Origin of the sequence: Alkalimonas mucilaginosa (genome assembly GCF_036327005.1) — a bacterium.
Taxonomy (GTDB): Bacteria; Pseudomonadota; Gammaproteobacteria; order Enterobacterales; family Alteromonadaceae; genus Alkalimonas; species Alkalimonas mucilaginosa.
In genome coordinates this window covers 230,686-346,028 of record NZ_JAUGZK010000001.1, presented here as the reverse complement: position 1 = coordinate 346,028, position 115,343 = coordinate 230,686, and the positions used below count along the sequence as shown (strand labels likewise).

At 51.2% G+C, this 115,343-nt stretch carries 98 protein-coding genes (2 of these 98 only partly in view); 51 read left to right on the top strand and 47 right to left on the bottom strand.

Annotated elements, in window-relative coordinates; all coding sequences use genetic code 11:
* On the bottom strand, window positions 1-1,260 hold the 5' portion of the coding sequence (locus QWF21_RS01490) for a phenylacetate--CoA ligase family protein (protein ID WP_330086261.1). The gene continues 96 nt to the left of window position 1, outside the view; only the first 1,260 of its 1,356 coding nucleotides appear in the window; it begins with the start codon at window positions 1,258-1,260; the stop codon falls past the left edge of the window.
* A 99-nt stretch (window positions 1,261-1,359) separates the two neighbouring features.
* Here QWF21_RS01490 and QWF21_RS01485 point away from each other — a divergent pair, with 99 nt between their 5' ends.
* Window positions 1,360-3,063, top strand: coding sequence for a hypothetical protein (locus tag QWF21_RS01485; RefSeq protein WP_330086260.1), 1,704 nt, complete (start codon window positions 1,360-1,362; stop codon window positions 3,061-3,063).
* Here the strand turns inward: QWF21_RS01485 and QWF21_RS01480 are convergent.
* Genes QWF21_RS01480 through QWF21_RS01465 form a run of 4 tightly spaced genes read right to left on the bottom strand, consistent with a single transcriptional unit; the run spans window position 3,060 to window position 8,655 of the window.
* Window positions 3,060-4,574, bottom strand: coding sequence for a lipopolysaccharide biosynthesis protein (locus tag QWF21_RS01480; RefSeq protein WP_330086259.1), 1,515 nt, complete (start codon window positions 4,572-4,574; stop codon window positions 3,060-3,062). The genes QWF21_RS01485 and QWF21_RS01480 overlap by 4 nt on opposite strands.
* Window positions 4,575-4,584: 10 nt before the next feature.
* The gene (locus QWF21_RS01475; RefSeq protein ID WP_330086258.1) at window positions 4,585-5,928 is read right to left on the bottom strand and encodes an O-antigen ligase family protein; all 1,344 of its coding nucleotides are present in this window, start codon (window positions 5,926-5,928) and stop codon (window positions 4,585-4,587) included.
* A gap of 45 nt (window positions 5,929-5,973) precedes the next feature.
* A complete protein-coding gene (locus QWF21_RS01470; protein ID WP_330086257.1) occupies window positions 5,974-7,155 on the bottom strand; it encodes a glycosyltransferase in 1,182 nt (393 codons plus the stop codon).
* A 24-nt stretch (window positions 7,156-7,179) separates the two neighbouring features.
* Entirely contained in the window at window positions 7,180-8,655 is a 1,476-nt protein-coding gene (locus QWF21_RS01465) for a lipopolysaccharide biosynthesis protein (protein ID WP_330086256.1), read from the bottom strand.
* Between the two features lie 234 nt (window positions 8,656-8,889).
* Here QWF21_RS01465 and QWF21_RS01460 point away from each other — a divergent pair, with 234 nt between their 5' ends.
* Together QWF21_RS01460 and QWF21_RS01455 are read left to right on the top strand one after the other, a co-directional pair.
* The gene (locus tag QWF21_RS01460) at window positions 8,890-9,984 is read left to right on the top strand and encodes a GNAT family N-acetyltransferase (protein ID WP_330086255.1); all 1,095 of its coding nucleotides are present in this window, start codon (window positions 8,890-8,892) and stop codon (window positions 9,982-9,984) included.
* Between the two features lie 84 nt (window positions 9,985-10,068).
* Window positions 10,069-10,797: a GNAT family N-acetyltransferase gene (locus QWF21_RS01455; protein ID WP_330086254.1), complete on the top strand. Its 729-nt coding sequence runs from the start codon at window positions 10,069-10,071 to the stop codon at window positions 10,795-10,797.
* A gap of 4 nt (window positions 10,798-10,801) precedes the next feature.
* Here the strand turns inward: QWF21_RS01455 and QWF21_RS01450 are convergent, their stop codons facing one another.
* Window positions 10,802-11,164 carry a GNAT family N-acetyltransferase gene (locus QWF21_RS01450; RefSeq protein ID WP_330086253.1) on the bottom strand — a complete coding sequence of 121 codons (363 nt, stop codon included), beginning with the start codon at window positions 11,162-11,164 and terminating at the stop codon, window positions 10,802-10,804.
* Between the two features lie 115 nt (window positions 11,165-11,279).
* The gene (locus QWF21_RS01445) at window positions 11,280-12,638 is read right to left on the bottom strand and encodes an alkaline phosphatase family protein (protein ID WP_330086252.1); all 1,359 of its coding nucleotides are present in this window, start codon (window positions 12,636-12,638) and stop codon (window positions 11,280-11,282) included.
* A gap of 458 nt (window positions 12,639-13,096) precedes the next feature.
* On the opposite strand from QWF21_RS01445, the gene QWF21_RS01440 reads away from it, so the two are divergent.
* Complete coding sequence (locus QWF21_RS01440; protein ID WP_330086251.1) at window positions 13,097-15,202, top strand: hypothetical protein; 2,106 nt, start codon at window positions 13,097-13,099, stop codon at window positions 15,200-15,202.
* 80 nt (window positions 15,203-15,282) lie between these two features.
* Here the strand turns inward: QWF21_RS01440 and QWF21_RS01435 are convergent, their stop codons facing one another.
* From QWF21_RS01435 to QWF21_RS01420, 4 genes are read right to left on the bottom strand one after another with little or no spacing between them, the layout of a single operon-like run.
* The gene (locus tag QWF21_RS01435; RefSeq protein WP_330086250.1) at window positions 15,283-16,302 is read right to left on the bottom strand and encodes an SDR family oxidoreductase; all 1,020 of its coding nucleotides are present in this window, start codon (window positions 16,300-16,302) and stop codon (window positions 15,283-15,285) included.
* A 16-nt stretch (window positions 16,303-16,318) separates the two neighbouring features.
* The gene (gene tviB, locus QWF21_RS01430; protein ID WP_330086249.1) at window positions 16,319-17,605 is read right to left on the bottom strand and encodes a Vi polysaccharide biosynthesis UDP-N-acetylglucosamine C-6 dehydrogenase TviB; all 1,287 of its coding nucleotides are present in this window, start codon (window positions 17,603-17,605) and stop codon (window positions 16,319-16,321) included.
* Between the two features lie 26 nt (window positions 17,606-17,631).
* Window positions 17,632-18,780, bottom strand: coding sequence for a non-hydrolyzing UDP-N-acetylglucosamine 2-epimerase (gene wecB / locus QWF21_RS01425; protein WP_330086248.1), 1,149 nt, complete (start codon window positions 18,778-18,780; stop codon window positions 17,632-17,634).
* Between the two features lie 47 nt (window positions 18,781-18,827).
* Complete coding sequence (locus QWF21_RS01420; protein WP_330086247.1) at window positions 18,828-20,090, bottom strand: hypothetical protein; 1,263 nt, start codon at window positions 20,088-20,090, stop codon at window positions 18,828-18,830.
* A 170-nt stretch (window positions 20,091-20,260) separates the two neighbouring features.
* On the opposite strand from QWF21_RS01420, the gene xrt reads away from it, so the two are divergent.
* Genes xrt through prsT form a run of 3 tightly spaced genes read left to right on the top strand, consistent with a single transcriptional unit; the run spans window position 20,261 to window position 25,754 of the window.
* The gene (gene xrt, locus QWF21_RS01415; protein ID WP_330086246.1) at window positions 20,261-21,685 is read left to right on the top strand and encodes an exosortase; all 1,425 of its coding nucleotides are present in this window, start codon (window positions 20,261-20,263) and stop codon (window positions 21,683-21,685) included.
* Between the two features lie 45 nt (window positions 21,686-21,730).
* The gene (wecC, locus tag QWF21_RS01410; RefSeq protein WP_330086245.1) at window positions 21,731-22,975 is read left to right on the top strand and encodes a UDP-N-acetyl-D-mannosamine dehydrogenase; all 1,245 of its coding nucleotides are present in this window, start codon (window positions 21,731-21,733) and stop codon (window positions 22,973-22,975) included.
* 22 nt (window positions 22,976-22,997) lie between these two features.
* The gene (prsT, locus tag QWF21_RS01405; protein WP_330086244.1) at window positions 22,998-25,754 is read left to right on the top strand and encodes an XrtA/PEP-CTERM system TPR-repeat protein PrsT; all 2,757 of its coding nucleotides are present in this window, start codon (window positions 22,998-23,000) and stop codon (window positions 25,752-25,754) included.
* Window positions 25,755-25,854: 100 nt separating this feature from the next.
* Here prsT and QWF21_RS01400 read toward each other — a convergent pair whose 3' ends face one another.
* Window positions 25,855-26,610 (bottom strand): PEP-CTERM/exosortase system-associated acyltransferase, encoded by a 756-nt coding sequence (locus tag QWF21_RS01400; RefSeq protein ID WP_330086403.1) that lies wholly within the window; start codon window positions 26,608-26,610, stop codon window positions 25,855-25,857.
* Between the two features lie 332 nt (window positions 26,611-26,942).
* On the opposite strand from QWF21_RS01400, the gene QWF21_RS01395 reads away from it, so the two are divergent.
* Window positions 26,943-27,833, top strand: coding sequence for a PEP-CTERM sorting domain-containing protein (locus QWF21_RS01395; protein WP_330086243.1), 891 nt, complete (start codon window positions 26,943-26,945; stop codon window positions 27,831-27,833).
* Window positions 27,834-27,977: 144 nt separating this feature from the next.
* Here QWF21_RS01395 and QWF21_RS01390 read toward each other — a convergent pair whose 3' ends face one another.
* From QWF21_RS01390 to QWF21_RS01380, 3 genes are read right to left on the bottom strand one after another with little or no spacing between them, the layout of a single operon-like run.
* Window positions 27,978-28,865: a ThiF family adenylyltransferase gene (locus QWF21_RS01390; RefSeq protein ID WP_330086242.1), complete on the bottom strand. Its 888-nt coding sequence runs from the start codon at window positions 28,863-28,865 to the stop codon at window positions 27,978-27,980.
* A gap of 36 nt (window positions 28,866-28,901) precedes the next feature.
* Window positions 28,902-29,774, bottom strand: a complete 873-nt coding sequence (locus QWF21_RS01385; protein WP_330086241.1) for a PEP-CTERM/exosortase system-associated acyltransferase — start codon at window positions 29,772-29,774, stop codon at window positions 28,902-28,904.
* Between the two features lie 55 nt (window positions 29,775-29,829).
* A complete protein-coding gene (locus QWF21_RS01380; RefSeq protein WP_330086240.1) occupies window positions 29,830-30,672 on the bottom strand; it encodes a patatin-like phospholipase family protein in 843 nt (280 codons plus the stop codon).
* Window positions 30,673-30,865: 193 nt separating this feature from the next.
* Here QWF21_RS01380 and QWF21_RS01375 point away from each other — a divergent pair, with 193 nt between their 5' ends.
* Genes QWF21_RS01375 through prsR form a run of 3 tightly spaced genes read left to right on the top strand, consistent with a single transcriptional unit; the run spans window position 30,866 to window position 34,961 of the window.
* Window positions 30,866-31,528, top strand: a complete 663-nt coding sequence (locus QWF21_RS01375; RefSeq protein ID WP_330086239.1) for a S1 family peptidase — start codon at window positions 30,866-30,868, stop codon at window positions 31,526-31,528.
* A gap of 14 nt (window positions 31,529-31,542) precedes the next feature.
* Window positions 31,543-33,570 (top strand): XrtA/PEP-CTERM system histidine kinase PrsK, encoded by a 2,028-nt coding sequence (gene prsK, locus QWF21_RS01370; protein WP_330086238.1) that lies wholly within the window; start codon window positions 31,543-31,545, stop codon window positions 33,568-33,570.
* A 23-nt stretch (window positions 33,571-33,593) separates the two neighbouring features.
* The gene (prsR, locus tag QWF21_RS01365; protein ID WP_330086237.1) at window positions 33,594-34,961 is read left to right on the top strand and encodes a PEP-CTERM-box response regulator transcription factor; all 1,368 of its coding nucleotides are present in this window, start codon (window positions 33,594-33,596) and stop codon (window positions 34,959-34,961) included.
* 67 nt (window positions 34,962-35,028) lie between these two features.
* Here prsR and QWF21_RS01360 read toward each other — a convergent pair whose 3' ends face one another.
* The 10 genes from QWF21_RS01360 to tkt form a co-directional block, all read right to left on the bottom strand.
* Window positions 35,029-36,300: a tetratricopeptide repeat protein gene (locus QWF21_RS01360; protein ID WP_330086236.1), complete on the bottom strand. Its 1,272-nt coding sequence runs from the start codon at window positions 36,298-36,300 to the stop codon at window positions 35,029-35,031.
* A 2-nt stretch (window positions 36,301-36,302) separates the two neighbouring features.
* Window positions 36,303-36,923, bottom strand: a complete 621-nt coding sequence (locus QWF21_RS01355; RefSeq protein ID WP_330086235.1) for an energy transducer TonB — start codon at window positions 36,921-36,923, stop codon at window positions 36,303-36,305.
* A 4-nt stretch (window positions 36,924-36,927) separates the two neighbouring features.
* Window positions 36,928-37,326: an ExbD/TolR family protein gene (locus QWF21_RS01350; protein WP_330086234.1), complete on the bottom strand. Its 399-nt coding sequence runs from the start codon at window positions 37,324-37,326 to the stop codon at window positions 36,928-36,930.
* A 12-nt stretch (window positions 37,327-37,338) separates the two neighbouring features.
* Window positions 37,339-37,863: a MotA/TolQ/ExbB proton channel family protein gene (locus tag QWF21_RS01345; RefSeq protein ID WP_330086402.1), complete on the bottom strand. Its 525-nt coding sequence runs from the start codon at window positions 37,861-37,863 to the stop codon at window positions 37,339-37,341.
* 2 nt (window positions 37,864-37,865) lie between these two features.
* Window positions 37,866-39,230 (bottom strand): MotA/TolQ/ExbB proton channel family protein, encoded by a 1,365-nt coding sequence (locus tag QWF21_RS01340; protein ID WP_330086233.1) that lies wholly within the window; start codon window positions 39,228-39,230, stop codon window positions 37,866-37,868.
* A gap of 7 nt (window positions 39,231-39,237) precedes the next feature.
* Entirely contained in the window at window positions 39,238-39,996 is a 759-nt protein-coding gene (locus QWF21_RS01335) for a DUF3450 domain-containing protein (RefSeq protein WP_330086232.1), read from the bottom strand.
* A 328-nt stretch (window positions 39,997-40,324) separates the two neighbouring features.
* Window positions 40,325-41,362 (bottom strand): class II fructose-bisphosphate aldolase, encoded by a 1,038-nt coding sequence (fba, locus tag QWF21_RS01330; RefSeq protein ID WP_330086231.1) that lies wholly within the window; start codon window positions 41,360-41,362, stop codon window positions 40,325-40,327.
* Between the two features lie 63 nt (window positions 41,363-41,425).
* Window positions 41,426-42,610, bottom strand: a complete 1,185-nt coding sequence (locus tag QWF21_RS01325; RefSeq protein WP_330086230.1) for a phosphoglycerate kinase — start codon at window positions 42,608-42,610, stop codon at window positions 41,426-41,428.
* 27 nt (window positions 42,611-42,637) lie between these two features.
* Window positions 42,638-43,669, bottom strand: a complete 1,032-nt coding sequence (gene epd, locus QWF21_RS01320) for an erythrose-4-phosphate dehydrogenase (RefSeq protein ID WP_330086229.1) — start codon at window positions 43,667-43,669, stop codon at window positions 42,638-42,640.
* 41 nt (window positions 43,670-43,710) lie between these two features.
* Window positions 43,711-45,711, bottom strand: coding sequence for a transketolase (tkt, locus tag QWF21_RS01315; protein ID WP_330086228.1), 2,001 nt, complete (start codon window positions 45,709-45,711; stop codon window positions 43,711-43,713).
* Between the two features lie 356 nt (window positions 45,712-46,067).
* On the opposite strand from tkt, the gene metK reads away from it, so the two are divergent.
* The 15 genes from metK (at window position 46,068) to QWF21_RS01240 (ending at window position 59,460) form a co-directional block, all read left to right on the top strand.
* Window positions 46,068-47,216 (top strand): methionine adenosyltransferase, encoded by a 1,149-nt coding sequence (gene metK, locus QWF21_RS01310; protein ID WP_330086227.1) that lies wholly within the window; start codon window positions 46,068-46,070, stop codon window positions 47,214-47,216.
* 210 nt (window positions 47,217-47,426) lie between these two features.
* Window positions 47,427-48,998, top strand: coding sequence for an AbgT family transporter (locus QWF21_RS01305; protein WP_330086226.1), 1,572 nt, complete (start codon window positions 47,427-47,429; stop codon window positions 48,996-48,998).
* Window positions 48,999-49,110: 112 nt separating this feature from the next.
* Window positions 49,111-49,836 (top strand): 16S rRNA (uracil(1498)-N(3))-methyltransferase, encoded by a 726-nt coding sequence (gene rsmE, locus QWF21_RS01300; protein ID WP_330086225.1) that lies wholly within the window; start codon window positions 49,111-49,113, stop codon window positions 49,834-49,836.
* 7 nt (window positions 49,837-49,843) lie between these two features.
* The gene (gshB, locus tag QWF21_RS01295) at window positions 49,844-50,797 is read left to right on the top strand and encodes a glutathione synthase (protein WP_330086224.1); all 954 of its coding nucleotides are present in this window, start codon (window positions 49,844-49,846) and stop codon (window positions 50,795-50,797) included.
* Between the two features lie 61 nt (window positions 50,798-50,858).
* A complete protein-coding gene (locus tag QWF21_RS01290) occupies window positions 50,859-51,416 on the top strand; it encodes a YqgE/AlgH family protein (protein ID WP_330086223.1) in 558 nt (185 codons plus the stop codon).
* Window positions 51,416-51,844 carry a Holliday junction resolvase RuvX gene (gene ruvX / locus QWF21_RS01285; RefSeq protein ID WP_330086222.1) on the top strand — a complete coding sequence of 143 codons (429 nt, stop codon included), beginning with the start codon at window positions 51,416-51,418 and terminating at the stop codon, window positions 51,842-51,844. The genes QWF21_RS01290 and ruvX overlap by 1 nt, the downstream gene beginning before the upstream one ends.
* The gene (locus QWF21_RS01280; RefSeq protein WP_330086221.1) at window positions 51,828-52,073 is read left to right on the top strand and encodes a DUF1653 domain-containing protein; all 246 of its coding nucleotides are present in this window, start codon (window positions 51,828-51,830) and stop codon (window positions 52,071-52,073) included. The genes ruvX and QWF21_RS01280 overlap by 17 nt, the downstream gene beginning before the upstream one ends.
* 161 nt (window positions 52,074-52,234) lie before the next feature.
* Window positions 52,235-52,489 carry a superinfection immunity protein gene (locus tag QWF21_RS01275; protein WP_330086220.1) on the top strand — a complete coding sequence of 85 codons (255 nt, stop codon included), beginning with the start codon at window positions 52,235-52,237 and terminating at the stop codon, window positions 52,487-52,489.
* A complete protein-coding gene (locus tag QWF21_RS01270; RefSeq protein WP_330086219.1) occupies window positions 52,482-53,177 on the top strand; it encodes a YIP1 family protein in 696 nt (231 codons plus the stop codon). Before QWF21_RS01275 ends, QWF21_RS01270 begins: the two co-directional genes overlap by 8 nt.
* Before the next feature lie 16 nt (window positions 53,178-53,193).
* Window positions 53,194-54,345, top strand: coding sequence for an efflux RND transporter periplasmic adaptor subunit (locus QWF21_RS01265; protein ID WP_330086218.1), 1,152 nt, complete (start codon window positions 53,194-53,196; stop codon window positions 54,343-54,345).
* Between the two features lies 1 nt (window position 54,346).
* Window positions 54,347-55,057 carry an ABC transporter ATP-binding protein gene (locus QWF21_RS01260; protein WP_330086217.1) on the top strand — a complete coding sequence of 237 codons (711 nt, stop codon included), beginning with the start codon at window positions 54,347-54,349 and terminating at the stop codon, window positions 55,055-55,057.
* Entirely contained in the window at window positions 55,050-56,288 is a 1,239-nt protein-coding gene (locus tag QWF21_RS01255; RefSeq protein WP_330086216.1) for an ABC transporter permease, read from the top strand. Before QWF21_RS01260 ends, QWF21_RS01255 begins: the two co-directional genes overlap by 8 nt.
* Window positions 56,281-57,414: a sensor histidine kinase gene (locus tag QWF21_RS01250; RefSeq protein WP_330086215.1), complete on the top strand. Its 1,134-nt coding sequence runs from the start codon at window positions 56,281-56,283 to the stop codon at window positions 57,412-57,414. The genes QWF21_RS01255 and QWF21_RS01250 overlap by 8 nt, the downstream gene beginning before the upstream one ends.
* Window positions 57,392-58,123 carry a LytR/AlgR family response regulator transcription factor gene (locus tag QWF21_RS01245; protein ID WP_330086214.1) on the top strand — a complete coding sequence of 244 codons (732 nt, stop codon included), beginning with the start codon at window positions 57,392-57,394 and terminating at the stop codon, window positions 58,121-58,123. The genes QWF21_RS01250 and QWF21_RS01245 overlap by 23 nt, the downstream gene beginning before the upstream one ends.
* A 110-nt stretch (window positions 58,124-58,233) precedes the next feature.
* Window positions 58,234-59,460 (top strand): sugar phosphate nucleotidyltransferase, encoded by a 1,227-nt coding sequence (locus tag QWF21_RS01240; protein WP_330086213.1) that lies wholly within the window; start codon window positions 58,234-58,236, stop codon window positions 59,458-59,460.
* Here QWF21_RS01240 and QWF21_RS01235 read toward each other — a convergent pair.
* A complete protein-coding gene (locus tag QWF21_RS01235; RefSeq protein WP_330086212.1) occupies window positions 59,457-60,362 on the bottom strand; it encodes a tRNA/rRNA methyltransferase in 906 nt (301 codons plus the stop codon). The genes QWF21_RS01240 and QWF21_RS01235 overlap by 4 nt on opposite strands.
* Window positions 60,363-60,466: 104 nt before the next feature.
* Here QWF21_RS01235 and QWF21_RS01230 point away from each other — a divergent pair, with 104 nt between their 5' ends.
* Entirely contained in the window at window positions 60,467-61,318 is an 852-nt protein-coding gene (locus QWF21_RS01230) for a 23S rRNA (adenine(2030)-N(6))-methyltransferase RlmJ (protein WP_330086401.1), read from the top strand.
* 4 nt (window positions 61,319-61,322) lie between these two features.
* Window positions 61,323-62,117, top strand: a complete 795-nt coding sequence (locus QWF21_RS01225) for a S1/P1 nuclease (protein ID WP_330086211.1) — start codon at window positions 61,323-61,325, stop codon at window positions 62,115-62,117.
* Here QWF21_RS01225 and QWF21_RS01220 read toward each other — a convergent pair.
* The 5 genes from QWF21_RS01220 to QWF21_RS01200 form a co-directional block, all read right to left on the bottom strand.
* Window positions 62,114-62,770, bottom strand: a complete 657-nt coding sequence (locus QWF21_RS01220) for a hypothetical protein (RefSeq protein ID WP_330086210.1) — start codon at window positions 62,768-62,770, stop codon at window positions 62,114-62,116. The two genes, QWF21_RS01225 and QWF21_RS01220, sit on opposite strands and share 4 nt — an antisense overlap.
* Window positions 62,763-63,317: an RNA polymerase sigma factor gene (locus QWF21_RS01215; RefSeq protein ID WP_330086209.1), complete on the bottom strand. Its 555-nt coding sequence runs from the start codon at window positions 63,315-63,317 to the stop codon at window positions 62,763-62,765. The genes QWF21_RS01220 and QWF21_RS01215 overlap by 8 nt, the downstream gene beginning before the upstream one ends.
* Before the next feature lie 35 nt (window positions 63,318-63,352).
* The gene (locus QWF21_RS01210) at window positions 63,353-63,997 is read right to left on the bottom strand and encodes a TonB family protein (protein WP_330086208.1); all 645 of its coding nucleotides are present in this window, start codon (window positions 63,995-63,997) and stop codon (window positions 63,353-63,355) included.
* Between the two features lie 65 nt (window positions 63,998-64,062).
* A complete protein-coding gene (locus QWF21_RS01205) occupies window positions 64,063-64,608 on the bottom strand; it encodes a hydrolase (protein ID WP_330086207.1) in 546 nt (181 codons plus the stop codon).
* Between the two features lie 91 nt (window positions 64,609-64,699).
* Complete coding sequence (locus QWF21_RS01200) at window positions 64,700-65,026, bottom strand: DUF440 family protein (protein ID WP_330086206.1); 327 nt, start codon at window positions 65,024-65,026, stop codon at window positions 64,700-64,702.
* A gap of 100 nt (window positions 65,027-65,126) precedes the next feature.
* Between QWF21_RS01200 and QWF21_RS01195 the strand changes: the two genes are divergently transcribed.
* Window positions 65,127-65,969 (top strand): putative RNA methyltransferase, encoded by an 843-nt coding sequence (locus QWF21_RS01195; protein ID WP_330086205.1) that lies wholly within the window; start codon window positions 65,127-65,129, stop codon window positions 65,967-65,969.
* Between the two features lie 50 nt (window positions 65,970-66,019).
* Complete coding sequence (locus tag QWF21_RS01190) at window positions 66,020-66,436, top strand: DUF3429 domain-containing protein (RefSeq protein ID WP_330086204.1); 417 nt, start codon at window positions 66,020-66,022, stop codon at window positions 66,434-66,436.
* A 6-nt stretch (window positions 66,437-66,442) separates the two neighbouring features.
* On the opposite strand, the gene QWF21_RS01185 is transcribed toward QWF21_RS01190, so the two are convergent.
* The 3 genes from QWF21_RS01185 to QWF21_RS01175 are packed head-to-tail and all read right to left on the bottom strand — an operon-like array spanning window position 66,443 to window position 71,995.
* Complete coding sequence (locus QWF21_RS01185) at window positions 66,443-67,654, bottom strand: serine hydrolase domain-containing protein (RefSeq protein ID WP_330086203.1); 1,212 nt, start codon at window positions 67,652-67,654, stop codon at window positions 66,443-66,445.
* Window position 67,655: 1 nt separating this feature from the next.
* A complete protein-coding gene (locus tag QWF21_RS01180; protein WP_330086202.1) occupies window positions 67,656-69,347 on the bottom strand; it encodes an NAD-dependent malic enzyme in 1,692 nt (563 codons plus the stop codon).
* Entirely contained in the window at window positions 69,347-71,995 is a 2,649-nt protein-coding gene (locus QWF21_RS01175) for a S8 family peptidase (RefSeq protein WP_330086201.1), read from the bottom strand. The genes QWF21_RS01180 and QWF21_RS01175 overlap by 1 nt, the downstream gene beginning before the upstream one ends.
* Before the next feature lie 180 nt (window positions 71,996-72,175).
* On the opposite strand from QWF21_RS01175, the gene QWF21_RS01170 reads away from it, so the two are divergent.
* From QWF21_RS01170 to cysW, 10 genes are all read left to right on the top strand, one after another.
* Window positions 72,176-73,615 (top strand): efflux RND transporter periplasmic adaptor subunit, encoded by a 1,440-nt coding sequence (locus tag QWF21_RS01170; RefSeq protein ID WP_330086200.1) that lies wholly within the window; start codon window positions 72,176-72,178, stop codon window positions 73,613-73,615.
* Window positions 73,612-74,361: an ABC transporter ATP-binding protein gene (locus QWF21_RS01165; protein ID WP_330086199.1), complete on the top strand. Its 750-nt coding sequence runs from the start codon at window positions 73,612-73,614 to the stop codon at window positions 74,359-74,361. The genes QWF21_RS01170 and QWF21_RS01165 overlap by 4 nt, the downstream gene beginning before the upstream one ends.
* Entirely contained in the window at window positions 74,358-75,587 is a 1,230-nt protein-coding gene (locus QWF21_RS01160; protein WP_330086198.1) for an ABC transporter permease, read from the top strand. The genes QWF21_RS01165 and QWF21_RS01160 overlap by 4 nt, the downstream gene beginning before the upstream one ends.
* Before the next feature lie 173 nt (window positions 75,588-75,760).
* Window positions 75,761-78,970 (top strand): amidohydrolase family protein, encoded by a 3,210-nt coding sequence (locus QWF21_RS01155; RefSeq protein WP_330086197.1) that lies wholly within the window; start codon window positions 75,761-75,763, stop codon window positions 78,968-78,970.
* 170 nt (window positions 78,971-79,140) lie between these two features.
* On the top strand, window positions 79,141-81,465 hold the full coding sequence (locus QWF21_RS01150) for a S8 family serine peptidase (RefSeq protein WP_330086196.1): 2,325 nt from the start codon (window positions 79,141-79,143) through the stop codon (window positions 81,463-81,465).
* 6 nt (window positions 81,466-81,471) lie between these two features.
* Window positions 81,472-81,942 (top strand): hypothetical protein, encoded by a 471-nt coding sequence (locus QWF21_RS01145; protein WP_330086195.1) that lies wholly within the window; start codon window positions 81,472-81,474, stop codon window positions 81,940-81,942.
* Window positions 81,943-82,071: 129 nt separating this feature from the next.
* Window positions 82,072-83,352: a chromate efflux transporter gene (gene chrA / locus QWF21_RS01140; RefSeq protein WP_330086194.1), complete on the top strand. Its 1,281-nt coding sequence runs from the start codon at window positions 82,072-82,074 to the stop codon at window positions 83,350-83,352.
* Window positions 83,353-83,473: 121 nt separating this feature from the next.
* Window positions 83,474-84,481 (top strand): thiosulfate ABC transporter substrate-binding protein CysP, encoded by a 1,008-nt coding sequence (gene cysP / locus QWF21_RS01135; protein ID WP_330086193.1) that lies wholly within the window; start codon window positions 83,474-83,476, stop codon window positions 84,479-84,481.
* 18 nt (window positions 84,482-84,499) lie between these two features.
* Window positions 84,500-85,345 carry a sulfate/thiosulfate ABC transporter permease CysT gene (gene cysT, locus QWF21_RS01130; protein ID WP_330086192.1) on the top strand — a complete coding sequence of 282 codons (846 nt, stop codon included), beginning with the start codon at window positions 84,500-84,502 and terminating at the stop codon, window positions 85,343-85,345.
* Window positions 85,342-86,175 (top strand): sulfate/thiosulfate ABC transporter permease CysW, encoded by an 834-nt coding sequence (cysW, locus tag QWF21_RS01125; protein ID WP_330086191.1) that lies wholly within the window; start codon window positions 85,342-85,344, stop codon window positions 86,173-86,175. The genes cysT and cysW overlap by 4 nt, the downstream gene beginning before the upstream one ends.
* Window positions 86,176-86,198: 23 nt before the next feature.
* Here cysW and QWF21_RS01120 read toward each other — a convergent pair whose 3' ends face one another.
* From QWF21_RS01120 to QWF21_RS01100, 5 genes are all read right to left on the bottom strand, one after another.
* Window positions 86,199-88,037: an SLC13 family permease gene (locus tag QWF21_RS01120; protein WP_330086190.1), complete on the bottom strand. Its 1,839-nt coding sequence runs from the start codon at window positions 88,035-88,037 to the stop codon at window positions 86,199-86,201.
* Window positions 88,038-88,112: 75 nt separating this feature from the next.
* Window positions 88,113-89,177: a sulfate/molybdate ABC transporter ATP-binding protein gene (locus QWF21_RS01115; protein WP_330086189.1), complete on the bottom strand. Its 1,065-nt coding sequence runs from the start codon at window positions 89,175-89,177 to the stop codon at window positions 88,113-88,115.
* 146 nt (window positions 89,178-89,323) lie between these two features.
* Window positions 89,324-92,389, bottom strand: a complete 3,066-nt coding sequence (locus QWF21_RS01110) for an efflux RND transporter permease subunit (protein ID WP_330086188.1) — start codon at window positions 92,387-92,389, stop codon at window positions 89,324-89,326.
* Window positions 92,382-95,690 (bottom strand): efflux RND transporter permease subunit, encoded by a 3,309-nt coding sequence (locus tag QWF21_RS01105; RefSeq protein ID WP_330086187.1) that lies wholly within the window; start codon window positions 95,688-95,690, stop codon window positions 92,382-92,384. Before QWF21_RS01105 ends, QWF21_RS01110 begins: the two co-directional genes overlap by 8 nt.
* A gap of 9 nt (window positions 95,691-95,699) precedes the next feature.
* Window positions 95,700-96,758, bottom strand: coding sequence for an efflux RND transporter periplasmic adaptor subunit (locus tag QWF21_RS01100; protein ID WP_330086186.1), 1,059 nt, complete (start codon window positions 96,756-96,758; stop codon window positions 95,700-95,702).
* Between the two features lie 122 nt (window positions 96,759-96,880).
* Between QWF21_RS01100 and QWF21_RS01095 the strand changes: the two genes are divergently transcribed.
* Window positions 96,881-97,384 carry a thiol-disulfide oxidoreductase DCC family protein gene (locus QWF21_RS01095; RefSeq protein WP_330086185.1) on the top strand — a complete coding sequence of 168 codons (504 nt, stop codon included), beginning with the start codon at window positions 96,881-96,883 and terminating at the stop codon, window positions 97,382-97,384.
* A gap of 39 nt (window positions 97,385-97,423) precedes the next feature.
* Here QWF21_RS01095 and QWF21_RS01090 read toward each other — a convergent pair whose 3' ends face one another.
* Entirely contained in the window at window positions 97,424-98,428 is a 1,005-nt protein-coding gene (locus tag QWF21_RS01090; RefSeq protein WP_330086184.1) for a tetratricopeptide repeat protein, read from the bottom strand.
* 292 nt (window positions 98,429-98,720) lie between these two features.
* On the opposite strand from QWF21_RS01090, the gene QWF21_RS01085 reads away from it, so the two are divergent.
* Complete coding sequence (locus QWF21_RS01085; protein WP_330086183.1) at window positions 98,721-99,272, top strand: NADPH-dependent FMN reductase; 552 nt, start codon at window positions 98,721-98,723, stop codon at window positions 99,270-99,272.
* Window positions 99,273-99,357: 85 nt separating this feature from the next.
* Here the strand turns inward: QWF21_RS01085 and QWF21_RS01080 are convergent, their stop codons facing one another.
* A complete protein-coding gene (locus QWF21_RS01080) occupies window positions 99,358-100,764 on the bottom strand; it encodes a M14 family zinc carboxypeptidase (protein ID WP_330086182.1) in 1,407 nt (468 codons plus the stop codon).
* Window positions 100,765-101,099: 335 nt separating this feature from the next.
* On the opposite strand from QWF21_RS01080, the gene QWF21_RS01075 reads away from it, so the two are divergent.
* Window positions 101,100-101,816, top strand: coding sequence for an OmpW/AlkL family protein (locus QWF21_RS01075; RefSeq protein WP_330086181.1), 717 nt, complete (start codon window positions 101,100-101,102; stop codon window positions 101,814-101,816).
* Between the two features lie 196 nt (window positions 101,817-102,012).
* Complete coding sequence (locus QWF21_RS01070) at window positions 102,013-103,404, top strand: Na+/H+ antiporter NhaC family protein (protein WP_330086180.1); 1,392 nt, start codon at window positions 102,013-102,015, stop codon at window positions 103,402-103,404.
* A 64-nt stretch (window positions 103,405-103,468) separates the two neighbouring features.
* Here QWF21_RS01070 and QWF21_RS01065 read toward each other — a convergent pair whose 3' ends face one another.
* The 5 genes from QWF21_RS01065 to QWF21_RS01045 all read right to left on the bottom strand — a co-directional run bounded on the left by QWF21_RS01065 (window position 103,469) and on the right by QWF21_RS01045 (window position 108,207).
* Window positions 103,469-104,323: a universal stress protein gene (locus QWF21_RS01065; protein WP_330086179.1), complete on the bottom strand. Its 855-nt coding sequence runs from the start codon at window positions 104,321-104,323 to the stop codon at window positions 103,469-103,471.
* A 10-nt stretch (window positions 104,324-104,333) separates the two neighbouring features.
* Entirely contained in the window at window positions 104,334-105,818 is a 1,485-nt protein-coding gene (locus QWF21_RS01060) for a SulP family inorganic anion transporter (protein ID WP_330086178.1), read from the bottom strand.
* 239 nt (window positions 105,819-106,057) lie between these two features.
* Complete coding sequence (locus QWF21_RS01055) at window positions 106,058-106,348, bottom strand: type II toxin-antitoxin system RelE/ParE family toxin (protein WP_330086177.1); 291 nt, start codon at window positions 106,346-106,348, stop codon at window positions 106,058-106,060.
* Complete coding sequence (locus QWF21_RS01050; RefSeq protein ID WP_330086176.1) at window positions 106,348-106,575, bottom strand: addiction module protein; 228 nt, start codon at window positions 106,573-106,575, stop codon at window positions 106,348-106,350. Before QWF21_RS01050 ends, QWF21_RS01055 begins: the two co-directional genes overlap by 1 nt.
* Window positions 106,576-106,758: 183 nt before the next feature.
* Entirely contained in the window at window positions 106,759-108,207 is a 1,449-nt protein-coding gene (locus QWF21_RS01045; RefSeq protein ID WP_330086175.1) for an NAD-dependent succinate-semialdehyde dehydrogenase, read from the bottom strand.
* Window positions 108,208-108,314: 107 nt separating this feature from the next.
* Between QWF21_RS01045 and aceK the strand changes: the two genes are divergently transcribed.
* From aceK to QWF21_RS01020, 5 genes are all read left to right on the top strand, one after another.
* Window positions 108,315-110,057 (top strand): bifunctional isocitrate dehydrogenase kinase/phosphatase, encoded by a 1,743-nt coding sequence (aceK, locus tag QWF21_RS01040; protein WP_330086174.1) that lies wholly within the window; start codon window positions 108,315-108,317, stop codon window positions 110,055-110,057.
* 198 nt (window positions 110,058-110,255) lie between these two features.
* Window positions 110,256-110,696, top strand: coding sequence for a type 2 periplasmic-binding domain-containing protein (locus QWF21_RS01035; protein ID WP_330086173.1), 441 nt, complete (start codon window positions 110,256-110,258; stop codon window positions 110,694-110,696).
* 9 nt (window positions 110,697-110,705) lie between these two features.
* The gene (locus QWF21_RS01030) at window positions 110,706-111,842 is read left to right on the top strand and encodes a porin (RefSeq protein WP_330086172.1); all 1,137 of its coding nucleotides are present in this window, start codon (window positions 110,706-110,708) and stop codon (window positions 111,840-111,842) included.
* Between the two features lie 119 nt (window positions 111,843-111,961).
* Complete coding sequence (locus QWF21_RS01025) at window positions 111,962-112,672, top strand: tRNA-uridine aminocarboxypropyltransferase (RefSeq protein ID WP_330086400.1); 711 nt, start codon at window positions 111,962-111,964, stop codon at window positions 112,670-112,672.
* Window positions 112,673-112,913: 241 nt separating this feature from the next.
* Window positions 112,914-113,090, top strand: coding sequence for a DUF1328 domain-containing protein (locus QWF21_RS01020; protein WP_330086171.1), 177 nt, complete (start codon window positions 112,914-112,916; stop codon window positions 113,088-113,090).
* Window positions 113,091-113,122: 32 nt separating this feature from the next.
* Here the strand turns inward: QWF21_RS01020 and QWF21_RS01015 are convergent, their stop codons facing one another.
* Window positions 113,123-114,469: a sigma-54 interaction domain-containing protein gene (locus tag QWF21_RS01015; RefSeq protein ID WP_330086170.1), complete on the bottom strand. Its 1,347-nt coding sequence runs from the start codon at window positions 114,467-114,469 to the stop codon at window positions 113,123-113,125.
* A gap of 162 nt (window positions 114,470-114,631) precedes the next feature.
* Between QWF21_RS01015 and QWF21_RS01010 the strand changes: the two genes are divergently transcribed.
* Together QWF21_RS01010 and QWF21_RS01005 are read left to right on the top strand one after the other, a co-directional pair.
* A complete protein-coding gene (locus QWF21_RS01010; RefSeq protein WP_330086169.1) occupies window positions 114,632-115,117 on the top strand; it encodes a hypothetical protein in 486 nt (161 codons plus the stop codon).
* A gap of 158 nt (window positions 115,118-115,275) precedes the next feature.
* Window positions 115,276-115,343 carry the 5' end (the start) of a BON domain-containing protein gene (locus QWF21_RS01005; RefSeq protein ID WP_330086168.1) on the top strand. 487 nt of this gene lie beyond the right edge of the window, so the window shows 68 of its 555 coding nt (coding positions 1-68); the start codon lies at window positions 115,276-115,278; its stop codon lies off the right edge, out of view.

Here is a 115,343-nt window from a genome sequence, read left to right as displayed (position 1 = left end):
TTGCCCCACAACAGCTTTCACTGCGGATTGAATGCTGTGCTCCATGGCCGCGCTATCCAGCCCAGGCAAGGCCACAATGTTTATTTCTATCCTATCAAGGTGTTCCTGTACCACTTGATAACGTTCCACTTCACGCATTTCACGGAACAATCTGGGGAAAAACTCTCCAGGTATGATTTTCCCCTCCCGGGTAACGATTTTATCCAGCTTTCGACCTTCCACACTTTCTAACAACGGAAAAGGTAAATCACAACTGCAAGAGGTTTGCTTCAGTTTGCCAAGATCGCCATTGACGAAACGAATCAACGGCATGCCATAATTATGCAAATCGGTGATGGTCATATTACCAATACCTTGCGTACCCTGGCCAAAATCATCCGTCACTTCAACCACCAAATGATCTGTATTCAGATGAAGGCCTTGCTGATGGGAACACTCAGCACCAATTAAAGTAAACTCCCGGCAGCCATAGGTATTGAATACCTTAGTAGCAAAGGCTTGCTCAATGATTTCACGCTGACTTTCATAAAGCGGCTCTGCTGCCGAAATAATCCAACCAAGTGATGGTACTTTGATGTTTTTCTCAAGGATATACTGGGCTACTTCAAACAAGGGGGATGTGTACCCTACAATCCCGTGCGGCTTGAAACTGAAGATCTCATCCACAAAACGATGAATATTGTCTTTATCCATGTAAAAAACATTCAGGACATTCCGCCCCAGCATCATATTGTAGAGCTTATCCTTCAAAGCTGCTTTCTTGGCTACACGGCCAATGGCGCCTCCCCAATAGTACAAGGACTTATCACCTAACTCATAACCTGCCCAACCGTAACCTCGCCAGGCGACCCCTTGCCGACGATCATAGTTCTCTCTGTCATGTTCAAATCGAAAGGGCTCCCCCGTTGAACCACCCGTGGTTTTGGTGATGTTTTTACCACGAAAATTAGAAGCGATGAGCTCATCGTAATGCTGTCGCACCAGGCTTTTGGTCAATAACGGTAGTTGATTAAGATCAGCGACAGATTGCACACTGGCAGGGTCAAACCCAAGCTCACGCCAGCTTTTCTGATAATAAGGGACATGCAACTGGCAGTGATGCAGCAAGGCTTTTAGTTTTTGCAATTGGATGGCCGCAATTTCATCCGGAGTTTTGTGTTGATTTGCCAGGTATTCTCGATAGTAAAGATGCGTTTTTCTACCACGAAACGATTCGTACAATGGGTACAGGTGTTTGCTTAGAAATGAAAAGTACAGCATAGTCACGCTCCCTGTCAGTAAATGCTATCCTAATGAATATTGTAAGCGAAGGCGCACGCATAAGATACAAGATTCATGGCTGACTGGAAGGAGGAAACATTGGTTAAAAGTTGCATAGCACTCGTACTCGTCTGGAAAGTAGTACTGGCGGATGCGCTGGCGCAAGATATCCTGCTCACACTGCATGCGGATCCTTATATCACACCCAGCCAAAAAGAACTGGTCACCTTTGGTCTCCCGCTGGCACCAGGAATACTGACCGATCCTAGTCAACTTCATATATACCAAGATGGGCAACCGCTGGCAAGAGCGGCAAGAGCGGGCTTACTGTGGCATTGGCGCGATCAAAGCATACGTTCCTTGATTATACAGCTCCATCAGATGGATATGACTCAGGGCTCTGTACAGCTCACACTTACAATAAAAGCATCTCCGGTTGCAGCAGATCTTATTGTTGAAGAACAGCCACATTCTCTTGGCTGGGCTAAAGCCGATCCCATCAATTCAGGTATCTTCCACCCGCGCGTCTATGCACTTCACAGCCCGGATTATTTAGCAACGACAGCTTTGATCCCTCCTTATGCCCCAATCTCAGGGCACACCCACCTCACTGAGTTCTTGTCCGGTCAGTTCAGCCACTGGGCCGGCTCACTGAACTACCAGGAATCACGTGCTGCAGACTGGCTGTTTGACCGGCCAAGCGCTTTTTTTAAAGCCTACATGGCCAGCGGGGAGTTGCGTTATTTAAGGGAAGCTTTTTTATCCAAACAATTTTATTTTCAATATGTTCGCAATGACGGGAGTCTACCAAGCCGCGGTGGTGGCTCAGGCTGCTGGACCTTTAAAACGGTATCTTGTGCCGATGGTAAATACATTTACGCTCAGCCAGCAAAGCTTGCATTGGCGCTCAGTGGCGATGACTCACAATGGGATCCTCCCCTAATCGTGAATATGGCCTTGCAAGCAGATCTAGGTAACCATCAACCCAATACCCGACAACGAATTTATCGAGAGAACCAGCCTTTTACCGAGCGTGCCGCTGGACTGGTGGGATTAACAGAGGTGCATGCCTTTGAAATCACCGGTGAAGAACGCTTGCTGTATCACTTCAATGAACGGCTCGACCATTTGTATGCAATGCAGAACGAAACAACCCGATGGGAGCGTTTTAATAACTGGCTGCCTAAAAGCGGTGCCTTTGTTCATGCCTGGAGCGTGCATGAAGGGCATGAACGGGAAGCTCAAGCGGCTACCGGCCAAACCGATAACCGTCGTTTCTCCCCCTGGATGTCAGAAAATATTGCCGACTTTTTATGGCACAGCTTCCAAATAACCCAAGACGAGCGGATACCCGGGATGCTAAAGCGCCTGGGAGATGCCATTGATCGTTACGGTTTTCGCAGTCGGTATCTGAGTGGTGAGCAGTTGGAAGCTCAGTACGAAGCCAGATTCGATGCACAGAGCAGACGAGCCTGTACAGGTGCCTCTGATTTGGCCACCGATTTACTGTACTCCGCCTCCCCTTTTGCTTCCGATAAGGCCATGATCGCAGCGCACGAACAGTATCACTGGACTGACAAACATAACATTCAAATCATTTTGCCACTGGCTCTGGCCTATCACTTTTCCGAGGATCCGTCAGACAGAAAACGTTTAGCCGCCCGTATAAGCCACATTCAAGCGCAGTGGACACAAAATGAAAGCCAGAACTGTGCAGGCGTATTTGGCAATACCTATCGAATGTGGAATTGGCAACATCGTTCGAACTCGCTTGCTACCTGGTTGTGGGTACAAAACCACTAACGCTGCTTCGAGATAAGTTCCTGCAAGCTGGCTTGCAACCTGCCTCGAAGCGGAGCTCGAATGAGCGAGTAGTAACATACCAGGGCCGCGGTAATCACAATGACCGGAGCTTTTACCAAAAACTCCAGCCAACTGGCTTCAGGGCGCCACAGAGGCAGATGCATGCTTAACAAAAACGCCAGGGTGAATAACACGGACAAACTTAACAAACCAGGCAACATTGCGGTCCATGGTAATTGCAATATTCTGTTTGCCTGCACACACAAGCCTGCCGTAAACACCAACGCATTGATCACAACCGCAGCCCAGGCTATGCCCATCAGACCGAATAAGCTCCCCAATAACAGCATAAAGCCAACTTGTAAAACCGCACCTATCAGATGCAGCGGCACCAGTTTATGATGACAGGCATGAGCGATAAACAACTGGCTCAGTGGTATGGTATATGCTTTAAACAGCACCGCGAGAAATAACACAGGCAATAACTGCTGTGATTGCCCAAAGCCCTGCCCCAGCCACAGCTCAATGAAAATCGGGCCACAAACCAGGCCTGACAGCAACAACACACCATGAAAAAACAAACTTAACTGAATGCTGTGTGCTGCGATCTGTTCAGTGAGCATACCGCTATGCTGCTTACGAATCAAAAAGGGCTGTAAAGAGCCGAGTACCGATCGGGTCAGCATCTCGGCCTGTCGCACTAATCTATCGGCTACTGCATAAAAACTTACGGCACTGAGGTTTAACAGGTGACTGATTAGCAGTGGCTCTGAGTTGGTACGAATAATCCTGCTGGCATCCAACAAAAAGACATGCCGGCCGAATACATACAACTCCTTGATTGCACGCCAACTCACCAACTGCCATGAACAACGTAAATCCGGTTGCAGCCTGTATCCGAGCACAAATCGCGCAAGATGCGCCAACAAGTCTGTGCCAAGAGTAGCGAATACCAGCGCCATTAAACCAAACTCAGTGACAAACACAACCATCAATACTGAGCGCAGAATGGTCTGCACGATGGAAATCTTAGCATCTAAGTCAAATCGTAAGTGACCACTGTAGATCCCATGCATCGCATTGGCAATCATATCGGTGACGACTTTGATTAACAGGATAAGCAGGGCAAAGGTCGCCAATGCCCTGAAATCAGGCTCTACCCCTAGCCAAGCTGGATTAGTAGCCAACAGAAAAGTGCAGAGTAACGCAGGGACTGCCAGACCGGCAAACAGCAGCATCCCGGTTGAAAACAAGCGCTGAATTGAGCATGCGTCCTGTCGTTCAATGGCCTGTGCCATAGCTCGTTGAATAGCAGTAGCAAAGCCAAAATCAAATACCGGGAAAATAAAGATAACGGACAACAGCAACAGCCATAAACCATATTGGCTAGTCCCCAATGCCGCAAGCAGGATGGGAGTCAGCAGCAAGGCAGTGGCAACGTTTATCAGGTTTTCAAGCACCCGATAAAATGAACTGCCAATCAGCTGGCGCTTCATACCGGCTCGCTGCAACTTTGACTCATTATAACGACACCTTCAAGGTGCCATAGACCATGAAGACCAAAATCCAGGATGCAAGCCCGCAATAAAGCGCTGTTTTATAAGTGAGTAAGGCCTTAATTTCAGGCGCCCATTTCATTACCCGGTAATGTGCAGCAATATTCATACCTATAAAGATGAATAGCAACAATATGTAAGAGCGGCTTAGGAAAAAAGCAGTGACAAGATAAGCAATCATCGAGAAAAACAAAGCCGTACTGATTTTAATTTCATTCAGGATCAGTTCTTTTTGAGGATGATTGGCAAAACGCTCTACTGGTAGTTTAAAAATTTTATACCCAATATAAACGGTTAATGCTAAAGCCCCTCCCCACAAGGTATAACCCAAAGTCCCTAACTCGGAAGCAACGAGGATGTAGGAGTTATGAGCCGTCCGGCCATGCCAGTCCATAAAATTGCCTTTACCGATACCAAACACCGGGTTCCCAAGCAGATAATGCACCCCATCGTACCAGGCATATAGCCTCGCACGAGCTGAAGCTTCATCGGAACTTAGCCCTCCAAACTGCGAAAGCAAGGTAGCCACTACTGGACCAAGTGTAATACCAGCCAGGATCATGCGGGTACCGCCATAGCGTAATAACAGATAAAAGCCAAACAAAGCCGCTGTGCCCAGCACGGTTCCACGAGAGCCAGTAATATAAACACCATACATAAACACCGCAAAAACACCCAGGCAAAGTAACTTCATCATCGCCCCGCCCCGGTGGAAAAAGTAGGCCACAAAAGGAAGGTTCATCACGATCAGCATGCCTAAATCATTCGGATCCTGGAAAATTCCAACGTAAACAATACGGCGCAAATCACCGGCCACAGCCTGGGTACCCGTCCAGCCAAAAGCATCATAGCTTGTGTACTGAACCCAGCCATTATGAATCATGATTAAGGAAGCCGTGATAGACAACAGCATCAACTTGGTTTGCCGCGAGGCAGTACTTACGACAGAGGCAAACAGAAAAAGAGGCAAAATCGATGATATCAGCATACCCTGGGACTCAACCAGTCCCTTGGTACCCCAACCATTGAGCAAAGCAGAGACGCTGATCACAGGAAGCATCAGCAATAACATGGTTTGCTGTATGCTCCAGCGTAAAGGTCGGTGCACCAGCAACGCAGTAGCGGTGCCCAAAATGGTAAAAATCATAATAATCGGAAAACCGATTAAAAAACCGATGAATTCCTGTGGCCGAATCAACACGAAAGTGGCATATAGAAACAGGAAAAAAAACACAATGGATGAGCTCTGCTCTTGTGGCAAAGTTTGTTGCTGCGCCTGTTGGACAGCTTGTACCCTAACGTGCGTCATATCGTCGCCTTAATGAATCCGCTTCTTTGCAAAGCTGCCCTACCATTATACATCCTGGGCATGATCCAGGTATGCTTCTACCAAAGCCGCAAACTGTTCACCAACTTGTCGGCGTGTGTACCTGAATCTATCTACCGCCACAACCTGATGCTGACGCGCCTGCGCAATCCCTTGCCGGATGGATTCTTCATTGCCGTATTCCGCAAACACGACATTCGGTTCATGCTTTAAAAGCTGGTGGGTTGCACTGCCATGATTGGTGATTAAAAGTATTGTTTTTTGCAGCGCAAGATACTCAAACACCTTACCTGGCACCTGGTTTTCAAACAAGTCTCCCTGGATTACCACCAGCACAGTAGTTTTAGCAGCATAACTGAGTGCATCAGTTGCGGGCATGTATGGGGTAAACCCAACAAAGTCAGTATCTGGCAGTGTTGCCAACAATTCTTTGGTAGATTGATACGGCGGGTCGCCTATAAAGCGCAGCTTAATGCCAGGCTGCATCTTGCTTACAACCCGAATAAGCGCATTGATATCCCGTCCAACTTCATAAACCGAGCCAGTATGCAGCAGTTCAATGTTGCCATCGACTGGCAATGAGGTCTGAATACTGGCTGCGATGTCATCACAACCATTGCTGATGACCTGCACAGAATCAGGCAAGATGCCAAGCTTTTCACAAATCAAGGTCTTACTTCGCTCTGTGGTAGTGATGGTCTTCACACTGTACTTTGCAAAATCAAAGAACTCTGGCTGAATTCTGTGTTTGCTACTGTACATCCACCAGGGCGGATCCCGGTAGTCGGCAATCCACGGTAAACCAAACTGTTTTGCAATGCTGTATGCTACGGCATGATTGGAAAAAAATGGATAGCTGGATATCACCAAATCAAAAGACGCTTTCCGGTGCAAGTTATTGGCTTTTTTTACGGCAAGGTGACGCCAGAGGAAAAACCGGTCTGCCGGATTAAAAGACTTAATCAGCGTTCGAATTCTGCGGATCCAGTGTCTGAGCTCGGGCGTCCATACTTGAATGACAGCAACCTTTGCATGCGGTGCAGGGTAGGAAGGATCAATAAACGAATAGCTGTTTGCCGAAGCACACAAAACTACGACCTGATGCCCTGCCTGAGCAAGCGCATTGGCAGCAGTATAGGTTCGGCCGACGCCGCCGCCGCCGCCGGGAGGAAACTCAGCAGTAATAAATAAAATCCGTTTTGGATGCATAAGACTCACCTGATAATGCTTTGCTTAACGTTTTTTCAGTTGCCGCACGAGTGACCATGCTTCTGAAAATAAGCTACCTGCCGGCGCGACAACATGTTGCAGCAACAGGATCGCAAGATAAATAAAAGCCCCTATCATGACTTTCAGCAATAGCAACAACCATAATGGCTCTACAAAAGCAGCCGTATAATCCCCCAGAACCCTTACCCCAAAGAACATCAGAATCGCTGCGCCTAAAGGCAGGGCATACACATGCAAAACGGAAGTTAACTTAAACTGCAGCAAGTGTGCCAGGAAGCTATAGGACACCACAGAGTAAACAATCGCATTGGCTATCATGACATAGGCGATCCCTTGAAGGCCAGCAAACTGAAATGCCAGGTACAAACAGGGAATATAACCAAGCGTTAAAACGAACATGATAAAAAAGCACAGTCTTGGCCTGCCTAACGCAACAAAAATACTTTCTACATTCTGGCTGCCGGCCCTGACAAAGCCATAAATAGCCAATAAACCCAGCAATGGCGCAGCAGACATCCACTGACTGCCAAGCAAAACGGCTACCAACTGTTCTGAAACAGCCGCCAGGCCAAAAGAAACCGGAGCAACCACCAGCACAATCAAGCGAGACATTCGAAGAAAAAAACGGCTTAATTCGGCCGGCTTTTCGTTCAATTTCACATAACCAGGGTAAGCGGCCCGCGACAGAGGATAAAGCAGCTCGGTCGTTGGCAAGTTGGACACCTCATAGCTTATCGAATAAAAACCAAGCTGTTCAGGCGTTGATAAACGGCCAATCATTAAAGCGGGTGCATTGGTATTAAAATACACGGTCACATTTCTAAGGAGCAACCACTTTGAAAATGAAAACAACTCTCGGGCTTCACGAAGACAAAACCATGGCCGATACGGATGCATCCAGAAACTAAGCACCAGCTTTGCCAGCACATTACTGTATATGCCAAGCAAAAGGGCCCAGTAACTTTGCATCCATAATGCTAAGCTCACAGTGACTACAAATGATACCGCTTTCGCATAAGCATCGAGTTTAAACTCACTTTTCAGGTCCAGCTCTTTTCGATACAGCACAAAGCCAATGTTCTTTGCACTTTTTAATAAGGGCAATAAAGCAATTGCTTGCACTACCTGTACAAGCCGGGGGTCGGCAAAGTAAAGAGCAATCGCATGACTACCAAAGAACAGCAACAAGGTTAAAGCGAGACCTGACAGTAACTTACAAGTCCAGGCACTGTTTAAGGTGGTACTTGTCACCTCTTTTTTCTGAATAATGTTGATATCAAAGCTAAAGTTAAAAAGGATTTCCAATAAGCCAACCATGATCATGGTTGCAGCAATCACACCAAAGTCATCAGGTGCCAGGATCCGGGCGAGGATAAGAATACTGATAAAACCAAGGCTTTTAACAATGAAACGACCCGCTATCGACCAGATCGTTCCTACTGCCACTTTGCGACCTAACTGATGCTCTCCAGAACTCAAAATTTGTGCTCCGATCCTGTGAAGGCAGCAATTCTGTATAGGGATAAGGCTTCAGAGCAGAGAATCACAGTAATTTCCTCCATGAAATAAGCTTGTGACGAAATAATGGCAATAGTAAGCTGTGTCCAAAGCTAGGAGCAACAATTGTGAGCAGGTTATCCTAAAGCTTTGTGGTAACTATGATGCCATGAGCCCTCAAATTGAACAACTCTCTTTCGCACAATGAGCCGCTAAATGACGCAATTGATATGCCAGATTGTCCACTCACGTACTGAATTTACTTCGGTCATGCAGCAGTTGGAGCATTTTCTTGGAAGTCAGCCAGAGTACCCGCTGTGTTGCTCTTTGGATTGGCTGGATGCATGGCTGCAGCATTACTCCATGGGTGAAGATACATTGTGGATGCAGTTGCATTACGCGAGCGACCAACTGGTTGCCTTCTACCCATTGTATTTAAAAAAAACACCACTTGGGACTGAGCTCAGATTTGTAGGAACCGGAGAACCTGAAATCGCTGAGGTCTGTAGTGAGTTCCAGGACTTTGTAATTACCAAAGGTTTTGAGCAATCCAGTTTGGCGCTATTCTCTGCCAGCCTGAAACCTATGACATCCATTAAAAAAATCATCTTTGACAATGTACTGGCAAATGCGATTAGTCTTCACTGGTTGCAACAGCACCCTCCTAAGAACTGGCACTACCATCAACAGTATCACGGTAAGCGTTTTGTATTACCCATTCTAGCGGAGCAGCACCAGCAAATTGACGCACTGCGGCAAAGTACACTACGCCGCTACGCCAGACGTTTTTTTGAGCAAACCGCCATTGAAATGGATGTCTGTACTGAACATAAGGATATCATGCTTTTCTTTGCCGACTTGACCCGGCTGCATCAACAGCAATGGCAACGTAGAGGAAAGCCAGGCGCATTCAGTACGGAGGTGTTTCAGCAGTTTCATCAGGCTCTGGCTGCACAACTTCTGGAGCGTGAACAGCTGCTGTTATTTCGTATTCATCTACACGGCAAGTGCATCGCAGCCTATTATGGTTTTTACCATCAGGAATGCCTTTACTACTACCAGAGCGGTATTGAGCCGACGCCAGGCCTCCAGAACATTGGTGTTGGCATGCACCTGTTGGCCATGTCCCATGCTCGCAATAAAGGATGTAGCCATTACGATCTGATGCGGGGTAATCCTACCGGCTACAAAAAAAACTACAGCAATCAGACGCAGCAAGTTTATACCGCAGAGGCAACAACAGCCATACTGAGCACACTTCGCACCTGGAAGAAGCAGTTAAAACAGATTTGCCACAAGATACTGCCTTGATATAATGCAGCAACCGTGCAGATATGAAATCTGGAAGTGCTCGGAAGCATGCGTGCAGCGTCCGACACCCCTTAAAAGGAATTTATGAAGACTCGTTTGCAACAGCTACTGAATAGCTGGAAACTGTTTAAAGCCATGCCGGTGGTCACCATTTCACTGCAACTGGCTGCAACAGATAACACCCATGCCTTTTACCGGAGTATTACCGAGCAGTTTTTTAAAGATGCCAATCGTCGGCATCGAAAGTTTCCTTTATTTAAAAGCATGGTACATGGTGTCGCCATGTGCGATATCTCGAAAGGGTTTGAGCATTACCTGAGCAGTATCGAGAGCTCAGCCAGACGCAACTATAAAAAAGCCTTGCGCAACGGCTTCACCTCCCGCCCTATTGATTACAACCAGCATCTGGATGAAATCTGGGCTATCCGACGCTCGACCCCGGTGCGCCAAGGCGAGTTACCAGACTCTTTCTTGAACACGCCCCCAAAGAAGCGTACCGACCCAGCCAGCACCAGCCCCACCCACGATTACCGTTACTTTGGGGTGTTCGACAAAGAGGGTAAGTTAGTTGCCTATGCGGGTTGTTTCATTGCCGGTGAGCTGATGATGATTGAACACATCTATGGTCACCACGAATTCCAGCCTTATGGTGTTGTGCCAATGTTGCTCATCGCCATGGCGCGTCATGCAGAAGAGGAGCACCCCGCCGTGCGCTATTACGCCTACGGCACTTTTTTTGGTGCCAGCCAGAGCATGCAGCGATTCAAAAAGAAGTTTTGTTTCTACCCGCATAAAGTCAGCTGGCAACTGTAAAATTTCAGCGCGTGAAATAACCGATAGCCTCAGGAAAGCCAGACTTTCGAATGACCTGCTGCATGGGTTGATTGAGCTCGGAGGTATCAATATAAACGGCTTGGCATTGGCGCTCAGTGAACAGCCAATGCACGGCTGCTTTCAACGTTTTGGTTGCAAGTCCTTTCCCTTGAAAAGAGGCCAGAGTATTGACAGGGCCAATGACGGCATCGGTGTTATCTACCTGATATAATTTACAATAACCAAAGGTAATGATGCCGTAACTTTGGATCTGGCCGGCCTGCTGGTAAAAATAAATCGCTTTGTCACCGCGAAGCAACTTAATAGTAAACTTACAGAACTCTTTCGTACCTAGTACCCGTAGCAACGACGGGCACCATCGTACAAGCTGGCCAAACGAAGTCACAACCAGCACAGGCTCAACTTCAGCCGCTGACCACGCTTGTTGACGCACACAGTAAATAAACTGCTTCATGGCAAAGCTATAACTGCGACTGCAAGCTAAACTCCTGCAGGATTTTTGGCATGGTCAGTTCCAACGGAATTGGTTCCGCGACTTTCTGATGACTTCGCCCCTGTTGCGATACCCAAAACACACCATGCGGATGGTGCATGCCACTCTTTAGGCTATCCGCCAGGTAGAATACCTGATGAAAGGACTGACTTCGCCCATCCTGCTCAAAGGTAGCTTGCTCAGGTACTAGGGTAGAAATACGACAACCACCAAACACATCATGGCCTTCAAGCCGTAATGAAAACAAAGGTCCACCATTGAACGTCATGGCTTGCAAGCGCTCAAAGTTTGCTTTCGCTGAAGCGGCATCATCACACAGCAAATGAAATTGATGCGACATCACAGGGCTTACTTTTTGCACACCGCTTAGGCCAAACACTGCTGGGATTTTCTGCATATCGTGTGGCCGGTAGAAACGCTTGCCACCCTCTTCATCTTTCAAGGTGTAGGGTTGCTGGCTCAGAGCTGAAGATAAAATCACCACGGTATCTTTATCCGCCAGCTTGAGTACCTCACCTATCAGCGCATCGTGATTTTTGTAAGCATAAAGCACTGCTCCACCGTATTTTTTTATCTCGGTGTCAGAGGGCTTTAGTGGAAACTTTTCCGGCTCCATGTAACGCCAAAACTTGTGCTGAAAATGCGCCGTACTGTTGGAAAAGAAGGTAGCAAAGTGTGGCTTTTGCTGCTGATACACGTGTTTAAACACATCGAACTGCAACCAGTCGAGCACCGTGGCTTTTTTCCAGCGGTCTTCGGCTTTGGTCAGTTGCTTCCACAGCATGCCTGCTAACTTTTTGCTGGTTGTAAAGCTCAGACCATGGCGCAGCATAAACCACAGAAAACGCACATAATCACCGGCAGATAACTTAAAGTTGGTATTGCTGTGCTCCTGAACATTGGCACGAACAAATTGATAAAATGGCTGCAGGCTGTGCGGCGATGCCATCACATCGATGCTCCATGGGTCAGGCAGCGCTGTGATCTTAGTATCACTGGCATCCCATTTGGTATTCATGCTACCACACAACCAACTGGTTTTATTGTGCTTGGCCAACACATCCCAAATAGAGTCATGCTGTAGATTTTGTGCTTGCCCTAAGCGAAACACCTGATGCTTTTCATATGGCAAGCCAGTATGCAGTGTTACCCATTGGATCCATGGCTCTAAATATTCCACATCGCATTTGGCGTCGGTCACATAGACATCGGCACTTTGGTGCAGCTTAGAAAAGTTCGGTAACTCACCGGCTTGCATAAAGCGGTCAAGTAATTGAGGGCAAAGTTCATTGAATTCAAGCAGAATCACGCGCTTACTATCATCCATAATAGAGTCCTACTGATTTTTGTCATTTAGGGTGCACTTCATGGTTTATTTTACACCAATCAGCCCTGGATGCACCAAATACTGGCGCATTAAATAAGGAATCTTTGAGCTGGCGCAAAAGATACGTGGATTGATCAACAGACGACAGACACCAGCATTTAAGCTAGACTAGCTCTTTGACTATCCGGTTTCCAGAAGAGGCTGCTATGACCAGATATTTTTTACTGTCAATGCTTATTCTGACAATGATGCAACTTGCAAGCTGTACTGATGAGTCTGCACTTGCCGCTTCTACAAACACGGAGGTACCACCGTCAACAGGTGCCGAAGGTAATAACGGGAATAGTGAAACATCACCGGATTTTAGGGCAGATGCAGCAACTACTTTGTTCTTATTACCAAACCGAATCGACAGAATCAGAACTCTGATAACCAACGATGACAGTGCCTTAAGTGCAATGCAGCACTGGTTGGATACCTATCTGGGAAGAACGCCCTACAACAGCGGAGAATATGCCAAAGCCTATGCTCTTGGCTATCATCTGACCGGCAATGAAGCCTATCTTGAGCAAGCCAAAACCTTGCTATGGCAACGTTATTATGCGGATCCTGAAGTCGGTTGGGCTGAATACAAAAACCGCAATAGATTTCGTACCGATGGAAACAGAGCTGCTATCGGCTACGCCTGGCTTCGCTTTGCATTCTCAAACGAAGAACAAGCCATTGCAGAAGCACATATCGCAACATGGGTACAGCATTGGTTAGATTACACCCATCATAACAATGATTTTGTAGGATTGCGCATCACAGATACCGACGAAATTACCTCAATTGCAGGTAACCTCACTATGTTTGGCTACTTATTGCAACAAAGCCCTGCTCATGCTGAGCTGGGAGAGCTAAGCCTGGCTGTCGCTGATACCATGTTTGACCGCTTCATCGTCGATTATTACATGAATGATATTATGCAAGGTGGAGCCTGGGCTGAGGGGTCTGCCTATAGCCAGGGCACTCAAATCCACTGGATGCGTGCTGCTTTAATCAATAAAGATCTGCGCGGAAAAGAGCTTCCTTTGCATTATATTGAAAAAACAGCAGAAGCTTTACTGCACTTTAATTTAGCCGGCTTTACCGGTGTCTATCAGTATGGCTCGGTAGAACAGGGGCAAGACTATCAACCTGTCTTGCGGGATAAACGCTATCAGTTTTCCATGTATCTGTTAGAGCTCCTGCAGGAATCACCACTGCAAGCCACATTCCAAGACTGGCTTGAGCATCTCATAGAGCTGCAAGGCCATAAAATCACATCTTTGTACCCAGGTATAGAGCGAACTTTATTTTATCAGCCCCCGGGCTCAGGAGCCGTCCAATTAATACCAAGCATGCATCTGTCCAAAGGGGTGGGTTTAATTAGTGCCAGAACAGGCTGGGACTCTGATGCAACCAATCTATTCTTTATCAACCGAAGACACCGCGTCGATCACGAACATTCAGATGCACTTAATTTTGACCTGGCACACAGAGGTACTTGGATCACCAAGCAGGTCACAGCCTATAGTGCCGCTGGGGCTATTGGTAATGCCCATAACACCCTTTTGATTGAGAATGCCAGCCCTGTGGGCTCATCCAACCCGACCATGAGAGCTTTAGCCGATCCTTTTTATCGCAGTTTGCATCAGGATCAGAAGACGATTTTGATCTCGGCCGAAGCAGCCTGTGCTTACAATATGAGAGGCTACTTTGGCACTGTCTATGCGAAGTCCGTCAACCGACAACTGGCTTTGATTGGCGAACAGACCCTGGCGATCTTTGATACCGTGCATACATTGCCGGAACAAACTCGTGACCTGATACGTTACAAACCTGAGTTAGGGTTGCAAGAAGGCGATGAGTATATCCGGCAAGTAACAGTCAATCAGCTATTTCAGGGCCAACCGCTGCCAGAAACATCCCGGCTACAGAGCTTTCGTATCCAGACTAATGAGATGATCGGCTATTATCAGGTTGCCTGGCCAGAACAGGCTAGTATCCAAGTCATCGATGGTGAAGCATACTGGGCCAATGAGCCACAACACTCGGTACCAGATAATCAACGTAAGTGGCGTTTGAAAATAAGTCCATCACAACCTCAGGTCCATACGGAAGTTCTAACCTTCTTTGAATTCGAGGGAGGAGCCGGCAAAGCACCATCAATATACAGCAATGCCGCTAGCACTGAACAGCTGTTGTTTGACACGGCGTTCCAACCACAAGAAAAATTCTTGCTCACCAGTGAAAATGGTACCCTTAATTCCGATCATTGGTTTGGAGCCGGTTTTGTGAACGAAGGCACGTTAATCTTGTTCAGCCGCCATCCCGACCAGCCTAAAGAAAGCTTTCTTCAACTAAGTCTTCCTGACGGTGTTTCGATCGAGTCGCTGTATATTCTTGGTTGGCAACCGGAGGCCATGATTCAGTTTGATGTCACTCAACAAGGGCGCATCATCGAAATCACACCTACAAACAGTCCAGCCAGCAACACCTATCAGGCCACAACAGATGGCTTACTCAGAATAGAGCTATAGGATGAACGGGCGGCTGCCTCTTTCCTAAGAAAAGCCAGCGGAAAGTAAGCAGCCGTCGCAGTATCAATAAACGGAATGAGTTAACGACTTAGTTGCAGGTACCAGCTCATCGCTTGCGCCAGCCCTTGCTGAACTTTGTACTCCGGCTGATAACCCAGCATTGTTTGTGCTTTGCTAATATCAGCCTGGGAGTGGCGCACATCACCAGCCCTGAAATCCCGGTACACCGGTGCTTTGCTATAGCCCACCCCATGTTGCTGTAAACTTTGCTGAATCGCGCTAAACAACTGATTCAAACTGGTGCGATCACCAACAGCCACATTAAATACTTCACTGCGCTCTAGCTGGGTCACTGCCGCCAGAATGTTGGCCTGCACCGCATTGGCAATAAAACAAAAATCGCGGCTGGTTTCACCATCGCCATTAATCGCCACATCATCGCCGGCAATCATAGCAGCAGTCCACTTCGGGATAACAGCCGCATAGGCACCGTTTGGATCCTGACGCGGGCCAAACACATTGAAATAACGCAGACCAGTGCAATGAAATTGATAAGTGCGGGAAAATACATCCGCATAGAGCTCATTGACAAATTTGGTCACGGCATAAGGAGACAATGGCTTGCCAATGGTATCTTCTACTTTGGGCAACGCCGGGTGATCGCCATAGGTCGAGCTGGAAGCAGCATAGACAAAGCTCTGCACCTTCGCATCGCGGGAGGCAATCAGCATGTTTAAAAAGCCGGTAATATTGGCAGCGTTGGTACGGGCTGGATCTTCAATCGAGCGCGGCACCGAGCCGAGCGCCGCCTGATGCAGCACATAATCCACTCCTTCACAGGCTTGCTGGCAATGATCTGGCTGGCAGATATCACCTTCGATAAATCGAAAACGCTGCCATTGCTCTGGTGTTACCAGCGCCTTAACCTGATCCAAATTGCGCTGATAGCCAGTCGCGAAGTTATCCAGGCCAACCACGTACTGATCATGCCGCAGCAACACCTCCAACAAATTGGAGCCAATAAAGCCGGCACAGCCTGTGATCAGCCATCGTTTCGGTGCTTGTTGTAAAGATTCCAGCGTTTCCAGATACACACTCATGGTTCTCATCCTTGGGTTAAAAGCGCAGTTCTACCTTGGCAGGGTCCAGCACATATTTCAGGTCGTACAACACATGGTTATCTTTGGCAAAGCCCAGGATCTGCTCGGTTCCCATGTCTTTAAATGCCTGGTGGGCAACAGCCAGGATCACCGCATCATAGGCTGAATGCTGTGGTGTAGCACAAAGTTCAATGCCGTATTCATGCCGTGCATCCTCGGCGGATACCCAGGGATCGTACACATCGGCCTGCATACCATAATCCTGCAGTTCGTGCACCACATCGATGACTTTGGTATTACGAATATCCGGGCAATTTTCTTTAAAGGTTAACCCTAACACCAATACCCGGGCACCCTGTACCTGAATGCGCTTTTTCAGCATGGTTTTGACCAGTGAGGATACCACAAACTTAGGCATGCCATCGTTAATGCGCCGGCCGGCCAGAATCACTTCCGGATGATAGCCAATCGATTGTGCTTTGTGCGTCAGGTAATATGGATCCACACCGATGCAATGGCCACCAACTAATCCTGGACGAAATGGCAAGAAATTCCATTTGGTTCCGGCAGCCAGTAAAACTTCCTCGGTATCAATATTCAACTTGCTAAAAATCACTGCCAATTCATTCACCAGCGCAATATTCAGATCGCGCTGCGTGTTTTCTATGACTTTTGCCGCCTCGGCAACTTTGATACTGCTAGCCTTGTAGGTGCCTGCCGTAATGATGCTGGCATAGACCTGGTCGATAAAATCAGCGACCTCTGGGGTAGAGCCAGAAGTTACTTTTTTGATGCTGGTTACCCGGTGCTCTTTATCACCTGGATTAATCCGCTCCGGACTGTAGCCAGCAAAGAAATCCTGATTAAAACGCAACCCTGACATACGCTCAATCACCGGCAGACAGTCCTCTTCAGTCGCGCCAGGATAGACGGTCGATTCATAGACCACGATATCGCCGGCTTTGATGACCTTACCCAGGGTTTCAGAAGCTTTAATCAACGGCGTTAAATCAGGCTGGCGGTGCCGATCAATCGGGGTAGGAACCGTGACAATAAAGAAGTTGGCTTGTGCCAGTGCAGCAGGATCGCTGGAAAAACTCAAATACTGAGCTTCGGCCAGTTCCGCTGTATCTACCTCCAGCGTATGATCAATCCCCTGCTGTAAGGCTTCAATCCGTTTCGGCTGAATATCAAAACCCAGGGTGCTAAATTTTTTACCAAACTCGACTGCCAGAGGCAAGCCAACATAGCCCAGACCAATAACGGCAATTTTCAGGTTTGCAAGTGAGAATCCGTGGTTCATAGTTCATCCTGATGTGGCAAAAATTACTAACCTGGCTGTACATTGCCGGCTTGATGTTGCTGCACAATAGCTTCAACAATCCGTTGGCAAGCTTGGCCATCACCATAGGGGTTGTGTGCTACACTCATTTGTTGATACCAGCTTGCATCATCCATTAACCGGGAAACTTCCCGAATGATGGTTTCTGTATCCGTCCCGACCAATACCACAGTTCCCGCTGTCACAGCCTCCGGTCGCTCCGTAGTATCACGCATCACCAGTACCGGCTTACCCAGCGATGGAGCTTCTTCCTGGATCCCACCTGAGTCGGTTAATACCAAATACGACTGGCGCATTAAATAAACAAATGGCAGGTAATCCTGCGGCTCTATCAAATGCACATTGCTTTGTTCGCCGAGTAAACGAAACACCGGCTCACGCACGTTCGGGTTTAAATGGACCGGGTAGACAAAATCACACTCTGGATAACGGCTTGCCAGCACTTTAAGCGCAGCACAGATATTTTCAAAACCAGAGCCAAAGCTCTCGCGGCGATGGCCAGTAATAAGCACCATCCGCTTTTGCGCTCCCCCCCATGGCAGTTGTTTAGCCAGTTCGGCAAAATTTTCTGGGGTATCATCAAACTTTGCCACCACGGATAACAGTGCATCTATCACTGTATTCCCGGTGACCCAAATGGTACCGTCGTCTTTGCCTTCGGCTAACAAGTTCTGACGGGCAGTTTCTGTGGGGGCAAAATGCAGCTTAGTAATAACTCCGGTTAACTGACGGTTGGCTTCCTCCGGCCAGGGACTGTAGAGATTACCGGTACGAAGGCCAGCTTCCACATGACCGACTGCTATCTTTTCATAATAACAGGCCAATGCTGTGGCAAAGGTGGTACTGGTATCGCCATGCACCAAAACCAAGTCTGGCTTGAACTCGCGCAACACAGCTTTAATGCGCTCAAGAATATGCATGGTGACATCAAACAAATCCTGCCCGGGTTTCATGATATTGAGATCATAATGAGGCTCTATTTCAAACAGAGCCAGAACCTGGTCCAGCATTTCGCGGTGCTGCCCCGTCACGCATACTCTGTTATCAATATGAGCAGCAGCATTGAGCGCATTGACCAAAGGTGCCATTTTAATGGCTTCCGGGCGGGTTCCAAACACAGTTAAAGTTTTCAACATCAATTCAGCTTCCTTGTTGGCGACTTGCAATCAGCCAGTCACAGATGTTAAAGGCTATCCAATTGATACAGCGGTAAGCTGTGCAAGGCATCTGTAATAGCTGTAACCAATTGATTGTATGCTTCTGACTCGATTGTATCAAAGTCTTCTCTAAAAGTATCGTAAGCAATCCCCTCAGGAAAAGCTCTGAAATCGGGCAATACATCAGCGTCGGTCAGATGTGTCGCCACAATAAAGCGCTGCAAGGCTGCTGCACTTTGCTCCGAACCAAGCGCAATTTCTGCAAAACGCACCCCTGCAATATCTGCCAGAAGATCAACAAAGCTAAAGCCGCTACCGCCAGGGTTTGCATCCAGTAACTCTTTCATTTCTCCGGCTAAATACCCAATATCCTTGTTGGTAAGGGTTTTTATCGCGGCAGAATACACAAAGTGCTGTTGTAGATCGAGTCGACCAGCTAAAGTGACTCGTGGTGGTGCCGTTGCATAGCGATTGTTGCTTCGTATATCCCCTAATAAAAGCTCAAACTTGGATGTCCCAAAAAACACAGCCAGTGCCAGCAGTGCGGCCTGATTCTCGGCTACTGCCGAGCCTTGCTGGGCGCGCCTGGCGGCTTCGATAAACAGCACATTTAAATAATCAGACAAGTTTGCGTTCTCTGCATGGTGTCTCGCCAGGAGCTGATAATAATGTTGGATATGTTTAGGATCACCATAAGGTTGCCACTGCTCACGCAGCCTGGCAACTTGTCCAAGCTGCAATTGCTCTGGTAACTGGTAGCGGACCATCAAAACATCTTGCTCAAAGGATACTTCCTGAATGGCTGCAAGCAGCTGGGTTGCGCCAACTGGCTGCAGGTAATAATTACCAACCCACTCAACCAGACGCAATGTCAAAGCCCCCGAAAGCCGTAACTGCCCTATCCGCACCTCATGCACTGCAAGTCCTTGCTTTGATGGTAGCAACAACGCAGACACATTCAAAAACAGCCTGTCTTGCATCACTGGCATGCTGACAGCAGCCAACAATTGCTGGTTGCCGATATTCACCCGTCCATGAACTGCAGGGTAAAGTCGCCTGGCAATGGCAATTAAAGCATTGGCTTCATCCGAGGTGATTGTTAGCTCCGTCTTGCCATAAGCTTGACGTAAACGCAGTGCGAGTTGCTCAGCACTATGCGCAGTTTCCGGTGTAACACTATAACTACTAACGACCAAAGGCCTGGTTTGCAAAGCAAGTACCAACAGCGCCAACAGAGCAATCAATACAGCAAGAAAAAACCAGCCACAGATTTTGAGTAACTTATTCAAACATATGCTCCAGGCTCTAAATACATCTATTTGTTTGTCATTAATATACTTTCATGCCCGTTGCGACTACAAAGCACAGTGAATGTCTGAACGCTTTAACAGGGTTATCATTGACCTTTGACAAGCGATAGTTTAGCCTAATCCAACGCTGTTATTAAAGGATTAATACCGTGGTTCAAAAGGAGACTTCCAACAGTGCACCTCAGGCATTTGCTGTTCTCATCCCTGCTATCTGCATTTTCCTGCTTTTTTTCCTGGTAAACCCAACAATTCTGGCAGATTTTCGTACATACAGCTTTGATGATGGCACCTATTCACACGCTTACCTGATTCCGTTCGTGATAGCTTACCTGTACTGGCGGGCCTGGAAACAACAACAACTGGTACTAAGCTGGAACAGTGTTTTTTTTGCGTTGTTTATCAGCAGTCTTTTTGTGTTCTTGTTACTGCAATTAGCACAGCAAAACATTGTAAGCCGGCTGCTACTCCCTCTGGTGCTCATCTTTGCCTTGCTAAGTCTGTACCGACGAAATAGCAGTGTTATCGTACCTGCTGCTTTAGTTTGGTTTATTACGCCAATTTGGGGAGCTATTAACGGTATTTTACAAAAAATATCGGTACTAGCTGTGACCGAAATTATGCGCTGGACTCATGTGCCAACCTTTGTCGACGGCAACTTCATCCATATTCCTGCTGGCACCTTTGAGATTGCAGATGGGTGCAGTGGCTTGCGCTACTTTATTGTTTCACTGGCACTTAGTGTTATTTTTTCATTTTTAAATTTAAAAAGGGCTCGCAGTATCCTGCTTTTTTTTACCGTAGCAATTCTGGGTTCATTAATCACCAATTGGATTCGCATTGTCTTACTGATACTGATTGGCGATTATACCGAGATGCAGAGCTCACTGATGGAGGATCATAATACCTTTGGCTGGTACCTCTATGTTCCCTTTATAGCATTACTTTTTTATTTTGGTAGTTTTTTGGACCGTGACAAGGCACTGCAGCCATCACCACAAGCTGCGTCAACTCTGACGCTGCAACGAGGTCACTATGTACTGCTATTTACTCCCTTGCTTGTACTTTCAACACTGATGGTGAATTTGGTGACACAATCGTCACCTTTGTATAGCGTAGCAGCTATTGATGTGACTGCAGAGCCACAAAGCCATTCGTTCAAAACCATTAGCCCACAGATTTTTGTAGCCGATCATCACGTTCATAAAGAGCAGCAAGCTGGTTTGCATAAGGTATTTTTCCAACACTACAGTTTTAGTGGCAGCGATGACGCGCGCCGCTCGAATTATTACCTTAACAACATGCTTCCTGCAGGCTGGAGGCAGCAAAAGTTGATGGCAACAGCAGAAGGGGCATGGCTATGGGCCCAAGCTCCATCTGGGCAGACTGGCCTGATCTATTACTGGCACCAAATCGGTAATCAAAGGACTGTTTCAGGATTAAAAATGCGGCTGTACCGGCTACAACAAGCACTCTGGTTGAATCAGGAAACAGAGTTATACTGGTATTTCATTTATTGTGACAATGACCAATGTGTGACAGAGCAACAGATCCTGTCGCAGCTGATTCAGTCATAGATCAAGTACGTATCATCGTTAAGAATAATTTTAAGGAGCAGTATCATGCAGTTAGTTTCGAAAGTGGCAGTTATCGGCTTAGGTTACATCGGACTACCTACTGCTGCTGTCATTGCATCGAGAGGCGTACAAGTCCACGGTGTAGACATTTCCCAACATGCTGTTGATACCATTAATCAAGGCAAAATTCATATTGTTGAGCCTGATCTGGATATGTTGGTTCAAGCTGCAGTATCGACCGGCAAACTGCGCGCTGCCACCACTCCTGAAGCAGCTGATGTCTTTATGATTGCAGTACCGACCCCCTTTAAAGGCGATAAGAAACCAGATTTAAGCTACATAGAAGCGGCAGTACAAAGCATTGCACCTTTTATTGAAAAAGGCAATTTGGTGATACTGGAGTCTACATCCCCGGTGGGGACAACAGAAAAAATATCGCAATGGCTAGCCGATCTGCGGCCGGATCTCACCATGCCACATCAGAATGCAGATCAATCGGATGTAGCCATTGCACATTGTCCTGAGCGAGTGCTGCCTGGCAGAGTACTGCAAGAACTGGTAAGTAATGATCGTATCATTGGCGGTATCAGTGACCGTTGTGCACAGCAGGCCATGGCACTCTATCAGCTTTTTGTTCGAGGGGAATGCTTACTGACGGATGCCCGTACTGCTGAGATGGCAAAACTAACAGAAAACTCATTTCGCGATGTCAATATTGCCTTCGCCAATGAGTTATCCATGATCTGTGATCAACTAAAAATAAATGTCTGGGATCTTATTCAATTGGCAAACCGCCACCCTAGGGTGAATATCCTAGCTCCCGGCCCAGGAGTCGGTGGGCACTGTATTGCGGTAGATCCCTGGTTCATAGTCGATTCAGCACCAGAACAAGCAAAAATGATTCGATTAGCTCGTGAAGTGAATGATACGAAACCACACTATGTGATAAACCGGGTGAAAAAAGCCGCTGATGAATTTAAAAAACCAGTGATTGCTTGCCTGGGCCTTGCTTTTAAAGCCGATATTGATGATTTACGTGAAAGCCCGGCTTTGGATATTGCAATTGAGCTCACTGAACAACAAGTTGGTGAGGTTTTATGGGTCGAACCGAATATCCACTCATTGCCCAAACACTACCAGAAATTTAGCCAACAAGTAGTGAGCCTGCATGAAGCGTTAGAGCGTGCACACATTCTGGTAGTATTGGTCGATCACAAACAATTTAAGTCGTTAAAACCTGGCGATGTAGCGGCCAAAGTCGTTATTGATACCAGAGGCTTGTTCGGATAACTGCCTCCCAAAGGAGAACACAATGAAAACAACAAGGTTAATCCCAAGTCTGGCACTGCTGGCCGTACTTACTGCTTGCAGCAAAAAAGACAGTGCAGAACATTACCTGGATGCACAAAACTACATTGCCAGCCATCAGTACAGCGCAGCCATCATCGAGCTACGCTCAGCTATTCAACAAGACCCGGATAATTACCGCTTCCGCTTAGCTCTTGGCCAGGCATTACTACTTAGCGGTGATGTCGCCAGTGCAGAGCGTGAACTGGAACGGGCACTGCGCTATGGCGCTCCGGCAGAAGAAGTCGCTTTTGATTTAATGCATACTCATTATTTGGTAGGCAATTATCCGGCGGCCATAGAGCTATTAGCGGAGAACCACGAATTATCTGCTCGCACCCGGGGCTTACTCGACAGCTTCCGAGCTTTATCTGAAGTCGAGTTAGGAGACTCGCCAGCTGGTTTATTGCATTTTGAGCAGCTATCCGGCTCGACCTATGCCGATATTGCTGCTTTTGCTAACGCCCATCTAAAGCTGGCGGCGGAGGAGGCAGAGCAGGCGCTGACCCAACTGTTGGCTATTGATGATAGCAGTGAGCTGTATGCCGAAGCGCTATACCTGCAAGGTAAAATCCACCTCGCCAGCAATGATATTTTATCGGCCATTACCCACCTGAAGCACTATACTGAGCGCACGCCTACCGCTCACCTTGCTCGCTTATTGCTGGCCCAGGCTTATGTCCGGGATGGTCAGTTTGCCGAAGGAGAACAGCACCTGAAGAGTATTTTGCGTATTTTCCCTGAACAACCGATGGCCAACTATTTACAGAGTATTATCAGTTTTCAACGTGAAGACTTTGCCGCAGCCAAAGAGCAAAGTGAAAAAGCCATTCGTTCACCACAAATAAGTAGCAGAGCCCGTATTATTGCTGCCCTATCCTCCGTGCGTCTTGGCCTGGAGTCTCAAGCACTGAACTTTCTGACGCCCATTCGTGATCAGCTGCATTCGGTGCCAGATGCGCAGCGCTTGTATGCTGTTTTGCAGTTGCGTGTTGGCGAAACCGAAGAAGCGCGCAGGATCTTAGCCAGCTTGCCTGAGGAAGAACAAAACCTGCAACTGATTGCCAATACCGCTTTTGAACTGGTACGAAAAGGTGCGACAGATTCGGCGCAAGACTTAATCAGCCAATACGAGCAACACTCAGCACGCGATGCAGCCAGCTTAACCACATTGGGTACCATAAAACTTGGCATTGACGGACAACGCGAGGCTGGCATTCGCGATCTGGAGCAAGCTCTGACACTGGATCCATCGGTGAACCAGACACGTCTGGTGTTAGCCATGACCTACCTGCAGCAAGGTGACTTTGACAAAGCATCTGAGCTAGCTGAGCAGTGGCTTGAGGATGAAGAAATGCAGGTTGCGGGTTATAACCTGCAAGCCTATGCGTTATTCCTGCAACAACGTTTTGATGAATCCTTAGCTCGCTCAGGCAAAGCTCTGGCGGTGAAGCCATTGAACCCCTTCTCCTCCTTGCTCCAGGCGATGGTCCGGGTGCAGGAAGGCAACCTTGAACAGGCGCAGCAACAACTAAGAACCATGCTGGATGAATATCCGGAATACCTGGCAGGATTAGAGCAGTACTATGCCATTAGCAGGGCGCGTCAAGACACGACCGATGCCACCCGGCGTATAGAGCGGTTATTTGCACAAAGTGAAAACATCTACCCAGTCCGTTTATTGCGGGCTCGTGTGGCTCATGATCAACGAAATTTTCAGGATGTTATTCGCATCCTTGAAGGTGCCTCGATTCAAAGCCAGGATATCCCTGCCCTGCATCATTTAATTTTGATCGAATCACAGCAACAACAAGGCAACTTGTCTGCTGCTGTCCGACTGGCTGAGCGCTGGCACCGCCAACAACCAGGCAATGCTCAGGCTGGCTACGCTTATGCCAACGCGTTGGCACTAAATAATGAGCGCGAGTCTGCACTGGAACTGTTAAACCGCTTGCTGGTTGATCATCCGGGGCATCCCTCCCTGGTCGTCGCACAAATTACCTTACTGGCCCAGCTGGACCGGCTGGATCAAGCTATCGCAGTGATCAATAACCTACCGTCGGCAACAGCACAGAGCCCACAACTCCAGTTCGTCAAAGGCAGGCTGCTCCTGATGAAAGGTGATCGCCCCGCCTCACTGCAAGCCTTTCAAAACAGTTATGCAGCAACGCCTACCCATGAAACAGCTGTATTTATTGCGCTTAATATCGTTGCACTGCAATCAGAGCAACAGGCCGTGTCTTTTTTACAGCAACACATGGATCAACACGGCTCTGATCAGGGATTGGATACTTATTACGCCACTCTGCTGTTAAAAACAGATGCAGAGCGTTCAAAAGCAATGTATCACCAGTTATTGCAGACTGAGCCGAATAACGTAGTAGCCCTGAACAATTATGCCTGGTTGCTCAGTGAAAATAATCAACCAGCCGAAGCAAAACCCTATGCTGAACGCGCTATGGAGTTGGTTCCAAACCATCCGGATATCATAGATACTTACGGTAAAATATTGATGAAATTGAACCAACCCGAAAAAGCTCTGGCTCAATTTGAGCGTTCTTTGGATCTTCGGCCAGCTCATGCCGAAGTAATGCTTAATTATGCAGAAGCGCTGGGCAAAACCAATCAGGCCAGCAAGGCACGCGATGTACTATCGCAAGTACAAAGTGAGGATCCAACCATCATTGAACGTAAGTCACAATTGCAGCAACAACTGCAGTAATCATTTACCCTTTACGTATTAGGAAAAGGGCCGCTTGGCCCTTTTCCTCTTCCAGCCAGCATGGTGTAGTTTTGCAGTCAGTCAGCGCGGTTTCTACGATTTAAGCAATCTCAAGAGCCAGTGGAGTTTCTGATGCCAGTTCAGCATCAACAATTTTACGCACTCTTTCAAAGAAAGGCTTGAACAGCGGCTTAATGTTTGTAAGTAAATCGTCTTTATACAATATAAAGGCCTGCCGCGAGCCATGGTAATCAATCAGCTGTCCAGCTGGCTGAAAATAGATCCCAGCCCGGTTCAGATGCTTCATTAATCTGGGCTCCATCATCGCTATCATGGATTGAATGGCATCACACTGTTGATAAAAAGCGGCCAAAGCGAAATACAGGCAGGTAGCAATGTGAGGAAAGTTTACCCGTTCCTCTGGGCTGAAATGACAAACTCGTTGTTCCAGGTTCATCGGATGGTCAACAGGAATACACCGTCTAAATACAGCAGGAATCGCAATACGGGATACCTCAGCATAGTCACCACGTCGCAAGCCCATGGCTGTGATCACGCTTGGATCCAATGCGTGCCGACAAAACAGTTCCGATGGTAAGGGTTGTTTATGCCCAAACATATCAAAGGGCACAACACATCGGGCAGTACCAGCAGCAAGACCAGTGCGCTTGTGGCGAATCAAAAAGTGCTGCGAGTGCGGGTCAAAGCGATCACGCTCCAGTGGCTGCAAAAACTGGCTTTTATCTTCATAGCCAAGCTCATCGCAGTACACTTGATAGCGCACTTTGTAGACCTCACGCTTTAATGCAGGTGTCGTTGCCAACACCAGCTCAAAGCAATCAAAGAAGTTGCTAATAACTTACCCCTCAAAGAATTCCGTACGTACCCGCTGAATAACTCGCTGCACCGGCACCATGCATAAAGCCAAAGCACCTTATCGGCCCGTTAGGTACCAAATCAGTCTCTTCCCTGAGGTTTCTTGTTGCGCTACTTTTATAAGAGGTCACAATATAACCTAAAGCTATCTATAAAAAAACACTTTTGATGGTTGCTTAAAACGTCTAATTTTTTTACACCTCCCACCCCAAACCCTATAATACTGCAGCAAAATCAAGCAATTAAATATTGGCACAGTGCATGCATTGTTATCAATGAAGTTCGGATAACTAATTTGTTCAGGAGAACACCATGAAATTAAAAATAGCTTTAGGTTTAGCTGCTCTGGTCAGCACCTCTGCCGCAGCAACCCCCTTCTTTCTTGATATGAATGTAGATTACGGCGGCAATGCCAATACTGCCAATGGTGCCACCACCACTGGTTGGCTGGACGAGCTGCAGTTTGCATACAACTCTTGGTCAACTGTCGTCGATAGTAACGGCAACGGCACCATTGATGCAGGTGATGTCATTACCTCTACCGGCGGTTTGCTGGGTAGTGGCTTTAACTTTGGTTCAGACTTCAGCAATAACATGTTCACCTCGTTATTGCCAGTTCAAACCGGTCCTATTGGCCCAAGCAACAACAACTACCTGAACTCATGGAACCTAGCTTTTGGTTTCAATGATCTGGTAGGTACAGTTCAGGGCGATGGCAGTGTAAACTGGAACTCTGGTACCATCTCCATGTTCGTGACCACTGACTTAGGTGGCTGCATCGGCAGTGCCAGCCTGAGTTGCTACACTCAGGTGTTCGATATGAACGTTACTTTTGGTGGTGATATTGGTAACGGCACCATCATTCAGGGCTACCTGGATAACTTTAACAAAACCGATCAAATCAATGGTGTCGATGCAGGCAGCATCTTCTGGACCGACTACCAGGGTGCCAATACCAGCTTCTCTGACATTTACGATGATCAGTTCCTGGCTGGTATGGCTGAAATGTTCCGCTTCATTGTAGACCAAAACACTCAGGCCCTGCCAAATGTGATTGGTTATGATGGCACCACCTTCACTTTGGCAAAAGCAACCCACAGTGGTCGTGTCTCTTTCTCTGTACCAGAGCCTACCTCACTGGCCATCTTAGGCTTGGGTTTATTGGGTATGGGTTTCCGTGGTCGCATGAAGCGCCGCGCTTAACGATTAAACTCCATTTCATGGTGACTATAAAACCCCGCAGTGCGGGGTTTTTTATTAGCAAGATGCCAGGTAATACAAAATGGCATCGCAATAAACATCTGATGGATAGACTTACAAATAACTGGCAAGCAACTGTAGACAGAGTTAGTCGTGACTAACCAAACGTTTCAAGGTACGGAACATAAACTTTTGCAGTGGGTTCCTGTTACCCCCTGGGCGCCAGGTTTTAATTAACTTATTTCGATACGCATCAAAGTGCAAACCACGAGGTGCATAGATCACATCACCACGCTGTAGCAACAGCTTTAATACATTGGTGCAAAGCACACCAGCAGCAAGCGAAATGCCCATACAAGTAGAAGGGACCTTTTTACGCAGGAAGTTGACTGAGGAGCGCTCAACCAAATAGTGGCGCTGCTGCAACGATGGCGACACCCCGATCACAAAGCGAATAATATTATCACGGAAAATCTCGTCCTTGCGCTGCTGACTATCACCGGGTTGAGGATCCTGAATATGAAAGTAATCATCAAAGCTCATACCGCCAGGCCTGAACACCAACATGGATGTTCCCATCCCCATAGGGGCGGCAGTGATCGCTGGAATGCCTTTTTCGTAGCAACGTCGGAAAACTTTACGGCGTATCTCCAGTGCAAAAATATCAAGGCTATCAATGTATACATCCACACCATCAAGAAAATCTTCTAAGTTGTCATCCGTTACACCCGAAGTAAAGTTCTTAATCTGGGCATCAGGGTTAATACCACGCAACGTTTCTTCCATTACCTCCGCTTTAGCACGACCAACGGTTGCCATGCAGGCTCCGGCCTGACGATTAAAATTGGCGATATCGTAGTGATCTAAATCGGAAATATGGAAGCTGCCAATACCTAGCCGCGCACAAACAATCGCATGATCGCCACCAACGCCTCCCAATCCACCAATAGCAACTTTGGACTGACGTAATTGCTCCTGCTCTTGCTGTGTCACCCAGCCTATATTGCGGGAAAATGCTTCCTGATAGTTAAACATAGAGTCCTCTTTATTCGTTCACACGAAACGAAGCCTTCACGAAGGCGATAACCGCCAGCCTAAAGCCAAATCCCCCTCCGGCTGATTGAGCGTACCCGGCATTCCCCCACTCTGAATTAAGTCATGTTCCACCGACTCCAGTAGCTTGACATAACCACTACTAAGCGTATTAGGCAATTCACGCGCATCAATGTAATAAGGCGCCCGCTTGCCATGAAACTCAATCAACTTGCCGATGGATTGAAATTTAATGCCAACGAAGGTCAAGCTTCTGGCCAGCCTTGGCTCCATCATCACAAAAACATGGTGGCGTTTACTGCGAATGGCCATGGCCGTCGCCGCCATGTACAGACAAATCGCAATGTAAGGGAAACAACGCAGTTCAGTTTCGGAGAAAACCTGCTCGTTAATAGCACCGGTTGCAGCGCCTTTAAATTTATCAATGGCACGCTTTCGAAACCCCTCAGGCACAGCAAGTCTCGACATTTCACAAATAGAATCACGAGGAAAACACGAGGGTGCTAGTTCTGGATGATCAATCGCATGGCTGCAAAACTTTTCCAGAGGTAAAGGTTGGTGTTGATCCTGAGTAGTGATTAAGCGGACGGTACCGGCCATTTTTTTCGAGCTCAGGTGACGTATAAAGCAGTGTACCGCACGATCATCAAACTCGTCACACTCCTCATAGCTGTCTTTAATATCCTCAAAATGAAGCTCTTCGCAATACACCTGATGCCGTAGCTGATACACTTCGTGCTTCAGTTCGTCCGTGGTAGCTATTTGTGGCTTTAAATACTGCGAAAAATGCCGTGAAATGACTTTAGCATCATTACTTGCTAATGATGCCATCGCTTTTTTCACCACCCCACCAATCACAGGCTTGTCCGCCAGGCTCTTTAACTTTTTCATTGTCCGTAATTTGTGTTTTGCATTCAGTTAGGATTCATCTAAGTATGGCCTGAGTTTATTGCCGAAGCCAGTTTAATTTTACAGGAATAACATCCATCGTAGTCTGGTAGCCAAGTCGTAGCAAATGCAGCTTGGTTTCCAACGATAAACTAAAGTCGACCGATGAAACATCACCCGTATTGATCAGTACGGTACTGTGCCAGTACTCGGCGTGTACATACTCTCTGGACACAGCATTCATAAAGGTTTGGATTAGCATATTAATGTACGAAACGATTGGGAAAAGTCTATTCTTCTGGACCGGTTTTTCCTCAGCATCGCTTTTTAAACGAAAGCAAATTACCGGGACATGACGGCCAGACCAATCTTTATGCAGCGCATCTTCAGACAAGATCACACCATCGGCCATCACATGATGTTGGAAATCTTTAAAAGAGAACAGCAGAGGTATCGACATGGAATAACGAATCGCCTGGGATACTTTAAGAGCTGGCGTCAGTGCTTTGTTAAATACCACAGGACCACCACCGTTAATATCAGTGGCAAGCACATGCAGATCCAGCTCCAGATCTGCGAAGGTTCTGCCTGCCAGTTTTTCATCCAGCCACTTTTCGAAGCGATTGCCATCAGACAAGCCTCCGGTCCGAAGCAGCGACCAGAAAGAGATTTCTTTAAATTGACGGAAATCGGTGTCCATGGCCAGCACTTTGATGGCATCCAGCTTCCAACCGGCAGCATACAAGGCGGCTACGATGCTGCCACCAGAAACCCCTACTAAATGATTAAAATGCAATCGCATCTCTTTTAAAGCCATCAGAATGCCAATGTAGCAACAAAGGCGGGTACCTCCACCAGAAAAAATGGGCACAATTTCACGCTCTAACGGCTGTACCAGCATGCTGACATCCTGACTTGGTGATGAATAATGTTGGTCTCTTTGGGCAAAAGTGACACAATGGGATACACTGTTCACTGTGTATCTGCATAACCAGTTTAGACCAAGGATGATAAAAATGCGTTTGCTGCTCGTTGGGATTTTTTTTATTAGCTGCTCGCTTCAAGCTTCGCAGTTAGTTGACCTCATACCTCAAGTGAAACCCTCGGTTGTTGCCATCGCCATTCATAATCCAACAGCCTCCCCCAGAGTCAACTTTATTGGCACAGGCTTTGTGGTGGGTAATGGTAAACAGGTAGTCACGAACTATCATGTGATTGGCAGAACCTTGGATGAGTCACGTCGCGAAGAGTACGTTGTCATTTCCGGCTCTGCGCGCGATATCACCATGCATCGCATGGTAAGCCGGCGCAATGCCCCACAGTACGATCTGGCAATTATGGAAATAGAACAAGCCTTACCTGCTCTGAAGCTTGCCAGCGATGCATTGCAACCAGAGGGCAGCCGCATTGCTTTCACCGGTTTCCCCATATCGAGCGTGTTAGGGATTTATCCGGCAACGCATCAGGGGATTATATCTGCCGTCACGCCTGTAGCTATCCCTGCAGATAACTCTCGTGATTTGCATATTCAGGCTCTGCGGCAGTTACGGGAGCCATATTTGGTTTATCAATTGGATGCGACTGCCTACCCGGGCAACAGTGGCAGCCCGCTGATCCATCAGGATACCGGTGAGGTGATTGGTGTGATCAATATGGTGCATGTAAAGTCAACCAGAGAAGCCGTTCTGAGCGATCCCAGCGGGATCAGTTACGCCATTCCGGTGCAGTATGTCCGGCAATTGCTGCAACAGCCCTGAGCAGCGGGTTGCTTATGCAGGAGTTCTGGAGTCAGCTGGCGCTGGATAAAATTGGCTTTAGCCTGACCGCTGCCGGATATTTGTTCTTTTTCGCGTTATTGCTATCCGTCAAAGCACGCAATGTACCCAGAACATTGCTGATTGGCTATACCCTGGTCACAGTCTGCTGGGCCTTGGTTTACGCTCTGGCGGCGCATGCCCCTTACCAATCAAGCTGGTCTATCTGGCTGGAAAACAGCCGGCTGCTGTTACTGATTTTATTTCTCTACGCAGCCTTGCACAACACCCACGCTTTACTTGCCACCTTTTTTCAGCGGAAAGTGGTTTGGCTAAGTTGTCTGCTGCTTATTAGTTGGACCCTTCTGGCTCAGCTAGAAATCCTGCCACTGCATTTGTTGTTGAGCGGCCAATTACTGATATGTATTTTTGTACTGGCTTTGTTAGAGGCTTTGTACCGGCGATCGGGCGAAGCTCGCTGGCAATTTAAGCCTCTGATCATTGCACTGGGCGTCGTTATACTGTTTGATTTTGTGTTGCTGGCGGAGGGCAGCCTGTTCCGTCAGGTAGATGCTCAACTCTGGTCAGCCCGAAGCTTTATCCAATTGCTGATGCTGCCTATGCTGGTTATTGCTGTGCGTCGCATTAAAGCCTGGAATATCCGGGTGTATATTTCACGGGATATCGTGCTGCAAAGCTCATTAGTATTTGGTGCAGGCGCTTACCTGTGTTTACTGGCACTGGCAGGCTTTTATATTCGTTACAGCGGTGGTGCCTGGTCCGAGTTACTACAAGCAATATTTATTGTACTGGGATTTGCCTTACTGACAGCTCTGGTGCTGTCCGATGGCGTGCGACGAAAACTGCGGGTGTTTATTGAGAAACACTTCTTTGAAAATACGTTTGACTATCGGGTCAAATGGCTGGAGCTTACCCATCGGCTACGGCAAATCGATGTCAATAACGACAAGGTGCATCAGGAAACTCTGCAAGCATGGCTACAAGCTATCGGTTATACCCGGGGGATCTTATTACGGTTGGATCCTCAGCCTCGAGCTCTGGCCCGCATAAATCGACCGGAGTTAACGGCTGAAGAGTACCGTATCATAGACGGCTATATCCGCGATCATCAGCACAGCAACTGGATCATTGATTTACAGCAAGCCCATGATCCCTTTGTTCAAGCGATGAAGCTGTCTGCAGCAAACATTGATACACAACTCATTATTCCTATCCGGGCAAAAGATGGTTTGTGGGGACTTTGCCTGTTGAATGCCGAAGCAAACCTACAACTAAAACTAAACTGGGAATTAAAGGATTACCTGATAGCAGTGACCGAGCAAATTGCCAGTTATTTGTTTTTACTTGAGGCCACCAAGCAACTGATGGAAAATGCCCAATTTGCAGCCTTTAGCCGGATGTCTGCCTTTGTGGTCCACGACTTGAAGAATATTACCGCACAGCTTGGTTTATTGCAGAAAAACGCCGAGCGGCACAAAGACAACCCGGAATTTATTGAAGACGCTTTCGAGACCATAGCCGCCAGCAAGCGCCGAATGGATAAAATGCTGGCCCAACTAATGAATAAAGAGCGAACGGATGAGACAGACTCACGTTTTGAAGTAGGTGAGCTGATTCAGCAGTTAATTCATAATCGCTGTCAGGGCCAACATCCTATTCCAACCCTGGCAGAACATGCTCCGGTTTCAATTAGACTGGATAAAGAGCGCTTTGCCAATGTGTTATTTCATCTGATTGATAATGCACAATATGCAACCCCAGAGAATGGCAGTGTCAGCATTGAGCTAAGTCAGAAACGGGACTTCCTCGTTCTTACTATCACGGATACGGGCTGCGGTATGAGCCCTGACTTTATTCAGCAACGATTATTTAAGCCTTTTGACTCGACCAAGGGCAATGCCGGCATGGGCATAGGTGCTTACGATGCCTTGGTATTTGCCCAGCAATCGGGTGGTGCTCTGGAAGTACAGAGTGAGGTCGGCTTGGGGACTACCTTTACCATGCGACTTCCATTAAACTACTAGGTAATAAAGACAAGGATTGTGCAATGAAAACACTGTTAATCGTCGAAGATGATCTCGGTATTCAAAAACAACTAAAATGGAGCCTGCCCGATTACGAGTTGGTATTTGCTGAAGATCGAAGCTCAGCGTTAACTCAGGTGCGCCGCTACGAACCGGCTGTGGTAACCCTTGATCTTGGCTTACCGCCCGATCCCAGCAATGCCAGTGAAGGGTTAGCCTGTCTAACCGATATCCTGGCAATACACCCTGACTGCAAAGTCATTATTATCACCGGCAATACCGACAAAGAGCACGCATTAAAAGCAGTGAATCTGGGTGCTTACGATTATTACCAGAAACCCATCGATCCCGATGTACTGAATGTGATCCTGGCCAGAGCCTTTAAACTAAGTACGCTGGAACAAGAGAATCGTTACTTGCGGCATTCCGGGCTGCATCAACAGGATATTATTGGCAACAGCGATAGCATCTTAAAAGCTTGTCGCATGGTAGAAAAGATTGCCCCAACTGAAATTACTACCTTATTGCAGGGAGAAAGTGGTACTGGTAAAGAAGTATTTGCACGCAGCATTCACAAACAAAGTCCTCGCGCTGAAAAACCTTTTATTGCTATTAACTGTGCTTCAATCCCTGAAAACTTGCTGGAAAGTGAGCTCTTTGGCTATGAAAAAGGAGCCTTTACCGGCGCCAATAAGACCACACTGGGAAAAATTGAGTGTGCCAATGGCGGTACTTTACTGCTGGATGAAATTGGTGATATGCCACTAAGCCTGCAAGCAAAGATGTTGCGTTTTTTACAAGAACGGGTTATCGAGCGCCTTGGTGGCCGGCAGGTAATCGAAGTGGATGTACGGGTGATTTGCGCAACCCATCGTAATCTGGCAGAAATGGTAGCTGAGCAAACTTTCCGGGAAGATCTCTATTACCGTATCAGTGAAATGACCCTGTTTATTCCGCCATTACGGGACCGTGGCCAGGACGTGGTGATCATCGCCAAAGCCTTGCTGCATAAATTCAACCAGGAGTTTAAAACCCAGGTCCACTCGTTGTCGGAAGATGCCATTCAGGCACTGCTTAGCCACCGTTGGCCTGGCAATATCCGCGAGCTGCAGAATAAGCTGAAATCTGCCGTCATTCTGGCCGACAGCAAACAAATTACTGCAAGCGACCTAGGGCTATTACCATCGACAGAAGACCTGGCCCCAAGAACACTGCGCAAAGTGCGGGAAGATGCCGAAACACAAGCCATTCGGGAAGCTTATGCTTTGAGTAACGGCAATCTGTCCAAAACAGCCGACTTACTTGGGGTCACCCGCCCGACCCTGTATTCATTGATCGATAAGTACCGGATGCTTGATCTACGCAACAGCGAAACTAATAATGAGCACTAACCACAACCCTGCTTGTGCTGAATAAAAAACCCGCCATTTGGCGGGTTTTTTATTCAAAAGCAAAAGGTTATAGGTTTACACCTTTTTGCTTGGCTTTTTCGCGAATGTAATCTTCCCAGCTACGGGCCTGCCGTGCTAATGAAGCATCACGACGGGCTTGTTGTGCCGATGCCAAAGCTTGCGGATACTGCTCCAGATAAAAATGGGCATTAACCAAGCTCATATGCACCCGAGCTGTATTTTCTACATTTAACTCCAGAGCACGATTAAACGCAGTGATCGCATTACGATAACGCTGAATATTCAGCAAAGCTTCGCCTTGACGACGGTATGCTTCTGCATCGTTCTCGAGCTGCCCCAAACGGCCATAAAACTCAGCCGCTTTTGCATATTCACGAGCTGCCTGATAGTTACTGGCAGTTGCCAACAAAATCTGGCGATTCTCTGGAATAACACCGGCTTTCATTTTCTCTTCAAACAATGAGGCTGCCTTGTATGGCATTTCGTTGTTTGCAAACATCTGACCGTACATTTGAAAATGAGAACGGGATTCAAGAAAGCCCTGGATATTCGCTACCCTTAACACAGAAAGAGATTTTTGAAAATCTTCCTGCAACTGATAGGTATTACCCAGGAAGAACCACCACTGACCGCTGTCTGGAAACAATGTTACCATTTCTTCCAGCACTGCCGTTGCCTCAGGAATACGCTGCCCTTCAAATAAAGCGGCAAACTTTAGCGTGTAGTAGTTTTCACGAGGTACATCAGACAACGCAATTGCACGATTGATCGGGCTGATCACATTGCCATATTGTTCCAGTTGCTGATAAGCGGCAGCCATCCGGAAATAGACATCGTGTTTTTCTTCCCCAGTAAAATGCATCCATTGCTGGTACGCATCAATTGCTTGCTGATAAGCCTCATTCTGCAAATGCAATTGAGCAATGGTCTCAAGCAAACCAGCCTGATCATTAAAGCTTAAAATATCCGGCTTTGCGGCCCGTTGCAGGTACTCCAACGCTTTTTGATTATCTTCACCAATGTACAACTGGCCGATATAGCGATCAACGAAAGCCCGGTCGAAATCAGAACTGGTTCTGGTATCGAGCAAGACTCTCAAAGCTTCGGCAGTTTTGTCTTCCTGGTACAGATCAAAAGCATTCGAGACCGAACGGCCTGTGCGCTCACTGACGACCTGACTGCGACGATCTTTACGCTCCTGAATACGCTGTTGCTGTTGTGCAGCAGTTTCTGCCAGACTGGCCGGAACATAGAATGAGCCTGCCGTCAGTGCAAGAGCGATTGCCAGAGCTGAGCTGAGTTTTGTTAACTTAGTCATCATCAACCTCCGGCCATATCAAGTGAAAAGTCCAACTGTACCTGCAGACCATGCTGCTGCTGTGGACGACCATCAACAATCTTAGGTTGGTAGCGCCAACGACGAAGTGCACGAATGGCTTCACGGTCAAATACCCGGCGAGGCTCCGCTTCAATTACTTCGACATTATCGACACTACCGTCTTCCATAATGCTAAAGCTTAAACGAACCCACCCTTGCAAACCATCACGAGCCGCTTGCACTGGGTAACGAGGTTCAATCCGGACGATAGGCTGTGCATCACCATCACGCATCAATGAACCTGAAGGGTCACCAATACCACCGGTAGCACCACCTAGATCGATGCCAGGCATATTAAAGCCAACGGCTCCAGACACATCAGTTTGATCCGGTGGCGTCTGTGGCGTTTGTGGCGGTTGTGCCGGTGGTGGTGGCGGTGGCGGCGGTGGTGGTCGCCGTACCTGCACATCCTGATCCGGCGGCGTGGTATTAATTTCTACAACAATCCGCTCTTGCTCGTTATCACGACGCTCCCCGGTCCCTTTGACCAGGGTCGCCATCAACAAGAACAATAGAAACGTTACCACAGCACCAAGAAATAGCGATGTTAGTAAACGTGCCATAGTATCACTGCTCCCCGGCGATTGTGATGATGTAATCACCTGCCGCTTTGATTTGATCCATGACTTCCATTACCCGACCATGCTGGGTTTCTTTGTCTGCCTGAATGATGATGGTATCAGTCGGCGACTCAGCTACCAGACGTTCGATGTTCGCAGCAACCCGCTCTACATCAACCATCCGGCGATCCATCCAGATCTCACCATTCGGACGAATGGCAATAAAGATGGTTGCACTTGGTCTTTGCTCTGCCTGAGTCGACTCAGGTTTATTGACATCAATACCCGCTTCCTTGACGAAGGAAGTAGTCACGATAAAGAAGATCAACATAATGAAAACGATATCCATCATCGGCGTAATGTCGATTTGGGCCTCATCGTCTTCACGAATACGTTTACGTGCCATAAAAATCTCTCTTTAATGATGCGGTAAGCTATCAATCAAGCTTGCTTTTTCCCGCTTTGCTCTGATCTCTAACCGCGAGCTGAAAAAGACCCCGGAAAGTGCAGCCACCATTCCTGACATCGTCGGGATAGTCGCCATGGAGATACCAGACGCCATGGTTCTTGGGTTACCTGTGCCCTGAGTGGCCATCACGTCAAAGACGGAGATCATCCCGGTTACAGTCCCAAGCAGTCCAATCAACGGACACATAGCGACCAGTGTCTTTATCAGCAGCATATTCTGGTCAATTTTTGTTGTAGCTTCAGAAATCCAGGTATCACGGATTTTATGAGCATACCAGGAGGTGGTGTCCTCGCGCGCATCCCAACGGGAAATAATGGCTTTCTTTTCCTTTGGAAACACCGCTTTCAGATACCAGTAGCGCTCTAACATCAGAAACCACATGATGAAGAGCACCAGGGCGACAATGTACAAGACATTGCCCCCGGTATGAATAAAATCCTGTACCGATTCCCACAGCTCAATCAGCTGGAGCATCATTAGGCTTTCTCCTTCTCCGCATGAGCAGCAATGATACCTGCGCTTTGCTCATCCAGAACGTGAAGTACAGACTTAGCTTTTGAAGCAACAATGCTATGAGCGAAGATCAGTGGCAATGCCGCGATCAAGCCAAGTGCAGTGGTCACCAAAGCCAGAGAGATATCACCTGCCATCAGTTTCGGGTCACCAGTACCGTACAGCGTGATGGTTTGGAACGTCATAATCATACCGATAACAGTACCCAATAGACCCATCAAAGGTGCTACTGCTGCGAACAACTTGATCATACCAATACCACGCTCAACTTTTGGTGTTTCACGCAGAATGGCTTCGTCCAGTTTCAGCTCCAGGTTTTCCACATCTGCAGTTTTGTTGCTGTGGTATACCTTCAGGATACGGCCCAACGGGTTGCCATCAGACGGATTAGACAGGTTCTTCAACTGAGTACGGATCTTACCACCGACCAGAGTCAACACGACAAAACGCTCAATCGCAATCAGCAGGCCAATTACCAGTAAAACAGTGATGAGGTAACCAACAGTTTTACCCTGGTGGTAGTATTCAGACAAAGTCGCGCGTTGCTGGTTCAAACGCAAAATGCTGTTGCCTTTGGTTGGGTCAACAAACAGGTTGGTCAGGTTACCGGCACGGGCACTGTGGAAATCAGATACTGAGTTGTGTACACGTGAAATAGGAGCACGACCTAAAGGTTGTAGCTGGTTGGTGTCGGTATTGAAATACAGATAGTCACGATCTGTAGTCACATGGAAAGCACCGAAACGTGTAACACGTTGCGTCGAGCTACCACCTTCCAGGTTCACAACTTCCGCATCAAAGCTGGCAATTTTTGCCGACTCGACCATCTCGGTCAGCAATGCTACCCACAGGTCTTCCATTTCTGAAATGGTAGGTAATTCAGTTGCTGCCGCCAGACCACGCAATGGCTCATCACGGCCTGGGTATTGTGCACTGATGATAGAGCTGGATACCAGACCAATGGCATTGCTGGCACTACCACGCACCATACCAAACAACTCACCCAGGGTACCCTGAGCAGCGATCAGTTCCTGTTCTTTTTGCGCAATCAAAATATCGTTATCGGCATATTCTTTTTGCAAACGCTCACCGCGAGCTTCCTGGTTAGCCAGCTCACGACGCGCTTCATTGAGCAGACGTTGTTGATCTTGACGGGCATTGATAAAAGCTTGCTCACGCTGCTGATTAACACGGCCTTCCAGTTGACGCTCGCGCTTCACTTGCTCGAGAATTTCATCCAGCTTGGTGCTGGCAGAAACATTGAATGCCAGGCTGGCAGTAGCAGTTACCGCAACAGCAACGATTAGTGATTTAAATAAGGTTCTCATGTTCGTCTTACTCCGCTGCGATTAGTGGTACGCGTGCCATATCAGGGTTAATTTCCCGGCGCGCCATTTTGATGAAATCGCTAACACCATTTAAATAACTATCTGGCAGTTTATCCCAGCTGTTGGTTTGACGGTTCCAGTGCCAGGCATTGTTGCCATCCAGTGACATCGCCATCAGAGCCAGACGCCCCAGGTGAACATAATCCACCGTCAGTTCATTGCCAGCCAGGTTCAGAGTACCCTGGAATGAAGCTAGCTCAGAACCGTAACCGGCCTCAATGCTGTAAGCTTCCATAATCTGGCGGTACTGCTCAGACAATTGCACATCAGAGCGGGCCATGGAATCACGTAAGCGCTCAACACGCTCCATACGGCGCTCAGTGCGAAGCGGAATATCGTTTTTAACGAATTCTTCCAACGCATCAATCATTTTAAACATCAAAGGTACCGTGCCACGGCGGGTATCTTCAAGGGTATCGATTTGACGTTGGATGGAGTTGATTTGACGCTGTTGATCATTGACCAGAGTCTGCAGGAAGTCATTGTATACTTTCAGGCTATCGGTTTGATCAACGACTTGACGATATTGGCCAAGCAACTCTTGGGTTTGTTCGTAGATGGTGTTGATGCGTTCCTGTGACCGCACTGCTTCACGGACGATCTGGCTATTTTCCTGATGAATTTGCTCTAAGCCGGAATTCGCCATCGCTCCGCCGGAAAAGGCGAAGACACCGGCAAAAGCCGATGCGATAAGACTTTTACTCATTTTATTGTTAAGCATAGTTCCCAACCAATAATTGCTGATTAACGTAACCTGGAGTTTTAGGGCTTATCTCATACTACCCTACAGTCAATGGCAGTAAGCACTTCAAGCCATTGCATCGACCACGAATAGAGAGCCCTGGTTAGAGGGTAAACCAACTGCATCATTGCAGCTAAAAAGCCCATTGTCAATACGACAACGGGCTTTGGCATGAATTCAAACAGTGCTTATTTATGCAGCTTTTAGCGTCATTTATGCGCTGTTAAAGCTCTGCTTTTTTTATTGTCAAACTTTATTAAATTAAACGAGCAAAAAAGCAGCGACCTACTATTTAATTGTAGAAGTCCACCATCTTTTCCAAACTGATGGGCTTGAGCTTGCTGGCGTTTCCTGCAGTACCAAAAGCTTCATAACGAGCCACGCAAATCTCGGTCATGGCTTTGGTGGATACCTGCAGGAATTTGCGAGGGTCAAACTCAGCCGGATGCTGCGCCAAAAAGCGCCGAATCGCTCCGGTAGATGCCAGACGCAGATCGGTATCGATATTCACTTTGCGAACACCGTGCTTGATACCTTCAAGGATCTGCTCAACCGGTACACCGTAGGTTTCCGGGATCTCACCACCAAACTCGTTGATGACTTTCAGCCACTCTTGCGGCACCGACGACGAACCATGCATTACCAGATGGGTATTGGGAATTTTGGCATGAATAGCTTTGATCCGATCGATGGCAAGAATATCGCCTGTTGGCGGCCGGCTGAACTTGTAAGCACCATGCGAGGTGCCACAGGCAATGGCCAAGGCATCCACACCGGTGGCTTTCACAAACTCAAAGGCTTCATCCGGATCGGTCAGCATTTGCTCGTGGGTGAGTACCCCTTCCGCGCCAATGCCGTCTTCCTCACCGGCAGTGCCGGTTTCCAATGAGCCTAAACAGCCCAGTTCGCCCTCGACGGAAACACCACAGGCATGGGCAATATCGACCACACTCTTGGTAACCGCAACGTTGTAGTCGTAATCCATCGGTGTTTTGCCATCTTCACCCAAGGAGCCATCCATCATTACAGATGAAAAACCCAGCTGGATAGAGCGCTGGCACACAGCCATCGAGGTGCCATGATCCTGATGCATTACCACCGGGATATGGGGAAACTCTTCCACCGCTGCCAGGATCAGGTGACGCAGAAAAGGCGCACCAGCGTATTTACGCGCCCCGGCAGATGCCTGCACAATGACCGGGCTATCGGTTTGATCCGCAGCCAGCATAATAGCGCGCATTTGCTCCAGATTGTTGACATTAAATGCTGGTACTCCATAACCATGCTCTGCAGCATGATCCAGCATCTGACGTAATGAAATAAGTGCCATGAGATCCTCTCTCTGTTAGGGTACAAAGTTATCAATGCTCTTTGAGCTTATGGTTGTAATGTTTTAAAGCGCTGACCGCGCCCGTTCTTCCAGTATAGCGACTGCTGGCAGGGTTTTGCCTTCCAGGAATTCCAGGAAAGCACCACCACCAGTCGAAATGTACGAAATTCTGTCCGCAATGCCGTATTTATCAATGGCAGCTAAGGTATCACCACCGCCAGCAATAGAAAATGCCGGGCTATCAGCAATGGCTTTAGCAATGGCTTCGGTTCCAGCGGCAAACTGATCGAACTCAAATACACCCACCGGGCCATTCCAGACAATGGTGCCGGCATTTTTCAGCAACTTAACCAAAGCAGCTGTAGTCACGGGCCCGATATCAAATACCATATCATCGCTGGCAATCTCATTCACGGCTTTCAGTTCTGCGGCTGTATCGGCACTAAATGCTTTGCCGGTTTTCACATCCGATGGAACCGGGATGCTGGCACCTCGCTTCTCTGCTGCAGCCATCAAGCGTTTGGCTTCCGGAATCAACTCATCTTCACACAAGGACTTGCCAACACCATGGCCTGAGGCGGCAATAAAAGTATTGGCAATACCACCGCCAACAATCAGTTGATCGACCACGCCAGATAATGATTCCAGCACAGTGAGTTTGGTCGACACCTTAGAGCCACCAACAATGGCAACCAGCGGCCGTTTTGGATTTTGCAGCGCTTTAGCCAGGGCATCCAGTTCGTTCGCCAGCAAAGGGCCGGCACAAGCAACAGGCGCATATTTGGCAACGCCATGGGTAGAAGCCTGAGCCCGGTGCGCCGTGCCAAAGGCATCCATCACAAAGATATCGCACAATGCCGCCAGCTTTTGTGCCAGTGCATCATCGTTTTTCTTCTCACCGGCGTTAAAGCGGACGTTTTCAAATACCACCAGCTCGCCTGGCTTGGCATCCACTCCGTCCAGATAATCGCGCGCTAAACGTACCGGAACCGTCAGAGCTTGTTGCAACCAGGCCACCACCGGCTGCATCGAAGCCTCTTCACTGTAAACGCCTTCTTCCGGCCGGCCCAGATGTGACATCACCATCACAGCAGCCCCTTGGGCTAAGGCCAGTTCAATGGTGGGTAACGCCGCTCTTAAACGAGCATCAGACGTCACGGCACCGTCTTTCACCGGTACATTCAAGTCTTCCCGGATCAGCACTCGCTTGCCGGCAAGATCCAGCTTGGTCATCTGTATCACTGTCATCTGTTTCTCCCTATGAAATAAATTGTCTTAGCAGGCCATCATGGCTCTGGCTGTATCCAGCATCCGATGGGCAAAGCCCCATTCGTTGTCACACCATAGCAAACACTTTACCAGCCGTTTGTGACTGACCCGGGTCAGGGAGCCATCAACGATGCAGGAGTGTGCATTGTGATTAAAATCCACCGACACCAATGGCTCTTCGGTGTAATCCAAAATACCGGCCAGCTGCGCCTTGCCGGCGCGTTGCAACACCTGATTGATTGCGGCTGGGTTTACATCCTGATGCAAGGTAAGACTGACATCCATCGCCGTGACATTGACCGTTGGCACCCGCACAGCAATGGCTTCAAAGCGCCCGGCCAATTGCGGCAAAATACGCTCAATGCCGAGCGCTAACTTGGTATCGACCGGAATGATGGATTGACTGGCCGCTCTGGTGCGGCGTAAATCGGTATGGTAAGCATCGATCACCTGTTGATCATGCATCGACGCATGGATGGTGGTGATGGTGCCACTTTCAATGCCATAGGCATCGTCCAGCAGTTGCAACACCGGCACCACACAATTGGTGGTGCAGGAACCATTGGAAACGATCTGCATCGCTGGCGTCAGGTGTTGCTGATTGATACCAAAAATCACCGTAGCGTCAACATCGGCATCGGCCGGATGTGAAAACAGCACCTTTTTGGCACCGGCTTCCAGATGCCAGCTGGCATGCTGCCTGGAATGAAACACTCCGGTGCACTCCAGCACCACATCAATGCCCAGCTCTTGCCAGGGCAGTTCAGAAGGATCCGCTTCGGCAAAGAGCTTGATCACATCGCCATTCACACTGATGCCCTGCTCCACCCGCTCGACCACAGCAGCAAAGCGACCATGTGAGGTGTCGTACTTTAATAGATGTGCCACCCCTTTGGCATCGGCCAGCTCATTGATGGCTACCACCTGAATATCTTGCCGACCCGATTCGTACAACGCACGGACAATGTTACGGCCAATACGACCGAAGCCATTGATAGCAACACGAATAGGTTCTTGCACACTGGGCATCCGTTTCATGCTCCTTAGAAAAAAGGACAGCCCGGGCTGTCCTTGTTTTATCACTGGGTCAATAGTTCGCGGGCAGCAGCCAGCACCTTGTCACTGGTGATGCCAAAGTAAGCAAACAACTGCTCGGCAGGCGCCGACTCACCGAAGCCGGTCATGCCAATGACTTTGCCGTTCAAACCCACGTACTTGTACCAGCCATCCATAATACCCGCCTCTACGGCGATACGACGGCTGACAGCAGCCGGCAGTACCTGCTCGCGGTAGCTGGCATCCTGCGCATCAAATACATCCGTCGATGGCATCGATACCACTCGTACCTTGCGGCCTTCTTGCTGCAGTTGCTGCGCAGTACTCATCGCCAGTTGCACCTCTGAGCCGGTCGCCATCAGGATAAGTTCCGGTGTACCTGCACAATCCAGCAACACATAACCACCCCGGCGAATCGCTGCCAGTTGCTCTGTATTGCGCTCTTGCTGTGGTAAGCCCTGACGGGTAAAGATCAAGCTGGTTGGGCCTTCCGTGCGTTCAATGGCCGCTTGCCAGGCAACGGCGGATTCGACCTGGTCGCATGGACGCCAGTTCATCAGGTTTGGCGTGGCACGCAGTGCCGCCAATTGCTCCACCGGCTGGTGAGTCGGGCCATCTTCGCCCAAACCAATGGAGTCGTGGGTGTACACAAAGATCACTCGCTGCTTCATCAGCGCAGCCATCCGCACCGCGTTACGGGCGTATTCCATAAACATTAAGAAGGTAGCACCGTACGGCACAAAGCCACCATGCAACGCAATACCATTCATAATGGCCGACATGCCAAATTCGCGCACACCGTAATAAATGTAGTTGCCACTGGCATCATTGTGCGTTAGTGGCTTTGAACCTGACCAAATGGTCAGGTTGGAGCCGGCCAAATCGGCCGATCCACCCATAAATTCAGGCAATAAAGGACCAAAGGCATTCAGCGCATTTTGCGACGCTTTGCGTGTTGCAACGTTCGCTGGGTTCGCTTGCAGTTGTTCGATGTAAGCAGCACTTTGCTCGGTCCAGTTGGCAGGCAGCTCGCCACTGGTACGACGCTCAAACTCAGCGGCTAATTCAGGATGAGCAGCGCGGTAAGCAGCCAGTTTTTGTTGCCAGCTTTGTTCTGCTAACTGACCTTTGGCTTTTGCATCCCATTCGGCGTAAATATCGGCCGGAATTTCAAAAGGCGCATGCGGCCATTGCAAAAATTCGCGGCTGGCAGCAATTTCAGCATCGCCCAGTGGCGCACCGTGGCAATCATGGCTGCCGCCTTTATTCGGTGCACCATAACCAATTACGGTTTTGCAGCAAATAAGGGTTGGTTTGCCGGTTTCAGCCTGCGCCTGTTCAATGGCGGCTTTGACCGCAGCCGCGTCATGGCCATCCACCGACTCAATCACCTGCCAGCCATAGGCTTTGAAGCGTGCTGGCGTATCGTCAGTAAACCAACCTTCGACTTCGCCATCAATGGAAATACCATTGTCGTCCCAGAAGGCAATCAGTTTACCCAAGGCTAAAGTGCCGGCCAGCGAGCAAGCTTCGTGCGATATACCTTCCATCAGACAGCCATCGCCCAGGAACACATAAGTAAAGTGATCGACCAAATCATGGCCTGGCCGGTTAAACTGGGCCGCCAGCGATTTCTCCGCAATGGCCATGCCCACCGCATTGGTAATGCCCTGACCAAGCGGGCCTGTGGTGGTTTCTACGCCAGGAGCGTAGCCATACTCCGGGTGACCGGGTGTTTTAGAATGCAACTGTCGGAATTGTTTTAAATCGTCAATGCCAAGCTCGTAACCTGATAAATGCAACAACGAATACAGCAACATGGAGCCATGGCCGTTCGACAGCACAAAACGATCACGATCAGCCCAATTTGGATTCTCTGGATTGTGCTTTAAGAAATCACGCCACAGCACTTCAGCAATATCCGCCATGCCCATAGGGGCACCCGGATGGCCTGAATTGGCTTTTTGAACCGCATCCATGCTAAGCGCACGAATAGCGTTGGCGAGTTGTTTACGAGAAGGCATGCTAACTCCTGGGTAGTTGGTAAAAATTGACTTGAGTCATGGCAAAACCATCACTCTGAGTAGTGCTGTTATACCGTGAGTATGCAACAGGGTCTGACTGCCCTGCTTTTTGTGCTGCGTATTTTCGCCCAGCCATCGGCCAATGGCAAATTTAAATCACACCCCTGGCCGTTAAAACGCTCCTTCAACGTCAATCCTGTGCCTGCCAATACAGCGTCAAAGACGTCTGGCCGTCAATTTTTCCTAGCCAAGACTGATCGATTTCACTAAAATAGCCGTTATAACTCGGCACCCGCACTGGAGAACTCCTTTGCAGCGGGCGCTTTGTATTTAACTTTTTGATGGATAACAGGCCCATGGCACAACATATCTTTACTTCTGAATCCGTATCCGAAGGGCATCCGGATAAAATCGCCGATCAGATCTCTGATGCGGTGCTGGATGCCATTCTGGCACAAGATCCAAAAGCGCGGGTTGCCTGCGAAACTTTCGTTAAAACCGGTATGGTGCTGGTGGGTGGTGAAATCAGTACCAGCGCCTGGGTCGATATTGAAGAACTGACCCGCAAAACTGTACGCGAAATTGGTTATGTGCATTCCGATATGGGCTTTGATGCCGACTCCTGTGCTGTACTCAATGCTATTGGTAAGCAATCACCGGATATCAATCAGGGGGTTGATCGCGCCGATCCAAAAGAACAAGGTGCCGGCGATCAGGGCCTGATGTTTGGCTACGCCAGCAACGAAACCGACGTGCTGATGCCAGCGCCAATCACCTATTCGCATCGTCTGGTGCAGCGCCAGGCACAGGTGCGTAAGAATGGTACCCTGCCCTGGTTACGCCCGGATGCTAAATCTCAGCTCAGCTTTATCTATGAAGATGGCAAGCCGGTAGGTATTGATGCGGTGGTATTATCCACCCAGCATTGCGATACCATCAGCACCGACGATCTGCGCGAAGCCGTGATGGAAGAAATCATCAAACCGGTACTGCCTGGCGAGTGGCTCACCAGCAACACCAAGTTTTTCATTAACCCAACCGGCCGTTTTGTAATTGGTGGTCCCATGGGCGACTGTGGTCTGACTGGCCGTAAAATCATTGTCGATACCTATGGCGGCATGGCTCGTCACGGCGGTGGTGCTTTCTCTGGTAAAGATCCATCCAAGGTAGATCGCTCGGCGGCTTACGCAGCCCGTTATGTGGCAAAAAATATTGTAGCTGCAGGTTTGGCCGATCGCTGTGAAATTCAGGTATCTTATGCCATTGGGGTGGCCGAACCTACCTCCATCAGTGTTGAAACCTTTGGCACCAGCAAGCTGGAAGAAAGTCAGTTGATTGGTTTAATCCGTGAGCATTTTGATCTGCGCCCATACGGCCTGATTGATATGCTGCAACTAGAGCGTCCTATTTACCTGCCAACCGCAGCCTATGGTCACTTTGGTCGCGATGAGTTCCCATGGGAGCAAACCAACAAAGCTGAAGCGCTACGTCAATACGCCAAATAAGCCCGTATAAACACACTTAAGGAGAGCTCAGGCTCTCCTTTTTTCTGGCTTCAGTACCAGTAAAGGTACACAGTCAACAGTTTCACCAAACTGTTTTTTGTGTATGATAAGGCAGCCTTGTCTGAGAACTGATGTTCAGACCGCTATCACAATCAAAGTTTCAGGGGAACATGGCGCACGCTCGCCCCATAAAAATTACAAGGAAAACCTATGTCCGCACAACAGGCCGCTCCAGCTGAAAAGCAGAGCATGCTCAATCGCGCTCTGAACGCGATTGAAGTGGTCGGGAATAAACTGCCCGATCCGGCTATTTTATTTGCCCTCTTGATGGTATTTGTCTGGGTCGCTTCCTGGCTGCTGTCTGGCGTCAGCTTTAATGAAGTGGATCCCCGTACTGGCGAATCCATTCAAATTGCCAACCTGCTGGCAGGCAGTTCGCTCACAGAATTTACCTCCCGCATGGTCAATACCTTCGTTACCTTTGCTCCTCTGGGAATTGTGCTGGTAGCCATGCTCGGTCTGGGTGTTTCTGAGCATACCGGCTTTATTAATGCAGGCCTTCGGTCTATTTTAAGTGTCACACCCAAAATGCTGCTTACCCCTGTGCTGATTGCGGTAGGTATTCTCAGTCATGTCGCGGTCGATGCCGGCTATGTACTGGTGATCCCACTGGGAGCCGTGATTTTCTACGCAGCGGGCCGCCATCCGTTGGCTGGTATTGCCGCCGCTTTTGCCGGCGTGTCTGGCGGCTTTTCCGCAACTTTCTTTATTCCATCCAGCCTGGACCCGATGCTGGCTGCCTTTACCCAGGAAGCGGTGAATTTATCCGCCCATCCGGCGGCAGCCGATCTGGTGATCAACCCGCTAAACAACTTTTACTTCACCACGGCTTCCACCTTCCTGGTGATTCTGGTTGGCTGGTTCCTGACCGATAAAGTGATTGAACCACGGCTGAAAAACACTCAGGTAGATGCCGATGCGGCCGACTTACCAGTGATGGATGAGCTGAGCAGCCGTGAGAAAAAAGGTTTGATGTGGGCTGCCTTTTCTATGGTAGCTGCTTTTGTTTTGCTGGTGATTTCCGCCCTGCCGGAAGGCTCTGCCTGGCGCACCGACACAGGTGAACTGGCCGATGCAGCGGCGCCACTGATGCGCTCTATCGTGTCATTGATCTTTATTTTCTTTTTAATTCCGGGCGTCGTCTACGGCTATGTCGCTGGTACAGTGAGAAGCCACCGCGATGTCGTTGAAGGCATGAGTAAAGCCATGAGCGGTATGGGCTATTACATAGTGATGGCCTTTTTCTGTGCTCAGTTTATCTATGCTTTTGGCCAGTCCAACCTGGGAGCTTTGATGGCCATTAAAGGCGCCAACTGGTTAAAAGAAATGGCCTTCCCGATGGGCTTTACCCTGATTGGCATCGTGCTGCTGACCGGTTTTGTCAATCTGATGGTCGGCTCTGCTTCCGCCAAGTGGGCTTTAATTGGCGCCATCATGGTGCCGATGCTGATGGAGCTGGGCGTATCACCAGACTTAACTCAGGCTGCTTATCGAGTGGGTGACTCCAGTACCAACATCATTACGCCACTGCTGCCTTATTTCCCACTGATCGTGGTGTTCTGCCAGAAATACGTCAAATCCAGTGGTATTGGTACCCTCATCTCCCTGATGCTACCCTTTACCGTGACCCTGCTGGTTTGCTGGACCGCTTTCCTGTTGTTGTTCTGGGGCTTTGATATCCCACTCGGTGTCGGAGCCAGCCATAGTTTCCCGGCAAAATAAGCGATCGCTTGCCGAATACCTTTTAGCCACTAAACCCGCTACGGCGGGTTTTTCTTTGGCTATGCGCTGCAAATTGCTACCATAGAGTAATTCGCACTAACCTTAACATCCTATGCGCATACCCAGAATCTTTGTCGACTTACCACTGAATACCTCGTCTTTGTCTTTACCTGACGAAGCCGCCGCTCACGTTGGCCGGGTGCTAAGAATGCAACCAGGTGATGCCTTGCAGCTATTTAATGGTGATGGCAAAAATTACTCAGCCCAGATTGAGCACCTCAGCAAAAAGCAAGTGCAGGTCTCTGTTACCAGTTCAGAGCCAAATGCAACCGAGTCCAACCTACACTTGCATTTGGGGCAAGTGATCTCGCGTGGCGACCGGATGGACTTTGCCATCCAAAAAGCAGTGGAGCTAGGGGTAAGTGCTATAACACCTTTATTTTCAGAACGCTGTGGCGTGAAGCTGGATGGTGAGCGTTTGGAAAAAAAGCAGCAGCAATGGCAAAAAATTGTGCATTCTGCCTGCGAGCAATCAGGCCGCAGCCAGGTACCTGAGATCCAACCAGCATTACCACTGGCAAGCTGGCTGGCCGAACCAACAAAAGATGTGAAGCTGACCTTGCATCCGTGGGCCAGCGACACCATAAAGACATTAGCGCCAGCCCAAAGCATTCGCCTGATGATTGGCCCTGAAGGTGGTTTTAGTGAGCAGGAAATGGCAGCTGCGCTGGCAGCTGGTTATCTGGGCATTCGGCTTGGCCCTCGTGTATTACGTACCGAAACAGCTGCCCTAACGGCCATCAGTGCCCTGCAGCTGCAATTTGGCGATCTCGCCTGAGGATCTTATGACAGCACTTAGTATCGGTATTGTGATGGACCCCATTGCGGACATCACTATCAAAAAAGACACCAGTTTTGCCATGCTGCTGGAAGCTCAGCGCCGTGGCTACACCATCCATTACATGGAAATGGCAGACTTGTATCTGCTGGAAGGACAAGCCAGGGCTCGTACCCGGCTGTTAATGGTAGAAGAAGATCCAACCAACTGGTACCAGTTTGGGCAACAACAAGATATTGCATTAGGGGATTTAGACGCCATCCTGATGCGTAAAGATCCGCCCTTTGATACCGAGTACATCTACGCTACCTACATGCTGGAGCTGGCCGAGCAACAAGGCTGTTTAATTGTCAACAAACCGCAAAGCCTGCGCGATGCCAATGAAAAGCTTTACACCAGTTGGTTTAGCCAATACACCCCTAAAACGCTGGTAAGCCGCGACTCAGCCCGGCTCAAAGCCTTCTGGCAACAGCATCAGGATGTCATCATCAAGCCACTTGATGGTATGGGCGGCGCTTCGATTTTCCGTCTGAAAGCCGATGATCCAAATGTTGGCGTGGTACTGGAAACCCTGACCGGCCACAACAGCCGTTATGCCATGGCGCAACAATTTGTGCCGGCCATCAGCGAGGGTGACAAACGCATTTTAATGGTCAATGGCGAGCCTATCCCCTATGTGCTGGCCAGGATCCCAGCCAAGGGTGAAACTCGTGGTAATTTAGCTGCCGGCGGCCGTGGTGAAGTGCGGCCACTGAGCGACACTGATCGTGCCATTGCCGAAGCGGTGGGCCCAACGTTAAAAGCCAAAGGACTTATTTTTGTAGGTTTGGATATAATTGGTGATAAACTTACAGAGATCAATGTCACCAGCCCCACCTGTGTACGGGAAATTGAAGCCGAAGCTCCCGTGCATATCACTGGTCAGTTGTTTGATGCCATCGAACAACTGCTCGGTCAATGAAGTACCTGGTCTGTTCCCTGCCAACAATAAGGTCGGCAGGTAGCGAATGAAGGAGCGCAGCATGAATACCTTTGAGCATCACTTTTTGATTGCTATGCCATCGCTGCAAGACCCATTTTTCCAACGCAGCGTGACCTATATCTGTGAACACAATGCCGAGGGTGCCATGGGCATCGTCATCAATCACCCACTAAAAGCAACTATAGGCGATTTACTGCAACAACTGGATATCGAGTACGACCCAAAAAATCCGATCACAGAACAAGCCGTCTGTGCCGGTGGCCCTGTACAGGCTGATCGCGGCTTTGTGCTGCACAAAGCACAGCCAGGCTATCTAAGCAGTATGCAACTGGACGATGATCTGATGATCACCACGTCTAAAGATATCCTGCAAAACCTGACTACTAGCGAAGGCCCGGACAAGTTTTTATTGGCTTTGGGGTATGCCGGCTGGGTGGCCGGTCAACTGGAGCAGGAAATCGCCGATAACTCCTGGCTGGTGATCCCAGCCGATAGCAGCATCATTTTTGACCTGGCCCATGCCTACAAATGGCAGGCAGCCACCAAAAAAATGGGCATTGAAACCTGGCAACTGAGCAGTACCGCAGGACATGCTTAATGAGTACAGATAAACACCGCTCAGTATTAACCTTTGATTACGGCACCAAAAGCATTGGCGTTGCTATCGGTCAGGAACTGACCGGCAGCGCCAGTGTACTGGCTGCTTTGAGGGCCCGCGATGGTATTCCTGATTGGGACCAGATTGAAAAACTGCTTAAGGAGTGGCAACCGGATCTGTTACTGGTTGGCCTGCCACTGAATATGGATGGCACAGAACAAGAGTTTACCGTGCGCACCCGCAAGTTTGCCAATCGCCTGCATGGACGCTTTGGGCTGCCAGTAGAACTGCATGACGAGCGTCTTACCACTGCCGATGCCAGACAACAACTCTTTGCTGAAGGTGGCTTTCGTAACCTCAGTAAGGACAAAGTCGATAGCGTCTCGGCGGTGCTTATTTTTGAGAGCTGGTATGAAAACCAGGCCTGACAATCCCCTTATTCAGCCTGGCTATTACCAACACTACAAAGGCCCTTATTATCAGGTGCTGGATGTAGCCCGTCACAGCGAAACTGAAGAATGGCTGGTTATCTACCGGCCACTGTATGATGCATCATCACTGTGGGCCCGGCCACTAGCGATGTTCAGTGAACAAGTGCAATACCAAGGTACACAGCTACCTCGTTTTCGCTACCTGGGCGATACCCCTCCAGCCTGACTCTTGCAACCTGCGGCATTGACCGAAAATCCCTTTATTTAGCCGCTCATCACTTTTCTTCCAGCTGTTTTTTTGCACATGACTATCATTTGTGGCATCTACTGCAGCGATTGTAAAAAATCGTTACCAATTTTAATTTAGCTGGTTGCAAGGAGAATGCTATGTTTGATGCGACTGAGTGGGCACACGTACTGGAGCAAAGTAACCTGATCTTTTTGCTTTGGTTTGTCCCCCTGTTTTTAGCGATTTATTTTATCCCGACCCTATTGGCGTTGATTTTTAATCGCCGCCATCTTGGCAAAATAGCCATCGCCAATATTCCGGCGGGTTTTTCTATGCTTGCCTGGTTTGCCCTGATGGGGGTTGCCATTAGTGGGAAATTGTTAGCATCAAAACAAGGAGCGAAAAATGAGTAAAACAATGTCACAGGGGCTACTGGATATCTACGTAGCACCCAAGCAATTATTAGATGCTCTGCCAGCAAAGAAAGGCTGGAGCTGGCTTCCTTTTATCCTGCTGCTGGTTAGCAGTGCTTTTGCTTCCTGGTGGCTTTTTCAGGGCATGAGCCCAGAGTGGCTGGTAGAACAGCAAATCGCTGCCAGCGCTCACAAGATGACACCAGCAGAGATAGAGCAAAGCCGGGCACTCTTCGGTCAAATGGCCGACAAAATGCCACTTATTGCCTTAGGCAGCGCTATCGTGATGACGCCCATCATACTGGCTTTACTCGCACTCTACCTCATGTTGGTGGGGAACCCTGGCACCAAACGCGCTTACGGTGACTGGTATGCACTGGCAGTATGGAGCTACATGCCCTATTTGCTGGTGATGCTTGGACTGATGGTGTTGATTGCCGTAAGCAACGATCCCAATCTGCCACTTAATGCGGCTAACTTTTTGTCTATCAATCAACTGCTGCTGGGCCTGCAACCTGGCGATGCCTGGTTTGCCTGGGCAGATAACCTGAACTTAATTTACTTCTGGATGGTTGGTTTGATGGCCACTGGTTTACACAGCTGGAGCGGCTATTCGCCGGTTAAAAGTACCTTACTCGCGGCGCTACCATTGTTGATTATTTTTGGTCTTTGGGCTGTCTTTATCTGACTTAGTTGGGGCAACTATGAAAAAGTTGGTTATTTTACTGCTGATTGCTACGCTGCTGGCTGGACTGGTAGCTCTTAGCAAATACCGGCAATCGCAACAAGCTATTAGCGTCAGTACTGTGCTGGTAACCGAAGGTGCTTTAGCCGATAGCATTCTTGCCTCGGGCAACCTGGAGTTTAATACTCAGATCCAGATTCGTTCCGAAGTCACCGGCCGGGTGCTGGAAGTACTGGTAGAAGAAGGTGATACGGTAGCAAAAGGCCAGATGCTGATGCGGTTGGATCCCACGGCTTTTGAAGCCGATGTCAACCGCAGCCGCGCCATGGTGCGCAGTCAACAGATTGATATTGAACGGGCCAAAGCACAACTAGCTGATTTACAGCGGCAGTTTTCCCGGCAACAACAACTGCATCAAACCGGTCTGGTGCAACAGGAAACCATCGATAGTCTGCAGAGCCAACTGGATATTGCTCACATTAATATAGCTGCCGCCAAAGCAACATTAGAGCAAGGCAAAGCCAGCCTTGCCATGGCAGAAGATAACCTCAGTAAAACTATCTACCGCTCCCCAATTGCTGGCTTGCTTTCTACCGTCGATATCAAGCCAGGTGAAACCGTAATTGCCGGCAGCACCAATATTATTGGCTCACCTTTAATGACACTGGCCGATCCCAGCGCCATTCTGGCAGAGCTTCGGGTTGATGAAGCCGATATTGCCAATGTCCACCTTGGGCAGCGAGCAGAGACTTTCGCCGCTGCTTACCCGCATCAGGCCATTCCCGGCGAGGTTATTCAAATAGCCACCTCAGCCCGTAATATGAACCAAAGCCAAAGCCTGTCATTTCGGGTAAAAGTGCTGCTTGAGCCGGGGGACATTGCCCTGTATCCAGGCATGAGTTGCCGGGCTGAAATTATTTTATCGGAGCAAGATGCCGGCATACAGGTACCCATTGCAGCAATACAGCAGGATGGTGATAGCGCCTTTGTCTGGAAGGTAGAAAATGGACAAGCCAATAAGCAGCCTGTGACACTTGGGCTTGCCACCGATATTGCTCAGGAGATTCTGTCTGGCTTAACCGTGGGAGAGCAGGTGATTATTGGCCCGGCCCGTACTCTGCTGCGAATTCAGGATGGCAGCCGCATTAATGCCAGCCTGCAGGAGCCATAAGATGCCAGCATCTGTGATTGAGTTGCAGCAAGTCAGTAAAAGCTACCCTATGGCTGGTGAGACCTTTTACGCTTTGCAGCACATTAACCTGAGTATTGCTGAAAACGATTATGTCGCCATTATCGGCCCTTCCGGTTCCGGCAAATCTACCCTGATGAATATTCTTGGTTGCCTGGATACTCCCAGCAATGGCCACTATCAGTTGGCAGGTCGGGATGTCTCCACCCTGAACGAAGCAGCATTGGCAGCACTGCGCAATGAAGCCGTAGGGTTTATTTTCCAAAGTTTTAATCTGTTGCCAAGAGCCACTGTGCTAGCCAATGTCATGCAGCCTTTGGTGTACCGAATCATGAGCAATAAAAAACGACAGGCTATGGCACTCGACGCTTTGCAACGGGTTGGGTTGGCCAATAAAACCGGCCACTTCCCCAACCAGTTGTCCGGTGGCCAGCGCCAGCGGGTTGCTATTGCCAGAGCTTTGGTGACCAAACCACGTATTTTGTTAGGCGATGAGCCAACCGGTAACCTGGACAGCAAAACCAGCAGAGAAATCATGGCGCTGTTCGATCAACTGCATCAGGAAGGCCATACCATTATTCTGGTCACGCACGAGCAAGACATTGCCGATCACTGTCAGCGGGTTATCCGGCTGGTCGATGGCGAGGTCGAACAGGATGTGCGCAATGAACAAGGAGCACGCTTGCATGTTTAAGTTAATTCATGCCAGTTTTGAAGGCAGTAAAGCTGCTTTTTCCTCCATTCGGGCTCATGCATTGCGCAGTGCCCTGACAACTCTGGGTATTATTATCGGTGTAGCCGCTGTTATTACGGTGGTAGCCATTATGCAAGGCCTTAGCCACAGCATCACCAGCCAACTGGATGATTTAGGCAGCGATATGGTGACCTTGCGGGCCTACACCCCTACCAACCAGCAAATGCTGGGAAACTTTAACTACTTGCATCATGATGATTTTCTGGTCTTGAAAAACCGGGTGCATCAGGTCGAAGATATGACCGCTACCATGCAAGCCTTTAGCATGGGCTCACAGGTGTACTATGGCCGCAACAGCACTCAAACCCAGATCATCGGTACCGACAGCAGCTATCAGAATGTCGTACGGGTCTATCCGGAGCTGGGCCGGTTTTTATCAGCCAGCGATGATGACCGTAGGCGGCGGGTGGCTTTTATTGGCGTGTCGCTGATCCAAAAACTGGATCTGCCCGCCAACCCGGTGGGGGAATTTATCAACTTATCCGGCGACTGGTTTCGCATTATTGGTGTGGCTGAAGCGAGAGGCAGTCTGTTTGGCTTTGATCAGGATAACTACATCATTGCCCCTTTCAGTACCATTCGGGCATTAAATGGTGAGCGGGCAGCGCGTAACATTGATATCTTGTTTCGTCCTGCTGCAGGTGCAGATCCAGAGCAAGTGCAACAACAAATGCGTACCATCCTCAGGCAGCGGCATAAACTGCAAACCGATGAGCCGGACCCTTTTGAATTTGTCAGCGCCGAGCGAATGATAGAGCAATTTAATACCATCACCCGCAGCATTACGCTGGTGGCTGGTGGTGTGGTCGGCATCAGTCTGTTGGTCGGTGGTATTGGGGTTATGAATATTATGCTGGTGTCGGTCACCGAGCGCACCCGTGAAATAGGCATTGTGAAGGCGCTGGGCGCAACGCCGCAATTTATCCTGCTGCAGTTTTTGGTGGAAGCTTTGGTACTGTCTTTATTTGGCGGTATTATCGGCCTGGCACTTGGGGCTGGTATTGCCAGCTTTATTGGTTTAATGTTACCTGCCATGCCAGATGCCTTGATCCCGCTATGGGCCATACTCCTGTCAATTGGTTTTACCACCCTGATAGGAGTGGTTTTTGGCCTGGCCCCGGCCATTAAAGCATCCCGATTAAACCCTATAGACGCCTTACGTTATGAATAACCCAAGCTCTATCTGGCAACACCACTGGCAGCTGTGCTGGCAAAGCAGTAAGCCGTACCGGCTTGGCCAGGCGCTCACTTTTGTGCTGTTCCTGTTGTTTTATATGCTCTATACCTTGCCTTTTTTCCAGGTTGAACAGCCGGAGTTGGTGCTCATCTTTTTTATTCGCTTCCTGCTGGAAGCCAGTGTCTTTGTGATCCTGAGTCATTTTCTACTACGACCACCACTGAAAATTCATTACCAGCGCGGGTTTTCTCTGTCTGCGCTACTTCAGCTGTCAGGCTGGCTTTGTCTGGCGGCACTGCTGTTGGCCACTGTGAGTACTTTTGCATCCTATCTTCCGGCTCTAAGTAAAACCGATATGCAACAAATCACTCTGGTGCAAAAAGATAGTATTGAAGGCCTGCAGATGCAGTTTACATTAACCACGCTCATGATCATGATGTGGTTGATGTACCTTAGTTTGTTTCTCTTTTGGAGCTTAATTTATCTGGGCTGGCAAATGCTGCAAAGCCGCAAAGCGCTGCAGCAGGAAATGCAGCAAGCCCGTTTGCAGCAACTGACGAATCAGCTAAGCCCACATTTTTTGTTCAATACCTTAAACAGCATACGGGCGCTGATTTTTGAAGACCAGCACAAAGCCGCCGATACCCTGACACAGCTATCGGAATTATTCCGGGTGCATTTGCAAGCCCATCTGCGCCCCACCAGCAGCTTACAAGAAGAGTGGCAGCTGTGTCAGACCTATCTGCATATTGAGCAAATCCGCCTGGAGCAGCGGCTGCAACTTAGTGTCCAGATAGATGATAGTCTGCTGCAACAGCCTTTACCTACCCTGATGCTGCTGACCATGCTGGAGAATGCTATCAAGCATGGTATTAGCCCAAATCCGGAGCCTGGCTTTATTGAATTAATCGCACGCCGGCAGAAAAGCCACTGGCAACTGTCGCTGCGAAACAGCGTCGGAGCCCAATCCAACCAAAGCTCTACCGGTACCGGATTAAACAATTGCCGCAAACGACTGCAACTGATGCATGGCGATAAAGCCCGGATTGAGCTTGAACAAAGCAGTACTTTCTTCCACCTTACGTTGGAGTTGCCTTATGCTACGCACCCTGATCGTTGACGATGAGCGATTGGCCCGCAGCGAATTAAAACGTTTGCTAAAAGCTCACCCGGAGTGTCAGCTTATTGGTGAAGCAGCCAATGCCAAAGAGGCCCACCAGTATCTGCAACAGGAGGAGCTGGACCTGGTTTTTCTGGATATTCAAATGCCGGAAGTCACAGGTCTGGAACTGGCGGCAACCCTGCCAGCACAGATCCGCTTTGTATTTTGCACCGCCTATGACAGCTATGCGCTGGATGCCTTTGGCCTGAATGCGGTCGATTATCTGCTTAAACCCATAGCACCAGCACGGCTGGCTCACACCATGCAACGCTTACTGGCAGACAAACAACCAGAAGCCAGCAACCCTGCAAGCAACCAGCACTATCTGCCCGAACAGCATGGTATCTTGCTGAAGTTTGGCGACATTAACCGTATTGTGCGGCTGCATGAAATTGTCCGCTTTGAAAGTATTGGCAATCATGCAGCTGTCTATACGCCGCACGGCAAAAGCTTTCTGCACAGCTCACTGGCTCGTATCGAACAAAAGCTAAACCCGGAGCATTTCTTTAAAGTCAGCCGCTCCGATATCATCCGTATTGATGCCATCGCTCATATTGAACCCGGCATGGCAGCGGGCAGTCTGTTGGCAGTACTCAATGATGGCCAGCAGATTGAAGTCAGCCGGCGTCAGGCACAGCAACTCAAGCAATGGTTTTCGGCGTTCTAAAGCCAGACTGCACAAAATATCACCACTTCATATGATGCAGCGCAAAGCAATTCTGGCAGTTTTTGCTATACCTACTAGTCCATCAACGACAAATTGACCGGAGTAGCAGCATGCCAAAGCAGCATCAACGAATGGGGTGCATTATTCTGGCCGGAGGTAAAGGCAATCGCCTGCGCCCCCTGACCAGTCACTGCGCCAAACCTGCTATTCCATTTGCCGGTCATTACCGGGTGATTGATTTTGTGCTCAGCAACTGCATTAACTCAGAGTGCGATGAGATTTGGGTGTTGGGTCAGTATCAGGTTGATGGGTTGCATCATTACCTGCATCAACAGTGGTCCAAACACCGCTGCCCAGCCGATATGCACCTGGTGAAAACCCGGGATACGCAATTACCAGGCACTGCAGGGGCGATTTACCAGGAATTGCAGCAACTGGAGCACAGCCTGGCCACTCACTTATTGGTGCTAAGCGCTGATCACATTTACAAAATGGATTTCCGTCCCCTGCTGGAGTTTCACCTGGCACAGGATGCCGGCATGACCATAGCGGCCATGCCGGTACCACTGGCGCTGGCACCACACTTTGGGGTGCTGGCGATGGATGATAACCACCATCTGACGGCTTTTTACGAGAAACCGGCCTTGCATCAAATCTGCCATCTGGCCGATGCCAACGGTATGGTGCTGGTATCCATGGGCAACTACTTGTTTAATCGTTCTTGTTTATTTAACGCCTTGCTGGACGATGCCGAGCACCCCTTATCCAGTCACGACTTTGGCAACGACATTATCCCCAGCCTCTTTCGGCATGAGACTGTGTGCGTTTACGACTTTTCCAATCACCTGATCCCTGGTGAAACCAAGCCTTACTGGCGGGATGTCGGCACCCAAGATGCATTCTTCCAGGCGCATATGGATTTACTGGGAGCAAACCCGGCCGTGCGACTGCACAATGAGCATTGGCCGGTCTTTGGTAAAGAACCGGTGGCACCCAGCTATTTTGCTGGTTCGGAAAAAAGCAGTATTCAGGACAGTCTGATAGGTGCTGGTTGCGAGCTGTCGGCTGCCAGCATCCGGCATTCGGTCATTGGCAGCCATTGCCGCATTCATCAGGGTGCAGAGCTGGAGGATTGTGTGCTGCTGGGGCAGATTGAAGTGGGTGCCAACAGCAAATTACGAAAAGTGATTGTCACTGAGAACTGCCGTATTGCTGAACACAGCAGCATAGGTTTCAATGCCCGGCTCGATAGTCAGCGCTATCAGCGACTGCCATCCGGGCTGGTGATCGTCAGTAGCAGTCAGCTAGGTATCAGCACTTTGCATGATCTGCACTAGCCAGCATGCTGGCGGTACCACTCGCCAATAATCAAGGCTGCCGCTACACTCACATTCAACGATTCAACCTGATCTGTGCCGGGGATCCGCAGCAGGGTATCGGCTTTTTGTGCCACCGCTTTGGAAACACCAAACATCTCTTCGCCAAACACCATCACCGCTTTGGCTGGCAAAGTCGCTTGATACAAAGACTCGCCCTGGTGACTGGAGGTGCTCATCAACTGATAACCAGCCTGACGGCACAGCAGCAGCGCTTCAGGTAGCTTTTCACAGTGCACCGCCTGCACAAACTCGGCGCCACCGGCTGCAGTGCGTACCGACGCACCCGAATACAGCAACTGCGCCTCCGGCAACAGGATGGCTTTGACACCAAAATGGGCGCAGGTACGGGCAATGGCCCCCAGGTTGTGCGGGTTACTGACGCCATCCATCGCCAGGATCAAATCACTGTTGGCGTCTTTTTGCTGACGCAGGTAACGATGCAGCGGCAACGACTCGGGTTGCTGCACCAGCATCACAATACCACCATGGTGCTGACTACCAGCCAGCTTATCCAACTCGGCATCCTCCACCAGGTGATAAGCCTTTTTGGCTTTGGCCAGGTACTTCATCATGGCGGCACATTTTGGCGCCTGCTGTTGATTCAGATACAACCGGATAATGGCTTCCGGCCGCCTGGCAAACAGCACCTGACAGGCTTTTTCACCATAAATTTTTTGCTCGGCCGCCCTTGGCGATACCGCCCGCTCTGGCGCTGCTTTCGCTGTTCTGGCAGCCGCTGGCTGCGTAGGCCGCTTGTTTTTTTGGGAGGCATTTTTGCTGGATTTCTCGGCCCAGGGTTTTGCGCTCTTGGCTCGCGCGGGGCGGGCAGCAGGACGTTTGGAAGAGGGGGCGCCGGACATAAACAACCTTGCGATGCATAAAAAACGCTATTGTAGCAGCTGGCATGACAAAACCACCAGAACAGAGTATGCTAGCGCCCCCTTTTTATCACTGGTTGTTTGCCATGCTCAGCTATCGCCACAGCTTTCATGCCGGCAACTTCGCCGATGTGCTAAAACATCTGGTGCAGGTTGCTATTCTTGAGTACCTAAAGCGCAAAGATAAGCCGTTTTGTTACCACGACACCCACTCAGGTGCCGGCCTGTACAGCCTGAGCGGCGAGCATGCCAGCAAAACCGGCGAGTACCAGAGCGGTATCGGGCTGTTATTCAACCAGGCGGTGCCAACCGCATTGGAAGATGGCCCGGTAGGACGTTATCTGCGTCTGTTGCACCAACTGAACCCGGACGGTGCGCTGGAGTTTTATCCGGGCTCGCCATCCATTGCCGCTCAGTTACTCAGACCGCAGGATGCGCTGCAACTGACCGAGCTGCACCCAACCGATTACGGCTTGCTGAGCCAGCATCTGGGCAAACGCAAACACAGCCGGATTGAAAAAATGGACGCCTGGGCCGGGATCAAAGCCATGCTGCCGCCATTGGCTCGACGCGGTCTGGTATTGATCGACCCACCCTATGAACTGAGCCATGAGTACGATGACGTGGTCAAAGGTCTGCAACTTGCCCTGCAGCGATTTGCCACCGGTTGCTACGCCATCTGGTACCCGGTGATTGACCGGGCTCATATCGAGCGTTTTGTGGCCCAGGTTGCCGCCCTGCCAGTGACAGACCTGCTGCGGATTGAGTGGTGCCCGAAAGCAGACAGCACAGGTTTTGGCATGACTGGCAGCGGAATGCTGGTCATCAACCCGCCCTATCTGCTGGCAGAGCAATGCCGGGCCTTTCTACCCTGGCTGCAACAACAACTGGGCGATGCCGGCCCGGCTCAGGTCACTCAATTGATTGCGGAGGCATAACCGAATGCGTGTTTTATGGGGACTCTTTGTACTGCTATTTTCCGGCGCCAGCCTGGCTTTTGGTCAGATTGGCCATCGCATGATTTGCGAACTGGCCTATGAGCAACTGTCTGTCAGCCAGCAACAACGGCTGGATGGGTTGCTGGCGCATACCGACTTTGACAGCTTTCCGCCTGCCTGCGTTTGGGCCGATCAACTGCGTGGCCAGGAGCAATACGATTTTGCAAGGCCGCATCATTACGTCAATATCCGCCGGCAAGACCAGGCCGTGAGCATGGAGCATTGCCCGGACTATGGCTGTGTACTCTCGGCCATTCACGATCACTATGCCTTGTTGCAACAAGACAGCCAGTCAGCCAAAGCAGCTGAGTCGCTGAAGTTTCTTAGTCACTTTGTCGGTGACTTGCACCAACCCTTGCATGTCGGCTACGATTTTGACCGCGGCGGCAACGACATCGGGGTAATTTTTATGGGGGAAGTACGCAACCTGCATGGCATCTGGGATACCGGTATCTTGCTGCAGCTGGGCTTTCGCGATTACCAGGCCAGCATCGACCGGTTACGCCCACGCCTGAATGAAACCAACTTGCAGCAATGGCAACAAGGCGATGTACTGGACTGGGCCAATGAGTCGGTTGTCATTGTGCAACAGATCTATGCAGAGCATCAACCTGGCAAACCTTTGGATGAACGTTACGCCCTGCATCATCAGCACACCATCGAAACCCGCTTGCTGCAAGCTGCTGCCCGGCTGGCTTGGCTGCTGCAGCAACTTTGGCCAGAGCCTGAGACAAATTAACCTGCGATAGCAGGGAATAACAGTCCCCTGCCCGCCTTGCTTTGCGGGCAGTGCAATACCTGCTCAGTGGCCCGGATCGCCAAAACCTGACCCGTTGCCGCCAACTCCAACTCTACCCACTGCGTGCCTCCATAAGTTGGGATGCTTTGCCCCAGCTGCAATTGGGCTACCAACTCCTTGCTTAGATTCAATTGCAATTCATCACAAATCGTCAGTTGCCAACTGGCTTCCTGCTGCTGCAACTGCGCTGTGCGGGTATGAATAACATGGCCTCGCTGCAATTGTTCCTGCTGACGTTGCCACAGCTGCTGCAACCGCTCTTCCCGCACGGCCTGGCTGGTAAGCACGGCTCTGGGCTCCGCCAGTCGGTGATACTGCACCTGCTGGTAATCCGCACTGGCCGTCAGTTCAATCTGATACAAGTCAGAGCTGGGGGACCACTGCATCCAACTTAACAACAGCAGCATGGCAGCACAGCCCATCACCAACTGTGAGAGTTGCCACCAGCTTCGCCAGGCTGCAGGTGTTTTATCCTTGGCTTCGCACTCTGCAATCAGTTGGCGCTTAAAAGCTGCTGGCATCTTATGCCCGTGTTTAGCCTGTTGATACAATGACTGCAGCGCGTCATGCTCTGAAGGTGTCTGCTTACTCATTAGACTCTCCCAAACGCGACTGCAAGAAGCGACGCGCATAACGTAGCCGGCTTTTCACCGTTTCTTCCAACTCACTGGTGATACCCGCAATTTGTTCAATTGAAAACCCTTCCAGTTGCAACATCAATGCTTCCCGCTGCAAGAATGGCAAGAATCGCAAGGCTTGCTCAAAACGCTGCTGCCGCCCTTCAGGCCAGCACTGCGGTGTTGCAGGCTCAGGCAACAGTTCCGGGCAAAGCGACGATTGCCAACGTTGCTGGCGCTTCAGCTCATCCAGTAAGGTATGACGCGCTATACTAAACAGCCAGGTTTTGAAGCGACTGTCAGCCCGAAAGTTGTGCCGTTTTTCCATCACTTTCAGCCAGGTTTGCTGGCAAATATCCTGCGCCAGCACAGGATCGGACTGACGCAGTAAAAAATGATACAGATCGTCACCACATTGCTGAATTAAGCCTTCCAACCATTTTGCGGCACCCGTTTTTTGATAATGCTGCATCAAACTATCAGGGCAGGAAGTCATCTCCCAGGGAGCTGAAAACGACAGCATAGGCACACTCCTCTTACCAGTCTGCTAACTACAGCTTAGTCTGCCTGTAAATTAAAATCGAGCTGCACTTGCAGGTTAGTTTGCTTAACCGCTTTGCCAGCAATGATTTTTGGTTGATACCTCCACCGCCGTAAGGCTCGGATAGCTTCCCGGTTAAATACATTCGCCGGCTCTGCCGCCAACACTTCCACATCCTGCACATTGCCGGTTTCATCCACGGAAAAACGCAACTGCACCCAGCCACTGATGCCCTGGCGTGCAGCCTCCACTGGGTATCTGGGCTCTACCCGAACCAGAGGATTGGCACTGCCATCTCTCATACCCACCCCATCCCGGCTTGGCGGATCCACTTTGAATCGCTCAAGACCTGGCGTAAAACGTGAGGTCAGATCCACCAACTGCTCTGTTGGCTCAGTGGTAAAGGTCATTGTCTCGGGTTGGGTCATTTCTGGCCGTTCCGGCAAGGGTTGCCGTAGCACCGTTGGCTGCTCTTCCGGCGTTTTAAACATAGCTACAGGGATACTTGGTGCCGGCTCAGGCCGCTCACCGATCGGCGCTTTGATGAGATTGTGCATCAGTAAAAAAAGACCAAAAGTCACACTAATCGCACTCATGCAACAGATGGTAAAACGGGATACATTGCTTACAACCGGATGTTCTGAATACGTGCAGCTCGTCATAATAAACTCCTCAGGGTGGTGTTAATACTTAGACGACTGAGGAGTCCAGAGGGGGTTAAATTTTTTTAACGGATCCAGCCCTGATGAATGCGCTTAAAGGTTTCGGTACCGGCACATTCCAGCCATTCAAAGGCCAGCATTTCGCGGTTAATAATGACAGCGCCAGCTTGTTGCATCCGCTGCAATCCTTGTTGTTTATGCAAGGGTTCGCGCGAGCCTACCGCATCGTCTACCACATACAGCTGAAAGCCTGCCGCCAACATATCCAGCACGCTTTGCAGCACACAGACATGGGTTTCAGTACCCAGCACAATGATCTGCTTACGCTCTAATTCAGTGATCCTTTGCCGTATGGCCGTTTCTTTGTAGGCACTAAAATGCATTTTCTCCAGCACCGCATCATCGGGCAGCAGCTCCGCCAATACCGGGACCGTATGGCCTAAACCGGCCGGGTATTGCTCGGTAGCCAAAATCGGCACATCCAGCTGAAGGGCAACTTGCAGCACCCAGGCCGCTGCATTTTCCACCTCTCGGTTATCGGCAATGGCCGGTGCCAGTCGCTGTTGAATATCAATCAGCAGCACCAGACTTTGGTCACGGTCTATCAGCATAGCGTTCTCCAGGGCAAGTATTCGAATAGAGTGACAAAGCCAGCGCCCTGTTGCCAGTCGACCTTGGTCGTAGCAGCGATTGACGAGAGAATTAGCTCTGACCGCGCCACTGGGCGAAACACTCGGACTCGTCTTTGTCTTTATTCAGCAGCAAGCGGGCCAGTACTTTATCGGCCTGCCCCTCCTCACCCGATAAACCAATCCAGGCTTCGACATAATCCCCATCAGCAAGCGCCACCGGGTACAAATCTTCCCAGCTGTCATCCGGTGTTTTTAAATCGACAAAACCCCGGCTCAGATGCTGTTGCTGGTAGTCGGTGTAATCGGCTGGACTCAGGTTGTCTGAAGCCAGCGCTTCAAAGATATCAAAGGCATGATCGCACAGCTCATCCAGCGACCACTGCAAGTTATCTGACATAATGATTTTCCAAAGAATTGCTCTATCGCTATGATAGCAAGTTTCCCGGCAAGGCACAGCCTGATACTATAGACATATTGTTGTTGCTTTGAAAAACCCGATGACCAGCACTCAGCCTGACGTAAGTTCCTTGTACCGCTGCCCACTTTGCAAAGAGCCGCTTATCCCTGAACCAAGTGAGCCAAAGCAAAGTTCCTATCGTTGTGTGAACCGGCATCACTTTGATGTGGCCAAAGAAGGCTACCTGCATCTGTTGCCGGTGCAGCACAAAAACTCCAAGCAACCGGGCGATAGCAAAGCCATGTTGCAGCAGCGGCGACAGTTTTTAGAGTCCGGTGCTTATCACCCCCTGGTCGCTGCGCTGTCGGAGCAGCTACAGCATTTAGCGCCTATCCGCCTGCTCGACTCCGGCTGTGGAGAGGGGTATTACAGTGGTCAGTTGCAGGCAGCTCTGCCAGACACCGAGTTTGCTGGCATGGACATCTCCAAAAGCGCCATTCAACTGGCCGCAAAACGCTACCCGGATATCGCCTTTTGCGTGGCCAGTGCCAAAGTCTTGCCTTATCGCGATCAGCAGTTTGATGCCATGCTGGTACTGTGCGCCCCTTTTGAACTGGCCGAGGTAAAACGTTGCCTGCGCCCTGGTGGCTATCTGCTGCTGGTCACCGCTGCCCCTAAGCATTTGCTGCAGTTCAAGCAAGCTATTTATTCTGAAGTTCGACTGCACAGCGATGCCATTCAGCTGTTACCCGGCTTTTCGCACCAAAGGCGGCAGCATTGCCATTTCATGCTGGAGCAACTGGGTGCGGAGGCTTATCTCAGTTTGCTGGAGATGACCCCACTGGGCTGGAAACTGCCGCAGCAACAGAAACAACTGCTTTGCCAAAGCTTGACGCAGCTGCAGGCCGATTTCTATATTGATAGCTACCAGTATGGATCCTGATCTCACTCAGGACCGTATGGAACCATGAATCGTTTAGACAGGAGCACGCAGTGACCTACCCCCGCATCCTTGGATTTGCCGGCATTGTACCATTTTATCTAAGTTTGATTGCCGTGCTGTTATGGCCACAAAGCCAGTTAGCGCTGGTCGCGCTGATTGGGTATGGAGCCGTTATCTTAAGCTTTTTGGGAGCTGTGCATTGGGGCATGGCCATGCAATTGCCAGAGCAAACACAAGCCTGGCGCAGTTACGTCTTCAGTGTAGTACCCGCTTTGCTTGGCTGGTTGGCACTGATATCGCCGTACCAGCCAGCACTGATTGTACTGGCGGCAGGTTTTGGCTGGGTTTGGTTACGTGAATACCAGAGCCCGCCGGCTACCATGCCAGCCTGGTATCGACAACTGCGCGGTATGCTGACTGCAGCCATCCTGCCGGCGTTAATCTTAGGGGCTATTTTTAGCGGCTAGCTGAATTTAATCGTCTTCGGTGCTGTGTAGTTCGCTGAACTGCTCAGCTTCAGCTATATGAATGGCGTCAAACACCTTTGACCAAAAATAGGTGCTTAGCTCACTGACAATATTGCTTTCAGCATTCAGCAAGATCACCAGGCCAACCTGGCGATCACGTGAATAAGCCACATCGGCTCGAAAGCCACGTACCCAGCCACCATGATACACCAGCTCTTCATCACCAAACTGGTAGACCCGCCAACCCAGTGCATAGTGTGCATCGCGGATAAACTGCCGCCAATGCCCACGACGTAAGTCCCTGACCGTGCGTACCCGTTTGTCGGTAATGGTTGCCAGCAAGTGCTCAGGCATTACCTCGGGATAATGACCCAACTGCGCCATCACCCAATGACTCAAATCCATCGCACTGGCGTTTACGCCAGCAGCGGGAGCAAAGCGATAGTAACTCGGCACCACGGTACTTTGATACCAGCCCCCCCGCGCCCGCACATGGGGCATGGCTTTGTTGGCACTGTTCATAAAAGGCTCCATGCCAACAGAGGCGGTAGCCATCTGCAACGGATCAAAAATCAGCTCCTGCATCAGGGTGGCATAATCTTTTTGCGTAGTCTGCTGCACTATGGGCTCGATCAGGCTGAACAACACATTCTGGTAGCCATAGCACTCGCCAGGGGTACACATCGGGTCCAGCTGTCTGAAGTGAGGCAGAATTCGGTCCGGTAGCACATTGGCTTCGATCATATTATCGTAAGCGTTAGGTATAACCCCTGTGGTTTGTGCCAGCAGATGCTCTACCTGCAGGGCTTTATTGTAACGAGCCGAGCGAAACGAGAAATCCGGCACATAATTCACTACAGGATCATTCCAGCTAAAATACCCCTGCTCCGCCAGCACTGCAGCTAAACCGGCGGCAAAGGTTTTAGAGACTGAGGCAATACGAAACACTGTATAAGGATCGACCGGTTCATCCCCTCCCCGGGCGCGCACGCCAACACCACGTACCCGCACAATCTGATTGCCTTCAATCACCGCATAGACACCACCAGGGATATGGTGTTCAACCAGTTGTTGCTCAAAATGGCGGTCAAACTGTTCAGCAACCTCTGATACAGGGGCTGCTGCCAGCGAGGAAACAACAAAACACAGCCCAGGCATCAGCAGCTTTAGAGCGGCTGATCCGGTTGCTGCGATGCGTTTTGCTGTTAATGGATTCACGTTAAAAACTAACCCGTTTGTACTGGCGATACTCCGGCCGCCAGAAATTCGCTTCGATATTATCCTGCAACTGATTATCACTAATTTCAAGCGCTAATCCCTGTTGCTGTGCAACTTTACCTACCGCAAAAGCAATGCGTTTACTGAGCTCAGCCAGAGCGGTTAGTGATGGCAACAACTCCCCTTCACCGGTATTGGCCAAAGGCGAAGCTGCAGCCAAGGTTTCACTGGCGGCCATCAGCATTTCATCGCTAATGCGTTTGGCTTTCACGGCTATGACTCCCAGGCCAATACCCGGGAAAATATAGCTGTTGTTGCACTGCGCTACAGGGTAACTTCTGCCTTGATACTGTACCGGTTTGAAAGGACTGCCGGTGGCAATAATCACATCCCCTTCCGTCCAGCTAATCACTTGCTCTGGTGTTGCTTCTACTTGCCTTGATGGATTGCTTAGCGGGAAAATAATTGGGGTTTTACAGCCTTTATGCATGGCCCGAACCACCTGCTCACTGAACAGGCCTGGTTGGCCAGAGACACCAATCAGCACGGTAGGTTCTGCGCAGTGCATGACATCCAGCAACGACGGATAATCACCGCTGTAGCTCCACCCGGCTAAGGCAGCTTTGGACTGAACCAGCTTTTGCTGGAAATCCCGCAAATCGCCCATCCCCTCGGCAAGAAGCCCAAAACGATCGACCATAAAAATACGACTGCGGGCTTCATCATCGCTTAACCCTTCGGCCATCATCTGACTGATCACCTGTTCTGCAATGCCACAACCAGCGGAGCCAGCACCAACAAAGACCACTTTTTGCTCAGACAATTTCTGCCCTTTTGCCCGGCTGGCAGCCAGTAAAGAGCCTACAGTCACAGCAGCCGTGCCCTGAATATCGTCGTTAAAGCAGCAGTAACGCTCCCGATAACGCTGCAAGATCGGCATGGCATTTGGCTGGGCAAAGTCTTCAAACTGCACCATCGCATCCGGCCAACGTTTATACACCGCCTGCATAAACTTCTCGACAAAGGCATCGTACTCGGCCTGATCGATGCGTTTATGCCGCGCCCCCATGTACATAGGATCCTTGAGTAATTTTTCATTGTTGGTACCCACATCCAACGCTACCGGCAATGTATAAGCAGGGCTTATGCCACCACACGCAGTATACAGTGACAACTTACCGATGGAGATCCCCATACCACCAATCCCCTGGTCACCCAGGCCAAGCACCCGCTCACCATCCGTCACTACGATGACTTTTACCTTGGACTTGGTGGCGTTACGCAAAATAGCATCCAGTTGATCGCGCTCTTCATACGAGACAAAGAGTCCACGCTTGCTGCGGTAAATATCGGAGAACTTTTCACAGGCATCGCCCACCGTCGGTGTATAAATGATGGGCAGCATTTCAGGCAAATGTTCCTGCACCAACCGGAAAAACAAAGTTTCGTTTTTATCCTGAATCGCCCGCAAATAAATGTGCTTGTTAATGGCACTTTCAAAACTGGAGTACTGCATGTACGCCCGCTTTACCTGCTCTTCTATACTTTCATAACGCGGTGGCAATAAGCCGGTTAGGTTAAACGCTTCCCGCTCTTCTTTGCTAAAGGCACTGCCTTTATTCAACATCGGAGTTTCCAGCAGAGCCGGACCAGCGTAGGGAATATAGAGCGGACCTTGCTTCTTGGGCGTCATTACTGCAGTTCCTTATCCTGAAAATATGAACACAATTTGGTGGCGGCGAAGTATACCTGATCACGCCTGTTGCGGCCAATCATCAGCACCAGCACGACGGGCAACAACCAAAGTACTGCTCCCCCTGAGGATCCTGATGGCTCCGGACTTGTAGCCTGCCCCTGCACGGTAATGACGACCGTATCGCTACTGCTGCTACGAAGATCACTGGCCGTTAACTGAAAACGCAAGCTTTGTGTCTGCGTCAAAGTTGGGCTAACAAAACTGCTATGCAGACTATCAGCATGACTTAGCTGCACCGGAGCTCCCTCTAATTGCAGCCAGCGATACTGTAAAATTTCACCATCGGCATCACTGGCACTGCCTTGCAATTGCACCTGGCTACCTGCACTGACGGTACGATTCTCTCCGGCAGACACCACCGGCGCCTGATTAGAGCAATCCTGGTTTACCTCAAGAAAGCTAATCGCTTGCAACCACTGGTAGTAGTCGCTGTTGCGTGGTTCACACAAGCGAGTTTCAACGTAACTGAAGCCTTGCAATTGACTGAGCTGAGTCAGGCTTTGCGGCAAACTGCCTTGCAAGTTGTTATTGGACAGATCCAGCCAACGAAGACCATTTAAATGACTTAGTGTCGAAGGCAGGCTGCCACTGAAAAAATTATTCGACAGGGCCAGTTGCTGCAATGCACTCAATTGCCCCAGCGTTGCTGGCAAAGCGCCACTAAAGCCATTGTGACTAAGATCAAGTTGTTGCAACTCTCTAGCGGTTCCTATCCCGGCAGGGATAGGCCCTGTCAGGCTGTTACCAGCCAGATCAAGCACAGCCAGTGCCGGCAGCGCGCTGTAATTAAGCTGCAACTGCCCACTCAGGTTATTCTGTGCCAGCTCCAGCGCTGTCACATCCCCGCTCTGGCAACGAACACCATACCAGCTACATATTGCACTGTGCTGTAACCAGCCACTGCGCTCAAACCAGCCGGGTCCCCCTGTTTGATAAAAAAATGCCAATAAGGCTTCACAGCTTTCCAGCGACACTTCACTGATATTGTTCTCAGCACAAAAGTTCGCTTGCTCTGTCTCTACCCGCACATCCCCATCTGGAAATCGCAAGGTAGCTGGCACACCATCAAACCACCAGCGCCCACTATGAATGCCATCGCCCGCAAAACGATCCGGTGCCTGACCCGCATCATTCAACACAACCAAATCACCGCTTGGTTGCACCCGCAACTCAGGAGTCGGTTCGGAACCCAGGCAATTCATCCCTAATAACTGAATATCCAACCAACTGCCGGCTTCCAGAAACACTGTATCGGTTGTCGGTTTTAGCCGCCGGAACAACTGCTGCGTCGAACAGTGAAAAGCACCGTTGGCACCGTCTGCTGCCAAGACCAGCTTACCGGCCATGGTATGATGTTCAATTCGCGTATCCATAGCTTCGGCGCCAGCCACCAGCAGATGGTGTTTCAGTGCTTGGGCATCCAGCTCAGGCTTAGCAGATTTTAGCAACGCTGCCAGACCTGAAACCACAGGTGCTGCCATTGAGGTACCGGATGATAGGGCATATTGATCATCAAGAAAGGTACTCAATATTCGAACACCAGGAGCAGACAAACTTACATGATCGCGACCAAAATTACTGAAAGTGGCCAGTTGGCCTGCTTCATCATGGGCCGCCACACTAACCACATTGGGTAAATCAAAGGCTGCCGGGTAAAACGGCAAGCTGCTGGCACTGTTGCCCGCACTGGCGACAAACAAAATGCCAGCCTCATGATGCTGTTGCACCGCCTGGTACAAGGCTTCAGAAAAAGCAGAAGATCCCCAGGAGTTGTTTGTAGCTACAATCGGAACGCCATAATTTAGTTTTAAATCAAGAATATAATCTAGGCACTCGATAGCATCGCTGGTAAAGCCATCGCCCATATCATCCAGAAACTTACACGGCAAAATTTGCAGCTGCCAGTTTACCCCGGCGATGCCTCTCTGGTTGTTGCCAGCGGCAGCAATAATGCCTGCAACCAGAGTACCATGACCATCATCATCCATCGGATCGGATGTCTTGTTAGCGGTATCAATACCACGCACATCATCGATGTAACCATTGCCGGTATCATCCTGACCATTAACTTGTTCGAGTGGATTGTGCCAGATATTAGCGGCCAGATCCGGATGGTTGTAATCAACCCCCGTATCAATCACCGCCACTACCAACTGCTGATTGCCGGTGGTTTCTGACCAGGCCTGCTCGGCCTGAATACCTGGTAGCGCCTGCAAATACCATTGTTGGGAATAACGGGGATCATTCGGCTGTTGGGTTTTACGCACTTTGTAATCCAACTCAACCGAGCGAACGCCAGGCATTGCCTGCAGTTCTGCTTTAGCTTGCTGCAAGCTGATTCCTGCCGGACGACGTACCACAGCTTTTCGCGGAAGTTGCGAGAAGCGTGAGGCATCTTTTAAATAGTGTTGCAAGGGCCCGGCTGATTCAGCCTGAGCCGACTGGGTTTGCACACGCTCGGAGCCAGAGGTAAAGGTTACGATCAATCGTTCAGGATGATAATCCCTGGCCAGCGGCTCAGCTTGAACCGATGCCAGACTTACCCCCAACATCAGCCCACCAAACAACCATGCACTTTTGCTCATCAGCAACCTCTTTCAATCTACCACTCTGTAATCATAGTACCTCAGTATGCGACCAAGCGATCATTTTTCAGGGTAAAGCACGCAGCTTTACACAACCTTTACGCTGTATGGTATTGGCGCAAAAAGCAAAGCTTTCTATAGTTTGCATATCAACCAAGTTGCTCGAATGAGGAGAAGTCTGTGCGCTATTGGATCAGTGCGGCTGTGGTAGTCGCTGTTGTTGTTTTCTTATGGTGGCCATCGTCCTCCAGTGAGCGATTAGTCTATCAAACCCAGGCGCTGAGCCGTGGGGATATCGAAAGCGTGGTCAATACCGCAGGCACTACCCGGGCCGTGGTCACGGTGGAAGTCGGCTCGGAAGTGTCTGGCCTCATTACCGCAATTTACGCTGATTTTAACGCCGATGTCGAGCAAGGCCAGTTGATCGCCCGGTTGGATGATCGCAGTTTTCAGGCCCGGGTGCGCCAGGCCGAAGCCGATATACAGATGAGCGAAGCCAATGTCATTCAGCAAGAGGCCAATGTAGTAAAAGCTCAGGCCGAACTGTTGCGACTGGAGCGGGCCTATCAGCGCCAGTTGCAGCTAATGCAGCAGAATCTGACCAACCAAACCGAGGTGGACAATGCGCTGGCCAATTATGAAGTAGCCAAAGCACAAATTCTGGTCAGCCAGGCTCAGCTGCAAAGTGCCAAAGCCCAACTCACCCAGCGCCAGGCGCAATTGGAGCAACACCAACTGGATTTGGATCGCACCCAAATCCGTTCACCGGTCAATGGCACTGTGATTGACCGTCAGGTGGATGTTGGCCAAACCGTGGCCGCCAGTTTATCGGCTCCCACCCTCTTTACCATTGCGCAGGATTTATCGCAGATGCAAATCGAAGCCGATGTCGATGAAGCCGATATTGGCAAAATCGAATCCGGCCAGCAGGTGCGCTTTCAGGTCGATGCCCATCCAGACCGGCAGTTCCAGGGTGTGGTATCGCAGGTGCGTAAAGCCGCTACCAATGTCGCCAATGTGGTGACTTACAAAGTGATTATTGATGCGCCTAACCGCCAGCAGTTGCTGCTGCCGGGGATGACGGCAAACTTAAACTTTATCATTGGTCAGCAGCAGGATGTACTGCGCATTCCGAATGCTGCGCTGCGTTTTCGCCCGGCGGGTGCTCAGCAAAGCGGCCAGCAGCCGGCTGATCGCACTGCCGAGCTGCTGCGACAGCTGGATTTACCGGCCGATAAAGAACGCCAGGTACGTCGTATACTGCAGGAGTTTAATCAGAATCTGCAGCAACTTCGCAGCCAGCAAAACAACAACCCAATGAGCAATCCCCGCCAGGCGTTTCAACAAGCAAGGCAAGCGCTGACCAATGAGCTACGGCTGGTACTTAACGAGGAAGAATTCAGCCGTTATCAGAGCCTGATGGCCGAGCAGCGCCAGCAAACGCAGGGCCGCGGTGAACAAGGCCGCATGGCCGAGGTTTGGGTGCTGAATGCCCGCCAGGAGCCTGAGCTGCGCCGGGTACGGGTGGGCCTTGCTAATGATGAATTTACCGAGCTGCTTTCCGATGAGCTTGCTGAGCAGGAGCAAGTGATCGTGCGGGCGGTGAGGACAGAGCGATGAGCCTGCCGGTCATTGAAAGCCTGGGGCTGACCAAGACCTACCGCATGGGCTCGCAGCAAGTACAGGCGCTGGCAGGGGTGGATGTGCACATTCAGCAAGGCGAATTTATTGCTGTGATGGGCCCTTCGGGCTCGGGTAAATCGACCTTTATGAATATGCTGGGTTGCCTGGACTCACCCAGCTCCGGGGAAATCCGCATTCAGGGTGAAAACGTCACCCATTTATCCGCCGCCGAGCTGGCCCGTATTCGCAACCGTTACATCGGTTTTGTCTTTCAGCAGTTTAATCTGTTGCCCCGCACTACTGCGCTGGATAACGTGCTGTTGCCGCTGTTGTACCGCAAGGATCACGATGGCAATCAGGATTTTGCCACTGAGTGTCTGCGCCGGGTTGGCCTGGAGCAGCGGATGGACCATCACCCATCGCAGCTCTCCGGTGGCCAACAGCAGCGGGTAGCCATCGCCCGAGCATTAGTCAATCAACCGGCGGTGGTGTTGGCCGATGAGCCTACCGGTGCTCTGGATACCGAAACTGGCCTTGAGATCATGCAGTTGTTTCAACAACTGAATCAGGAAGGTAAAACCATTGTGCTGGTCACCCATGAGCCTGAAGTGGCTGCCTTTGCCAGCCGGCAACTGATCTTCCGCGATGGCCGTTTGCAAAGTGACAAACAGGTAAAAGCCGAGTCTGCCAGCGAGCATTTAGCCCGCTACCGGGAACAGAAACAACAGGAGGGGCTGGCATGAAATGGTGGATGCTTTGCAAAGTGGCCTGGGTGGCCCTGCAGGTTAATTTAATGCGCAGTATCCTGACCATGCTGGGCATTATTATCGGCGTTGCCGCGGTCATTATTATGCTGGCGTTGGGGGCCGGTGCTCAGCACGAGGTCGATCAGCAAATTAAGAATCTGGGCGGCAATGTGTTTGTGGTGTTCGCCCGCGGGCGTGCCAGCTCGGGGGCCCGTGGTGCCAGCGGCTCGGTGCAGACCTTAACCGAAATGGATGCCGAGGCCATCGAGCAGCAAATTCCCCAGGTCAGCGTAGCAGCCCCAACCATCTGGGCCAATGCTCAGGTGATCTACGGCAATATGAACTGGGCACCGAGCGTGCGCGGCGTCGATAACCGTATTTTCCCGGCGCAGAACTGGCAACTGGCACAAGGCCGTGAGTTTTCAGCTGCTGAGCTTAGCAGCGCTGGCCGGGTGGCTATTATCGGTGCTACTGTCCAGCGTGAGCTGTTCGGTGCCTCCGATCCGATTGGCCAGACCATCCGGGTCGATCGAACGCCAGTCACCGTGATTGGGGTGTTGGAAGCCAAAGGCCAAAATACTCAGGGCAATGATCAGGACGATTTGATTTTTATGCCGCTCGATACGGTGCGTAAACGCATTGCCGGTATGACCTTAGCCAGTCCACGCGCGGTGCGCTCCCTGATTGTCCAGGTAGCCGATGAGCGCGATATGGCGCTGGTCGAGCAAGAGATGGAAGCCTTGCTGCGCCAACGGATGCGCACCACCGGCACCGATGCGCCTTTTCAGATCCGCAATTTATCGGAAATGGTGGAAACCCGTGCCCGCACCATGCAAATTTTTAACGGTCTGCTGGCTGCCGTGGCCTCAGTGTCCTTGCTGGTCGGCGGCATTGGCATTATGAATATCATGCTGGTGTCGGTCACCGAGCGCACCCGCGAAATCGGCCTGCGAATGGCGGTGGGCGCTGAGCCCGGTGATATTATGCGGCAGTTTCTCATCGAGGCCATGCTGCTGTGCAGTTTAGGTGGCACCCTGGGCCTGAGCATTGCCGTGCTGGTGACCCGTAGTCTGGAGAAATTCGCTGGTTTCACCGCCATTATTCAACCGGAGGTGGTACTGTTAAGCATCGGCTTCTCGGCGCTGATTGGCATTTTCTTTGGCTACTACCCGGCCCGCAAAGCCTCGCAGCTGCAGCCGATTGATGCGCTGCGGCATGAGTAGTTGGTTGAAGGCCGCAACCTGGTTGCGGCCTTCACGGTAATCATCGCCAATTCCCACAACTTAATCCCATTTCCTGAGCCTGCGGCTTAACCTGCTGCAGATTTTGTGGCATGGTTGCTCTATACCCAAGTATATAACCAAAATAAAATATAAAACCAACTCAGGAACCTGTTATGACCACCTCCAAAACTCTGCTGGTGCTGGCCATCAGTGCGCTGCTCGGTAGCGCGCCGCTGCTGGCTGAAGAAGCAAATAACACCGCAAACGAGGCAAACGAAAACAAAGGCTGGCAAGTCAATCAGCCGATGGGCGAGTTTAAAACCGTAGCCATTTCCACCAGCCAGGGCACCTGGATGAATGTCGATGTCAGCCCGGATGGCAACACCCTGGTGTTTGATTTGCTGGGCGATATTTACACCATGCCAATCAGCGGCGGTACCGCCACAGCGCTGACCAATGACATTGCCTGGAATATGCAGCCGCGTTTTAGCCCCGATGGCAAGCACATTGCTTTTACCAGCGATCAGGGTGGAGGCGATAATCTCTGGATCATGGATCTGGATGGCAGCAATGCCCAGCAGGTGACCAACGAGAGCTTCCGTTTACTGAACAGCCCGGCCTGGAGCCCGGACGGCGAGTTTCTGGTCGGTCGTAAGCACTTTACCGGCACCCGCTCGTTAGGTGCTGGCGAAATCTGGCTGTACCACAAAACCGGCGGCAGCGGCGTGATGCTGACTGCACGGCCCAATCAGCAAAAAGACCTCGGCGAGCCGGCCTTTTCGCCCGATGGCAAGTACGTCTATTTTTCGCAAGACGACACCCCGGGCCAAACCTTTCACTATAGCAAGGACTCTGAATCTGGCATCTACAGCATCAAGCGCTTTGAGCTGGAGACCGGTGAAATAGACACCATTATCGGCGGCCGTGGTGGCGCTATCCGGCCAACGCCATCGCACGATGGCCGTTATCTGGCGTATATCAGCCGGCGTGATTTTCAAAGCACACTGTTCTTGTACGATAACAGGACAGGCGAGCAAATTGAGCTGTACGGTGGTTTAGAGCGCGATATGCAGGAAACCTGGGCCATTCATGGCGTTTACCCCACGCTGAGCTGGACCCCGGATAACCGCCATATCGTGTTCTGGGCCGCTGGCAAGCTGCATAAAATCGATGTGCGCAGCCGTGAACTAGCTCAGATCCCTTTCCAGGTTGATACCGAAAAGCAAATCCAGACCGCGCTGCGGGTACAACAGGATCTGGATAAAACCGACGTCGATGTGAAGATGCTGCGTTTTGTGCAGGTCTCGCCGGATGGCAAACGGGCAGTATTCTCGGCGCTTGGGCATTTGTACCTGACCGACATCGACAACCCACGGCCACGCCGGCTAACCCGGCAAAACGACGAGTTTGAATTCTACCCGCAGTTTAGCCGCGATGGCCGCCAACTGGTGTACACCAGCTGGAACGACCAGCAGCAAGGCCGGGTTAAGCTGCTCAACCTGCGCAACAATCGCGTCACCGAGCTGGTGTCCGAGCCTGGCAAATACGTTGAGCCAACCTTTAGTCCGGATGGCCGCACCGTGGTGTACCGCAAAGCCGGCGCTGGCAGTATTCTGCCCAGGCAGTGGTCACTGCATACCGGCTTGTATCAGGTGCCGGTCGGCGGCGGTGAGCCACAGCTGCTCACCCGTCAGGGCAGCATGCCGATGTTTGGCGAGCGCAGTGACCGGGTCTACGCCATGGCCAACCGCGGTGGCCCGGCGTTGATCAGCATCGATTTAACCACTAAGGAAGAGCGGGTGCTGTACACCGCAGCGCACGGTACCGAGTTTCAGGTGTCACCCAATGGCAAATTACTGGCTTTTACCGATCGCTTTAAAGTATTCGTCACGCCTTTTGTTGAGCGCGGCAGCGTAATCAACATCAGCGGCAGCGACCGCCAGTTCCCGGTACGCCAGCTGTCGGTGCGGGCCGGCGAGCATATCAGCTGGACCGCCGATAGCCAGCACCTGTACTGGACCTTAGGCCCGGAGCTATACCACACTTCAGTAGCCGGCTTGTTTGATCAGCAAAAGCCAACCGACTTTGCCGCCGAAAACGGCACCTCACTGGGCTTTAGTGTACCGGCCGATATCCCGCAGGGCTCCGTGGCTTTTGTGGGCGGCCAGGTCATCACCATGAATGGCGATGAAGTGCTGCAGGATGCGGTGGTGGTTATCACCAACAACAAAATTGCCGCTGTCGGCAGCCGCGATGCAGTCAGCATTCCGCGCGGCGCCAAGGTGTTTGATATCAGCGGCAAAACCCTGATGCCAGGCCTGTTCGATGCCCATGCCCACGGCGCGCAGGGGGCGAATCAGCTTATCCCACAACAAAACTGGATGAACTACGCAGGTCTCACCTTTGGCGTCACCAGCATTCACGACCCGTCCAACAACACCCGGGAAATTTTTACCGCCAGTGAAATGCAGCAGGCCGGCCACATCGCCGGGCCGCGTATTTTCTCGACCGGCACCATTATTTATGGTGCCGAAGTGCCAGGCTTTACCTCGCACATCGACAGTCTGGATGATGCCAAATTTCATCTTGAGCGGTTGCAAAAAGTGGGCGCCTTCACGGTAAAAAGCTACAACCAGCCACGGCGTGATCAGCGCCAGCAGGTGATCCAGGCTGCCCGGGAGATGGGCATGATGGTGGTGCCGGAAGGCGGCTCCTTGCTGCAACACAACCTGACCATGCTGGTCGATGGCCACACCACACTGGAGCATGCCCTACCCTCGGCCCGGGTGTACGAAGATGTATTGCAACTGTGGGAAGCCAGCAGCATGGCCTACACCCCCACGCTGAACGTCGCTTATGGCGGCATCTGGGGGGAAAACTACTGGTACGACACCACCGAAGTCTGGCAGCACCCGCGGCTTAGCCGTTACGTGCCGATGGACCGGCTGGCACCACGCAGCATGCGGCGGGAAAAAGCACCTGAGCATCACTACAACCACTTTGCGGTGGTAGAAACCGCCAAGCAAATGTCCGATCGTGGCATCCTGGCCAATATCGGTGCCCATGGCCAGCGCGAAGGCTTAGGTGCCCATTGGGAGATCTGGATGTTCGCCCAGGGCGGCATGACACCCCTGGAAGCGCTGCGTACCGCCACCATCAACCCGGCCATTACCTTTGGCATGGATCATCAACTCGGCAGCATTGAAGTCGGCAAGCTGGCCGATTTGATTGTGATTGATGGTAATCCGCTTCAGAACATCCGGGTCAGTGACCAGGTACAATACACCATGGTCAACGGCCGTTTGTTCGATGCGAAAAGCATGAATGAAATTGGTCTGCGCGAACGCGCCCGCCAGCCGTTTGAGTTTGAGCCGCGCCGTTAACACGGCGCTTTCTGCGGTAGATTCAAAGGTCAGCACTCGCTGACCTTTTTACTTGTTCAAATCCGATACAGCTGCCCCCCGCATGTTCTACACTTCTTAGACAAAAATTCATTCGACAAATCCAGCAAGCCATGCTTAAAATCCGCAACTTTTTAACCTGGTGAAGATGTATGTTAATGAAAAAATCAGCACTTGCTATCAGCCTGCTGTTGCTGGCGGGCTGTGGTGGCTCCGGCGGCCCGGGCAGTTCAGAGCCGCCCATACCACCACTGGCGGTAGAAAACTTAAGCCATCCCGACAGCCAGCATTGGCTCCCTTTAACCGGTAGCTTTGCCAGTGCTTTAGCCACAACAGGCGCTGCCCAGTTGCTACGCATCGAACAAAACGGCCAGTTGATACAACCGGTACAGGGTCGCTATACGCTGAATGGTGCCGTGCTGGAAGTCGATGGCCTGAATTATCGGGTCACACCCCTTAGCAACAGTGCTGTCAGTTTTCGTTTTACCCTGCAGCAGGGTGGACGTCAGGGCAGTGCCATGGTGCAGCTAGCCGCACCGCTGTCGGATCCTTTGGCGTCAGAGCAGTGGCACCTTCGCAACAACGGCCAAACCAGCTATGCCCAAAGCGATAGCTTTCGTCGGGCACTCATTGAACTGCTGGTTCAAGATCCGGATGAGCCAATGTCCCGCAGTGAAGCCACCAGCCTGGTGAATCAATTGCTAAATGACTACCGCAGTTTGCTTGCTGCCGGTTTTGATGTGGATCTATTACCACTCTTTGCAGCAGGTATCTTTGGGCAAGGCTCAATCAGTGTTGTGGTTGACAGCGGCCTGCAACTGGCCCATGAGGATTTGGCTGCCAATATTCTGACTGGCCGCTCGCTGAATCTGGTCGATGGCAGCAACGACCCGACGCCTGTTTTAACCCCGTCACAACCCAATGCCGGCGATCACGGTACCAGCGTAGCCGGTATTATTGCTGCCGAAGGCTGGAATAATCTAGGGGGGCGCGGCGTTGCACCAAAAAGTCAGTTGCTGGCCATCAATTTGCTGGCCGATGACTATGCCGCCGGGTTGGATGATGAATGGGTGGTACATGGTCTGGATAACACCATCATTAGCACGGATGACAACATCAGTGCCTTTAACCGCAGTTATGGTGTGACCTTACCCGTGATGCAAGGCTATTCGCAGTTGGAAGAAGAGCTGCATCGTTTCAGTGTCGAGGAATTACGCTCAGGCAAAGGTAGCCTGAACGTCAAATCTGCCGGCAATGAGTTTGAAGGTTACTTCTACGAGGGCGACTTTTGCCAACACAACGGTGCCTATGAACTAGGACTTACCTGCTACAACGCCAATATGGAATCCGCTCAGCAAACCCCTTACTACACCATAGTGGCTGCCATGAACCCCAATGGCCATAAAAGCAGCTACTCCAGTGCGGGTGCCAATTTGGTGCTGACCGCACCGGCCGGCGAAGATGGTGATCTATTGCCTGCTATTGTCACCGCCGATCTGATGAGTTGTCTGTACGGCTACAGCGGTGATGCAGCCGCCGCAGATTTTGACAATGCCATCGGCGAAGGTGCATTTGCCGGTTTCTATCCGTTTGATAGTGGCAACCACGCCGATAACCCCGAATGCAATTACACTGCCCGCTTTAATGGTACCTCCTCGGCTGCACCTATGGTCAGTGGCGTTGCCGCCTTGTTGCTGGAAGCAGAACCTGCTTTAACAGCACGCGAGTTGCAACATCTGCTAATTAGCACCGCCAAACGAGTGCACCCAGAGGATCCGGTGATTCGGTTAAGCCTGCCAAACGGCAGCTTTGAAGCACACAGCGGCTGGGTCGAAAATGCCGCTGGTTATGCTTTCAATAACCATTACGGCTTTGGCCTGGTACAAGCCGGTGCCGCTTTTCAGCGCTTGCAGCAAGGCAACTGGCAACTGCCAGCCAAAACTTACAGCCCCTGGCATGGCACCGGCCTTTATGGTGATGCTACCCCAGCCAATCTGGTTATCCCGGATCACAGTGCCAGCGGCGTCAGCACCACGCTGACCATGCCAGAGCAATTGGTGATTGAAACAGTACAGCTCAAACTCACCGTGCGTAACCCGGAGCTGCTGGAGTTCGGTCGCATCACAGCACATGGCAGCACCCAAACCAGTGCCGGCAGTGATCTGGCGGTGGTACTCACCTCCCCATCCGGTACCCGCAGCGTGCTGCTGGCATCCCGCCAGGCCTTGCTGTTGCCGGCACTGGATGAAGACTGGGCTGCCCAGGATGGCTACATTCTGAAAGACTCCGTCTTACGCAGCAATGCTTTTTACGGTGAAACCAGTACCGGCAACTGGACAGTTCAGCTGTTCGACCTGGCTGCCGATAGTTTTGCGGTAGCAGACACCGAGTTCGATTTCGACTGGATTGAAAACAACGCCGTGCCATCACGATTGGACGGTGCCGCCCTGCGTATTATTGGCCACAGCAAGGAGTAATCACCGATGACTTACGCCAAACAACTCTGTCTTATCGCTTGCCTGGCGGCCTTTTCAGCCTGCAGCCTGGCTGAAACCACCTTTGGTGCCTACCGCTTGCTGCAACCGGAGGCCACATCTTCGTTCAGCGGTCCTCACAACCGTCAAAGTAAATCCCAGCAGGCCAATGCCAGTACAGGCACGCCTGCGGCCCCAACATCAGCCGTGATCCGCGCCAATAGTCTGGTGGTCAATCGCTACAGCGGCCAGACCGGCCAGGTTAGTGGTCAGCTTTTGCTGTTGCTTGAAGATCAGGCCGACACGGCCAGTCTGCTGGCCGAGTTTCCGCTGACGGTGCTGCAACAACAACGGCAATTGCTGTTGCTGCAAGCCGACAATGAAACCGATCTACTGGCATTGCAGGCGCAATTGCTGCAGCATAGCGCAGTCAAAAATGTCCGGCTTGATGTGCGTGAACAGCGCTATAAAACCAGATAAAGCGCAGTGTATGGGTAAGGCCAGCCTCGGCTGGCCTTTTTCGCCTAAATCAGTGTCACATTTTTGTCATAGTCCCACCAGTAAAAACCGCTATACTGTTGTTTTTAAAAAGCGAAGAATCCTTAGCTGATGTTGGATATCTCCTTTCGTGAAGCCCTCGCCGTCTGGTGGCGCATAGGCTTGCTTAGTTTTGGCGGCCCGGCCGGGCAAATTGCCCTGATGCACCGCATTCTGGTGGAAGAAAAACGCTGGGTCGATGAAGCCCGTTTTTTGCATGCGCTCAATTACTGCATGATGCTGCCCGGGCCCGAGGCCCAGCAGCTGGCGACCTACATCGGCTGGCTGTTGCATGGCGTTAAAGGCGGCCTGGTGGCCGGTATTTTGTTTATTGTCCCAGGCGCTGTGCTGATTTTGCTGCTCTCCTTGCTTTATGTGCTGCTGGGGGATGTGTCGCTGGTGCAGGGACTGTTCTTTGGTTTAAAAGCGGCGGTGCTGGCCATCGTGCTGCAGGCCTTGTTTCGCATCAGTCAAAAAGCGCTGAAAAACCAGCTGGCCTGGGCTCTGGCCATCGGCGGTTTTATCGCGCTGTTTGCCTTTAACCTGCCCTTCCCGCTGGTGGTGCTGGGTGCAGGGTTAATCGGCTACCTCAGCGCAAAACTTTATCCGGACAGCGCAGCAAAGGAAGATGCCAAGATAACCCCCGAGCTTCGCCCCGGCACCAAAACCGCGGCCGTTGGCTGTGCAACGCTTTGGGCCCTGACCGTCTTTGGCCTGTTGTGGCTGCTGGGTGGCGATCAGGTTTTCAGTCAGTTGGCGCTGTTTTTTTCCAAGCTGGCGGTAGTGACCTTTGGTGGTGCCTATGCGGTGCTCGGTTATGTCGCCCAGCAAGGGGTCGAGCACTACGGCTGGTTGCAACCGGGTGAAATGGTCGATGGCCTGGGCCTGGCCGAAACCACGCCTGGCCCGCTGATCCTGGTCACCCAGTTTGTTGGTTTTCTGGCCGGTTTTCGTGAGTACGGTATTGGTGGCGCTGTGCTGGCTGCCATTCTCACCACCTGGGTCACCTTTTTGCCTTGCTTTGTCTGGATCTTCGCCGGGGCACCCTACGTCGAAAAGCTGCGCCATCATCAGGCGCTGTCCAAAGCGCTGGCGGGTATTACCGCCGCTGTGGTGGGGGTGATTGCCAATCTGGCGCTGTGGTTCAGTCTGAATGTGCTATTTGCCGAGCGCCAGGTTCTGGAAGGCTATGGCCTGCGCTTGCTGCTGCCAGAGCTAGCTAGCATCAATCTTGCCATGCTAGCGCTGACGCTTGTCGCCTGCCTGCTGTTGTTTGGCTTCAAACGTGGGCTTTTTACTCTGCTTGGCAGCTGCGCTTTGCTGGGCATGGGCTGGCAATTGCTGGTTGGTTAACGCAGGCTGGTAGATTATCACCTTTGCATCTTATCTAGAACAAAACAGACTAGCATTTCGTTTTGTGGTAACTGCAGCGCATATTAAACTTAGCTGAATCAAAGCCTATTTCGGAGTTGCTATGCGCGCTATTTTACTGACTGCTGCCCTGCTCGGAGCCCAACTGGCGCTGCCACTGCAGGCCAAAGAGCTGCTGAACAGCAGCTACGACATTGCCCGTGAACTGTTTGCCGACATTAATCCGCTGTTTGTGCAGCACTGGCAGCAGCAAACCGGCGAAACCCTCACCATCAATCAGTCGCATGGCGGCTCGTCTCGCCAGGCCCAGGCGATTATCCAGGGGCTGCGTGCCGATGTGGTGACCTTTAACCAAAGCACTGACATCGATATTCTGCACCAGCGCGGCAACCTGCTGCCGGAAAACTGGCGCGAACGCCTGCCAAACAATGCCTCACCCTATTACTCCACCATGGCGTTTTTAGTGCGTAAAGGCAATCCGAAAGGCATTCAAAGCTGGGAAGATTTGACCAAAGAAGGCGTCAGCCTGGTATTCCCTAACCCGAAAACTTCCGGCAATGCCCGCTACACCTATCTGGCCGCCTATGGCGATGCCCTGCAACGCTTTGGTGATGACCGTGAGGCTGCCCGCGCCTGGATGACCGAGTTTTTAGCCCGGGTCGCGGTGTTTGATACCGGCGGCCGCGGTGCAACCACCTCTTTTATTGACCGCAATCTCGGCGATGTCTTGATCACCTTTGAATCCGAAGTGAACAACATCATCAAACAGTATCCGGATCTGGGCCTGGAGCGTGTGGTACCGCCGACCAATGTGCTGGCCGAATTTCCGGTGGCCTGGATTGATCGCAATGTCCGTCGCAACGGCACCGAAAGCCAGGCCAAAGCCTATCTGGAGTTTTTGTACAGTGAAGCGGTGCAACGGCTGCTGGCCAGCTACTATTACCGGGTACATCACGACACGGTGAAAGCCGAAGTGGCCGAGCAATTCCCTGCCACCGAGCTGTTTACGGTGGAAGCCGTGTTTGGCAGTTGGGAGCAGGTCAATCGTGAACATTTTGCCAACAATGCCGAGCTGGATCGGCTGCTGGCTGAAGGCCGTCGGCGTCGTTAAGCGGAGTGCGTTGCTAAGATGCTAGGATCTGTGGCGAATCGCAGCAAACGGGTGCTGCCAGGCTTTACCATCAGCCTTGGCAGCAGTTTGTTTTTTATCAGCCTGGTGATTTTATTGCCCATCACCGGTTTGGTGGTGCAAACGGCGCAGCTGAGCTGGGCCGAGTACTGGTCCATCATCAGCGATCCGCGGGTGGTCGCCTCCTACAAAGTCACGGCCTCAGCCGCTCTGGTCGCCAGCATCTTTAATTTGTTCTTTGGCCTGTTGATGGCCTGGATTTTAACCCGCTATCGCTTCCCCGGCCGGGTACTGCTGGATGGGCTGATGGACCTGCCCTTTGCCTTGCCAACGGCTGTTGCTGGCCTGACGCTGGCGGCTATTTTTTCCACTCAGGGCTGGCTCGGCCAGTACCTGGCGCTGTGGGATATCAAGGTGTCCTACACCTGGCTTGGTATTGTGCTGGCGATGATCTTTACCAGCGTGCCCTTTGTGGTGCGCACCGTGCAGCCGGTGCTGGAAGAGTTTGGCCCAGAGTACGAAGAAGCCGCGGCTACCTTAGGCTCCAGCCCCTTTCAAACCTTTTTCCGCATTATTTTGCCGGAAATTAAACCAGCCCTACTGACCGGCACCGCACTGGCCTTTACCCGCAGCTTAGGCGAGTTTGGTGCGGTCATTTTTATTGCCGGCAACCTGCCATGGCAAACCGAAGTCACCTCGCTGATGATCTTTATCCGGCTGCAGGAATTTGACTATGCCGCTGCTGCGGCCATTGCCAGTGTGGTGCTGCTGGCCTCTTTGCTGCTGCTCTTTATCATCAATGGCATTCAGCAGCGCTACCAGCACATCACCGGGGGCTTAAAATGAAGCCCGCTAACCAACTGAACAGCCAGCAGCGCTGGTTGCGTCCGGTGCTGATTGGTACCGGCGTTACTTTAACGGTATTGCTGCTGGTGATCCCACTGGTGTTTATTTTTGTCGCCGCCATGTCGGCCGGCTTGGGTGGGCTTTGGCACAATCTGACCGAGCCGGATATGTTGCACGCCATTGGTCTGACCTTGTTTGTCGCTGGCCTGACCGTGCCGATTAATCTGGTGTTTGGCACCCTGATTGCCTGGTGTGTCACCCGTTTTACCTTTCCCGGCCGCCGCTTGCTGCTGACGTTGATTGATATTCCTTTTGCGGTCTCGCCTGTGGTGGCCGGTTTGCTGTATTTGCTGTTGTACGGTGCCAACGGGCCTTTTGCCAACCTGCTGGATCAATACGACTTGCAACTGATGTTCGCCTGGCCCGGCCTGGTGATGGTCACCGTCTTTGTATCCTGCCCCTTTGTGGTACGGGAGCTGGTGCCTTTGATGTCTATGCTTGGCACCGAACAGGAAGAAGCCGCCGTACTGCTGGGTGCCAGCGGCTGGAAGGTGTTCTGGGACATTACCCTGCCCAATATCCGCTGGGCCCTGCTGTATGGTGTGATTCTGACCAATGCGCGCGCTGTCGGTGAATTTGGCGCTGTGTCGGTGGTCTCCGGCACCATTCGCGGCCAGACCAACACCTTGCCGCTGCACATCGAGCTGCTGCAGCAGGACTACAACACCGCCGGTGCCTTTATTGCTGCGGCTATTTTGACTCTGATTGCCATCGCTACTTTGGTGGTGAAAGCCTTTTTGCAGTGGAAGCTGGCGCGGGAAAGCTCCTGACAGAATTGCTGCTTTAGGTTGCCTCAGGCCGGGTAAAGCGGAAACAGCAAAGGCACCAGCAGCACACTGACCACAAGCACCAAGACAGTAAACGGAGTGCCAATCCGCACAAAGTCGAAAAAGCGGTATTTCCCCGGCTGCAACACCAGCGTATTAATTGGGGAAGAGACCGGCGTCATAAAAGCCGCCGAAGCCGCTACAGCCACCATCATGGCAAAAGGATACGGCGAAGCGCCCAGACTGTTGGCCAGGGATACCGCCACCGGAGCCATCAGTACTGCCGTCGCCGTATTGGAGACAAAAGAGCCGGTGACAGCAGTCAGCACAAAGAGTGCCGCCAGCAGCGCATAATCCCCCCGCTCACCGACCAGGTAGAGCAGACTGCCGACTGCCAAATCAATGCCGCCGGTTTGCTGCAGCGCTAACGCAAACGGCAACATCCCCACAATTAAGATCAGGCTGGGCCAGTGGATCGCCTTGTAGGCGCTGTTCAGATCGATGCAGCGCAAAGCACCCATCAACAAGCAGGTGAGCAGGGCAGCTATCACATTGGGTACCACACCGCTGACCATCAGCAGCACCATCAAGGCCAGACAAAACAATGCATGCGGCGCTTTGCGGGCTGCGGGAGTTACTTCATCCACTTCGGCAGGCAGGCTGAGCACCAGAAAATCCCGGCTTTGTTGCTGCAGCTGGTGAATATCTTTCCAGTTGCCGGCGACCAACAGCTTATCAGCAGGCTGCAATACCTCATCGACCAACACGCCCAGCAAAGCTTCCCCCTTGCGGCGCAGCCCCACCACATTTAGTTTGTACTGGCTACGAAACGCCAGTTGCTGGATGGTTTTGCCCGGCAACGAGGACTCAGGTGGAAAGGCCACTTCGGCCAACCCAAGCTCATGGGCATGAAACGAAAAGTACGAGTGACTGAGCGGCTGCGGCTCCAGGCCCAGATGCTGACAACTTGGCAGCAACTCCATCGAAGGATCGGCCAAATCCACCAGCAAGATATCGCCGGCTTGCACCAGCGTATTGCCGGTGGCATTTAGCAGCAAGGTCCGAAAGCGTTGCTGGCGCTCAATAGCCACCACGTTGATGCCAAACTCTTTGCGCAGCGCCAGCTCATTCAACTGCTGCTCCAGCAAAGGGGAGCCAGGCAACACTTTCAGTCGCAGCTCACGCTCTTTTAAACGGTAGTTCCGGGCCAGATCACTCAGCTTTAAGCGTGGCGCGCCGCTTTGTCCGGCTTCCAGTTGGGGGTTTAACCAGCGGCGGGCCAACAGCATGTAGCCCACTCCCATCAGCAGTACCACCAGGCCTATCGGGGTAAAACTAAAGAAATGAAAACCATCCATGCCCTGGCGCTGCAGTTCGCTTTGCACCACCATATTGGGCGGTGTCGCAACCAGAGTTTGCATACCACTGATCAGGGCTGCAAAAGCCAGCGGCATCATCAAGCGGCCGGGCGCAATATTGAGCCGGGCACAGATGCTCAGCACCACCGGAATAAAAATCGCCACCACGCCGGTGGAACTCATAATGGAGCCCAGAGCCGCTACCGACAGCATCAGCAAGATCAACAAGCGGATTTCGCTATTGCCCGACACCCGGACCAGCCAGTCGCCTAAACGGTAGACAATGCCGGTTCGGACCAAACCATCCCCCACCACAAAGAGCGCAGCTATCAAAATCACCGCAGGATCGCTAAAACCGGCCAAAGTTTGCTGCACAGTCAACAGGCCGGTTAAAGGAAAGACCGCCAGCACCACCAGAGCAACCACATCGGTTCGGGGCTTGTTGGCAGCAAAACAGCCCATGCAGAGCAACAACATAGCCAGGACTAACAGCAACTCTGCATTCATAAGGGGCAGGCTCCGATTCTAAAGCAACACTCGAAGCCTAATGGTAAACCAAAATACCTGTTAAATCAGGCTGATTTAAATGCCTTCGCCTAAAAAGACCTGGCTGTAGCGGGGCTTGATCCAGGCGGTATCGCCCTGTTGTAGGTTGAGAGCCTTGAAGTGCTCTTTCGGCAGTTCAATGTGGATCAGCTGTTGGTCATCTGTCCTAAGCACTTCCAGCCGGGCCGTTGGCCCCACCAGGGTGATCAGATCCAGGGTGACCGCAATGCGGTCGCTGTGCGCCTCGGTAAAGACATCAATTTCATGCGGGCGAACATAGGCAAACCCCTGCTGCTCTTCGACCTGGCTGTGTTCTGGCGATGGCACTTCTTCCGAGCCAATCCGGCTTTTGCCTTGCTGCACCCGGGCCCGAAACAGGTTCACATTGCCCAAAAACTCATAGACAAAAGGATTGGCCGGTTTGTCGTACACCTCATCCGGGCTGCCTTCCTGCTCGATGCGGCCTTTATTCATCACCACAATGCGATCGGCTACTTCCAGCGCTTCTTCCTGATCGTGGGTGACAAAGACACTGGTAATGTGAATTTCATCGTGCAGACGGCGCAGCCAGCGGCGCAGTTCGGCGCGCACTTTGGCATCCAGCGCACCAAAAGGCTCATCCAGCAGCAAGACTTTGGGCTCCACCGCCAAAGCCCGTGCCAGCGCAATACGCTGGCGCTGACCGCCGGATAACTGGGCCGGGTAGCGCTCTGCCGTCCAGCCCAGCTGCACCAGCTCCAGCAGCTCCCGTACTTTTTTATCGATCTCTGCTTTGGATGGCCGCAGCTTTTTTGGCTTTACCGTTAAACCATAAGCCACGTTGTCAAACACCGTCATGTGCTTAAAGAGCGCATAGTGCTGAAACACGAAGCCAACGCCACGCTCACTGACATGCTGACCGGTGATGTCCTGCTCATTAAAGTGCACCCGGCCGCTATCAGCCTGTTCCAGCCCGGCAATAATCCGCAGCAAAGTGGTTTTGCCAGAGCCGGACGGCCCCAGCAAGGCAGTTAGCTCACCGCTTCGAATGCTGAGATCAAGGTTATCCAGCGCGACAAAATCGCCAAAGCGCTTTTGAATACCTTCAATACGAATGCTCATGCTTACCTCATCAGTGACCCACCCATTCCAACTGCAGCTATGATAGCGGGTGCACTAAAGAAGTAAAAATACTTAAATCCGCTAAATCTATAGCTAAATTGCATATAACTGCTTTAAGTCTAAAGCGGCGCTGTGGCCGCCTGTCACTACGACTGCACTTGCCACACTTGATTCGCCCAACGGCTACTGCCTTGCAGCAGCCGGCTGGTTGCTTCACGCAGCCGAACCAGTGCGTAGTAGGTCAGTGGCACCAGCAGCAAACTGGTTAAGGTGGAGAACAGCAGGCCGCCGATAATGGCAATGGCCATTGGGGCGTAGCTTGGGCCATCGCCGGCCAGCTGAGTACCGCCCAGCGCCAGTGGCAACAAACCGAGCACTGTGGTCGAGACTGTCATCAGAATGGGTCTGAGCCGTGCAGTGCAGGCTGCGACGATCACCTCTTTCAGTGCTGTCTCTGGCTGCAATTGCCGCTCCTGATTGATGCGATCCACCAGCACGATGCCGTTATTCACGACGATGCCCATTAGCACCAGCATGCCAATCATGCCCATAATGCTCATCGAGGTGCCGGTGAGCAGAAAGGTCCAGAACACCCCGACCAGCGAAAACAACAAGGAGCCAATCACGGCATTGGGCATTAACAAAGACTCAAACAAGGCCGCCATTACAATGTAGATCATCGCTACAGCCAGCAGCATATTGACCAGCATCACCTGCTGCGCTTCATCGTGGCGCTGAAAAGCACCATGAAAAGACCACTGATAACCAGCCGGTAAATCAACTTGCTGCATCAACTGACGGATTTGTTGCTGCGCCTGCTCCATGGTAGCGCCATCGGCCAGGCTCATGCTCAGCGCGATGCCGGTTTGACGGTTCAGCCGGCCAATGCGTGATAGCCGTGGGGCTATGTTGAGCTCGGCCAGTTGCTGCAACTGAATGCTGCTGCCCGCCTGCACCAGGATGGGCAGAGCTGCCAGCTCGGCCAACGACTGGCTGATGCGCTCATCAAACTGCACCCGAAGCTGCACTTCGCCCTGTTGCTCGGTGCGGTAAGTACGCAAATTGGCACCACGCAGCGCCAGCGCTACCCGCTCGGCCACCAGACTGGCGGGCAGGTCCAGCCGCGCCAGTTCATCTTTGTTCAGCACAATCTGCACTTCCTGCTGGCCGCGCTCCAGATCGGAGCTAACGTTATCAAGCGCAGCCAGGCTGCTGAGCATCGGCTCCAGCATCGCTGCCTGCTCCAGCAAAACCTCAGTGGAAGGGCCCAGCAGATGCAATTGCAAACCGCCACCGCCGCCGCCAAAACTAAAGGATGGCCGCGAGCGCACCAACGCTGGCCAGTCGGCCTGAATTTGCTGACGCAACTGGGCCAGTGGCATCGGCAAGTCGTCTTTTAATAAAATAATGGAGATGGCGTAGCCAGCCCGGTAATAGCTGTACACCGAATCAATGTGAAAACGCTGCTGGTTGTCGTACAAATACGCTTCCATTTGGCTGACTTCGGCCCGCACTTCCTCCTGGCTGTAATTGCCCTGCACCCGGTAGTTCATAAAGATGCGGCTGTTGTCTTCCATATCGCCATCACCGCTGCCGACCTGCCCCAGCGGGATCACAATGCTGCCAAGCACCAGCAAGGCCAACAAACCGGACAGTTTCGGAAAGCGCATCACAGCGCCAAGCAGCCTGGCATAGCGACGTTCACCAAATGCAGATTTGGCACCATCCTGCTCTGGTACTTTCAGCCGGGTGGTTAACAGCGGAATTAAACTAAGCGCCAGTACCAAAGAAATACCCAGACACAAGCAGATGGCAATGGCGACATGCTCAAGGAAAATGGTCAGATCCATTTTCTGGCCAATGATGTTGGGTAAAAACACGATGGCAGTAGTGGCAGTACCCGCCAGCACCGCCAGACTGACCCGGCGCACCCCACGCTCGGTGGCCGCCCGAACATCACCGCCCAAAGCCCGCTCACGAAAAATGCTTTCGGTCACCACCACGGCATTATCCACCAGCATACCAATGGCCAGCATCAGGCCCATCATGCTAAGGATATTTAAGCTATACCCAAGAAAATACATCGCACCCAGTGCCATAATGATGGCGGCAGGCACCGACAGCACTACCACCAAAGTGGTGGCCAGGTGGCGTAAGAACATAAACAACACCACAAAGGACAAGCCAGCGCCAATGCTGCCGGCCAGCAGCAAGTCACGCAGCGAGGACGTCACACCCTTGGCCATATCGTCCATCACATAGAGCTGAATGCCGGAAAAGGCCGGATTCTGATCGGCGGCGCGCACCACCGCCATCGCCGCATTGGCCACCTCAACCAGGTTGGCACCGGAGTCTTTAAATACATTCATGCCAACCGCATAGGTCTGGTTTAAATGCCGGCCATCCTCGCGTTTTGGTAGCTCCAGCGCCACGGTTGCCACATCGGATAGCTGCAGGCCGGGGCGAATGGGCAGGCGCTCAATTTCGCTCAGCGAGCGAAACTCACCGACCGGCTTGACCAGTATATGCTGCTCCGGGTTTTGCAAACTGCCGGCCGTGATAGCAAAGTTGCTTTGCCGAAGCTGTACCAGTAGCTGCGCCGGATCGACATTGAGCGCATGCAACCGGGCCGGATCGAGCCGGATAATGACCTGGCGTTTATCCACGCCATAGAGCTCGACTTTCGATACCCCAGGCACCCGCTCTAACGGACGCTTGATGTGCTGTTCGAGCAAATCGTAGGCCAGGGCTAAATCCCGCTCACTGGAAATACGCAGCTGGAAAATCGGCATGTCGTCGGTATTAAACTGAAAGACAAAAACCCGCTCCAGATCAGCTGGCAACTGGGCGCGTACCGCATCCAGCCGTTCGCGCACTTCCATGTTTTTACTGCGAATGGGCTCATCCCAGTTAAACATCAGCGAAATATCGGCGCTGTTCTCGTTGGAGAAACTGCGCATTTCCTGAATACCTGAGACCGTTGCCAGTGCTTCTTCAATTGGCCGGGTGATCAAGCGCTCGATCTCGGCTGGCGTAGCATTGGGGTATGGCGCCTGAATGTAGATCTCCGGAATGTCGATGCCGGGGAATTTTTCCAGCGGCAACAAACGGCTGGCCAGCACGCCAAACAGCAGCAACGAAATGCACAACATGCAGACGGTGATGGGCCGGCTGAGTGCCAGCCGGGTTATGGCCAATGGTTGCTCAGTCATGCTGCACCTCCGGCAAATCAGCAGCTTCGGTTGCTGCCGGCTCAATGCCAGGCGCACGATCCGGGCTCACCAGCGCATACAGCACAGGAATAAACACCAGCGTCAGCAAGGTAGAAAGCAAGAGGCCAAAGATCACGGTAATGGCCATCGGTGCCCGAACCTCGCTGCCCTCGCCGGAACCAAGAGCCAGTGGCAACAAGCCCAGCACCGTGGTCAGAGTGGTCATCAGTACCGGGCGCAAACGACTCTCGCCGGCTTGCAGCACCGCATCGGCCAGCGCCAAACCGTTTTGGCGCAGTTGATTGATGCGATCAATCAGTACGATGGCGTTGTTGACCACAATACCGGCCAGCATGATAAGACCAATAAAGACAATCACCGACAAGCCGGTGCCGGTCAGCCAGAGCCCAAGAAGCGCACCGGCACCCGCCAGCGGCACGGTGAACAGGATCACCAGTGGCTGCAGCAGATTTTCGAACTGCGAGGCCATCACCAGATACACCAGGAACACCGCCAGCAACAATGCCATCAGCAAGGACTTATAAGCCCGGCTCATTTCTTCACTTTGCCCGACAACTTCGGCCACCACGCCAAAGGGCAGCATTTGCTCGGCCAGCAGCTGACGCGCCAGCTGGGTGGCCTGCTCCAGATCACCATAAGCCAGATTGGCGCTGACCACAGCCACCCGCTGCTGGGCAATGCGGGTGATTTCGCTGGGGCCGAGTTCACGGCGAATATCGGCTACTGCAGCCAGTGGCAGTGGCGTGGCACTGCCGGGGTTAATCACCAGCTCCGCCAGTTGCTGCTCGGTCTGACGGTAGGCTTCGTCCAGCCGTACCCGAATATCAATTTTCCGATCCTGCACTGAGAACTGACCAGCGACATCGCCACCAACATAGACAGCCACCCGCTGCGCCACTTCTCGGGCCGTCAGGCCAAGCTGTGCCAGCCGGCTGTGATCAAAGTACAGCGTCAGCTCCGGTTGACCGGGACGCAGGCTGCTTTTCACGTCGCTAAAACGTCCTTCCTGCTGCAAGCGCTGCACCAGTGCATCGGCTGCGTTTTTTAGCTCGGCCAGCTCGTAACCGGCCAGCTCAATTTCCAGCGGTGTGCTAAAACTCAGCAGCTGCGGCCGCTCAAAGCGGGCCTGCACATCCGGGTAACGCGCCAGGAAGCTGCGCAGCTGCTCAATGCTACGCGCTTCGGCCGAAGGATCGGCGCCACCCGCCAATACCAGCGACAGGCGCCCCCAGTGACTGCCGCCAATGCTTGGATCGACCGTCATCTGACTACCAGTACCGGCCTGGCCATAACTGCGCTCAATCTCCGGCAAGCCTGCGGCAAAGACCGCCAGTTCGGTCATCAGCGCATCGGTTTGCTCAATGGCCGAGCCAATCGGCAATTGCACTTCCAGGTAAAACTCGCCCTGCGCCATTTCCGGCAGCACATTGGCGCCGAGGCGTGGCAGCACACTGTAGCAAAGCGCGGCCAGTACCAAGGTGATGCCGATGGTGCCGAGCTTGGCTTGCAGCGCCAGCCCCAACAGTGTGCGATAGGCCCTGGTCAGGTGGCGCAAAGCGCCCTGCACCAGCCAAAGCAAAGGTGAGAACAGACGCCCCAATAACCAGCCAAGCGCCCGCCATAGCAGCAATAGCAAGGCCAGTACCGCTTGTAGCGACGTCTGCAGTCCTTTCAGCGCCCAGCGCAGCGGCATCAGTGGCCAGCGCTGCGGCTTCTGTGGCAACAGATACCAGCGCTCAGGCAACCAGCGGAAACTTGCTGGCTCTTTCAATAAATCTGCATCGCCAGAAGCTTGCGGGCGCCGCAACTGCCGCGCTGCCATGGTTGGAATTAAGGTCAGCGCCACCAGCAAAGACACCAGCAGCGCAAAGGTAACGGTTAACGCCTGATCGCGAAACAGCTGGCCGGCAATGCCCTCGACAAAAACCAGCGGGAAAAACACCGCTACGGTGGTCAGCGTCGAAGCGGTAATGGCCATGGCCACCTCGCCGGTGCCTTTGCGGGCAGCCGTCGGCGCATCCGCACCCTGCTCCCGGTGACGGGCAATGTTCTCCAGCACCACAATGGCGTTATCGACCAGCAAGCCGACCGCCAGCGCAATGCCGCCCAGGCTCATCATATTCAGGGTAATGCCCTGGCCATACATCAAATTAAAGGTGGCAATCACCGACACCGGAATGGACACCGAAATAATCACGGTTGCCCAGACATTGCGTAAAAACAGATACAGCACCAGCATTGCCAAAGCACCACCAATCATGGCGGCGGATTTGACATCGGCAATGGCTTGCTTGATAAAGGCCGACTGATCGTACACCAGCGTCAGTTGATACCCGGCCGGTAACCGCTGTTGCAGCCTGGGCAGTTCGGCCAGCACCCGCTCGGCAACCTCGACGGTGTTGGCATCGCCTTCTTTGTAGATGGCGACTTCAATCGCTTCCTGGCCATTGACGTAGGTGACACTGCGCCTGTCGGCGAAGGCATCACGTACTTCAGCCACGTCTTTCAGTAAAATGCGGCTGCCATCAATGGTGGTCAGGTACAGATTTTCCATATCGCTCAGTTGCTGAAACTGATTGATGGTGCGCACCAGGTAATCGTAGCCCGGCGTTTCTAAGCGGCCACCGGCCAGATTAAGGTTTTCCTGCTTTAGCCGGCTGCTGATCAGGTGCACATCCAATTGCAACTGGCTGAGTTTGTTCGGGTCGACCAGCACCTGAATTTCCTGGCTCAGACCTCCATCCGGCCGGACCGCCGCCACACCCGGCAGGGCTTCCATCCAGCGGCGTAATTCTTCGTCGGCAAAGGTGCGCAGCTCGACCAGTTGGCGTTCGCTCTGCAAGCCTTGCTCGCGGCTAAGCGCCAGTCGCAGCACCGGCTCCAGATTGGGGTTAAAGCGCAGCAACACCGGTTTGTCGCTATCGAGCGGCAGCATCAGAATGTCGAGCTTTTCCCGCACATCCATGCTGGCCAGATCCATATCGGTGCCCCAGTCAAACTCCAGCACCACATCGGAGCGACCCGCCCGTGACACCGACTGCACCCGGCGCACGCCTTTGACCACACCAAGCGCTTCTTCAATCGGCTTGCTGATCAGCTGCTCCACTTCGGCCGGCGCTGCGCCGGCAAACTCAGTGCGCAGCGTCAGGGTTGGGTAGGACAAGTCCGGTAATAAGTTCACCGCCAAACGGCTTAACGACACCAGACCAAACAACAGGATACCAAAAGTAAACATCCAGATAGCAACAGGGCGGGCAACCGCGACATCAACCAGTTTCATAGGGCGTCCTTAGTGAAAATCGCGGGTATGAACAACCTGCACCAGGCTGTCATTTTTCAGCGCGGCATGGCCGGCAATCACCACCTGCTGGCCGCTTTCAAGACCAGATACCACTTCAACCGCCTGCTCGGCCTGATAGCCCAGCACCAGAGTCTGGCGCTGCACCCGGCCTTCGCTGTCCAGTACATAGACACTGTGCTGATTGTCGCTGCTCATCAGCGCCCGTTTCGGGATCAGCAGGGCATCGGTTTTGACATCAAACTGCACTTCGACCTGCGCAAAGAGCCCCGGGCGCAGTTGGCCATGCTGGTTATCCAGCAGCAAGGTCGCCCGCACGGTGCCGGATTGCGCATCCACCACCGGAGCAATGCGATTCAGCTCGGCCCGCAGTGGTGCATGACCAGCCAGCTGCAGCAACACGCCCTGGCCTACTCTGGCCTGTGCCAACTGCTGCTCTGGCAAATGCACCACCGCTTCCAGCCGTTGATTGGAAATCAGATGAAACAGCGATTTGCCGGTAAACTGATTGATCAGCTGGCCGGTTCTGGCATAACGGCGCGAAATCACCCCGGCAAAAGGTGCACGGATTTCAGTTTCAGCCAGCGCCAGCTCGGCCAGATCGACCGCTGCTTTGGTGGCATCCAGCTGCCAGCGCAGTTTGTCGTACACCTCGGTGCTGACCAGCTGGCGTTGGTGCATTTCGCTCATCCGTTGCAACTCGCCTTCCAGCCGGCTGAGCTCGGCCCGCTCTTTGGCCAGCAACAGCCGCTGACGCTCGTTATCCAGCACCGCCAGCAACTGACCGGCCTCTACCGCATCGCCTTCTTCGACCAGAATTTTTTCAATCACACCACTGGCCTTGCTGATCAAATCCGCTTCTTCGGTGGCCGCCAAGGTCGTGGTGGTGCGGTAGCTGCTGCTGATTTCGCCCTGGCGGCTGATGGCGACTTCCACCGGAATGGCAATGTCGTCTGCCGAGGCCTTGTTAGGACTGCTCTGCGCCTGATTGCAACCAGTTAAAGCCAGACCGGCAGTGAATAGTGCGCTGACAAAGAGAAGCTTGTTCATGATGGTGTTTCCTTGCTAAAAGCTGAATCATTTCACTAGCTAGTGCAGCCATCGTGCCAACACAAGAAAAACACCATAACATCATGAATTAAAATAAAATAATTAATTATAGATGAGATAAGATGTCTGGTGTTTTTTTCTTAAATGGTCAGATCCCCCACTTTTTTGGTCAAATTATTCATCGGCGTAGTAGCCTGCCAGGCTTGGTGCTAATGGCCTCACTATGGCATAGTGTTTTAGATTGGACAGTGTCTTTGAGAACAGCAGCGATGCCAAAAATAGTGGTTTTTTACGACGGTGCCTGCCCCGGCTGCGTACGCGATCGGGCCTGGTATCAGAAACATGCCGGTCAGGGCGTGCAGGTCGAATGGATGGATATCAACGGGCGTGACGACGAGCTACGGGCACTGGGCATCGAGCCCCGTGCAGCACTACTGGAGCTGCATGTTCAGGATGAGCAAGGACGGGTGCTGCGCGCCTTGCCTGCCTACCAACTGCTGCTGTCCCGCCTGCCCGGCTACCGCTGGCTGGGCTGTTTGATTGGCCTGCCGCTAATACGATCTATTCTTTCCTGGCTGTACCGGCATTGGGTGCGTCGCCGTCTGGCGCGGGAAGGGCGGCTTTAGTACGCTGCAGCAGCAACTTCAGCCATCAATCCCCATCATTTAAATCGAAAGCTTATTGATCTCAGCCAAAATCCGCTGATCCTGACTGCTGGCTTTTAATGGCTCCAGCAAAGCAAGAGCCAGCTCGGTTTCATCCTGCAGCAAATACAGCTGCGCCAGGCGCAGATCTGCCCAGCCCATATCAGGCAGTGCTGAGAATTGCTCGGTATCCAGCTGAGTGCGGTAATGCTGTAAGGCGGCAATGCCTTTATCCAGCTGGGTTTTCCCCACTAAGGCGCTTCGACCCAGCTGGTACCAGGCGGTCAACACCTGCGCTACGGCCGTCTTATCGTCTGGATCGATACTGAGCTGAGTCGCCTGCTCAAACTCGGCTATGGCCTGTTCATGCGCATCCTGGCGCTGCTGATAAAAACCGCGCAGCACAAAAGGCTCCGGTCGCGCTTGCAACAACTCGGATCCGCCCACCAGGGCTTCAAAGGCCGTCAGATCCTGGTTGGCTACATGCACTTCGAGCTCCAGCAATTCGCCTTGCAGCGCATCCAACTGCCTGACACGTTGTGCAATCGATAAAGCTTCTTTTTTATCGCCACCGGCAATGGCAGGGGCCTGAATATGAAACTGAGCCAGCGCCCGCTGGTAGCTGAGATTTTCCGGCTCCAGTGTCGCTGCTGCAGCAAAGGCATCGCGGCAGCGAATGGCAAAGCCCCGTGCTCTTAGCATATTGACGTTTTGTGCCTGATTGCAGCTGCTTTGACCGTACCAGAATTGATACTCAGCCTGATTGCTATTGAGCTCGGCGGCTTTTTTCAGGTGTTTTTCTGCCGCAGCAGTATCCGACAAACCCATGGCAGCCCGCCCCAGCAAATACCAATAGTTGGCATCACGGCGGTACTGGCGCTGAGCTGGCTCCAACAATGCCTGCAACTGTTGATAGTTCTTTTGCTCCAGTAATGCACTGGCTTGTTCCAGGGGTGAGGCAGCGGCCAAACTGATACCACTCCAGCAGAGTACGGCACCGAAAAGAAGTGTACTGATGGACCTCATGATAGTGCTCCAAACGAAGATGACAGTCACATCCTACGCAGTCAATCGTTGTGCCGCACCTAAAAAAACAGCATCAAGCTGCAACAAAGTGTAACCATTTGTTTGAAAGTATCCTTTAAGCCAGTAATACCATCGGTAAAAGCCCGGAAATACGCTGATGGGCTGGGGTGACATAACCACTCAGTCACTCCGGGTCGGGCTGTACTGCCGTTACCAAAATGTTAGATCTATTTGCTTTACCCCTAACCTCCATCTAGGCTTGATAAAGACAAAAAAATACAGAGGAAAGATAATGACATTACGGGTACTTGGCCTGAGCGGCAGCTTGCGGGCAAAATCCACCAATCGGGGGCTGCTGCGCTATGCTCAGGCCCATGCCCCTGCCGGCATGAAAATCCATATTGCCGACCTGCTGGAGGTACCGCTGTACAACGCCGATTTGGCAGAAAAGCCACCCGCGGTTGTGCATTTATTGCAGGAATTTGCCGAAGCCGATGCACTCTTGCTGGCCTGCACCGAATACAATTATTCCTTGGCCCCGGCACTAAAAAATGCACTGGACTGGGCCTCACGCGAGCCGGATAACACTCTGCTGCGTGGCAAAGCGGCCGCTTTGGTCGGTGCCGGTGGTGGCATGGGTACAGCCCGGGCGCAGTACCATCTGCGTCAGGTGTGTGTCTATCTGGATCTGCAGGTGATGACCAAACCAGAATTTTTCGCCAGCGCCTTTAACAATCATTTTGATACCGATGGTAATTTGCAGGATGAAAAGTTGCAGGAAAAGCTGCTGCAAAGCCTGCAGGCATTGAAAGACTGGCATCAGCAGTTGCATGGGGTGAAATAAGTTCTGACATCTTTCGCTAGTACCAAAAGATACCCATAAAAAAGCGAAGGGGATCCCTTCGCTTTTTCTTGATACTACGGCGTCTTTAACTACCGTAACGGTACATCACCCGGCCACGATCCAGTTCAATCACCTGGCCATTGACCACCGCATAAGGGATCTCCCCCTCGTCATTGCGCAGTAAAAAGGTGGCACTTTGCTGGCGCACCAAAGACTCCATTGGCAAACGACGGGCAGGGTTAAACAGCACGGGTAAACGGCTATTATTGCGCAGCAGCTCTTGATCACCGATAAAGTGGGTATAGCCTGCCCGCAGCAGCTCAATATAGGCATCCTGCTCCAGCGTCATGGGCTGAGTCAAGCGATAACCACGCCCGGCTTTAAAGTGCAGGCCTTCGGCATCAAAGCTATGATAAGCACCAAAGATAGATAAGTCACCAATATCGTCAATACGGGCACGACGGCTGGCTTCCCAATCCAGATCAAACGCCAGATCCAGCAATGCAGGCTGCTCATTCAGCGTAAAAGTCACATTGTGAATGAGTACATCTTTCATGCCACGCTGATTAAAGGGGATCGCATCATGATCAGCGACATCCGCAGTGCGGTAACTGCCACTGGCAATACCGTTTAACCACTTCACATACATCAGAAAGTTCAACCGGCGAGCAACCTGGCGGTTATCATCGTTGCGATGACCACCCGCTTCCACCAACACCGTACTAATACCAAACGAGGAAAAGGTATCGCCAAAAGATCGCACCGAGAAAGTATCGTCGTACCGGCCCAGGTGATTTGGAATTTCCTGGTCAATCAGTGGCTTGACATAAGCAATCAACTGCATCGCGCGTTTACGGCTTTCATTGATGTCCCGTGCTTCATTGTAGGCAGGTGCCAGCAAGGAAATGGTGGCCGGGTTTTTCGCATCGCCCGCCGCATGAAAACGATTCTGATCATGCAAATTAAAGCCATAATGCGGCTCGATACGTTTGGCCGCTTCCATCAGAATACGGCCTTCCGGGCTTTGCAGCACCAGTGCATCCCGGTTGATATCAATGCCCTGGGCATTCACCCGGGTATTTGCCTCGGCACCATCCGGATTGACCATCGGGATAATGTAAAGTGTAATGTGCTCCATCCAGCTTTCACGCCACATGCTCTGAGCATCATCGGCTATAAACTTCAGCAAATCAAAAATTGCTGCTGTTGCGGTAGGCTCATCACCATGCATCTGCGTCCAGGCCAGTACTTTGGTATCACCCCGCCCCATTTTTATCTGATAAATGGGGGTACCCAACAGCGAATGGCCTAACTCGGTAAATTCGAACAAAGGGTTTTGCCGGTGTTGCTCCAGCAAAGGCGCAATATCCCCGAAACGGATCACCGGCTTATCCAGCCCTTCTTGCTTAAAGGCGTCAAACTCATCAACCGTCATGGCGCTGACTCCTGTTATCAGTCCCAGACTTAGCCCCAGGGCAACCAGCCACTTCATAGCAACTCCTTTCTTATTATCAGGCCAGGCCTTGCACGAAATGCGCAAATGACTTCAGCATAGTACATCAGCATTATCGAAGAACCGCTGTCACCTGTCGCCTTAACCTGCGTTTTGTCGAATATCTATCCATTCCAGTGTATTCATTATTTATTCCAACCTCAACACTAGATAGGAATATTTTAGTTTTAATAACAAGCCAAACAAAACTTAATCTGTATCAAAGTTTTGTCTTACAACCGCAGAGAACACATGGAAAGCTTGATCTGGAACAGGTTTTTAAATACGAACTTAAGCACAATAACCACCAGAATCTATCCCAAATGGAGTACGCCATGCACAACAACAAACTGACTTCAGCGCTTAAAGTATCTGCCATCGCAGCCACCCTGTTCTCACCACTTGCACTGGCCAATTTTAGCGTCAATGTTGGTGCCATCCATGTGAACCCGAATGATAGCAGCAGCTACCTGAATGCGGTGGAGAGTGCAGCGGGTTTGCCTGCGAACTCAGCCAAGGTGAGTGTAGACAGCAATACGCAGTTGGGCCTGACCTTTGATTACGCGTTGGATGATAACTGGAGCCTGCAATTGATTGCAGCGACCCCTTTTTCTCATAACATCAAAGTAAAAGGCTCAGCCGTCGATGGCCTGCCGGTGGGCAAAACCAAGCATCTGCCACCGACGTTTCTTGCGCAGTACAACTTTGGTAGCGCCAATGCGGACTTCCGTCCTTTTGTTGGTGCCGGCCTGAATTACACGCTGTTTTTCTCAGAAAAAGTCGCGCCAGAGCTAAAAGATACGCTGGTTGCTGTAGGTGCTGCGCAGGCAGGGGATGATGTATCTTTATCACTGAAAAATTCAGTCGGTATTGCCTTGCAAGCGGGTTTTAACTACAAGCTGAGCGCCAACTGGGGCTTGCACGCCATGATCGCATGGGCCGACATTGATACCGATGCCAAAGTGAAAGTCAACGGTCAGACTGTACAACCAGTCGATGTCAGCATAGATCCAACCATCGTCATGGTTGGCTTGCGGTATAGTTTCCGTTAAACACCGCATCACCTATTTGCACTTCAAGGAGCAGCCGGGCTGCTCCTTTTTTATTTTTACCGGAGCATGACAAGGCTCCACTCCTGCTCTACAGTAGTCCTGGCATTGCTGAACAGACAAATATTGATTTATTCCATATTTGCAGGCTTAATAAGAATAATTTAGTAAAAAGAACAAGCATTCTGGGGAGCTCATTTTGTCAGACTGGTTAACCATCCTGCCGGCCCTGGTGGCCATTGCGGTTGTGCTGTGGCGCAAAGAAGTGATTCTGGCCTTACTGGTCTCTTTGTGCAGCGCTGAGCTGTTGTTGTTGCTGCAAGCTGGTCAATTTGGGGTCAGCTCTGCCCTGCTGGATGGGCCGGTGCAAACTCTGGAACGAATTGTCGGCGTCACGTCATCGACCGACAACGCCCGTCTGTTGATGTTCTCCCTGATGGTGGGCGCTGTACTGGCTTATATGCGCTACTCCGGTGGGGTCTCGGCCATGGTCGAGCTCTTTGTAAAAAAAGGCATTGCCCGCAATCAGCGCCAGACCGGCTTGCTGACGTTTTTTATCGGCATTATGGTGTTTATTGAATCCAACTTAAGCTCGCTCACCGCCGGTATTACCGCCCGCGGTCTGTTCGATAAATTTAAAATGAGCCGGGCACGGCTGGCTTACATTATCGACAGCACCAGTGCACCCATTTGCATTCTGATCCTGCTCAATGGCTGGGGCGCCTACATTCTTGGCCTGGTTTCCATGTACGAGCTGGAAAAAAGCACCATAGCGGTACTGATAGGCACCATACCACTGAATTTTTACGCCATCATCACACTCAGTGTGGTGCTGTACACCATTATCAGTGGCAAAATCTATGGTCCGATGCGCCAGTCGGAAAAAGATTTAAATACACTGGATAAACACACCGAACTGGAAATTGCGCCCAGCCACCCATCCTTTATGCTGGTGCCCTTACTGACCCTGGTATTTGGTATGGTGGGTTTTATGCTGTGGACCGGCAATGGCAACCTGGTAGATGGCTCCGGCTCGAAATCGGTGCTGTACGCCACCACCCTGGCTTGTCTGATTGCCTACAGCATGATGCTGATTAGCCGCCGTTTTAACCACAAAGAGCTGGTGGGCATTGGTTTTAAAGGCATGAACGAATTACTGCCGCTGGTTACTATTGTGCTGCTGTCACTGGCACTTGGCGCCAGCATGCGCCAATTGGGTACCGGTGATTTTATTGCCTCCATTGTCAGCGATGCGCTGCCGCTGTTTCTGATCCCGGCGTTGTTGTTTTTAGCCGGCGCTATGATTTCTTTTACCACCGGCACTTCCTGGGGTACCTTTGCCATTTTGATTCCGATTGGCATGCCGATGGTGATAGTACTTGGCCTGCCACCCGAACTGGTGTTGGCCGCTATTTTAAGTGGCGGGGTTTTTGGCGATCACTGCTCGCCGATCTCCGATACCACGGCAGTCAGTTCCGTAGCGGCTGGTTGTGATCTGTTGGAGCATGTGAAGACCCAGCTGCCCTATGCGCTGTTCTGCGGCATTCTGGCCTTTTTTGCCTTTATGACGGCAGGATGGATCATGATTTGATGGAGAGGAAACAGGGCATCGGCTGCTGCCCTGTCACTGAAGAAGCTTGTAAAAAGAACCAGGGCTAACGCAGCACCAGCAAGGAGCACTTGGCTTTGCTAATCATCGCCGTGGTGGTACTGCCTAAAAAGAACTGCCGGATGCGGCTGTGACCATAAGCGCCCATCACCAGCAAACCGATATCGTGATCCTGCTGGTACTGGTTCAGTACCACATCCGGCTCACCAGCCACAATCGCCACGGTCACTTCAAAGCCCTCGCTACGCAGCTTAGCCGCCGCCTGTTCCAGCTGCACCCTGGCCGCTTCCACATCGGCACCCGCCATCACCAGATGGCAAGGCAAGCCTTTGCATAAAGGACTTTCCGCCAGCATGTTCAGACTTTTCGTTGCGGTTTCACTGCCATCAAAAGCCATCAGCAAGCTTTTCGGCTCTACAAACTGCTGCTGCGTTAACAGCACCGGCTTATGAATGCTGCGAATTAAACCTTCAACATGCATCCCAAGCTGGCCATGGGCATCGGCACTGCTAAAACCGCGTTTGCCCAATACCAGCAAACGGATGTCAGCTTCCAGCTCCAGCAGGCTGGTAACAAACTGACCATGGCGCAAGCGCTCATCCACTTCAGAGACACCAGCCGCTTCAGCCCGCGCCTTGGCGGCATCCAGTATTAACCGGCCGCGCTCCAGCGCCAGCTTGGCGTGCTTTTCATCCAGCTCGGCCAGTTGCTCCAGCAGGATCTCCTGCGAGCCAAGGCCAATGGTACCGCTTAAATCCGGCGTATTGGTGTGCTGGGCTCTGTCCAGAATATGCAGCATCGTCAAAGGCGCACTCAGACGATTGGCGGCCCACACACTGTAATCACAAACCGCCTCGGCGTAGGGCGAGGCATCAATGCAGGCCATTACTTTTTTAATCATGGTTATTCTCCTAATGTCCCATCAGTTTTTCGACCGCATCCGGGCGGTTGTGCACAGCAAATTTATCCACCAAAGTCGCGCTGGCTTCGTTCAAGCCAACCAACTCCACCTCAGTGCCTTCACGACGGAACTTGAGTACCACCTTATCCAGCGAACTGATGGCGGTAATATCCCAAAAGTGTGCCCGGCTTAGATCGATGCGGACTTTTTCAACCGCCTCTTTAAAATCAAAGCCTGCAATAAACTGCTCGGCCGAGCTGAAAAATACCTGGCCAACCACCTGATAACTGCGCTCCTGACCATCGCTCGACAAGCTGGAACCAATGTACAGGATCCGGCCCACTTTGTTGGCAAAAAACAGTGCACTTAACAGCACCCCCACCAGTACACCATAAGCCAGGTTATCGGTAAAGACCACCACCACCACGGTCGCAATCATCACCACACTGGAGCTTTTCGGATTGGTTCTGAGATCCCGCAATGAGCTCCAGTTAAAGGTACCAATCGACACCATAATCATCACAGCCACCACTGCCGCCATTGGGATCAACCCCACCCATTGATCCAAAAACACCACCAAGATCAGCAAAAAAATACCCGCCAGCAAAGTAGACAAGCGAGTGCGGCCACCCGATTTGACGTTAATCACCGACTGACCAATCATGGCACAACCGGCCATACCACCAATCAGACCTGAGCCGATATTGGCCACACCCTGGCCGAAGCACTCACGGTTTTTATTGCTGCTGGTATCGGTCAAATCATCGACTATAGTGGCTGTCATTAAAGATTCCAGGATACCAACCACAGCCAGCGACAGTGAGTATGGAAAGATAATGGCTAAGGTTTCAAAATTGAGGGGCACATTCGGCCACAGGAACACCGGCAAGCTGCTTGGTAGTTCGCCCATATCACCCACCGTACGGATATCCATACCAAAATACAGTGCCAGCGGAGTCAGCACCACTAAACAGACCAACGGTGATGGAATTGCTTTAGTGACATAAGGAAACAGGTATATGATGCCAAGGCCAAGCGCCGTCATGCCAAACACCAGTAAAGAACCATGTGGCCCGGTCAGCTCCTCTAACTGCACTAAAAAAATCAGAATGGCCAGCGCATTGACAAAACCGACAACCACAGAGCGCGAGACAAAGCGCATCAGTTGATCCAGTTTTAGCAGGCCAAAGACAATTTGCAGCAAGCCACACAGCAAAGTAGCCGCCAGCAAATACTCCAGGCCATGCTCTCGCACCAACATAACCATCAGCAGCGCCATGGCACCGGTAGCTGCCGAAATCATGCCTGGACGGCCTCCCAAAAAAGCAGTGATCACGGCAATGCAAAAAGAAGCGTACAGGCCGACCTTGGGGTCAACTCCGGCAATAATGGAAAAAGCGATGGCTTCAGGAATAAGCGCCAAAGCGACCACGGTGGCGGCTACTACATCGCCACGTAGATTGGAAAACCAGTTTTGTTTAATAGAAGCAAGCATCTTGTTCATCCCGCGTCGTTCGGTTGAAAGTAAAGATAGCTGGCACAGGCATACAACTGATGACAGCGCGTACCTTTCACAGCAATTTCATTGGATCGTACGTAGGAAAAACCCTTACATTGGCCCGCGCCCTCACAAACTGGTGTCAGAAAAAGGCACGTAGTGTAGTGGAAAGCAAGCTTAAAAGCCAGCAAGTGGCAGTTTCAGAGCTCGTTTTAGAACAAAGTGATCAATACTTTTTATACTCGTGAAGCCCAGTAATTTGGTTTGCGCGAGTGGTGTGCCACAGCAAAAACCACAATGCCCTCATGGTCTGGCCTATAGACAACTGAAAATGGGAATTTTTTGACGAAAACTCGTCTGGTATTCATGGTAGCAGGAGATCCTGCTTCCGGAAATGCAAGCGCTCTGGCTGTGGCTGCTTCAATCTCCAGCACAAATGCAGCGCCTAATCCTGGCTCTTGCTGATGGTAATAGAGGACTTCTTGCAGGAGCTCACGCCGTGCCGGTGCAACAAAATTTATCCGCATCACCTGATAATACGTTTTGCTTCAGCAAACACATCTTCTGCAGCAAAAACAGGCATTTCGCCTTTGTCATAGGCAGCAACACGCTCTGCAATCTCTTGCGCCCAAGCAGCCTCTACTTCGACCAGTGTGGGACTCAACGACTCGAGCATGACTTCTGCTAATTTCGCCCGTTCTTCAGAGTTCAAACCCAGAGCTTGCTCTTCGATTTGCTTTAATGAAGTTTGCATAAAAAATCTCCTGCCTGATACATCCAGTCTACACCATTTCTGCACCATGCTGAGTGAAAATCAGTATTGACATTGCGGACCCACTCAACATAGATAGTTTACAATTTGCTCTGGCCACTACTGCTGTTTTACATGACTGCCACGCTGCATTTTTCATCGCTGCTCCCGGAAATTTCAGGCACTTTAGCCCAAGCCACCTAAACAGAGGTATTTGATATCCAGATAATCATCCAGACCATACTTCGATCCTTCCCGGCCATAGCCGGATTGTTTGACACCACCAAAAGGCGCTGCTGCGTTGGAAATAATGCCTTCATTCACCCCCACCATGCCAAACTGCAGCCCTTCTGCGACCCGGAAAATCCGGCCAATATCCCGGCTGTAAAAATAGGCGGCCAGGCCATAATCAGTAGCATTGGCCCTGGCCAGCACCTCGTCTTCAGTATCAAAGCTCTGCAATGCCAGCACCGGACCAAAGATTTCTTGCTGTGCTACCGCCATGCGGTCATCCACCTTACTGAGCACCGTCGGCAGATAAAACAGACTGTCCGGGCTTTGCCGCTGGCCACCACATATCAAGTTGGCCCCAGCAGCTACGGCATCTTGCACCAGCGCTTCGACCTTGCGACAGGCCGCGTCATCAATTAAGGGACCAAGGTCCACCTTGCTATCACAACCATTGCCGAGCCGCAAACTGGTTACCGCTTGTTGCACCTTCTGACTAAAAGCCTTCGCAACCGAGGCCTGCACATAAACCCGGTTGGTGCAAACACAGGTTTGGCCGGCATTACGAAACTTCGATGCCATCAAGCCCTGTACGGCGGCATCCAGATCCGCATCTTCAAACACGATAAAAGGCGCATTGCCGCCGAGCTCCATCGACACCCGTTTTACGCCCTGAGCGCACTGTGCCAACAGGGTTTTGCCAACAGCAGTCGAGCCGGTAAAACTAAACTTCGCCACCCGCGGATCCTGAGTGAACACCGCACCGATACCTTGGGCATCGCTGCTGGCCAGCACATTAAAAACCCCGGCCGGGATCCCCGCCTGCAGCGCCAGCTCTGCCAGCGCCAGCGCAGAGAGCGGTGTCTGTTGTGCCGGTTTTACCACAAAGGTACAGCCTGCAGCCAAAGCTGCCGCCGCTTTACGCACAATCATCGCATTGGGGAAATTCCAGGGAGTAATGGCCGTGACCACCCCAACCGGCTGTTTCAGCACCAGAATGCGCTTATCAGCTGAGGTAGCCGGTATAGTATCGCCATACACCCGTTTCGCTTCCTCGGCAAACCACTGCACATAAGAAGCACCATAGACAATTTCACCTTTGGCTTCGGCCAGCGGCTTGCCTTGCTCCAGTGTTAGCAACAGCGCCAGCTCATCCTGATGCGCCAATAACAGTTGATGCCAACGCAGCAACAAGGCCGAGCGCTCGGCTGCAGACAATGAAGACCAGCTAACGAAGGCCTCAGCTGCAGCGCTAACCGCTTGCTGTGCTTGGGCTGGCGTGGCATCCGCCACCTCTGCCAGTCGCTCACCGGTGGCAGGGTTGGTGACGGCAAAACGTTGTGTGGCACCATACCAGTTGCCTTGCCAAAAATTCTCGGTTCTCAAAAGCTGGCTATCGCTTATCATAACGGACTCTCCTGATTGTGCCTGGCCAAATTCCTTGTCGCAGAGTTAGGCTTGCATTTAGTCTCTGGCATGCGAAGATGGTGTTTTCCTGCCACCATGATAGCAAGATGCAGCCAAAACACATTGCTGAATTGATTTTAAAAGGCTTTAAACGCCATTTTGCGCTGTTTGAAGACAGCACAGCCGCCGCCAGCCGCTATTTTAACCAGGCCGATTGGCCGGGCTTTTTGCAGCTCAGCTCAGAGCGCATTTCGTTTTATGATCAACGGGTCAATGAAACGCTGCAGCAACTCAAACAGCAGCTGCCGGATCCGGGTGGCTCCGCTGGTTTCTGGCAGGATGTTAAACAGCAGTACAGCGACTTTTTGCAGATGCACCCGCAGGCGGAGCTGGCCGAAACCTTTTACAACTCACTGTTTTGTAGGCTTTTTGAGCGCAAGTACTTTCACAACCAGAATATTTTTGTGCAAACCACGCTCAATCGCCAGCAGTTGCCGGCTCCGCTCGCTTCGGTGTACGACAGCTACTTTCCGATCCAAAACAGCCTGAAACAAACCCTGCGTCACATCATTGCCGATTTTCGCTTCGGTCCCGCTTTCATCGATTTGGAGCGCGATATCCGTTATCTGGTGCGCAGCTTTTTGGACCAGTCCAGCCATGGCCGTTTCCCGCTGCACCTGATCCGCTTTGATATTTTAAAAAGCGCCTTTTACCGCAACAAGGCCGCTTACATCATTGGCCGGGTGGTAACACCTGAAGGCCAACAGCCCTTCGTGATCCCGGTGTTGCATCAGCAGGCTTGCTCCACCGCCCCTAGCGAAGGGCTGTACTTGGATACCCTGATCACCGAGCCCGAGCAACTGTCGGTGGTGTTTGGCTTTTCCCGCGCTTATTTTATGGTGCAAAGCCCGGTGCCTTCGGCCTTGATCCAGTTTCTGCGTGAACTGATGCCGCACAAAACCCTGGCCGAGCTTTATGCCAGCATCGGTTTGCACAAGCAGGCCAAAACCGAGTTTTACCGCGAGCTGCTGCAGCATTTAACCCGCTCCAGCGATCAGTTTGTCGCCGCGCCCGGGATCCGGGGCCTGGTGATGATGGTATTCACCCTCCCATCGTTTCCCTATGTGTTTAAAGTGATCCGTGATGAGTTTCCGGAAAGCAAACCCATCAGCCGCGCCACCGTCAAAGCCCGCTACCTGCAGGTGAAAAAACACGACCGGGTCGGCCGGATGGCCGATACCATGGAATACTCGGATGTGGCACTGCCCATCGACCGTTTTGCCCCAGAACTGCTGGCGGAGCTTAAGCAAAGCATCGGCGGCTCGCTGCGGATTGAAGATGAGCTGGTGGTGATCAAGCATCTGTATATTGAACGGCGGATGATCCCACTTAATTTGTATCTGGAGCAGGTGGGCAGCGATGAAAAAGCCCGCATCATGAAAGATTACGGCCAGGCACTGAAAGACATCATTGCTGCCAATATTTTTCCCGGCGATATGTTGCTGAAAAACTTTGGCGTAACCCGCCACAAGCGGGTGATTTTTTACGATTACGACGAAGTGCAGTACCTGCTGGATGTGAACTTTCGCGCCCTGCCGAAAGCCGAAAGCATTGATGACGCTCTTTACAGCGATGTCTCTGTCGCACCGGGCGATGTCTTTCCGGAGCAAATCAGCACCTATGTTACGGCTCAGCCCGAGCTACGGGATTTACTGCTCAAGTCCCACCCCGAGCTGATGGACCCGGCTTACTGGCAACAGATGCAGCAACGCATCCGCGCCGGTCAGTTTGACGATGTGTTTCCCTACCCGGATGGCATGCGCTTTAGTGCCCGTTTTGCAGGAAACTGATTCAGTTACACTAAAGAAACACCTTTATTACACATCACCTTGCAAAAAACCATGTCCAACTTGTAAATAAAAACCGCGCAACAACCTGATTTGGGAACACTTTATATATCTAGTTCTTCCTTGCATTCCACTTTTTCTTAACTATGCTCAAAAAGCACGCTGTGCCAAAAACACACGAAATATTCTGGAGAAAACACCATGCGAACCATGTTTGCTTTGAAACGTTGTACTGCAGGATTACTTTTGTTGTTGGGTACACTTTTTGCCGCCTATAGCTTTGCTTCGATTGCGGTTATTGTTCACCCATCCAATGAGAGCCAACTTGATACATCGTCCATAGAACGATTATTTATGGGGCGATTAAACTCCTTTGAAAACGGCAGGCCAGCAATTCCCATCAATGCTGCTGCGGGAACCCCTACCCGTGATATTTTCAATCAACGAGTCATCGGCAGAAGTGATGCGCAAATCAACGCATATTGGTCAAGACTACTGTTCACTGGAAAAGGGACACCACCTCGCGAAATGGCTTCCGATCAGGAAGTTTTATCCGCTGTGGCGGAGAACAAAGATGCGATTGGCTATGTTGCTTCATCCTCGGTCACAGATGCTGTCCGGGTCGTTGCAGTTTTTGAATAGAGGTGAGCTATGAATCATGTAAGAGCAATTATTCTGACAGGCCTGTGCGCTCTGCCTTTTGCTGCCATGGCCGATCTACACATCAGTGGTTTTGGCTCCATTAAGTTTGGCAAAACCTTCGGCACTGTCGATGACCCCATCAATATCGGTGAGCGCCGGGACGCCATTTTCACTGCCGATTTTTACGATGTTGGTCAATACGATAATGACCTCAACTTCCGCCCTGAGTCCAAAATAGCCATTCAGGGCTCCTACAGCTTTTCACCTAAGCTATCTGTTACTGCCCAAGCATTGGCCAAAGGGGTGGATAATTTTCGACCAGAGTTTCGCTGGTATTACCTAACTTATCGAGCCAACGACAACTGGACTTTCATGGCCGGTCGTCGCAACATTCCGATGTACTATTACTCAGAGTTTTATGAAGTTGGCTACGCCTATCCCTGGATGCGGCCACCAGCCAACCTGTATTGGTGGCAAGTGACGCAGTTTGATGGCATTCACGCTTCCTACAATTTTAACTGGGGCAGTCTCGATCACACCATTACAGCTTTTCATGGGAATGAGTACTCCTATGATAATAAGGAAATGAATTACTACGAGCGTCTGTATGGCAACCCAGTGTTTCAGGTTGATGAGTTTTGGACCAACATTACCGGTTTTAACTGGGTGATTGAAGGCGCTAGTTTTGATATCCGAATGGTGTACTTTCAAAACGACCGTGACAGAACCAGGTTTTTCAATGATGGCACAATCGACAAGTCTCCCTCGTTTTCACAGACCTTTATGGGCATAGGCGGCTCTTACTACCTCAACAATTTTACTTTTTTGTTTGATGCTAACTACGTCAATTACGACGATCCAGAGCGCGATACCCGCTTCCCTACCTATCTGCTTTCCGTGGTGTACCGCATTGGAGATTATCAGCCCTATATCAGCTACTCCAAAGCTGATCATCACCGCAAAAAAGCAACCAACTCTAAAGACTTAGAAGAACATCAACTCTGGAGTATCGGTGTACGCTACGACTTTAGGCCCAATATTGCGTTTAAGATCCAGTTCGACAAATTTGATGACCAAGGAGGCCCAGGCTGGGATTATCACGGCAGCTCAAAACTTTTAGCTGCTGGTATCGACTTTGTCTTCTAAACCTGATAACCAAGACAAACCGGCAACTTGCCGGTTTGTCTTATTCTTGCCGTAGATCCAATCACTTTGTATACTGCCGGCCCCATTATCAGGAGCCCCTGCCCTTGTCGCAGCAACAGATGCTACCTAAGCCACAGCAAAACTCCGTGCTTGCACTTCGCGAGCGCGAATTGCTGGCATCCAAACGGGTGTTTTTGGCCCGAGGCGCCAAACTAAAGCGCTGCCCGGCCTGTTTGCTGGCCGAGGCCCACTGCATCTGCGCTGCCAAACCCGAGCCACAACAAGGGGCTGCGTTTTGCCTGCTGATGTACAAGGGCGAAGCCTACAAACCCAGCAATACCGGCCGGCTGATTGCCGATGTGATGGCCGATAACCATGCATTTTTATGGCAGCGCACCGAAGTAGCCCCTGATTTGCTGGCGCTGCTGGCCAACCCGGCTTATGCCCCGGTGCTTATTTTCCCGCACGAATACGTTGAGCCAGCCCGCTGCATTTATACTTCGACCCAGCTCGCCAACCACACGGATGGCAAGACCCCGCTGTTTGTGCTGCTGGACGGCACCTGGCGTGAAGCCAAGAAAATGTTGAAAAGCCCTTACTTGCAATCCTTGCCGGTGCTTGGCATCGCGCCAGAGCAGGCCTCGGATTACCGGCTGCGTGAGGCCGCCCACCTGTACCAGCTGTGTACCGCTGAAGTGGCCATCGAAGTGCTGCACCTGGCAGCTTTGCCTGAGGCAAGTACCGCCTTGCAGCAGTATTTTCGCGCCTTTCGCGCCGCTTACCTGAAAACCAAACCGCATTTGGATCCCGACAAACAAAAAGCCAGTTAACCCACAGCATCAGCCTGCTTGAAATCATCACGCCATATAAAAATTACTGCGGGCTGGTAATTTCTACAGACTCCCGCCTTTCAGTCTGCTTTGATAACCCAGCGCAAAAATGCAAGATATTGATTTTAAATGACATTACCATGCTAATTAACCTGGCACAACCATTGCTTAGTATTTCATGAGTGATTACACCAACAACTTTTGGAACAGAGCTGTATGCGAAATACAGTAAGGAGCAACCATGTTAGGCTGGGCATTAACTTTTTTAATTGTTGCCATTATTGCAGCTGCACTTGGCTTTAGTGGTATTGCCGGAACTGCGGCGGGTATTGCGCAGATTATCTTTTACATCTTTGTGGTGTTGTTGCTAATTTCATTAGTAGCAGGCGCATTGCGGGGCAGGCCACCCAGGATGTAGCTCCTGCCGGGGGCGCTCTTCTGGCACAGCGATCAATCGAACTGATACTTCTCCAGCTTGTTGTACAAGGTTTTGACGCTTACCCCCAATTGCTGGGCAGTATCGGTTTTATTCCCTCCATTTTGGGCCAGGGTACGTAAAATCACTGCTTTTTCCACTTCATCCAATCGAACGCCTACGGGCACCGAACCTGATTCCAGCTCGCAATCATTCTGGCCCGGCATGCATTCATCCAATAAAAGATGGTTGGGCTCTATGATGTTGTCTGCCAGAATATAGGCCCGCTCAACGGCATGCTTTAACTCCCGTACATTGCCAGCCCAGCTATGGCTGGCTATCAAGCATTGCGTTTCGGCTGAAAATTGCTTGGTTTGCTGCTCCTGCACATTGCGATAAGCCAGAAAATGTTGTGCCAACCCCAGCACATCCTGATCCCGCTCGCGCAGTGGCGGTACATGAATTGGGAACTGTGCCAGACGGAAATACAAGTCTTCTCTGAGCATACCATCAGCAATGGCCAGCATCGGATCACGATTGGTTGCCGCGGCAATACGCACCTGCGCTGAAAACACCTTGTCACTGCCCACAGGCCGATACTCACCATTTTCCAATACCCGCAACAGCTTGACCTGATGCTCTATGGGCATTTCGGTGATTTCATCCAGAAATAAGGTACCGCCTTTTGCCTGAGCAAAAACGCCCTGATGATCACGATGGGCGCCGGTAAAAGCGCCTTTGTTATGACCAAACAACTCGCTGTCAATTAACTCTGGACTTAAAGCACCACAATTAATGGCCACAAATGGTTTGTCCGCACGCATGCTAGCCAGATGCAACGTATTGGCGACTAGCTCTTTACCAGCACCACTTTCTCCTACAATCAGTACGTTGGCATCTGTCACCGCAACCTTACGGATAGTCCGGTACAGTTTTAGCATTGGTTTGGAAGAACCCACCAGTAAACCGAACTGATCGAGCTCACTGCAGGTTGCGCTCACATCGGTGCGCTTAGTACTTAACTGCTGATAAAAATCATGCAGCGTGTCGAGCAATGAGGCCACATCCAGCGGAGCTCTGAAATGGTAACCTGCCCCCTTGCGCATCAGTTGATCCAGTCTGTCATTAGGGGTACCGCTGCTGATAAAAATGAAATCGATTTCTGTCAGAATCTTACTGTCAAGCAGGGCCTGATGATCAGCATCATGATGTTGATCGGTCTCAATCAGTGCCAACTCGCAGTCTTGCTGCTGCAGTTGCTCTGACCAGGTTGAATCATCACCACTTTTCACAATGATAAACTGCCTGATTATGGCAGAGCGCTCTAATTCATCCGCCAGCTTAGGATCGCGCACATGAATAAATAACCTGGGTCTGCTCATAGCAACTCTCTGTGGTGTGATGCCCTACTCTAGACCAGCCATGTAAAATGAACAATGGTTTCCGGTAAAACTTACTTAAAAAGTGGGACAGGACAAAAGCAATACAGTTTTTTCTTTATAATTCATTAGTATAGAAGTGGTACATGAATTGAATATGAATTTATGGAGACAGATACTTCAGGAGAGCACATTGTGTTGGATAACCAGCCAAAATCGATCATTCTGGCAGCACAGGATCAAGCCATCATCCGGGAAGTCGCCGCTATCTGCACACAAGCCAGGCACTTTTATCAGCAAGTGATCCCCGAAATAACCAACAACAACATACGACGTTATTTTGTAGCGCTGGTACAACTTCATCAACTACCACCTGCATTGCGCACAGCTCAACGACCGAAGGCGGCAAGAGCCAACGACACTGCTACTCTCTGGCAGTGGTATCACAGTCACAGCAAGGCCATAACGGCAAACCAGGCTCATTGGAGCACAGAGTTGCCTCAGCAGCTACTTTTCCAATTGGCCATCTTTAAACGCCTTAGCCGTCAACTCGTTCAACCTGACCATGCCAGGGAACTGGCAAAGCTGACAGCCAGCTTACAAATACTGGCAGATGAGTTCATTCCATTGCTACTGAACGAGGAACTCTGAAATTTTTACCGATAGGCAGGTTAAAATTACAATCAAAAAATTAACACAAAATGAACAAAATCACTCATTCCACGATAAAACAAATACTTACGATACGACAAAATGTTGGCATCAAACTGGCAACCTTGAAAGTGTCCCACAACAAAAGGAGTCTATATATGAAACGCACACTTGTAGCCGCAATGATGACCCTGACCCTGGCTGGTACTTCTGCTGCTGTCTCTGC

Bases quoted from the DNA above. Each gene is read 5' to 3' on its own strand.
- QWF21_RS01475 (WP_330086258.1), bottom strand. From the start codon at position 5,928: ATGACGCACGTTAGGGTACAAGCTGTCCAACAGGCGCAGCAACAAACT.
- QWF21_RS01470 (WP_330086257.1), bottom strand. From the start codon at position 7,155: ATGCATCCAAAACGGATTTTATTTATTACTGCTGAGTTTCCTCCCGGC.
- QWF21_RS01460 (WP_330086255.1), top strand. From the start codon at position 8,890: ATGACGCAATTGATATGCCAGATTGTCCACTCACGTACTGAATTTACT.
- QWF21_RS01455 (WP_330086254.1), top strand. From the start codon at position 10,069: ATGAAGACTCGTTTGCAACAGCTACTGAATAGCTGGAAACTGTTTAAA.
- QWF21_RS01445 (WP_330086252.1), bottom strand. From the start codon at position 12,638: ATGGATGATAGTAAGCGCGTGATTCTGCTTGAATTCAATGAACTTTGC.
- QWF21_RS01440 (WP_330086251.1), top strand. From the start codon at position 13,097: ATGCAGCACTGGTTGGATACCTATCTGGGAAGAACGCCCTACAACAGC.
- QWF21_RS01435 (WP_330086250.1), bottom strand. From the start codon at position 16,302: ATGAGTGTGTATCTGGAAACGCTGGAATCTTTACAACAAGCACCGAAA.
- tviB (WP_330086249.1), bottom strand. From the start codon at position 17,605: ATGAACCACGGATTCTCACTTGCAAACCTGAAAATTGCCGTTATTGGT.
- wecB (WP_330086248.1), bottom strand. From the start codon at position 18,780: ATGTTGAAAACTTTAACTGTGTTTGGAACCCGCCCGGAAGCCATTAAA.
- wecC (WP_330086245.1), top strand. From the start codon at position 21,731: ATGCAGTTAGTTTCGAAAGTGGCAGTTATCGGCTTAGGTTACATCGGA.
- prsT (WP_330086244.1), top strand. From the start codon at position 22,998: ATGAAAACAACAAGGTTAATCCCAAGTCTGGCACTGCTGGCCGTACTT.
- QWF21_RS01395 (WP_330086243.1), top strand. From the start codon at position 26,943: ATGAAATTAAAAATAGCTTTAGGTTTAGCTGCTCTGGTCAGCACCTCT.
- QWF21_RS01390 (WP_330086242.1), bottom strand. From the start codon at position 28,865: ATGTTTAACTATCAGGAAGCATTTTCCCGCAATATAGGCTGGGTGACA.
- QWF21_RS01385 (WP_330086241.1), bottom strand. From the start codon at position 29,774: ATGAAAAAGTTAAAGAGCCTGGCGGACAAGCCTGTGATTGGTGGGGTG.
- QWF21_RS01380 (WP_330086240.1), bottom strand. From the start codon at position 30,672: ATGCTGGTACAGCCGTTAGAGCGTGAAATTGTGCCCATTTTTTCTGGT.
- prsK (WP_330086238.1), top strand. From the start codon at position 31,543: ATGCAGGAGTTCTGGAGTCAGCTGGCGCTGGATAAAATTGGCTTTAGC.
- prsR (WP_330086237.1), top strand. From the start codon at position 33,594: ATGAAAACACTGTTAATCGTCGAAGATGATCTCGGTATTCAAAAACAA.
- QWF21_RS01360 (WP_330086236.1), bottom strand. From the start codon at position 36,300: ATGACTAAGTTAACAAAACTCAGCTCAGCTCTGGCAATCGCTCTTGCA.
- QWF21_RS01355 (WP_330086235.1), bottom strand. From the start codon at position 36,923: ATGGCACGTTTACTAACATCGCTATTTCTTGGTGCTGTGGTAACGTTT.
- QWF21_RS01350 (WP_330086234.1), bottom strand. From the start codon at position 37,326: ATGGCACGTAAACGTATTCGTGAAGACGATGAGGCCCAAATCGACATT.
- QWF21_RS01345 (WP_330086402.1), bottom strand. From the start codon at position 37,863: ATGCTCCAGCTGATTGAGCTGTGGGAATCGGTACAGGATTTTATTCAT.
- QWF21_RS01340 (WP_330086233.1), bottom strand. From the start codon at position 39,230: ATGAGAACCTTATTTAAATCACTAATCGTTGCTGTTGCGGTAACTGCT.
- QWF21_RS01335 (WP_330086232.1), bottom strand. From the start codon at position 39,996: ATGAGTAAAAGTCTTATCGCATCGGCTTTTGCCGGTGTCTTCGCCTTT.
- fba (WP_330086231.1), bottom strand. From the start codon at position 41,362: ATGGCACTTATTTCATTACGTCAGATGCTGGATCATGCTGCAGAGCAT.
- QWF21_RS01325 (WP_330086230.1), bottom strand. From the start codon at position 42,610: ATGACAGTGATACAGATGACCAAGCTGGATCTTGCCGGCAAGCGAGTG.
- epd (WP_330086229.1), bottom strand. From the start codon at position 43,669: ATGAAACGGATGCCCAGTGTGCAAGAACCTATTCGTGTTGCTATCAAT.
- tkt (WP_330086228.1), bottom strand. From the start codon at position 45,711: ATGCCTTCTCGTAAACAACTCGCCAACGCTATTCGTGCGCTTAGCATG.
- metK (WP_330086227.1), top strand. From the start codon at position 46,068: ATGGCACAACATATCTTTACTTCTGAATCCGTATCCGAAGGGCATCCG.
- QWF21_RS01305 (WP_330086226.1), top strand. From the start codon at position 47,427: ATGTCCGCACAACAGGCCGCTCCAGCTGAAAAGCAGAGCATGCTCAAT.
- rsmE (WP_330086225.1), top strand. From the start codon at position 49,111: ATGCGCATACCCAGAATCTTTGTCGACTTACCACTGAATACCTCGTCT.
- gshB (WP_330086224.1), top strand. From the start codon at position 49,844: ATGACAGCACTTAGTATCGGTATTGTGATGGACCCCATTGCGGACATC.
- QWF21_RS01290 (WP_330086223.1), top strand. From the start codon at position 50,859: ATGAATACCTTTGAGCATCACTTTTTGATTGCTATGCCATCGCTGCAA.
- ruvX (WP_330086222.1), top strand. From the start codon at position 51,416: ATGAGTACAGATAAACACCGCTCAGTATTAACCTTTGATTACGGCACC.
- QWF21_RS01280 (WP_330086221.1), top strand. From the start codon at position 51,828: ATGAAAACCAGGCCTGACAATCCCCTTATTCAGCCTGGCTATTACCAA.
- QWF21_RS01275 (WP_330086220.1), top strand. From the start codon at position 52,235: ATGTTTGATGCGACTGAGTGGGCACACGTACTGGAGCAAAGTAACCTG.
- QWF21_RS01270 (WP_330086219.1), top strand. From the start codon at position 52,482: ATGAGTAAAACAATGTCACAGGGGCTACTGGATATCTACGTAGCACCC.
- QWF21_RS01265 (WP_330086218.1), top strand. From the start codon at position 53,194: ATGAAAAAGTTGGTTATTTTACTGCTGATTGCTACGCTGCTGGCTGGA.
- QWF21_RS01260 (WP_330086217.1), top strand. From the start codon at position 54,347: ATGCCAGCATCTGTGATTGAGTTGCAGCAAGTCAGTAAAAGCTACCCT.
- QWF21_RS01255 (WP_330086216.1), top strand. From the start codon at position 55,050: ATGTTTAAGTTAATTCATGCCAGTTTTGAAGGCAGTAAAGCTGCTTTT.
- QWF21_RS01250 (WP_330086215.1), top strand. From the start codon at position 56,281: ATGAATAACCCAAGCTCTATCTGGCAACACCACTGGCAGCTGTGCTGG.
- QWF21_RS01245 (WP_330086214.1), top strand. From the start codon at position 57,392: ATGCTACGCACCCTGATCGTTGACGATGAGCGATTGGCCCGCAGCGAA.
- QWF21_RS01240 (WP_330086213.1), top strand. From the start codon at position 58,234: ATGCCAAAGCAGCATCAACGAATGGGGTGCATTATTCTGGCCGGAGGT.
- QWF21_RS01235 (WP_330086212.1), bottom strand. From the start codon at position 60,362: ATGTCCGGCGCCCCCTCTTCCAAACGTCCTGCTGCCCGCCCCGCGCGA.
- QWF21_RS01230 (WP_330086401.1), top strand. From the start codon at position 60,467: ATGCTCAGCTATCGCCACAGCTTTCATGCCGGCAACTTCGCCGATGTG.
- QWF21_RS01225 (WP_330086211.1), top strand. From the start codon at position 61,323: ATGCGTGTTTTATGGGGACTCTTTGTACTGCTATTTTCCGGCGCCAGC.
- QWF21_RS01220 (WP_330086210.1), bottom strand. From the start codon at position 62,770: ATGAGTAAGCAGACACCTTCAGAGCATGACGCGCTGCAGTCATTGTAT.
- QWF21_RS01215 (WP_330086209.1), bottom strand. From the start codon at position 63,317: ATGCTGTCGTTTTCAGCTCCCTGGGAGATGACTTCCTGCCCTGATAGT.
- QWF21_RS01210 (WP_330086208.1), bottom strand. From the start codon at position 63,997: ATGACGAGCTGCACGTATTCAGAACATCCGGTTGTAAGCAATGTATCC.
- QWF21_RS01205 (WP_330086207.1), bottom strand. From the start codon at position 64,608: ATGCTGATAGACCGTGACCAAAGTCTGGTGCTGCTGATTGATATTCAA.
- QWF21_RS01200 (WP_330086206.1), bottom strand. From the start codon at position 65,026: ATGTCAGATAACTTGCAGTGGTCGCTGGATGAGCTGTGCGATCATGCC.
- QWF21_RS01195 (WP_330086205.1), top strand. From the start codon at position 65,127: ATGACCAGCACTCAGCCTGACGTAAGTTCCTTGTACCGCTGCCCACTT.
- QWF21_RS01180 (WP_330086202.1), bottom strand. From the start codon at position 69,347: ATGACGCCCAAGAAGCAAGGTCCGCTCTATATTCCCTACGCTGGTCCG.
- QWF21_RS01175 (WP_330086201.1), bottom strand. From the start codon at position 71,995: ATGAGCAAAAGTGCATGGTTGTTTGGTGGGCTGATGTTGGGGGTAAGT.
- QWF21_RS01165 (WP_330086199.1), top strand. From the start codon at position 73,612: ATGAGCCTGCCGGTCATTGAAAGCCTGGGGCTGACCAAGACCTACCGC.
- QWF21_RS01160 (WP_330086198.1), top strand. From the start codon at position 74,358: ATGAAATGGTGGATGCTTTGCAAAGTGGCCTGGGTGGCCCTGCAGGTT.
- QWF21_RS01155 (WP_330086197.1), top strand. From the start codon at position 75,761: ATGACCACCTCCAAAACTCTGCTGGTGCTGGCCATCAGTGCGCTGCTC.
- QWF21_RS01150 (WP_330086196.1), top strand. From the start codon at position 79,141: ATGTTAATGAAAAAATCAGCACTTGCTATCAGCCTGCTGTTGCTGGCG.
- QWF21_RS01145 (WP_330086195.1), top strand. From the start codon at position 81,472: ATGACTTACGCCAAACAACTCTGTCTTATCGCTTGCCTGGCGGCCTTT.
- chrA (WP_330086194.1), top strand. From the start codon at position 82,072: ATGTTGGATATCTCCTTTCGTGAAGCCCTCGCCGTCTGGTGGCGCATA.
- cysP (WP_330086193.1), top strand. From the start codon at position 83,474: ATGCGCGCTATTTTACTGACTGCTGCCCTGCTCGGAGCCCAACTGGCG.
- cysT (WP_330086192.1), top strand. From the start codon at position 84,500: ATGCTAGGATCTGTGGCGAATCGCAGCAAACGGGTGCTGCCAGGCTTT.
- cysW (WP_330086191.1), top strand. From the start codon at position 85,342: ATGAAGCCCGCTAACCAACTGAACAGCCAGCAGCGCTGGTTGCGTCCG.
- QWF21_RS01120 (WP_330086190.1), bottom strand. From the start codon at position 88,037: ATGAATGCAGAGTTGCTGTTAGTCCTGGCTATGTTGTTGCTCTGCATG.
- QWF21_RS01115 (WP_330086189.1), bottom strand. From the start codon at position 89,177: ATGAGCATTCGTATTGAAGGTATTCAAAAGCGCTTTGGCGATTTTGTC.
- QWF21_RS01110 (WP_330086188.1), bottom strand. From the start codon at position 92,389: ATGACTGAGCAACCATTGGCCATAACCCGGCTGGCACTCAGCCGGCCC.
- QWF21_RS01105 (WP_330086187.1), bottom strand. From the start codon at position 95,690: ATGAAACTGGTTGATGTCGCGGTTGCCCGCCCTGTTGCTATCTGGATG.
- QWF21_RS01100 (WP_330086186.1), bottom strand. From the start codon at position 96,758: ATGAACAAGCTTCTCTTTGTCAGCGCACTATTCACTGCCGGTCTGGCT.
- QWF21_RS01095 (WP_330086185.1), top strand. From the start codon at position 96,881: ATGTCTGGTGTTTTTTTCTTAAATGGTCAGATCCCCCACTTTTTTGGT.
- QWF21_RS01090 (WP_330086184.1), bottom strand. From the start codon at position 98,428: ATGAGGTCCATCAGTACACTTCTTTTCGGTGCCGTACTCTGCTGGAGT.
- QWF21_RS01085 (WP_330086183.1), top strand. From the start codon at position 98,721: ATGACATTACGGGTACTTGGCCTGAGCGGCAGCTTGCGGGCAAAATCC.
- QWF21_RS01080 (WP_330086182.1), bottom strand. From the start codon at position 100,764: ATGAAGTGGCTGGTTGCCCTGGGGCTAAGTCTGGGACTGATAACAGGA.
- QWF21_RS01075 (WP_330086181.1), top strand. From the start codon at position 101,100: ATGCACAACAACAAACTGACTTCAGCGCTTAAAGTATCTGCCATCGCA.
- QWF21_RS01065 (WP_330086179.1), bottom strand. From the start codon at position 104,323: ATGATTAAAAAAGTAATGGCCTGCATTGATGCCTCGCCCTACGCCGAG.
- QWF21_RS01060 (WP_330086178.1), bottom strand. From the start codon at position 105,818: ATGCTTGCTTCTATTAAACAAAACTGGTTTTCCAATCTACGTGGCGAT.
- QWF21_RS01055 (WP_330086177.1), bottom strand. From the start codon at position 106,348: ATGCGGATAAATTTTGTTGCACCGGCACGGCGTGAGCTCCTGCAAGAA.
- QWF21_RS01050 (WP_330086176.1), bottom strand. From the start codon at position 106,575: ATGCAAACTTCATTAAAGCAAATCGAAGAGCAAGCTCTGGGTTTGAAC.
- QWF21_RS01045 (WP_330086175.1), bottom strand. From the start codon at position 108,207: ATGATAAGCGATAGCCAGCTTTTGAGAACCGAGAATTTTTGGCAAGGC.
- aceK (WP_330086174.1), top strand. From the start codon at position 108,315: ATGCAGCCAAAACACATTGCTGAATTGATTTTAAAAGGCTTTAAACGC.
- QWF21_RS01035 (WP_330086173.1), top strand. From the start codon at position 110,256: ATGCGAACCATGTTTGCTTTGAAACGTTGTACTGCAGGATTACTTTTG.
- QWF21_RS01030 (WP_330086172.1), top strand. From the start codon at position 110,706: ATGAATCATGTAAGAGCAATTATTCTGACAGGCCTGTGCGCTCTGCCT.
- QWF21_RS01025 (WP_330086400.1), top strand. From the start codon at position 111,962: ATGCTACCTAAGCCACAGCAAAACTCCGTGCTTGCACTTCGCGAGCGC.
- QWF21_RS01020 (WP_330086171.1), top strand. From the start codon at position 112,914: ATGTTAGGCTGGGCATTAACTTTTTTAATTGTTGCCATTATTGCAGCT.
- QWF21_RS01015 (WP_330086170.1), bottom strand. From the start codon at position 114,469: ATGAGCAGACCCAGGTTATTTATTCATGTGCGCGATCCTAAGCTGGCG.
- QWF21_RS01010 (WP_330086169.1), top strand. From the start codon at position 114,632: ATGGAGACAGATACTTCAGGAGAGCACATTGTGTTGGATAACCAGCCA.